Origin of the sequence: Actinoplanes sichuanensis (genome assembly GCF_033097365.1) — a bacterium.
Classification (GTDB): domain Bacteria; phylum Actinomycetota; class Actinomycetes; order Mycobacteriales; family Micromonosporaceae; genus Actinoplanes; species Actinoplanes sichuanensis.
This window is the reverse complement of record NZ_AP028461.1, coordinates 6,888,218-7,003,560: the sequence shown is the minus strand read 5'-3', so window position 1 is coordinate 7,003,560 and position 115,343 is coordinate 6,888,218. Positions and strand designations below refer to the sequence as shown.

Below are 115,343 nucleotides of genomic sequence, written 5' to 3'. Positions count from 1 at the left end.
GTTGGGTCAGCCGATAGCGGCCGTTGAGCACGTCTCCCGGTGATAGCACCGGATCATGCTAGTCGGGAGAGGACAGCAGTGTGGGGGTGAGCCGCGCGACATGGGACTCCGGCGAACCGTACATCTGTGCCGTCGCCCAGGCTCGCCGAAGGAATCGATGGGCGTCGTGTTCCCAGGTGATCGCGATCCCGCCGTGCATCTGCACCATCTCGGCGGCGACCGCCCGCAACGTCTCCGAGCAGGTGATCTTCGCGGCGGCGGCGAGCAGTGGGGCGTCCGCCGAACCGTCGGCGACGGCCTGCACGGCTGCTTCCGAGGCGGACCGGGCGGCCTGGACCCGGACGTACGCCTCGGCGAGCCGATGCTGCAGCACCTGGAACGACCCGATCGGCCGCCCGAACTGATGACGCTCCTGCACATAGGCGACGGTGAGTTCGAGAGCACGTTCGGCGGTTCCGAGTTGCTCGGCGGCGAGCGCGGCGCAGGCGACATCCCGCAGTCCCGGAGCCGAACCGTCCTCGGAACGCAATCTGCCCGTGGGCCGGGTCAGGTCCAGCGAGTCGGTGATCTCGATCCCGCCTTCGATCTCGGACAGGGTGCCGTCCCGGACGACCAGCACGGTGTCGGCCGGGAACACGCATCCGGCCCAGACGGCGGTCACGATGCGTTCACCCGAGCAGATCGCCGGCAGCAGCCGGGCCCGGGTCTCCTCGTCGCCCGATTCGAGAAGCACGTGCACGGCCAGCACGGTGCCCAGCATCGGCGCCGGGCTGAGCACCCGGCCGAGCTCCTCCAGCACGACGGCGGCCTCACCGAGCGTAGCGCCGGAACCGCCGTACTCCTCCGGCACCGTCAGCCCGGCGACACCGATCTCCTTGCACAGCCGCGCCCACATGCCGTCCGCCGCGATCTGCCCGCCGAGCAGCCCACGCACCGCCGCCCGCAACGCCGCACGCTCCTCGAACATCATTCGAAACCCTTCTCTTCGGTACGGCGTGGGCCCCACCCCGCCGAACTGTGCCCGTCCCGTGGCCACACCGCGACGCCGTCCCGGTGCCGGACCGCGAGGCGACTTTCGGGCTGAGGCCGTTGGTCACCGGCTGTCCCGCTCGGGATTCCGTCAACGCCCGCCGGATCTCGAACGGCGGACCCGGACTCGTCGAGTTCGGTGAGGATCCGGCGGCGGTGCCAGTCGGCGGTACCCCAGGACAGGTGCAGCGCCCGGATCCGGGTGAGGTAGCGCCCGAGTCCGTGCTCCCGCGTGTACCCGATCGCCCCGTGGACCTGCAGCGCCGTCCGTGCCGCGCGTAGCGCCGCCTCTCCGCAGGCCACCTTCGCCGCCGACACGTCCCGACCCGGATTGGTCAGTTCCGGGTGCGCGACCGGTTCGGTGAGGGCCACGGCGGCCGCGTAGAGGAGGGGGCGTGCGAACGTCAGCGCCACCGCGACGTCGGCCAGCTGGTGGCGGATCGCCTGGAAGGCGCCGATCGGGCGGCCGAACTGGGTTCGGGTCTTGGCGTATTCGACGGTCATCGTGAGCAGGGCATGACCGGCGCCGAGGAGTTGGGCGGCGCACGCGAGCGTCCCGAGGTCGAGAGCCCGCCGGATCGGGGCGGCGGTCTCGATCACCTCGCCCGGGAGGACTTCGGCCAGCCGCCGGGCCGGGTCCACGGATCGGTGGATCCTTCCGGGGCTGCCCACCCGTACCGCATGGTGGTCGAGGAGCAGGAGAAGATCGGCCACGTCGCCGTCGGCGGCAAAGGGCAGCAATGGTGGCGCAGCCACCGAGGCGAGGATCCGGCCGTCGGCGAGTTCCGGAAGGCGGCGGTCGGAGGCGAGCAGCGTGGGGGCGGCCGCGACGGATTCGGCGACCGGGCCGGGAACCGCGTGCCGGCCGAGCACCTCGCAGACGATCACCAGGTCGTCGACTCCGGCTCCGAGGCCGCCGAATCGTTCCGGCACGAGCAGGCCGGTCACCCCGGCATCGCTCAGCGACGACCACAGATCACGGGCCGGCCCGCCGTCACCGTCCACCCGGGCGGCCCACACCGCCGGAACGTCCGCCCTGGTCAGCATCGTGTCCAGGACGTCCGCGAAGCGGCGCTGCTCGTCGGTCGGGGCGAGCCTCATCGGGGCAGCCCGAGCTCGCGATGACCGAGGATGTCGCGCTGGATCTCGTTGGTTCCGGCATAGATCGGCCCGGCCAGCGAGAACAGGTATCCGTCGGTCCAGGCCGAGTCGATCTCCGCGAGCGGGCCGAGCACGTCGAGCGCGGTCTCGTGCAGGGCGACGTCCAGTTGGGACCAGAAGAGCTTGGTGGCGCTCGGGGCTACGGGTTCGTCGAGCGACGCATAGGCCGCCATCCGATAGGCCCGCGCCCCGATCCAGGCGTCGACGACCCGGCTGCCGAGATCTTCGTGAGCGTCGAGGGCGACCAGGCGGTCGGCGGCCGCGGTGAACCGGCCCGGCCCGCGCAGGGTCAGCCCCCGCTCGTGGCCGGCCGTGCTCATCGCGACCCGCCAGCCGTCACCGGGCGTCCCGATCACGTCGGCATCGGGCACGAACACGTCGTCGAGGAAGATCTCCGCGAACCCGGCCGTCCCGTCGAGCTGCCGGATCGGCCGGACCGTGACCCCCGGCGCCCGCAGGTCGAACATCAGATAGGTGAGCCCGCGATGCCGTTCCTCGGTCGAGCTGCGGAACAACCCGAACGCCCGATCCGCGACGACCGCCCGGGAACTCCAGGTCTTCTGCCCGGACAGCACCCACCCGCCGTCGACCGGCCGGGCCCGGGACCGGATGGCCGCGAGGTCGCTGCCCGCCCCCGGCTCCGACCAGGCCTGCGCCCACACCTGCGCACCACGCGCCATCGGCGGCAGAATCCGGGCGCACTGCTCCGGTGTCCCGTGTGCGAGCAGTGTCGGCGCCAGCAGGAACAGCCCGTTCTGCCCGATCCGCACCGGTGCCCGGGCCGCGTGGTACTCCTCGTCGAACAGCAGCGCGTGCAGCGGCGGAGCGGCCCGGCCACCGTATTCGACGGGCCACGACACGGCCGCCAGCCCGGCCTCGGCCAGCCGCGCCTCCCACTCCCGGTGCGCGACACTCCCGGCCGCGGTGTCCGGCGCGGGCAGCGCGGAACGAGGAACGTGGCCGGCCAGCCAGTCCCGCACCGAGTCCCGGAATCCGACCGCCTCCGGATCGAGATCGAGGTTCATCCGGCGGCCTTCTTCATCGCCTTCGCGTCGAGTCCGGCCAGCGGATCCGCGCTGACCTCGGCGTTGTGCGAGTGCGCCACGTGATGCAGCCCGAACACCGAGTCCATTCCGGCGCGCATGCCCATCTGGTCCTCACACAGGTTGACCGCCCGTTTCGCGAGCGCCAGCCCGAACGGCGGCATCTCGGCGATCCGCGCGGCCAGCGCGAGGGTCTCGGTCTCCAGCGCGGCGCGCGGCACGATCCGGTTCACCATGCCGATCTCGTACGCCCGGCGCGCCCCGAACCGGTCCCCGGTGAACAGCACCTCCCGCGCGAACCGCGGCCCGAGCACCCAGGGGTGGGCGAAATACTCCACCCCGGGGATCCCCATCCGCAGCACCGGGTCGGCGAAGAACGCGTCCTCGGCCGCCACGATCAGGTCGCACACCCAGGCGAGCATCAGCCCACCGGCCACGCAGGCGCCCTGCACCATGGCCACCGACGGTTTCGGGATCTCCCGCCAGCGTCGGCACATGCCCAGGTAGACCTCCATCTCCCGGGCGTACCGCCGATCGGCTCCGGCTTTGGAGGTGTGGTCCCACCAGGTGACCGCCCGGCGCGGGAACGACGTGTCGGCGTCGCGTTCCGGGGTGCCGATGTCGTGCCCGGCCGAGAAGTGGTCACCGGCACCGGCCAGCACGATCACGGCCACCTCGTCGTCGTCGACGGCACGGGTGAAGGCGTCGTCGAGCGCGTACGTCATCGCCGAGTTCTGCGCGTTGCGGTAGCGGGGCCGGTTCATCGTGACGATCGCGACCGGCCCACGCCGCTCGTAACGCACCTCGTCACTCATGATTCCTCCCGGAGCAAATACTTGAGGACCTTGCCGCTCGCGTTGTGCGGCAGTTCGGCCCGGATCTCCACCGAGCGCGGCGTCTTGTATCCGGCGAGCCGTTCGCGGCACCAGGCGATCACCGCGGCCGGGTCCGGGTCGTGGCCGGGACGGGCCACCACGTACGCCCGGCCGACCTCACCGAGCCGCTCGTCGGGCACCCCGATCACGGCCACCTCGGCGACCGCGGGCAGCCCGGCCAGCACCCGTTCCACCTCGGCCGGGTACACGTTGAAGCCACCGCAGATGTACATGTCCTTGATCCGGTCGGTGATCGTCAGGTTTCCGTTCTCGTCGAGTCGGCCCACGTCACCGGTGTGCAGCCAGCCGTCCGGGTCGATCGCCGCCGCGGTGGCCGCCGGGTCGTCGAGGTAGCCGAGCATCAGGTTCGGCCCGCGCAGCAGCACCTCGCCGTCCTTCTCGGCGATCCGCACCTCGAACCCGGCGGCGGCCCGTCCACTGGTGAACGCCACGGTCCGGGTGTCGTCACCGGGCCGGCACATGGTCGCGACCACGGCTTCGGTCAGCCCGTACGCGGTGAGCACGGTATCGATCCCCAGCTCGGTCCGGATCCGGTCGATCAGGACCGGCGGCACGGTCGCGGCCCCGGTGACGGCCAGCCGCAGCGAGCCCAGCGCGTGACCGATCCGGCCCGGGTGGTCGAGCAGCCCGATGTAGAGGGTCGGCGGCCCGGGCAGCACGGTGATGTGCTCGTGCTCGATCAGTTCGAGCGCGCGCGGCACGTCGAACACCGCCTGCGGCACGATCGTCGCCCCGCTGGTCAGGCACGCGAACAGCCCGGCCTTGAGCCCGAAACTGTGGAAGAACGGGTTGATCACCAGGTAGCGGTCGTGGACGCCGACCCCGCCGATCTCGGCCCACGCCCGGGCCACCCCGAGTGACCGCCGGTGCGCGCTCATCACGCCCTTGCTGATCCCGGTGGTCCCGGAGGTGAAGAGGATGTCACTGACGTCGTCCGGGCGTACCGCCGAAGCTCTTTCCGAAGCCGCCTCGGCGGCGACCTGACCGGCCCGGTCGAGGAAGGCGTCCCAGTGCGGCAGTGGCAGCACGAACGGCGGCAGAGCCGCCGCCGGAAGCGACGCCAGTCGGTCGGTGCCGAGGAACGGCCCGGTGACGATCAGCCCTTTCGCGTCGCTGCGGGTGATGATGTCGGCTGCCTCGGCACCGGTGAACCTGGTGTTGATCGGCACCAGCGTGGCGCCCGCGCCGAGGATGCCGAGCGCCGCGAGCACCCAGCGGGCGCTGTTGGGAGCCCAGAGCGCGACCCGGTCGCCGGGTTCGATGCCGGATGCGATGAGCGCGCGGGACACCGCCTGCGTCTCGTCGTGCAGCTCGGCGAAGTTCCACCTGCGCCGATGCGGGTCGACGAGAGCCGGCTCCCGGCCGAACTCGCGTGCGGCGTGCGCCACCACCGCCGGAACGGTCTCCATCGGACCTCCCCTTTACCAAGCAAGTGCTTGGTCGGTAGCGTGAGCCTACGCGTGATCGGGGAGGCGACGCCAGTGACCGACGACGATGCGTTCCGGCGGGAGATCCGGGAGTGGCTGGCCGCTGAGCTCACCGATGAGGTGCGCGGCACCGGCGGGGTCGGCCGGGAGAACGAGGCCTTCGCGCAGCGGCTCGCCTTCACCAGGCGGCTCGCCGCCGCCGGATGGGGCACGCTGGCCTGGCCGGTGGCGCACGGTGGGCGCGGCGCGTCCCTGTCCCAGCAGGTCATCTTCCATGAGGAGTACGCGAGAGCCGGCGCCCCGAGTCGGGTCGACCACATCGGCACCACCATGGTCGGACCGACGCTGATCGACCTGGGCACTCCTGAGCAGCAGCGCCGCTTCCTGCCGAAGCTCGCCGCGGTCGACGAGTTGTGGTGCCAGGGCTACTCCGAGCCCGGTGCGGGCTCCGACCTGGCCGGGGTCACCACCCGCGCGCGGCTCGACGGCGACCGCTGGGTGCTCAGTGGGCAGAAGGTGTGGACGTCCCTGGCCCACGTGGCCGACTGGTGTTTCGTGCTGGCCCGCACCGCGCCCGCCCCGGCCGGTGGGCCCCGCTCGGCGGGACTGTCCTACCTGCTCGTGCCGATGCGGCAGCCGGGGATCACGGTCCGCCCGATCCGGCAGCTCACCGGCGACAGCGAGTTCAACGAGGTGTTCTTCGACGACGCGGTCACCGAGGCGGGACTCGTCGTCGGCGAGCCGGGGCAGGGGTGGAAGGTCGCGATGGCCACCCTCGCCTACGAGCGGGGTGCGGCCACGGTCGGGCAGCAGATCGGGTTCCAGCGTGACCTGGACGACCTGGTCGCGGTCGCGCGCGGCACCGGGGCGGCCACTGACCCGGCTCTGCGGGAGCGGCTGACCAGGGCCTGGATCGACCTGTCGGTGCTGCGGACACACACCCTGCGGGTGCTGCGCGATCCGCAGCCGGCCGCGTCGTCGGTGATCAAACTGCTCTGGACCCGCTGGCGGCAGGGGCTCGGTGAGCTGGCCATGGACGTGCTCGCCCGCGGTGCCGCCGACCCGGAGGCGGTGGCCCGCTGGCAGACGTATTTCCTGTTCAGCCGGGCCGACACGATCTACGGGGGATCCAACGAGATCCAGCGGGGCATCGTCGCCGAGCGGGTGCTCGGACTGCCCCGCCAGGCCCGCGGATGACCGGCCCCACCGGGCGTGGCCTGCTGGCCGACAAGGTCGTCGTGGTCACCGCGGCGGCCGGGGCCGGGATCGGGTCGGCGGTGGCCCGGCGCTGTCTCGACGAGGGTGCCCGGGTGGTGCTCGGTGACAGCCACGAGCGGCGGCTCGGCGAAACCCGTGACCTGCTCTCGTCGGCCTATCCGGGCCGGGTGTGGGCGGTCCCGTGCGACGTCACCGACGAGGCCGCGGTGCAGCGGCTGATCGGCGGGGCGGTCAGCCGGTTCGGCCGGCTCGACGTCCTGGTCAACAACGCCGGCCTGGGCGGGAACCGGCCGGTCACCGAGCTCGACGACGAGGAGTGGCACCTGGTCCTCGACGTCACGCTGACCGGCACGTTCCGCTGCACCCGGGCCGCCCTGCGCCAGATGATCGCGCAGGGCGGGGGCGGGGCGATCGTCAACAACGCGTCGGTGCTGGGCTGGCGCGCGCAGGCCGGGCAGGCGCACTACGCGGCGGCGAAGGCCGGGGTGATGGCGTTCACCAGGTGTACCGCCCTGGACGTGGCGGCGCACCGGATCCGGGTCAACGCGGTCGCCCCGAGTCTGGCGGCACACCCGTTCCTGGCCAAGGTGATGAGCCGGGCCGAGCTCGACGAGCTGGCCGGGCGGGAGGCGTTCGGCCGGGCCGCCGAACCGTGGGAGGTGGCGACCGTGGTGGCCTTCCTGGCCAGTGACTACGCGTCCTATCTGACCGGTGAGGTCATCTCGGTCAGCAGTCAGCACCCGTAACTCTTTCCATCGATGTTACGGGGCAGTAGATTGTAACGCGTTCTAGTTTTTGGGAGGGGTTTCACCAGGAGGACGCGATGCGGCGGATCACCGGCACGGCACTGTTCGGCCTCGGCATACTCTGCCTGCTCTTCGCGATGGCCCTGGCCTGGGTCATCGTGCCGTCCCAGCGGAAGGTCCCGCTCGATCTGGTGCCCCCCGACGTCGTGGTGGAGACCGCCAACGCGTCGTTCGTGCAGGCCAAGACGCTGCCGAACGGTACGCCTCAGGTGGTCGTGGAAAACGCCGGTCTGCGCTCGACAACCGGCATCAAACCCGACTTCGCGGCGGCCGCCGGACTCGACGGCGAGACTCTGGTCTGGAACGTGTATCACTCGACCCGGCGGATCGACACCGACGAAATGATCAACAGCGCCGAGAGCCGGGTCGCGCTCGACCGCACCACCGGCGAGGCGGTCCCGTGGGAGGGGCAGTGCCACGTCGAGGAGCCGGTGCCGTGCACCCCGGGCAACGTGTCCTTCTCCGGGCACCTCTACCTGTTCCCGTTCGGCACCGAGAAGACCACCTATCAGTACTGGGACTCGACTCTGGGTAAGGCGCTGCCGCTCGAATACCAGGCCGAGGAGGACTACAACGACCTGCCCACGTACCGCTTCCAGCAGGTCGTGCCGGAACAGCCGGCCCCGATGAACCCGGACAGCCTCGGCGCGCTGCTCGCCTTCCTGGCACCCGGTGCCAGCGACGGGACCATCTCCTACCGGGCCACCCGCACGCTCTGGATCGAGCCGCAGACCGGCGCCATCGTCGGATACCGCGAGCAGCAGCACCGCGAACTGGTGCCCAACCTCGGCGAGCGGGTCGTCATCTTCGACGCCGACCTCCAGTACGACCAGGCCACCCTGGACGCGGTCGGCAAGCAGGCGTCAGACGGGCGCAGCCAGCTGCTGCTGCTCGGTGTGTACGTGCCGATCGGGCTGGCGTTCCTCGGCCTCGTCCTGATCGCCGTCGGTTTGCTGCTGGCCCGCGGCGGCTCGAGCCCGCGCGGCGGACACCGGGCGGCCGACGTGACGAAGCCGTTGCCCACGCCCGTCTCCTAGCACCGGGGACGGCCTGCCGTTGCCGGCTTCGACTGTTGGGGCGTGGCCGTACCACATGATCGATCGTCTCTCCCGCCGAAGCGGGAGAGACGATCGATGGTGACTATCGCGTGCCGTAGAACTCGGGCGGGGTCAGCGGGTCGTTGTTGCTGACGTTGCTGGCGACCTCGCTGGCGCTGGGGTTGAGCGCGGCCATCACGGCGGTGACGCCGATGGCCGCCAGGATGGCCGCGAGGGCCGCGCTGAGCAGGAGGAATTTGAACGGGACCACGGTCGGCTCCTCTACAGGCGTTCGATGATCGTCGCGGTCGACATCGCCCCGCCGGCGCACATGGTGACCAGTGCCGTGGTGCCGTCGGACCGCTCCAGTTCGTGCAGTGCGGTGGTCAGCAGGCGCGCGCCGGTGCTGCCGACCGGATGGCCCAGGGCGATCGCCCCGCCGTTGACGTTGACCCGGTCCGGATCGGCGCGGTGCACGGCGAGCCAGGACAGGACCACGCTGGCGAACGCCTCGTTCACCTCGCAGCGGTCCAGGTCGTCGATCTTCATGCCGGCCCGGGTCAGGACCCGGTCGGTGGCCGCGATCGGCCCGTCCAGGTGGTAGTAGGGCTCGGCCCCGACCAGGCACTGCGCCACGATCCGGGCCCGCGGCCGCAATCCCAGCGCCCGCGCGTGGTCGGCGTCCATCAGCAGCACCGCGGCCGCCCCGTCGGAGATCTGCGACGAGGTGCCGGCCGTGTGCCGCCCGTCCGGCAGCACCGTCTTCAAACCGGACAGCCCTTCGAGGGTGGTCTCCCGCAGCCCCTGGTCGCGGGTGACCTCGCCGACCGGCACGATCTCCCGGAGATAGCGGTCCTCAGCCCACGCCCGGGCCGCGTTCACCTGCGAGCGCACCCCGAACCGGTCCAGGTCGGCGCGGGTCAGGCCGCGTCGGTCGGCGATCCGCTCGGCCGCCACGTACTGGTTGGGCAGGTCGATGCTCCACGACTCGGGGCGGGGCAGACCGGCGTCGCCGAGGTTGGCCCGCAGCGGCACCCGGCTCATCGCCTCGACCCCGCAGGCCACGCCCGCACTGATCGCGTCGGTGGCGATCAGTCCGGCGATCAGGTGCGCGGCCTGCTGTGCCGAGCCGCACTGGGCGTCGACGGTGGTGCAGCCGGTGGCGTGTGGCAGCCCGGCGTGCAACCACGCGGTACGGGTGATGTTGTTGGACTGCTCGCCACCCTGGGTGACACAGCCGCCGATGACCTGCTCGACCTCGCCGTGCGCGGCCATCCGGGTCAGCACCGTGCCCAGCAGTTCGGCCGGATGCAGGCCGGACAACCAGCCGCCGCGCTTGCCGATCGGGGTACGCGCCGCATCGACGATCACCGGTGTGCCCACCGCGACCTCCTGCCGGGCCGAATCTGCTGCAACCGAGCTAGAACGTGTTCTCGAATGAACCTACCAAATGTTCTAGGTCACGTGTTTGAATCGGTAGAACTTGTTGCTGTAGGAGGAGCTGTGGCCGAGCCGCGCACCCGCATCGACCCCACCGATCCGGACATCTACCTGCACGGCATCCCGCACGCCGAGTTCGCCGAGATGCGCCGCGACGACCCGGTCTGCTGGATCCCGCAGGTGCGCGGCAGCGCCGGGTTCGACGACGAGGGCTACTGGGCGGTCACCCGGCACGCCGACGTGATGGCGGTGTCCCGTAACAGCGAGACGTTCTCCAGCCGGGAGAACACCGCGATCGCCCGGTTCCAGCCCGACATGACCCGCGAGGGCATCGAGATGCAGCAGGCCATCCTGCTCAACATGGACCCGCCGCAGCACACCGCGCAGCGCGCCATCGTGTCCCGGGGCTTCACCCCGCGCGCGATCAACAGTCTGCGGTCGGCGTTGCAGGCGCGCGCCGAACGGATCGTGGCGGAGGCGTCGATCGATCCGGACGGCGATTTCGTCACCGACGTCGCCTGCGAACTGCCCCTGCAAGCCATCGCCGAGCTGCTCGGCGTGCCGCAGGAGGACCGCGGCAACGTCTTCGAATGGTCGAATTCGATGATCGGGTACGACGATCCCGAGTTCAGTGGCGCCGACCCGATGGAATCCGCGATGGGCCTGCTCGGGTACGCCATGCAGATGGCCGACGAACGGCAGACCTGCCCGCGCGACGACATCGTCACCACCCTGGTCAAGGCCGAGATCGCCGGGGAGCACCTGTCGGTCGACGAGTTCGGGTTCTTCGTGCTGATGCTCGCCGTCGCCGGCAACGAGACCACCCGCAACGCCATCTCGCACGGCATGCACGCGCTGCTGTCGAACCCCGAGCAGTGGGAGCTGTTCAAACAGACCCGGCCGCGGACCGCCGTCGACGAGTTCGTGCGGTGGGGCAGCCCGATCAACGTCTTCCAGCGGACCACCACCCACGACACGTCGCTGGCCGGGGTGCCGATTCCGCGGGGGCAGCGGGTCGCCATGTTCTACGGGTCGGCCAACTACGACGAGGCGGTGTTCATCGACCCGCACACGTTCGACATCACCCGCAGTCCCAACCCGCACCTCGGCTTCGGTGGCAGCGGCGCGCACTTCTGCCTCGGCGCCAACCTGGCCCGGCTGGAGATCGATCTGATCTTCAACGCCATCGCCGACCAGATGCCGGGGATCACGCTCGCCGGGCCGGCGCAACGGCTACGCTCCGGATGGATCAACGGGATCAAGCACCTGCCGGTTCGGTATCGCTGACCCTCCGGCTGCGCTGGTCTCCCGCGGGGAGCAGATACCACCGAAGGCCGTCACATTTGCCCTGTATATGGGGTCGCCGTGGATCGACGCCGCCCTTATGATCTCTGCCTGTCGAAAGATCAAGGGGTAGGTGCATGCGTGAGTTCTCCGTCCCCGAGCGGGTGGGCGGCTTCGGCGCCCTCGCCGCCGCAGGGGCGGTGATCTGGCCGACGGTCACCGCCGGCACAGGCCTGGGAATCCCCTGTCTGCTGCGGACGGTGACCGGGATCCCGTGCCCGGCCTGTGGCCTGACCACCGCTGCGGTGGCTCTGGTCCGTGGCCGGTGGGATCTGGCTCTCCAAGCGAATCCTCTGATCTTCGGTCTGGCGGCGGTCACTGTCGCATCCGGCGTCCTCGTGGCGCTGCGTGCGGCGGGTGTGCTGGCGCCGCCTCGCCCGTGGTCGTCTGCGCAACGTCGCCAGACGGGCTGGGCGGCCGGTCTGCTCGCCATCGTGAGCTGGCTTTTTCAAATGCACCGGCTCCAGCCGGACATCTTTTAAGGAACAAGTGAGATGACCTACCCGCCCCCTGGTGACCCCTACTCGGGCCAGGTTCCCCCGCAGCCGTACGGCCAGTCGCCCTACGGCCAGCCGGCTCCCGCCTTCGCCGGCTGGGGCTCCCGTGTCGGCGCTTACCTGATCGACGGCCTCATCGTGGCGCCGTTCAGCCTTCTCGCGACGCTGCTCGGCATGAGCACCGACGACGTGACCGGGCTGCAGACGCCCAACGCGCTCTACTACGTGTTCCTGCTCGCCGGGTTCGTCGTGAGCGGGTACAACCGGTGGTTCCAGGCCGGCAAGACCGGGCAGAGCTGGGGCAAGAAGGCGCTGAACATCCGTCTCCTCAACGAGGCGACCGGCCACCCGATCGGTGCCGGTAAGGCCTTCCTGCGCGACCTGGCCCACATCCTCGACGGCCTGGCCTGCTGCATCGGCTACCTGTGGCCGCTGTGGGACGCCAAGAAGCAGACCTTCTCCGACAAGGTCTGCAGCACGCTCGTCGTCCGCAGCTGATCGCGACCGGGCCGCTCTGCCGTTTCCTCGCCGAGGAGCGGCCGGGCGGCCCGGTGCCGGTCGATCAGGTGATCGGGTGGCCGTACTCCAGGGAGAGATCGGTCAGATCGGGATCGCCGAACCGGTCCAGCAACGTCTGGAACCGCTTCACCTTCTCCGCGCCGAACCGGCCGACCCGCTCCGCGAACGTGGCCGCCGTCAGGAACCGCGGCGGGGTGCTCTTGCTGTGGAACTTGTCGGCGAACATGACCAGCTCCTCCTCGACCGTCTCGGCGAGGAAGTCGCAGTCCGGCAGCGGAAGTTGCTGGGTGAGCACGTCGTCGCGGGTGATGCCGACCCCGGTGTGGTGCGAGCAGAACCGGCGCAGCGTCTCCGGTAGCCCGGCCTCGCCGAGCAGCTGGTAGCCGAGCAGCCCGTGCCGCACGTAGTGGTCACCCGGCCGGAGCCGGTGCACGCCGATGTCGTGCAGCAGGCATCCGGCCCGCACCAGGTCCATGTCGAGGCCGTCGGTGCCGACGGCCCGCTCGGCGATCCGGCAGACGATCTGACAGTGCGTCCACACCAGCTCGAAAGCCTCCGGCGTGGGGGCGAACCGCTCGTGCAGCGCCCGGATCTCGAGGTCGGTCGGAATACGCATCAGCCCTACCGTATATCGACTTTTCGTAGGTCCGGGGTGCGGGCCGCGATCGCGGCCACCGCCGCGACACACAGCAGGCCGCCGCTGACCAGCGCCGCCGTGGCCGAGCTGCCGGCCGCGACCAGGCCGGCGCGCATGTTGCCGACGTCCGGGCCGGCCTGCCCGACGATCTGCTCGGCGGCCGCCGCCCGGCCCAGGAACTCGTCGGGCGTGTGCCGCTGCACCACGGTGCTGCGCGACACCACGGCGACCGTGTCGGCCGCCCCGGCCACCGCGAGCAGCGCCAGCCCGACCCACGCGTTCGACGCGAGCCCGAACAGGGCGAGCGCCACACCCCAGGTCAGCGCACCGGCCAGCATGACCGCGCCGGGCCGCCGGGACCGGGTGAACGTGCCGGACAACGCCGACGCCACCACCCCGCCCACCGCGATCGCGGTCAGGAACAGGCCCAGCGTGCGCGGGTCGTCGCCGAACCGTTCCGCGTTCACCACCGGGAACAGACTGATCGGCATGGCCAGCACGGTGGCCGCCAGGTCGGTGAGCAGCGCGCCCCGCACCGGTCGGCTGGCACCCAGGAACCGCAGCCCGGCCAGCACCCCGGTGAGCCCGGGCGAGGCGGCGGCGGGCATCGGCGGGAGGCGGATCGCCGTCCACAGCGCCACCGCGAACGTGGCCGTATGGACCAGGAAACAGCCGCCGACCCCGACCTCACTGATCACCAGACCGCCGAGCGCCGGGCCGATCAGCATCGAGCCCTGAAACGAGATCCGGTTCAGCGCCAGCCCGGCGCCGAGCTGCTCGGCCGGGAGGAGCCGGGACAGGAACGTCCGCGAGGCCGGCGCGCCACCGGCCACGAACAGCGACTGCACCGCCACCAGGACCAGCACCGACGTCGCGGACCCGCCGGCGAACGCCTGCACGGTCAGCAGCACCGCGCAGACCGCCTGCCCGATCTTGGTGACCAGGTAGAACCGTCGCCGATCGACCCGGTCCACGAGCGCCCCGGCGAACAGCCCGAACACGATGATCGGCAGCGCCTGGGCCAGGCCCGCCGCACCGGTCCAGATCGTGCTCCGGGTCGACTCCCACACCTGGTAGAGCACCGCCACCAGGGCCATCTGCCCACCCAGGCCGGAGAGCAGCCCGCCGAGCCACAGCCGGCGGAAATCCGGCGAGGTCCGCAGCGGAGCGACGTCGAGCAGCGCCCGGCTCACTGCCATGCCGGGTCTCCGGCCAGCCGCTCACTGATCCGCGTGTGCAGGCTCCGCCGCGCCAGCGCCGCCTCGATGTCGCGGACCACCCGGCTCAGCGGGTAGGGGATCTCCGATTCGATCTCGGCGATCGCCGCCTCGGTGGCCCGCCATTCGGCGGCCAGCCTGCGCACCACGGCCTCGGCCTTCGCGGTCAGCTCGACCTTTCTGGTGCGGGCGTCGACCCCGGCCACGGTACGGACCCAGCCGCCCGCCCGCATCGCGGACACCTTCTGACTCATCCCGGAGTGGGTGATCTGCACCGACTCGGCCAGCTCGGTGATCGTCATCGGCCCGCGGTGGTGCAGTCGGAGCAGCTCCATCACCCAGGTCGGTTTCAGCCCGTCGATCCGCGCGTCGGCGTAGACCCGGGCGATCTCGGCATCCATCGCCGCCTGCAACAGCCGCCAGGGCCGCCACACGCTCTCCTCGGTCGGGTCGGCCAGCCAGTCATCGGTCATCCGAAGAATGTAACAGCACTTATATAAGCACTGTCACGATTTTTTCCATGATGAGGTAAGTGAATGGCGGGACTCCGGCGTAGTACCAGCGTGGGACAACAACGGGCGGAGTTCGCCGCCTTCTACGAGAGCGCCCGGGACGACTGCCTGCGCGCGGCGGTGGCCGCCATCGGCAACCGCCAGGTCGCCGAGGACGCGGTCGCGGAGGCGTTCGCCCGGGCCTGGGCCTCCTGGTCCACCGTCGCCCGGCACCCGTCACCGCGGGCGTGGGTGGTCCGCACCGCCCTGAACACGCACATCTCCTGGTGGCGCCGCCGACGCCGGGAGGTGCCCGAACCGGCCACGCCGGATTCCGGCCGCGACGACACCGGCGACCACCTGCCCGACCCACGGGTGATGGCGGCACTGCGGTCGCTGCCCACCCGCCAGCGCGAAGTGTTCGTGCTGCGCGTCTTCCTCGACCTGGACAGCGACACCACCGCACGGACCCTGGGCATCGCCGCCGGAACCGTGACCGCCCACCTGGCCCGCGCCACCCGAGCCCTCCGGGCGCACCTGACACCAGTCCTCGAACAGGAGCAGAAGCTGTGATCGACCACGACGACGATCTGTACGCCCGCGTCCGCACCGAGTTCGACCAGGTGCACATGGGCGAGAGCCTGGACGCCATCACCAGCCGTGGCCGAGGCGTGCGCCGCCGTCGCCGGACAGTCGCCGCCCTCGGTGTGGCGGTACTGGCCGCCGGGGTGACCGCCGGCCTGACCCTGAGCCGCCCGGCCGAACCGGAACACGGCCTGATCCAGGTCGCCGCCTGGACTGTCGACTCCCGCCAGGAGGACACGGTCGTCTTCTCGATCCGGCAGCTGGTCGACGCCGACGAGCTGAACGCCGCCCTGAAGAAGGCGGGGGTCCCGGCCCTGGTCGAGTTCGTCAAGGTCCCCGAGGAGCAGAAGGTCGTCGGCTGCCAGAACGAGAAGGAGGGCCTGCCGAACATGTACGACGTCATGCCGCACAGCAATGTCCCCGCGAAGCCCGGTGAGATCACCTGGGCCGTTCGCCGGGATCTGATGCCGGCCGGCTCCGCCCTGCATTTCGTCATCTTCGAGGAGATCAACCAGGAAACCGGCGAGCCCGGCCGGATGGTGAGGATGGGCCTGTTCGACGGCTACCCGGAGCCGTGCAAGCTCTTCCCGCCGGACTACACGATTCCGAAGTGAACGGCAGTGGGGCGCCCACCGAGGTGAGCGCCCCACTGCGAGACCGGGGGTCAGAGCGAGACGGCGACCCCGCCGATGGTCACGGCCAGCCTGCCGTCCGAGGCGAACGACCAGGCCAGAGCGCCGCTGTACGAGGAGCAGCGCGACCCGTTCGTACCCGACCAGAACTGGTTGGTGGAGTCCGCGTTGCCGATGATCCGGTCGTTCGTGCCACTGGAGTAGCGGCACGACGTGTTGTTGCGGAAGACCGACGTACCGGCGTCGAAGTTGAAGTTGCGCTCGGTGTTGTCGATGCTCAGGTTGTTCGAGATGGCCAGCGAGCCCGGGTTGCTGTTGTAGGTGAACCCGTGCTTGCCGTTCTTGTAGGCGATGGTCCGCCGCACGATGTGGTTGACCGCGATGTCCTCGCCGCCGAGCTTGAACCCGTTGCGGTCGCCGTTGCCGGCCGTCGAGCCGTCGCTGAGCGTGCCGTTGTTGTAGGCGAGCGAGTCCTCGATCGTCACCACGCCGATCGCGCCGGTGTCGGTCTTGGTGTACAGGTCCCAGCCGTCGTCGATGTTGTTGTGCGACACCGCGTACCGGAACACGTTGCCCGAACCGACCGTCAGCTTGGCGGCGAAACCGTCCGCGTCCTCACCGTCGGAGTCGGCGTTGTCGTGTGACTCGGCGCTGAGGATCAGGTTGTTGGCCGGCCACTGCGAGTTCGGGGTGTCCGACGCGATCCGGGACAGCTGCAGACCGGTGTCCCGGTTGTAGCGAGTGATCGTCCGCTCCAGGACGTTGTTGCTGCCACCGACGAAGATGCCGTTGTCCCCGGCCCGCTCGACGGTCAGCCCGTACACCTTCCAGTAGTTGCCGTTGACGGCCAGGCCGCGGGCGGCCGGGTCCTCGGCCTGCGCCGAGAAGTTCAACACCGGCTTCTCGCCGTTGTAGGCGGCGATCGTCTTCAGGGCGCCGGACGACCCGTTGTTGCCGGCCGGGATGTTGATCGTCGCCGAGTGGTTGTAAGTGCCACCGCGCAGGTAGATCGTGCCGCCCGCGGCGATCCGGGTGATCGCGGAGGTCAGCGTGGTCGGTGCGGAGATCGTGCCGGCCGCGCCGTCCGTGCCGCCGGGCGCCACATAGAGGGCGCTGGAGGACGGCGGCGGGCTGGAGGAGGCCGAGGGCGAGGTGGAGGTGGAGGGGGAGGACGACGGTGAGGTCGTGGGGGAGGACGGGGTGCTCACTCCGTCGTCGACCACGATGTCGTCGAAACGGCCGGCCGCGTACTCGGTGAGCAGCCCGATCCGCCCGGCCGTGATGGTGCTGTCGGTGGCCGATCCGACGCTCGTCCCGTTCACCGAGCCACTGATCGTGGTCCCGCTGAACGACAGCTTCAGCGTGTAGTACGTGCTGGTCGAGATGGTCTGGCTGAGGCTGCCCAGAACCGTCACGGCGCTGCCGTTCATGGTCTCCAACTGCACCCGGTTGGCGCCGGTCAGCGACAGCCGGTACATCTTCGTGGAACCGGCGGCCCGGCCGGTCAGCGCGACCACACCGGCGCTGGATCCGAAGGCGGTCGCCTTGACCCGGGCCTGCACCGAGTAGTTCGTCCAGGAGGTGGTTCCGGCGAACTGGCGGGCCCGTTCACTGGACGTGTCGGACTGCTGTATGGCCTGCGTTCCGTCGCTCACCACCGACCATGTGCCGCCCGATTTCGACCATCCGCTGGTGCTGCCGGATTCGAAGTCGGCACTGAACAGCGTGGCGGCCTCGGCCGTACCGATGGAGAGGAACAGACCGGCCGCCACCAGGCCGGAGAGACCGGCGGCGCCGAGGGATCGGCGCAGCGTGCGGCCCCGGAGTGTTGCTGACATGGGGGATGGACTCCTTGTCGCAAATGGATCCGCCGGACACGCCGCACCGACCGCGGAACGCATTTACGAACCGCGGCACAATGCAGCGTTGGGGATGGTCCGGCGGACTGCCAAAGGAAATGTTCCGAGATGGAATCTGCCACCGGCCATATCTGCGAGTCAACGGAATCCATTTGCAGGTTTGTTGCAGGAATGGGTCAGCCCAGTGACGCGAGGAACAGATCCAGGCATCGTTCGGCGTTCGCGGTGATGGTGATCGCCGGGTTGGCCAGGCACGCCGTGCCGGGCAGCAACGCACCGTCCACACAGAACAGATTCTGATATCCCGCGACTTTTCCGCTGAAGTCGGTGGCTTTGCCCATCACCAGGCCACCGAGCGGGTGGTAGGTGTTCCGCGACCCCAGCCCCATCCCGGTGCCCCGGTCGTACGACGGCAACCCGGTCAGCAGTGACCCCTTCGAACCCTCGGTGGCCCACCACAGCCGGGTCGCCAGGTCCCGCCCGGCCTTGTCCGACGACGTCTCCATCTCCGCGTACGGCCAGTAGACCTTCCCGGTCCCGGTGGCCGCGTCGTACCTGATCTCGCCACGCTCGGACGCCAGGCTGGTGATCAGGTGCGCCGAGGTGCCGGGCAGCCACGACGGGACGGGCGCCGCCTCCCAGGCCATCGCGGCTTTGGCGTACGGGTTCGAGTCGTCGTAGAACCGCACGTTCCCCGGCCCGCCCTGGGCGGTGCCGACGGTCCTGCGCAGGTTGAGCCGGGCTACCAGGAAGTCCCCGTTGTTGCCCCAGCCCTTGCCCACCTCGGTGCTGGTCAGCCGCGGGAGTCTGCCCTGTGCCCGTGACTTGAGCAGCAGTGACGTGCTCCCCAGCGACCCGGCGGCCAGGAACACGTAGTCGGCCGCGAACACCGGATTGGACAGCACGCTCCCGGTGTCGTCGATCTGCTTGCAGGCCACCTCGAAGGTCGACGTCCCGGACACCTCACGGATCTCGGTGACCTCGTGCAACGGCAGGATGCGGGCGTTACCGGTGGCCACCGCCCACTTCAGGTAGGTCTTGTCGACGCTGTTCTTGGCACCCGAGTTGCTGCCGAACGGTCCCTCGCCGATGGTGTGGCAGGCCGGCACCCGCCCGGCCAGCTCGTCCCGGATGACGTCCCAGTTCACCCCGAACGGCACCGGCACCGGCGTCTTACCGAACTCGCTGATGTACTGCAACCAGGTGCGCGCGCCCACGTACGCCGCATGGTTCTGAATGTCGGCCGGGATGGTCGCGGTGCCGATGTTCTGCCGGGCGCGTGGCCAGTAGGTGTTCTCGAACTCGGTGTACGACAGTTGCGCCGGGTAGGCCGACTCCCAGTCGGCGCGTCGCGGCTGGGGCATGAACATGCCGATGACCAGCGAACCGCCGCCCACCCCGGACCCGCACATCACCTGGATGCCGTCGCCGACGTGCTTCTGGATGAGCCCGGCCCCGCGGGTGATGGTCTTGCTGACGTCCAGCCCGAGCGGCGGGTTGTCGGCGAACCAGGCGCACCGCCAGTCCGGGTTGCTGATCGTGCAGAACGTGGTGCCGGTGCTGTTGAGATCCCAGCGGCGGCCGCGCTCGATGACGGTCACGGTCATCCCGGCCTGGGCGAGGCGCCAGGCGGCGACCGCGCCCCCGAACCCGCTGCCGATGACGATCGCGGTCCGGCCCTGAGCGGCCGGAAGGCTCAGCGCGGGTGCGACGGCGACAGCCGCCCCGGCCTGTAGAAGGGTTCGACGTTTCATTGAGGATTCCTCCCGACCACCCACATGGAGAAGAACTGAGATCCGCCCCCGTAGGCGTGGCCGAGCGCCGTCGACGCCCCCGCCACCTGGTGTTCGCCGGCCCGGCCCATCACCTGCATGGCGGCCTCGGCGAACCTCAGGAGCCCGGAGGCGCCGATCGGGTTCGAACAGAGGACACCACCGCTGGGGTTGATCGGCAGAGCACCGCCGAGCGCGGTTTCACCTGATTCAACAAGCTTCCAACCTTGCCCTTGTCCAACAAATCCGACATTCTCGAGCCACATCGGCTCGAACCATGAAAAAGGCACATAAAGCTCGGCGACGTCCACCTCGTCGAGCGGATCCTTGATGCCCGCCGCGGCCCAGAGCGCGGCCGCCGCCGTCGCGCCCGCTCGCGGGTTGACATGATCCTTACCGGAGTAGAACGTCGGCTCGGTCCGCATCGCGGTCGCCCGGATCCACGCGACCTGACGCTCCGAGGCCTCGGCCGCCTCCTGATCCCCGATCACCACCGCGCAGGCCCCGTCCGACGAGGGGCACGTCTCGTCGTACCGGATCGGGTCCCACAGCATCGTCGACGCCTGCACCGACTCCACGGTGATCTCCGGTTGCCGCAGGTGGGCGTAGGGATTGAGCGCGCCGTTGCGCCGATCCTTGACGGCCACCAACGCCCCGACGTGCCCGGGGGCGCCGGCTCGGCGGATGTATGAACGGATGTGCGGGGCGAAGTAGCCACCCGCCCCGGCCGTGATCGGTGCCGAGAACGGCGGCTGGATCGACAGGGCCCACATCGCGTTCGACTCCGACTGCTTCTCGAACGCCACCGCCAGCACCCGCCGATGCGCCCCCGCCCGGACCAGGCTCGTCGCCACGATCGCCGTGGCCCCGCCGACCGAACCGGCGGTGTGCACCCGGAGCAGCGGTTTCCCGGCCGCACCGAGTGCCGACGCCAGGAACAGTTCAGGCATCATCACGCCCTCGAACAGATCCGGCGCCTTCCCCAGCACCACCGCGTCGACCTGCTCCCAGCCGACCCCCGCGTCGGCCAGCGCCCGGTCGATCGCCTCCCGGCACAGCCCGGCCATCGACACATCGGTGCGCCGGGTCCGGTGATGCGTCTGCCCGGTCCCCAGGACCGCCGCTCGCCTCATGATCCACTCCTCAGCACGCAGACCAGGTTCTGTTGCAGCAGCGGCCCGGCCGTCGCGTGCGCGGCCGCGACGGCTGCCCGCCCGGACATGACCTCCTCGGCCGCCGCGCCGATCCGCGACAGCCCGGCCGAGAACATCGGATTGCTCCCGAACGCCACGCTGCGCACCTCGTCCGGCAACCCGAGCGCCCGGCGCAGCAGCAACTCCTGATGCGTGAACGGGGCATGCAACGCCGCCACCTCGACACCGTCCAGCCCGCCGGCATCCGCGGCGGCGGCCGACGCGGACGGCACGGCGGTCAGGTCCCGCTCCCCGAACCCCTGCGGATCGACGCGATGCCCGATACCCGAGATCCAGGCGGCGCGCCGCCCGCCGACCCGGTCGGCCGCGGCGAGGACGACCGCCGACGCCCCATCCGCGACTCGCGCGACGTCGTGCTCCCGCAAGGGCATGGCGAGGTACGGTCGATCGAGCAGCGTTTCCACGGAAGAGGTTTCGTCGCGCGCCGCCGCTACCGCGGCCAGGTCCCGCTCACTGAACAATCCGGTGTCGATCCCGAGCCGTGCCTGCAACGCGCCGACACTGATCGCATCCGGCCACAGCGGCGCCACCGTGTACGGGTCGAGTTGCAACGCCAGCACCCGGGCCAGTTCACCGGCGGTGCCCTTGCCGAACCCGTAGACCAGCGCCGTCGACGCCTCCCCGGCCAGGATCTTGATGTACGCCTCGTAGAGTGCCCACGCCGCGTCCATCTCCACGTGCGACTCGGCGATCGGCGGCACCGCCCCGATCGCGTCGACCGCGTTGACGAACGAGAACGCCCGTCCGGCCAGATAATCCGACGACCCCGAGCACCAGAAGTCGACGTCCCGCCGATCGAGCGCGGCCCGCGCCAGCGCCGCCTCGAAGACCGGCACGAGCGTCTCCACCCCGCTCGTCGTGACGCTGACGTCCGAGGCGGCGAAACCGATGACCGCGACCCGGCCGGCGGATGTCCCGTTCACAGATGCTCCGCAAAGGTCTCGTAGGGTGCGTCGGCTTCCCCGGACGGCTCGAAGTGGTCGATGTTCTCCGGTGTCGTCGTCCAGTCGGCCCGGTCCCGCCACACCGCCGCCACCCGCAGTCCCATCCGCACCTCGGCGGCCGGAACCCCGAGGATGAGATGCGGGATCGGGATGTCCGCCCCGTCCAGCAGCACCTGCGCCACCACGTAGGGCGGGGTCAGCCGCTGCCCCGCGAACGGCACGTTGACCACGCAGAACGTCGTGACCGTCCCCCGATCGGCCACCTCGACCTCGTCGACCGTGGCCACCCCGCACGCCGGGCACACCCGAGGCGGCACGTACACCTTCCGGCAGGCCGGACACCGCCGCCCGACGATCCGCCCCTCGGCGAGCCCACGCAGATATCCGCTCTCCTCGACGGAGGTGCTGTGCCGGTAGTGCAGCCGGATGGGCGTGGTGACGATCTCGACGACCGCTCCGTCCGCGCCGTCACCACCGGAATCGGGGCCGGCTTCCCCGGGTTCGAAGCACTCGATGTCCCGGATGTGGCCGATCCGCTCGGCGGCCCAGCGGATCCGCACCCGCATCCCCGTGCTCATCGCGTCGGAGCCGCCCGCGTCGACGGCGTGCAACAGGGCGGTGTCGGCCCCGTCGAGCCGGATCAACGCCCACCCGAACGGCCGGTCCAGCGGTTGCCCCTCCAGCGGCCGGTCGGTCCACGTCCAGCTGAGCACGGTCCCGGCGGGGGAGACCTCGACGAGCTCGGTGACCGGCGCGTGGGTGCCCGGGTCGTATTCGAGCGGCGGTACGTGCACCCGCCCGTCCGAGGTGCGCCCACCGAGCACCCGCCCGCCGCGCAGCCCCGCCATGAACCGGCCCAGCACCGGCCCGAGCGAGCGGGTGTAGTCGAAGGCGATGGTCAGCGGCGCCGACAGTGTATCCACGTCAGTGAGTGAAACACGTTACAACTTTGCGCGGCAAGAACGCCGTGGCGACGGCTTTTACATTGATGGAACGAGTTATAGAGTCTCGGGCATGACCGGCATCGGGACGTGGACCATCGCGGCGGAGCGCCCGCAGCACACGGCCATCGTGGAGCCCGGCGGCCGCATCCTCACCTACGGCGAGCTGGCCGCCGAGGCCGACCGGATCGCCCGCGGCCTGCGCGCGGCGGGTCTGGGCGCCGGCGACACCATCGCCCTGCTGCTGCCGAACGGCGCCGACATCCTCACCACCTACTTCGCGGCGGTCCAGATCGGCCTGCACGTGGTGCCGATGAACTGGCATCTCACCGCGGCCGAGCTCGGTTACATCCTGCGCGACAGCGGCGCCAAGGCGTTCATCACGCACCCCCGGTTCGCCGACACGGCCCGCGGTGCCGCCGACGAGGCCGGCCTTCCGGCCAGGAGCCGCTACGCGGCCGGGAAGCTGCCCGGTTTCGCTCCGCTCGACACTCTCGGCGCCGGCGGTTCCGGGCGACCCGACGGCCGTACGACGGGCGCGCTCATGGTCTACACATCGGGCACGTCGGGTCGCCCCAAGGGGGTCCGCCGCCCGCTGCTCGGCCTCGATCCGGACCAGGTGCCGCCGGTCTCGCTGTGGTTCTTCGGGCTGTTCGGCCTGCGTCCGTTCGACGACCACGTGCATCTGTGCTGCTCACCGCTCTACCACACGGCGGTGATGAACTTCGCGGTGATCTCGCTCCAGTTCGGGCACACGGTCGTCGTGATGGACCACTGGGACGCCGGATCGTTCCTGCGCCTGGTCCAGCAGCACCGGATCACCCACAGCCACATGGTCCCGACCCAGTTCCGTCGTCTGCTCGCCCTGCCCGTCTCGGTGCGCACCAGCTTCGACGTCTCCTCGATGCGCGCGATGATCCACGGCGCCGCACCCTGTCCACAACCGGTCAAGCGGGAGATGCTCGACTGGTTCGGCCCGGTCGTCATCGAGTACTACGCGGCCTCCGAGGGCGGCGGCGCCCTGATCACCGCGGCCGAGTGGCTGGAGCGGCCGGGTTCGGTCGGCCGCCCCTGGCCCGGCTCCCGGATCCGGGTGCTCGACGACGACGGCAAGGACTGTGCTCCGGGCCGGCCCGGAACGGTGTTCCTGCAGATGGGGGAGGCCACGTTCGAGTACCACGGCGACGCCGAGAAGACCCGCGGCGCCTGGCGGGACCGGATGTTCACCGTCGGCGACATCGGCTACCTCGACGACGACGGCTACCTCTACCTGTGCGACCGGGCCGGCGATGTGATCATCACCGGTGGGGTGAACGTCTACCCGGCCGAGATCGAGAGCGAACTGAGCACCCATCCCGCGGTCGCCGACGTGGCGGTCTTCGGCATCCCGCACGAGGAGTGGGGCGAGGAGATCAAGGCGGTCGTCCAGCCCGCGCCCGGGGTGACCCCGGGTGACGCCCTCACCACCGAACTGCAGGCGTTCCTCGCCGGCCGGCTGGCCCGCTTCAAGCTGCCGCGCACCATCGACTATGTGGACGCGCTACCCCGCGACCCCAACGGCAAGCTCTACAAACGGCATCTGCGCGACCCGTACTGGTCCGGCCGCGACCGTGCCATCTGACCCGGTGTGGCTACCCCGCTGGAGAGGGGGTCGCGACGGCCGGGTTCCGGGAACGGGCGCCGCCGGCTCGACGAGGAGTCACCGACCCGCGACGATCGGCCGATCATGCGAACCGCCGGGCGAGAGATAGCTGACAGCGGCCGGTTTCGGGACAGCGCGGCGGGTGTCTCGACGCCTATGGTGGCGCGATGAAAATCCATCCCTACCTGGCCGGGCTCGCCGCCCTCGCCTGCTTGGCCGGTTGTTCCGGCGAGCCGGTGGCGGCGCCCGCGGACCGGCAGCCGGCTCCGGCCGCCGCCGTGGCCGCGCCGGCCGAGCAAGCGGTGACGACCGATCTGGAACTGGTCGCGGCCGCAGCCAAGACCAAGTACGTCTTCCCGGTCAAGGCGTCGAACGTCTCGTACCACAAGACCCATTCCGGCTACCCGGCGACGGACATCTTCGCCGCCTGCGGCAAGCCGTTCCTGGCCACCACCAACGGTGTGGTGCTCGAGGTCAGCCGGGTCGACAAGTACAAGAAGGGCAAGCCGGACGGGCCGTACAACGGTGGCAAGTTCGTCTCCATCCTCGGTGACGACGGCGTCCGCTACTACGGCTCGCACCTGAGCGTGGTCGGCACGGGCATCAAGAAGGGCGTCCGGGTCAAGGCCGGTCAGCAGGTCGGCAAGGTCGGCAAGACCGGCAACTCGAGCGGCGTCTGCCACGTGCACTACGGCATCTCCCCGGCCTGCAAGAAGACCGGCGACTGGAAGGTCCGCCGCGGTGTCGTGTGGCCCGCGTCCTACCTCACCTCGTGGCGCAAGGGCGGGGCCAAGAGCCCGGCCGCCGCGGTGAAGGCGTGGAACACCAAGCACAAGTGCAAGGCCTGATCTGACCGGTGGCCCGTGCGCCGGAGCCGATCCGGCGCATGGGTGGCCGTACCGTCAAAGGCCCTTGAACTGGGGTTTTCTCTTCTCGATGAAGGCTTGCGGGCCCTCTTTCGCGTCGTCCGAGGTGAAGACCCGCATGCCGATGCGGGATTCGACGGCGAACGCGTCGTTCTCGGCCAGGCCCTCGGTCTCGCGGATGGTGCGCAGGATCGCCTGGACGGCGAGCGGGCCGTTCGCGGCGATCGTCCCGGCTATCTCCAGCGCCTTGGTGAGCGCCTGGCCGTCGGGGACGACGTGGCCGATCAACCCCATGTCGAGAGCCTCGGCGGCGGTGATGTGGCGGCCGGTGAGCAGGAGTTCCGCGGCGACCGTGTAGGGGAGCTGGCGCGGCAGGCGGACCGCTGAACCGCCCAGCGGGAACAGGCCCCAGCGCGCCTCGGAGACACCGAACCGCGCGCTCTCACCGGCGACGCGCACGTCGGTGGCCTGCAGGATCTCGGTGCCACCGGCGACAGCCGGGCCCTCGACCGCGGCGATCAGCGGTTTCGTCAGGCGGCGGCCCTTGAGCAGGGCGTCGATGCGGGACAGGTCGACGCCGCCGTTGCGGAAGCCGTCGCCCGGATGGTCGCCGGTCATCGCACGCAGGTCGGCGCCGGCGCAGAACGCGCCGCCCGCTCCGGTGAGGATCGCGACCCGGATGTCCGGGTCGGCGTCGACGCGGTCCCAGGCGTCGCGCATCACGGCCATCATCTCGGCGGAGAGGGCGTTGCGGACCCGGGGTCGGTTCATCGTGACGATCAGGATCGGTCCGCGCTGTTCGACGAGAGCGTCCACCCGGTTCTCCTCCTTCTGTACAACCCTTGCCTCGGAACGATAACAGGTTCTACTTTGCGTTGATGGCGGCCAATATTGCGGACCTTTTCGAGCACGCGGTCGACGCCTTCGGAGATCGCGTCGCGGTGGCCTGCGGCGAGCGTGAGATCACCTACGCGGAGCTGGAGGAGACCTCCAACCGATTGGCCCATTTCCTGCAAAGTCGAGGAGTGGGCAAGGGCGCCCACGTCGGGCTGTACGCGGGCAACTCGATCGAGGCCGTAGTGGCCATGATCGCCGTGTACAAGCTCCGTGCCGTGGTCGTCAACGTCAACTATCGTTACGTCGAGAACGAGTTACAGTATCTCTTTTCGGACGCTTCCCTGGTCGCGCTGATCCACGACCGTCGGTTCTCGCCGCGGGTGAAAGCGGTGGCGACCGATATGCGGGCGATCGTGGCGCTCCCCGACGGTGACCTGTCCGATTTCTCGGATATCTCGTATGGGGATGCGCTCGCCGCCGGATCGGCCGAGCGCGACTTCGAGGAGCGGTCCGGCGACGACATCTACCTGCTCTACACCGGTGGCACCACCGGCTACCCCAAGGGCGTGATCTGGCGACACGAGGACGTCTGGCGGGTCCTCGGCGGCGGCATCGACTTCATGACCGGTGTCCCCCTCGACGACGAGTGGGCGCAGAGCACCCGCACGGGTATGCCGCCGATGACCAGGTTCTGCCTGGCCCCGCTCATCCACGGCAACGCGCAGTGGGCCGCCCTGGCCGCCCTCTTCGCCGGTGACACCGTCGTGTTCCTGCCGCACTTCGACGCCGACGAGGTGTGGCGCACCATCGAACGTCGCAAGGTCAACGTGGTGGTCCTGATCGGCGACGCGATGGCCCGGCCGATCATCGAGGCCTACCTGGCCGGCGACTACGACGGATCGTCGCTGGTGGCGGTCTCGTCCAGCGCGGCGCTGTTCTCCCCGTCGGTGAAACGGCAGTACCTGCAGGCGCTGCCGGACGTCATGGTCACCGACGCGGTCGGCTCCTCGGAGACCGGGTTCGCCGGAATCGGGATCGTCGCCGACGTCGACGGCGGCGCGGTCGACGGCCCCCGCGTCATGCCCGGCCCGGACACCATCGTCATCGACGAGTACGGCCGTCGCGCCGAACCCGGAGTGATCGGCCGACTGGCCCGCGGCGGGCACGTGCCACTCGGCTACTACAAGGACCCGGACAAGACCGCCGCCCTGCTCACCGAAGTCGACGGCGTCCGGTACGCGATCCCCGGCGACCTGGCCCGGCTCGAGGACGACGGCACGATCACCCTGCTCGGACGCGGAAACACGTGCATCAACACGGGTGGTGAGAAGGTGTTCCCGGAAGAGGTCGAAGGCGCCCTCAAAGCACACCCCGACGTGTTCGACGCGCTCGTCATCGGGGCCGCCGACGACCGGCTCGGCCAGCGGGTCGTCGCCCTCGTCCAGCCGCGCCCCTCCGCCGCCCTGGACCTCGGCGAGCTCGACACCCACGTACGCCGGCGGATCGCCGGCTACAAGGCGCCCCGCGGCGTCTGGCTGGTCGACCGGATCAACCGGACCATCAGCGGCAAGGCCGACTACCGCTGGGCCCACTCCTACGTGAAGGAACACGATGCGGACTGATCTCTGCGAAGTCCTCGGAGTCGAACACCCGATCGTCGGCTTCAGCCCGTCCGAACACGTCGTCGCGGCGATCAGCCGGGCCGGTGGGCTCGGTGTGCTCGGCTGCGTGCGGTTCAACGACGCCGACGAACTCGACGCCGTCCTCACCTGGCTCGACCAGAACACCGGCGGGCGGCCGTACGGCGTCGACGTGGTGATGCCCGGTCACGAACCCACCGAAGGCGCAGTCACCGACCTCACCCGACTGATCCCCTCCGGACATCGTGACTTCGTCGAACAGACCCTGCTCCGGCTCGGCGTGCCGCCACTGGAGGCCGCGTCGAGCCGGCCCGGCGTCCTCGGCTGGCTGCACTCGGTAGCCCGAAGCCATGTCGAGGTCGCCCTCCGGCACCCGGTCCGGCTGATCGCCAACGCGCTCGGCCCGCCACCGGCCGACGTCATCGCCCAGGCCCACTCGCGCGGCCTGCTGGTCGCCGCGCTCGCCGGCCGGGCCGATCACGCCCGCAGTCACGTCGCCGGTGGGGTCGACATCGTGGTCGCCCAAGGTTACGAGGCCGGCGGGCACACCGGGGAGATCGGCGGCATGGTCCTCATCCCGGAGATCGTCGACGCCGTCGACGTCCCCGTCCTGGCCGCCGGCGGGATCGGCAGCGGACGGCAGATCGCCGCCGCCCTCGCCCTCGGCGCGCGCGGCGTGTGGATGGGCTCGGTGTGGCTCGGCACCAGCGAATACCGCAGCAGCCCCGGCCTGCGGGAAGCACTCCTGCGGGCCACGTCCAGCGACACCGTCCGCAGCCGCATCTACTCGGGCAAGCCCGCCCGCCTGCTGCGCAACCGCTGGACCGAGGCGTGGGCGGCCGAGGACGCACCGGCAGCGCTGCCGATGCCACTGCAGAACCTGCTGGTCTCCGAAGCCCACGACCGCCTGATGGCCTCCGACGACCCGACGGTGGTCCCCATGCCGGTCGGCCAGATCGTCGGCCGGATGAACGAGGTCCGCCCGGTAGCCGAAGTCCTCACCGACCTGGTGACCGAAGCCGACGAGACCCTTTCCAAGATCCAAAAACTTCTCTAGGGGTACGGCCGGGGGCGCGTGTGGTCCGGCCACGCTCTGTCGTCGATGGCCAGCCATGGTGTGGTGGCCAGGGCGGTCGGGGTCAAACCGGTGAACTCCCTCGCCTCACGATGCAGGTGTGACTGGTCCGCGTAACCGCTGTCGGCCGCCGCCGAGGCCGCCGGTCGGCCCGCCGCGAGCAGGTGCGCCGCGTGATCGAAGCGGGCCAGGCGGGCGGCGACCTTGGGGGTGACACCGACCTGGGCCCGGAACCGGGACCACAACCGCTGGCGGCTCCACCCCACCTCGTCGGCCAGCTCGGCGACCCGGAGGCCGCCCCGGCCGGTGACCGTTCGTGCCCAGGCGTGTGCGACCTCCGGATCGGCGGACCGGCGGGGCGCCAGGAGCGCGGCCGCCATCGCGAACCGTTCGTCCCAGGAGCGGGCGGCGCGCAATCCGGCCTCGATGCGCTCGGTTTGCCGACCCCAGATCTCGTCGAGCGGCACCACAGAGTTGCTGAGCTCGGCGAACCCGCCGAACAGGCCGGTGCCGACGGCCGGGTCGAGGCGGATCTGCAGGCACTCGACGCGGGCCCAGCCGGAGGCGTGGATCCGTCCGGGGAGGAGCCCCGCCGCGACGCTGCCGTGTCGCCGGCCGTCGGGAGTGTCGTAGCCGGCGCCGTCGCCGCCGCTCAGATCGATCAGCAGGGTGACCGACGGGTGCGCGACCATCGTGACATCCCAGAGGGCGGGGGATCGCTGCCGGAACCCGGCCATGCTGACGCCCGGCAGCCGGAAGCGTGGCACCGCTATGTCCACCTCGGACCACCGCACGACGACGATTCTAATCCGCGCTGAGCAGCAGTTCGGCTGTCGAGGCCGGGTCTTCGAGCATCGGCAGGTGGCCGACACCCGGCAGCAGTTCCACCCGGGATGTCGGGTAGCGGTGCGCGGACGACGGCGCCCAGCGCGGATCCGCCGCCCCGAAGATCACCAGCGCCGTTCGGCCGAGCGCGGCCAAGCGGTCTGGGATCCCGCGTTCGGCCAGGTAGTCGGTGTTGGCCCGGAGCACCGCCGACATGCTGCGGTAGGTGATCCCCCGCAATTCGGCGACCATCGCGTCCGGAATCGACACCGGTCGGAGGGCGACCGCGGAGGCGGGCGCGGAGGAGGTGGCCGCGGCCGGACGGGAGGTGCGGGAGGACGGGTGGGCGCAGGTGGCGAGGATCGCCCTGCGGATCAGGCTGTCGGTGCGGGCCCGCCACAGCAGCGGGCCGAACACCGGGCCCAGCAGGAGGCGCAGGATCAAAGGCTGGGGGCGGAACGCGGCGAGGTCCGGCCCGGTGCTGATCAGCGCGAGCGAACCGACCAGTTCCGGCCGTGACTCGGCGAGGGCCGTGGCCACGTACCCGCCGCTGGAGTGTCCGGCCACGGTGACCGAACGCAGCCCGAGCCCGTCGAGCACCCCGGCCACTCGGGCGGCCTGGCCGGGCACGTCGTAGGACGACACGGGCGGCGACTGCCCGCAACCGGGCAGGTCGACCCGGATGACGTGCCGGTGGGCGGCGAGCGCCGGGACCACCGGTTCCCACGTGGCGCTCCCCGCACCCGAGCCGTGCACGAGCAGCAGGGGCGGCGCCGCCGACGGCCCGTCCCGGATCACATGAATGCCATGTCTCATACCGGTACGGTGCTCTGGCCGTACCCCCGAGGTCTTGAAGGAATGTCAGTCCGAAGCGGACCAGGACGGATCGCGTCCGATGAAGCCGATCAGGCGGGTCTGCGGGTCGGCTCCGGCGGGAACCGGGACGGCCGGACCGTACTGCCCGGAGGCCCGCAGCATCTCGTCCATCGGTTCCATACCGGCGACCAGCGTCGCGCACATCTCGGTCTCCAGGGTCTCGTCCTGGCCGGTGGCGCGGGCCAGGTCCCAGGTGTGCATGAACACGTCGGTGGTGTAGAAGCGGTCGATCGCCTGGTCGAGCGGCATCGTCCCGAGATGCGGGTTGGTGAGCTCGCGGTCGCCGGGTTCGTCGAGGAGGGCCTGGACCGCGGTGGCGTGCACCTGCCAGGCCTGGACCGGGTCGGCGTCGACGCCGGGTCCGGCGGGCAGGGTCACGGCGGCACCCGAGGAGAGGAAGCCCGGGAGCCATTCGACGAGGTGGCGGACCACATCCCGGGCGGTCCAGCCGGCGACCGGCGCGGGTGCGTCCCAGTCTTCGGTGCCCTCGACGCGGGCGGTGAATCCGGCGGCGATCCGGCGGTGGCGTTCGGCGGCGGTCAGGTCGGCCAGCGACATCGGCGGCATCCTTTCATGGCTGTTTAAACTCCTGAGTTTAAAGCATGAACCTCTTCCGTGTCGTGCTGAGGCGACATAAGCGGTAAAATGCGGACATGTTGAGGCGCTTGCTGGTCGTGGTTGCCGCACTGCTGCTGATCGGAGCGGGAGCCGGGCCCGCGGCCGCGGCCGGAGCCGGCATTCCGGACGAGGCCCCGCTCCGACACGCCGCGGCCGGTGCCGGGGTTTCGGATGAGGCTCTGTTCCGACGCGCCGCGGCCGGTGCCGGTGTCTGGGATGAGGCCCGGCTTCAGCTCGCCGCGGCCGGTGCCGGCATTCCGGATGAGGCTCGGCTTCGAGCCGGCATTCCGGATGAGGCTCTGCTCCAGGCCGCGGACCTCGGCGGGGTCACGCCGCGCGCGGCCGACGCCGACGACTGGCCGCAGCTGCGCCCGCCCCGGCCGTGCGACGCGACCGTGCCCGAACCGACCGCCGACCGGGCCGTCGGCGCCGTCATCGACGTCGACCAGGCGCCAGAGTCGATCATGGAGTATCTGGCGCTTCACCAGAACCCCGACCGTTACCTGCGCAAACTTCGCAAGGCGGCGCGGAACTGCCCGGACTGGCGGATCGAGCGGGACCGCGCGGACGGGCTGACCCTGCGCTGGACCCGGAGATGGGACCACGTCGGCGAGGCGATCACCCACCACACGTACGTGGCGGTGGCCCGCACCGGCCGGGCCGTCGTCGTGGTCGCCGACACCGGTTGGGAGACCTCCGACGGCGACCCGGCCGTCGCCGAGCGCCTGCTGGTCAGTGCGGTGCGGCGGGCGTCGACGATTCGCTGAACTGGGTGCGGTACAGCTCCTCGTAACGGCCGCCGACAGCGAGCAACTCGGGATGGGTGCCGCGCTCGACGACCCGCCCGTCCTCGACCACGAGGATCTGGTCGGCCGCCCGGACCGTCGACAGCCGGTGTGCGATCACCACCGCGGTACGCCCGTTCAACGCCTCACCCAACGCGGCCTGCACCGCCTGTTCCGACGTCGAGTCGAGATGGGCGGTCGCCTCGTCGAGCACCACCACCCGTGGCCGGGCGAGCAGCAGGCGAGCGATGGTGAGCCGCTGCCGTTCCCCACCGGACAGCCGGTAGCCACGTTCGCCGATGACCGTGTCCAGCCCGTCCGGCAGTGACTCGATCAGGTCGGCGACGTGGGCGCGGCGCAGCACGTCCCACAAGTCGTCCTCGGTGGCGTCCGGCCGGGCCAGGAGCAGGTTGGCGCGGACCGACTCGTGGAACAGGTGCCCGTCCTGGGTGACCATGCCGAGGGTCTGCCGCAGCGAGGCCGCACTCAGGTCGCGCACGTCGACCCCGCCCAGCCGGACCGCGCCCTCGCCCGCGTCGTACAGCCGGGGCAGCAGGCTCGCCATCGTCGACTTGCCCGCGCCGGACGACCCGACCAGAGCCACCATCTGCCCCGGAGCCGCGGTGAACGACACGCCGTGCAGCACCTCCTCACCACCCCTGGTGTCGAGCGTCGCCACCTCCTCCAGCGAGGCGAGGGACACCTTGTCGGCGGCCGGATAGGCGAACCGCACGTCGTCGAACTCCACCGACACCGGCCCCTCCGGCACCTGCTGAGCGTCCGCCTTCTCCTCGATCAGCGGCTTCAGGTCGAGCACCTCGAACACCCGCTCGAAGCTGACCAGCGCGCTCATCACCTCGACCCGGGCGCTCGCCAGGCTGGTCAACGGCGCATACAGCCTGGTCAGCAGGATCGCCAGGGACACCACCGCGCCCGGATCCATCCGGCCCTGCAACGCGTAGAACCCGCCCAGCCCGTAGACCAGCGCGATCGCGACCGCCGACACGCTGGTCAGCGCGGTCAGGAACGTCCACTGGGCCATCGCGGTGCGGACCCCGATGTCGCGCACCCGACGGGCCCGCGCGGCGAACTCGGCCGACTCGGCGGCCGGATTCCCGTACAGCTTGACGAGTGTCGCGCCGGGCGCCGAGAAACGCTCGGTCATCTGCGTGTTCATCGCCGCGTCGTGCTCGGCCGCCTCTCGCTGCAGCCCGGCCAGCCGCCCGCCCATCCGCCGCGCCGGCAGCACGAACACCGGCAGCAGCAACAGCGCCAGCACGGTGATCTGCCAGGAGATCCCGATCATCACGATCAGCGTCAGGATCAGCGCCACCAGGTTGCCGACCACCCCGGACAGCGTGTCACTGAACGCCCGCTGCGCCCCGATCACATCGTTGTTGAGGCGGCTGACCAGCGCACCTGTCCGGGTGCGGGTGAAGAACGCGACGGGCATCCGCTGCACGTGATCGAACACCCGGGTGCGCAACTCCAGGATCAGCCCCTCACCGATCCGCGCCGACAGCCATCGCTGCACCAGCCCCAGCCCGGCCTCGGACAGTGCGATCACCGCGATCGCCACCGCGAGGGTGATCACCAGCCGCACCTCCCGAGCCTCGACGATCGCGTCGACCACCTGCCCGGCCAGCACCGGCGTCGCCACCGCAAGCACCGCGGTGACGACACTGAGCAGCAGGAACGCCGCCAGTATCCGGCGTTGTGGCCGGGCCAGCGCCAGAATGCGCTTGAGCGTCGCCCGCGAGAACGGCCGCTTGTCATCCTGCTGATTCATGGCGTGCCACATCGAATTCCAGGCCGCGACTTCCATACTCATAGCCCCGAAGGTGCCACCTGACCCGAGGTTCAGGTCAAGCCCTTTCCGGCGGTACGGCCACCCTGACCCCGACCGCGGCCACCCGGCTCGCCCGGTGAAGATCAGCGGTGCTGCGGGATCCGGGGCAGCAGGGTCGGAACGGCGAAGTGCGGCGCGTCCTCGGGTTGCCACCACGTTCGTCGGGCGGTCGTCGTCTGTTCCGTGTCGGTTCGGCGGTCGGTGTAGGTGAACTCCTTCTCCCCGGTCGCCTTCACGATCTGGCGGCCCCGTTTGATGCCGGCCGGGTAGTCGTTCCAGTTGATGCCGGCCTCGGACCAGAGGAGTTCCTGCAGTCCGCCGGAGTGGACGCCCTGGAGTCGGCGGTGTGGGAAGTTGGCCTGGGCGGCCATCGCGATCGAGTTGCGGACGGCGTCTCGCTGGCGCCAGATGAAGTAGTTCGCCACGTCGACCGGGTCGGCGATGGTGAAGACCCGGGCGTCGAAGGTGGCCGGGCGGCCGGGGCGGCGGGTGCACAGGGTCGCGGTGGCCAGTGCGGCCACTGTGGACACGATCTTCTGGACCTCGCCGCCGAACCACGGTTGGGTGTTGCGGCCGCCGAAGTCGCAGAGCAGCAGGCTGATCTCGTCGGACTGGGTGTAGGCGAAGACCGTCCCGGCGACCTGTTCGCAGAGTTGCCGGGCGATGTGGTCCATGTCGGCGATGAAGTCCAGGTCGAACGGTTTGACCGAGTCGCGCAGATAGGTGTGGAAGGCCCGACCGTCGACGCGGATCAGCGTGTAGGTGCGCGGCGGCAGAACGGTCCGGGTGACCCGTTCATAGGTCTTCATCCGGTTGCCGAGGGAGTCGTCGACGGGCATCCGGCGAGCCTGGCATGCCCGCCGCGAGGCCGAAAGCGGATAACGAGGACACCGGCGAGGCGGCGGAAGGCGGGGCGCGGGGAGGCGGGTGACGAACGGCGGGCAGCGGGGAGCGGGTGAGGAACGGCGGGGTGGGGTGGCGAAAGGGCGCGGCGGGAGAAAGGCGCGGCGCGGCGGCCGGGGATGGGCCGCCGCGCCGCTATTCGGGGAACGGGGATCGTGGTGGGGTGGGTCAGGTGGCCGTGCAGGAGACGCTCGGCCAGTTCCAGTTGCCGTTGGGCTGCACGGTCAGGCCGAAGTTGTTGCCGCTGCCGTTCGGTTTGGCGACCATCTGCTGGGCCGAGGGCCAGGTGGCCGTGGTGTTCCAGGTGTTGATGACCTTGGCGGGAGACGGCAGGTTGAGGGTCACGGTCCAGTTGGCGGAGCCGGTGACGGCGACGTTCAGGTTGTAACGGTCGCCCCACGACTGCCCGGCGGAGAGCGTTGCGGTGCAGGTAGCGCTCCCGCCGCCACCGCCACCTCCACCGGAACCGTCGGGGGCGACCGCCCGTCCCGTGGCCGGCGAGATCATGCCGGCGCACAGGCCGCGTGAGGCCAGGCCCTGGGCGATGCGCGGGATGGCGGCGACCGTGTTGGCCGGCCAGTCGTGCATCAGGATGACCTGGCCGTTGGTGAGCCGGGCCGCGGCGGCGACGATCGCGTCGGTACTGGCGTTGTTCCAGTCGGCCGAGTCGACGTCCCAGATGATCTCGGTGAGCCCGTATCGCTGCTCGACCGACCGCAGCGTGGAGTTGGTCTCGCCGTAGGGCGGGCGGAACAGTTTCGGCGTGCCGCCGCCGGCCGCCGAGATCGCGGACTGGGTACGGGAGATCTCCGAGTCCATGTTGGCCTGGCTGAGCTGGGTCATGTGCGGGTGGGTGTAGCTGTGGTTGGCGACCCACATGCCGGCGTCGACCTGGGCCCGGACGAGCGACGGGTTGGCCGCGGCGTACTGCCCCTGGTTGAACATGGTGGCCCGCAGCCCGTTGTTGCGCAGTGCCGCCAGCAGGTTGGAGGTGTTGCCGGCGGTCGGCCCGTCGTCGAAGGTCAGGCCGACGTAGCCGTTGCAGGCGGCGGCCCGGGACGGTGTGGCGGCCGGGTCGGCGAGCACGAGTCCGACGGCGGCGAGCCCGGCGGTCACTGCGACGGCCATGAACCGCCGCCACGTGGTGGGACCGGCGATGGGAATTCTCGACATGGCATTTCGTCCTTCGGGGGAGACGAGCGGAGCGGGAGAGACGAACGGAGTGGGAGAGACGAACGGAGTGGGGGAGACGAACGGAGTGGGGAAGACGAGCGGAGCGGGGAGACGAGCGGAGTGGGGGAGGCGAGCGGGGGGCGACCGAGGAAAGCGAATCGACGGACAGCGATTCCTCTCGCCAGCGAGTATTAGGTCGCCCGCGCCACAGTGTCAACAACTTCCGGAAACATACCGGAAGCAATATCGGGGACGGATCATGCGAAAGACGTGCTAGATAACGTTTCAATGGCACAACGAAGAAGGTTGTCCGAAAATGTTACGGACCACAATCTCGAAACTTACGAAAGCCCGTCGAACGCCTGATCCACGTCCGCCGGGGTGAGCCCGAAGGCGGCCAGATCGTAGGTGTGCGCGGGTTTGGGCGTACCCCGGAGAATCGCCTCGCGCACCGCGATCCGGGCCGGACCGCTCAACCGCGACCCCAGCCTCTCGTAGATCATCTCGATGGTGCCCATCGGATCGCCGGCCAGATCGGCGTGGCGCACGTCGATGAACCGCGACGGATCGTGCCGGGCGCGGTCGGCGCGGAAGCGCCGCAGCCCGCGCGACCAGAGCGAGAGTTGCGCCTGCCCGACGACGGGCCCGGCGAAGACCGTCGACCAGCCGGCCGACGCGCGTTCGTTGAGGCTGCACACCGACGCGATCACGGTGCCGGGTTCGCGGTGTGTCTGGATCACGACGGCGTCCGGGTAGGCCGCGAACAGGGCGTCCAGCGCGAACAGGTGGCTCGGGTTCTTCAGCACCCACCGCCGGTCCTGGTCGTGCAGGCCGATGAGCTGCAGGTTGCGGCGGTGCCGGGCGTAGGCGGCGGTCCAGTCGTGGGCATCGAGCCAGGCCGAATAGCCCGGAATGTGCGCGGTGCATTCGAACGACACCGACGTCATCGACTGGCAGAGCAGCCGCCAACACTCCTCGACCTGTTCCGGTCCCATGTGGTGCACCCCGGCGAAGTCGACGCTCCGATACGCGTCGCGCAGCGCGAGGAAGACCGGGTGCGACTCCCACTCGGCGCGCGGTGGGCGCGGCTGCGGGATCTCGGTCAGCCACAGTTCCGGGCCCTGATGCGCGGGGTCGGCGGTGAGCAGCCGGTGCAGTGCGGTGGTGCCGGTGCGCGGCAGGCCGGTGACGAACACCGGCCGCTCGATCCGCACCGCCGTGTGCCGCGGAAACTCCCGCCAGGCGGCTTCGGCGAGCAGGCGCGAGACCAGAGCGCCGCGCAACAGGCCGCGGGTCCGCTTACTGCCCGCGGGGGTCAGACCCGCTTCCTGGGCGTACGACCGGAGTAGCACCCGCAGCCCGTCGGCGTAGTCGTCACCGCCCCCGAAGTCGTCCAGCCCGGTGAGCCGGCTCGCCGACGCGTGCAGGTCGTCGAAGCCACCGACATCGGTCCGCGCGGAGGTCGTCAATGGTGGAACTCCCCGCAGTTCACGTCGAGGCAGGCGCCGGTGATGCCGCGTGCCATGTCCGAGGCGAGGAACAGGATGGCGTCGGCGATCTCGTCGGGTTCGGGCAGCCGCCGCAGGTCGGTGGTCGCGGCGACCTCGTCGTAGATCTGCCGCGCCGGCACCCCGCGCTGCACCCCCTGGAACTCGAACCACCCACGCAACTGGTCGGCCCAGATCCAGCCCGGGGCGACCGAGTTCACCCGTACCCCCTTGGGTCCGAGCTCGCTCGCGAGATTCTGCGTCGCCGCGAGAAGCGCGGCCTTGGTCAGCCTGTAGGGCCCGAAGGGCCGTCGGGAGTGCCGCAGCACCGCCGAGTTGACCACCACGATCGCGCCCCGCGACTCGATCAGGGCCGGCGTGACATGTCTGATCGTGCGCAGCGCGGCGAGCACGTTGACCTCGAACGACGTCCCCACGTCGGCCAGATCCACTTTGCCGAGACTCTGCATCGGCGGCATTGCGAACGCGTTGTGCACGAGCGCGTCGATCCGCCCGAACCGTTGCACGGCGGCGTCGACCAGCCGTTGCACGGCGGCGTCGTCGGTCAGATCGGTGGGCACCGCGAGCCCGCCGGTCTTCCCGGCGAGATCATTCAAGATCTCCGGGGTACGGGCGGCGAGCACCACCGAGGCGCCCTGCCCGGCGGCCCGCGCCGCGACCGATGCGCCCAGCCCCGGCCCCACTCCGGCGACGATCACCACCTTGCCGTCGAGCAGCATCGGCTCAGCCCAGCATCCGGGCCGCGACCGCGGCCTGTCGGGCGGCGATCCGTTCCCGCCACGCCTCCGGCCCGACCCGCTTGTAGTGCGGCAGCAGTTTCGGCAGGTCGTCGACGGCCACGAGATCGACTTTCGGCCCGTCGTCGGCGGTGAGTTCCCGGGACAGCCGCTGCCAGCGCAACTGCACGTAGCCGCGGCGGTGCCCGGTGCGTTCCAGCCAGTTCGCGACGCCCGGGTTCCGCTCGCTGATCACGTAGCGGATCATGCCGTCCGGGTCGATCTGCGCCTGGTCGCGCGTGAGGCTGGTCTGGTGGTTGATGTAGTCCAGCGACACGTACCACATGCTCCCGAGCTGAATGCCCTGGTAGGGGGCGTCGCTGACCGGGACGGTGACGACCATCGCCTGGTCGTCGTCGAGGTCGTAGTGCCCGACCGAGGAGAACTGCGTGGTCAGACCGCCCGGAGTGGACCGTGGTGCGGTGAGCGTGTTGACCGGCAGCCCGAGGTAGAAACGCTCGGCGAAGGCGAGGAACGTGCGCAGCCGGCTGATCAGGATCTTTCCGGCCACGCCGTACCGCTTGGTCAGCGCATCCAGCGTGGGGGGAGGTGGGGCCGCACCGGTCCGGTCCGCACGCTGGATGCGCAGCATCCCGGGCCGCTCGGCGGCCCAGTCGCTGAAGACCTCCCGGACCACGAGCATCCCGGCGCCCTTCAGGCCCGGCCCGAGGAACATCCGGAACGAACCGTCCGGCCCGATCTCGATCTCCCGGTCGTCGAAGGCGGCCAGACTGCCCGGCACCTGGATCGGCGAGTAGTCGCCGTCGAGGATCTGGAAACTCAGGTCCACCGTGCTGCCGCGCTCGCCGGTGATCACATATTCGGCGTCGTCGCGCAGCCACGCGTGGAAGTACAGGGTGTCCGGGTTGTCCAGGCCCATCTTCGTGTACGGGCCGGTGGAACGGACGAAATAGGGGAAGTCCCGCTGGTACGCCCACGCCATCTGCACCGACGCACGGATGCTGCCGGCCAGATAGTCGTAGCCCTCGACGAGGTCGAGTTCGTCGCGCACGTGCGGGGCACCGGTGATGACCCGCTCGGCCTCCTGGATCGCTTCCGCGAACGGTGTGGTGAGCACGCCCTCGACAATAGAACTCGTTCTAGTTTCCGGTCAATCTCTCCTTGACCGAGTGCGATAACAGGTTCCACTCTGTAAGGCGTGCTGGCCTATCGGATGACTGACTGGGGCGCGCCACCGAAACTCGTCGAGGTGCCGGATCCGGTGCCGGGGCCGGGGGAGACGCTGGTGCGGGTGGCCGGTTGCGGGCTGTGCCGCTCCGACCTGACCATGCGGCACCTCCCGGCCGCCGTCGGCGAACAGCTCGGCTGGTCGATGCCGTTCACGCTGGGCCACGAGGTCGCCGGCTGGATCGACGGCACCGGCGAACCGGTCGCGCTGGTCTCACCGACGTCGTGCGGCGTCTGCCGATACTGCGTGCGCGGCCAGGACAGCGGCTGCCCCCACGGGAGGGCCGGGCGGGGTTACGGGCGCGACGGCGGCCTGGCGCAGTTCGTGCTGGTCGCCGACCGGCGGGCGCTGCTCCCGCTCGGTGCCCTGGACCCGCGGCACGCCGGTCCGCTGACCGACGCCGGCGCGACCGCCTATCACGCGGTGCGGCGGGCCCTGCCCCGGATCCCGGCCGGCGGCACCGTCGTCGTGATCGGCGCCGGTGGGCTGGGCGCGTTCGCCATCCAGTTCGTGCGGGTACTGACCGCGGCCCGGGTCGTCGCCGTGGACCCGCTGCCGGCCCGGCTGTCCTACGCGGCCGAGATCGGGGCGCACTCCGGTGTGCCGGAGGTGTCCGGAAAGGCCGACGTGGTCCTCGACTTCGTCGGCACCGACGAGACGATCGCGGCAGGCATCGCGGCGGTCCGCACCGGCGGCGCGTACGGCCTGATCGGCTCGGCCGACGGCCGGTTGCGCGGACCGTGGTTCTCCACCCTGCCCCGCGACGGTGAGGTGTTCACCTTCCAGGGGTCGTCGATCGCCGACGCGCAGGAGGTGATCGCCCTGGCCGGGGCCGGGTTGATCCGCAACCAGGTGGTGGAGTTCGGGTTGGGCGAGATCGACCGGGCCTACGCCGAGCTCGCCTCCGGCGGGCTCACCGGCCGGGCCGTCATCGTCCCCTAGCTCAGACGCCACCGACGCCGTTCGCCCACCACCAGCTCTTCAGGTAGCCGTACTCCATGTCGCCCCAGAACCAGCCCCACTCGTTGAAGCGGCTCACGTACGGACCCAGCTCGTCGAAGACGACCTTCGCGTCCTTCCGGCGGCCGATCAGGCTGTAGTAGACCGCCATCCACTGCCGGACCTGCGACAGCTGCTCGGACGTGGGCGGCGCGGACCGGAACTTGGTGATCCACCCGTCGATGTCCCGCTGCACCTCGGGCCGGCGGAAATATCTCCGGACCGCCTTCTGCGACTCGTCGCTGCGGTCCTCCCAGGCGAACTCGCGCATCGCGTACTCGAAATGAGCCTTCAACGGCAGCAGTACGGTCTTGTGCCCGGCCGGCGCACCCTCGGCCGCGGCCCGTGCGATCTCGAACATCTGCTCGTGCGAGCCGTACCACTTCTGGCACCGCAGGATGACCGCCAGCTCGTGCATGTCGAAGTTGTGCGGGTCGCGTCGCTGCGCCTCGAAGTAGAGCTCGTTCAACGGGTCCGCCCCGGCCGCGAAACACGCCGACATCAGCCGGATCAGCGGGCCCGGATCGCGCGGGTCGGCCAGCTCCAGCGCACGCAGACCGGCCTCGGCCGCCTTCTCCGACAGCGTGTGGAAGCTGTGGATCTGCTCGGCCGACAGTTTCGCCGCGACCGCGCCGCCCCGGGCCCGACCGGCCCGGCCGGCGAGCACCTTCGCCCAGATCATCGCCACCGACGGATCCGACGGCTCGGCCCGCGCCCACGCGTCGAACCACGTGTCGTCGTCGTCGGCCAGACCGGCGAAGACACCGAGCCGGTAGCCGCGCAGCGCCCAGTCCGTACCGGCCGCCTCGATCGCCTGTTTCGCGACCCGCCAGTCGCCGTCGCGCAGCAACCAGGCCCGCGCGTCCCGCAACACCGAGTCCTTGATCATCAGGTCCACGTCGGCGTCGAATTCGGGCGTCGGCGGCAACGGGCCGCCGATGACGCGACGGATCACGTAACGGGCGAGGAAGAACATCGCAAGATCGTACGGTCGGCTGCACCCGTACTGATACCCCGTCCGCAACCCGGCCCCGGCACCCTGGGGCCGGTAACCGGTCACGACGGAGGCGGACATGCCGATGCTTCTCGTGCTGCTCGGCGCCGCCCTGGTCGTCGGGCATTTCGCCGTGCTTCGCGCACTGCCGTCCGGGTCACAGGCGGCCACCGACTTCAGCGTCACCGTGCTCATCCTGTCCGCGCTGTTCGCCGCGGTCGCCTCGGTGCTCACCGCCCGCCGCGGCGCCGGCCGCTCCCGCCTGGCCTGGGCGGTCCTGGCCGTCGGTATGACCGGCTGGGCGTTCGGCGAGTCGACGTGGGCCTACTACGTGTCGATCCGGCAGGTCACCGCCCCGTTCCCGAACATCGGCGACTTCGGGTTCCTGTTCATCGTCCCGTGCACGGTCACCGCCCTGATCGCCTTCCTCGGGGTCCGCCGCGGCCTGCTCCGGGTCGTCCTCGACGGGCTCGTCATCGCCGGTTCCCTGCTCTTCCTCAGCTGGGTGTTCGTCCTGGAGTCGGTCTACCGGGCGGGCAACCTCACCCCGCTGGCCAAGGCGGTGTCGGCCGCGTACCCGCTCGGCGACGTGCTGATCGGCGCGGTCGCCCTGATCCTGCTCCCGCACGCCGAACCGGGCCGCCGCCGCAGCGCCGCCCTGATCGTCGCCGGCGCGATCTCGTTCAGCACCGCCGACCTCGGGTTCGCCTACCTCAACCAGCACAGCTCGTACACCTGCGGCAGCGTCATCGACACCGGCTGGGTCGCCGGGTTCGTGCTGTTCGGCCTGGCCGCCGTGATGGCACCGGCCCAGCGGCCCGGCACGGCCGCCCCCACCCTGCCGGTGCTGCTCTACCTGCCGTACTTTCCGCTCGCCCTGGCCATCCTCGCCGCCATCGACCGGGTCGGCTCCGGTGCCCACCTCGACCTGTTCTCGGCGGCCGTCCTCGGTGCCGTCGTCCTGCTCGTCCTGGCCCGCCAGCTGGTCGCGCTGCGCGACAACTCGGCGCTCAGCCGCGACCTGCACCGGGTCGTCTCCGAACTGCGCGAACGCGAGGAACAACTGCGGCACCTGGCCTACCACGACCCGTTGACCGGTGCCGCCAACCGCGCCCTGTTCCACCAGCGCGCCGCGGACCGGCCGACCGGCCCGCTCACCGTGCTCTACCTGGACCTGGACGGCTTCAAACCGGTAAACGACCGGCTCGGCCACGCCGCCGGCGACCTCCTGCTGACCGAGGTGGCGGCCCGGCTGCGCGCCGAGACCCGCACCATCGACCTGGTGGCCCGCCTCGGCGGCGACGAATTCGCGATCCTGCTCGCCCCGGACACCGACACGGTCGACGTTCTCGTGGACCGGCTCCGGGACCGGTTGACCCAACCGTTCCGCATCGGTGCCGAGACCGTCACCATCGGGGTCAGCATCGGCGTGGCGGCCCGCGAGAACGACGACGACACCGACACCATCCTGCACCGTGCCGACGCCGCGATGTACGTGGCGAAGGCCCGCGGACGAGCCGAGCGGCAGATTCCCGAGATCGTCAGCTGATCACGCGGTCCCGGCCCTCGCGCTTGGCCGTGTAGAGGCGACGGTCGGCCTCGGCAAGCAGCTGGGCCTGGTCGCGGGTGGCCTGACCGGTGACGACGGCGCCCACACTGATCCGCACCGGCAGGTCCCCGGTGACCGGCTGCCAGCGGTGCCCGGCGATCCGGCGGCGGACGCCGTCGAGCCGCTCGAACACCTCGGCGGCGGTCACCCCGGGCAGCACCATCAGGAACTCCTCGCCACCCATCCGGGCCACGAAACCGTCGGCGGCGAGGCGGTCCTGTTCGTCGGCCAGCAGTTCGGCGACCGCGATCAGCACCCGGTCACCGGTGTCGTGCGACAGCGTGTCGTTGATCCGTTTGAAGTGGTCGATGTCGATCACCGACAGGACCACCGGGCGCCTCGCCGAGGCGGCCCCGGCGAGCACCTGTGGCAGAGTCTCGTCGACGAACCGGCGGTTCCACAGGCCGGTCAGCGGGTCGCGGCGGGCCTGCTCCCGGTAGCGTTCGGCGTCCCGGCGGGCCTCCGCGGTCTCCAGCATCGCCTGCCGGGCCCGCGCCTTCGCCTCCTGCTGGGCCGAGCGCAACTGCTCACTGGCGGTGTGGAAGCGCTTGTACTCGTCGAACGCGGCCCGGTGGTCACCGGCGGCCGCATACAGCTCCGCCTGCTCGGCCATCGCCCGTACGCCCACCGAGTTGAGCTGGTGCTCGGCACACAGATCCCGGCAGTGGTCCAGGCTCGCCTGAGCCCGGTCCAGGGCGTCCCGGTGCCGCTGGGCGAGCGCCAGGGTCAGCGCGGCCTCGGCGGCGTCGTGTGCCTCGAACCAGGGCGGCGCCTCCCAGACGTTCTGCAGGATCCGTTCCGCCTCTTCGTACCGGCCCTCGCTGATGTGGATGTTCGCGACCGTGTCCCGCTCGATGATCAGCAGGTCCCGGCCGATCGCCCGGGCCGCGTGGTACATCCGCTCGACCGCGGCCAGCGCGGTGCCCGCGTTGCCGGCTTCCAGTTCGGTGTACGCCAGATTGTTCAGCACCAGCAGTTGCCGGGTCCGGTCGCCGATCTCGGTGGCGATCCGTTCCGCCTGCTGGTAGCGGGCCCGGGCGGCATCGGTGGAGCCGTTCTCGGCCAGCGAGTTGGCCAGCCGGACCAGATGGATCACCCGCAGCCCGCCCGGTGCGTCGTCGTCGAGCAGGTCCACCGCGTTCAGCGCGTGCTCCAGACTGGCCGCGTGATCACCCAGGTAGTGGAAGGTCAGCGCCAGATGGAAGTGGCTGCGGGCCAGCAGCGGTCGGCAGTCGTGACGTTCCGCCCAGCGGTGGGTGGCCAGGAAGACCCGGGCCGCGTGATCGACGTCGCCCTGCCGGCGGCGCATGTCGGCCTGCACCAGCCGGGCCCGGTGCCCCAGCACCACGTCCTCCAGCCGCTGCGCCTCGTCCACGGCGGCGGACGCCCGGGCCAGCAGGGCCGAGACGTCGTGTCCCTCGTGGTTCTCGAGGTCGTCGACTTCGGCGGCGAGGTCCAGGATCACTGCCGCCACATCGGCGCGATCGGCCGGAACTGAAGAAAACGGATTCGGAAGGAAACCTCAGGGTCCGCGGGCCCGCGCCGATGACTCGCCACCGTACGGCAACCGGAACGCTACGGAGGACGCGCGATGAAGCGTACGAGGAGAGCCCTGCGCACGGCGGTGGCGGTGGCTCTGCCGCTCGCCCTGGTCGGGGGCAGTGCGCTGACCGTGCCCGGGGCGAAGCCGGAGCCGATGGGCCGGGCCTGGAGCGGCCGTTGGCTCACCACCACCGGATCCACGACCGGCACCACCATCAGGGACGTCCGGTCGATCATCGGGGCGGACACCGGGGCCGCGGCCGGGCTGACCGGCGCCGGCGTGGGTGTGGCGCTGCTCGACACCGGGATCGCGCCGGTCGCCGGACTGCCGGCCGGCAAGGTCGTCAACGGTCCCGACCTGTCCTTCGAGTCGCAGGCCGACAACCTGCGATACCTCGACTCGTACGGCCACGGCACCCACATGGCGGGCATCATCGTCGGCAACGACACCGCCTCCGGAACCAGGGGCGTCGCCCCCGGCGCGCAGCTCACGTCCCTCAAACTGGGCACCGCGAACGGCGCCGTGGACGTCTCGCAGGTGATCGCCGCCGTCGACTGGGTGGTCGAGCACCGTAACGACGACCCGGCCAACCCGATCCGGGTGCTCAACCTCTCCTACGGCAGCGGCGGCAACCCGTCGGCGGCCAGCGACCCCCTGCAGTACGCTGTCGAACGCGCCTGGAAAGCCGGCATCGTCGTGGTCGTGGCGGCCGGGAACGACGGCAACGCGGAGACCCGGCTGACCAACCCGGCCACCGATCCGTTCGTGATCGCGGTCGGCGCCGCCGCCACCAAGGGCACCGTCTCCACCGTCGACGACGACCTGGCCACGTTCACCAACAGCGGCACCAACGGCAAGGCGATCGACGTGCTGGCGCCGGGCGAGTCGATCCTGTCGTTGCGGGACCCGGGGTCGGCCATCGACACGGCGTACCCGGCGGCACGCAGCGGCAGCACGCTGTTCCGGGGGAGCGGCACCTCGCAGGCCACCGCGGTGACGTCCGCGGCCGTCGCGCTGCTGCTGCAGGCCCGGCCGTCGCTCACCCCCGACCAGGTCAAGGACCTTCTCAAACGGGGTACGGCGTTGACCGCCGGCAAAGCGGGTTCGCTGCGGCTGAAGCAGGTCAACGTGAACACCGCGCTGGGCCTGACCCCGGCCGCCGCCGGACAGCCGTTCCCGCTGTCCGCCGGTGACGGCCGGCTCGACGAAGCCCGCGGCGACAGCCGGGTGGTCAGCAACAACGTGCCGCTGACCGGTGAGTTCACCGTCTTCGGACCGTTCCACAGCGCCAACTGGGCGGCCATGTCGGCGGCCGAGCGGTCCTGGATCGGCGGCACCTGGATGGGCACGCCGATCGCGGGCGACGGGTGGAACGGCACGTCGTTCGCGTCCCGCACCTGGGGTTCGGCGGTGTGGCAGGCGATCCCGTGGAGCGGCAGCCGGACCTGGACCGACCCGAGCTGGAGCGGACGGGCGTGGAGCGGACGGGCCTGGTCGACGGACGACTGGAGCGGGGCCCGCTATGCCTCCACCGAGGACTGGAGCACCGCCCTCTGGGGCTGAGACCGGTCAGATGCGGTCGTCCGGCCACGGAGCGCGTACCAGATCAAGGGTTATGAAGGTGTCCGGTGGACGCGTCTCCGGCGTCGGGCCGTCGTGGATCCGCCATTTGTCACCGGTCAATTCGGTGGCGATGGCGGACCAGAAATCCTCGACGCCCGGGTTGTATCGCTGGAAACCGATCACCCAGCGGCCCGGAACCATGCGGATGACCTCCAGGGCGGCGATCCGGCCGACGCCGGTCCGGCGCAGACCGCGAACCACGAAGAACGCCGAAATGGTACGGCCGCCGTCCGGATGCGCGGCGGTCAGCACGAATCCTCCGGTACGGCCCGCGGCGGTGATCAGCCAGCCGCGGGCCTCCGGGTCGGCGCCGGCCAGGAAGAGATCGACGGAACGGTCGTTGAAGGACCCGTCGTCGTTCGGCACGTGCCCGTAGGACTCGGACAGGTCGTGCCTGAACAGTTGTCCGAGATTGGTCAGCACGGCACGATCGGCCCGGCCGACCGGGCGCAGTTCGACCGGCCGGGACGCCGGGCGGGGCGGGGCAGCGGGAGAGGTCACCCGGCCGAGGCTAGCGGCCCCACGAATCGGTCCGCGAAGCGGCGCAGAGCGTCACGTTTCTCCTGGAGGGAGGCGTCGAGGCGGCGCCACGGGATGACGATGGCATCGGTGACGCCGATCTCGGCCTGCTGCCGGAACCCGTCGAGGCCGGGCCGGTCGATGCAGACCGCCTGGATCTCGAACGGCAGGTGGGCGCGGCCGTACTCGGCGCGGAGCTCGGCCAGCCTGGTGATCGTGGTCCGCAGATCGTCGAAACCGATCATCGCCGAGGACCAGCCGTCGCCGATCCGCGCGGCCCGGCGCAGCGCCGGTTCGGAATGCCCGCCGACGTAGAACGGGACCGGTTCGGTCGGCGCCGGGCTCATCTGCAGTTTCTCGAACGAGAAATGCTTACCGTGAAACGACACCATGCCACCGCCGAGAATCCGTTTGAGAATCTCGATCGACTCGTCGGCGCGGGCCCCGCGATCGGAGAACGGCTGACCGCACCAGTGCGATTCCTCGGGCGACCAGCCGAGCCCGACACCGAGCCCGAACCGGTTTCCGGTGAGCGCCGCGACCGTGCCGATCTGCCGCGCGAGCAGCACCGGATTCCGCGGATCGAGTTTGAGGACCTGGGTGTAGAAACGGATCGTCGAGGTGACCGCGCCCATCGCCCCGGCCGCCACCATCGGGTCCGGCCACGGGGTGTCGGCATTCCAGAAACGGCTGCCGTCCGGCGTGTAGGGATATGCGGCGGAGACGTGCTCGGAATAGAACAGCGAATCCGGCAACGCGATCGAGGCGAAACCACATTCCTCAGCGGTACGGGCGAGCTCGGTCAACTGGTCGAGCGGACTCAGCGCGATCCCCAGCGTGAATTTCATGACAGCACCTCGGCCAGGTCGAGAAGGTGGGCGGTGGCGCCACCGAGCCGGAACTCGTGGTCCTCGGCGGCCAGGAAGTACCTGTGCAGCGGATAGTCCATGTCGATGCCGACGCCGCCGTGCACGTGAACGGCGGTGTGCAGCACCCGGTGCCCGGCCTCGGCGGCCCAGAACCCGGCGGTCGCGACCTCGGCCGGCTCCGGCCGGGACGCCGCCTGCCAGACGGCCAACCGCAGCGCCTCCACGTCGATCCACGCGTCGGCCAGCCGCTGAGTGACGGCCTGGAACGAGCCGATCGGCCGTTCGAACTGGACCCGGGTGCGGGCGTATTCGGCGGTCATCTCCAGAGCGCGTTCGACGACGCCGAGCTGTTGGGCCGCGGTGCCCAGGATCAGTCTTCGTCTCGCGGTCGCCGGCTCGATCCCGGCGTCGGCGAGGATCAGCTCGCCCCGTCCGGCCGGGACGGCCAGGCTCTCCACCTGCTCGTCGGTGCCGAACTCGGCGATCGTCGAGGCGGCCACCACGATCGACGTCAGGTACGGGACGTCGGCCGCGTGCCGGCCCAGCTCGATCAGGATCGCGCACTGCTCGATCAGCCCGTAACCCTCGCCGCCGGCCCGTTTCGGTAGGGCCGCCGCGAGGATCCCGGCCTCGGCCAGCGCCGGCCACAGCGGCCGGCCGGACGATGCCAGATCACGGGTCAGCCCGGCCAGTTCGACGGCCTCGGTGCTGAGTTCGAAGTCCATGAGCGGCTCCTCAACGCCTGATCGGGAGGCCGAGCGCACCGGCCGCGATGATGTCGCGCTGCACCTCGTTGGTACCGCCGCCGAAGGTCAGGATCAGCGACGATCGGTACATCCGCTCGATCCGCCCGGACAGCACCGCGCCCGGCTCGCCGTCCCGGATCGTCGCGGCCGGGCCGATGATCTCCATGAGTAGCCGGTACGCCTCGATCGCCAGTTCGGTGCCGTAGACCTTGCCGGCCGAGGCCCGGGGCGCCGCCGGGGTACCGTCGGTGACACAGGCCCGCCAGTTGAACAGCTTCAGCGCCTCGGTCTTCGCGTACACCCGGGCCAGGTGCAGACGCACCCACTCGTGCTCGATCCGGCCGGTGGTGACCGCCCAGTCACGGACCTCCCGTAGCGCCCGCTGCAGCGGAGCGGCAGAGGTGAGGGCCACCCGCTCGTGGTTGAGCTGGTCGGTGATCAGACGCCAGCCCTGGTTCTCCTCGCCGACCAGCGCGGACACCGGGACGCGTACGTCGTCGTAGTAGGTGGCGCTGGTCGACGGGCCGGCCACGGTCCGCACCGGGGTCCAGGAGAAGCCCGGCGCGTCGGTCGGGACCATGATGATCGACAGGCCCTGGTGCCGCTTTTCGACATCCGAGGTGCGGCAGGCCAGCCAGACGTAGTCGGCGTACTGGATGAGGCTCGTCCACATCTTCTGACCGTTGATCACGTAGTGGTCGCCGTCGCGGACCGCCCGGGTCTTCAAGGCGGCCAGGTCGGTGCCGGCACCCGGCTCCGAATAGCCGATCGAGAAGTGCACCTCGCCCGCTTCGATCCGGGGAACGAGCCGTTCCCTCTGCTCGGCCGTGCCGTGTCGGGCGATGGTCGGGCCGACCGTGTAGAGGGTCAGGAACGGCACCGGCACACCGGCCAGGGCCGCCTCGTCGGCGAAGATCAGTTGCTCCAGGCGGGAGCGGCCGCCGATCGTCAGCCAGCCGTCGCGGCCCAGCCTCCGGACCACCTCCCGGTACGCGGCGCCGTCCCCGTATTCGCCGTCGCCGCTGGTCAGGCCGTCGCGGAGGGACGGGGTCAGCAGGGCGGCGAAGTAGTCCCGCAGGGAGGCTCGCAGCTTCTCCTGCTCGGGCGTGTATCCGACGTGCATGGGCCACCCCGATCCCGGTAAGTTAGAACACGTTCTACTCGCTGCGACGGGAGGGCGTCAACAATGGAGGCATATCTGGTCGGTGCGGTGCGCACGCCGGTGGGTCGTCGCGGGGGCCGTTTCGCCGAGGTTCATCCAGCGGACATGGGGGCCGCGGTGATCAGGGCGGTCCTGGGGAGCGTCGATCCGGGTGCGGTCGACGACGTGATCCTGGGGTGTGTCGACACCTTGGGGCCGCAGTCCGGGGACATCGCCCGGACGGCGTGGCTCGCGGCCGGACTTCCAGAACATGTTCCCGGCGTCACGGTGGATCGGCAGTGCGGGTCGTCGCAGCAGGCGGTGCACTTCGCGGCGCAGGCGGTGATGAGCGGGACCGCTGATCTGATCGTGGCCGGGGGAGTGCAGAACATGAGCCGGGTCCCGATCGGCAGCGCGATGGCCCCGTCCGGGCCGTATGTGGGCACCGAGGGCTGGGCGGCGCGGTATGGCTCGCAGGAAGTCTCCCAGTTTCGCAGCGCGGACGAGATCGCGGCACGATGGTCGCTCGATCGTGAGGAGCTGGAACGTTTCGCGCTATCAAGTCACGAAAAATCGGTCAAAGCAATCGATGGTGGGCGATTCTTGCGGGAGATCATCGGCGGAGACATGGCGGGCGGCGCCCGCGATTCCGGCGACGCGGCCGGCTGGGGCGGTGCGAATGGTGTTGATGAGTGTCCGCGCCGGGACACCAGCGCCGAGCGGATCGCCGCGCTGAAGCCGCTTCGGGAGGGTGGGGTCACCACGGCCGCGATGGCGAGTCAGATCGCGGACGGGGCCGCCGCGCTACTGGTCGCGAGTGAACGGGCCGTCCGGGACCACGGTCTGCGTCCGCGAGCGCGCATCCACCACCTCTCCGCCCGAGGTGACGACCCGGTGCTGATGCTCTCCGCGCCGATCCCGGCGACCGCCCACGCTCTCCGGAATACCGGGCTGAGCATCGACGACATCGACCGTTTCGAGGTGAACGAGGCGTTCGCCAGTGTCGTCCTGGCCTGGCTGAAGGAGACCGGCGCCGACCCCGGCCGGGTCAACGTGAACGGCGGCGCGATCGCCCTCGGGCACCCGCTCGGCGCGACCGGCGCCCGGCTCATGGTCGGCATGCTGCACGAACTCGAACGGTGCGGCGGACGCTACGGCCTGCAGACCATGTGCGAGGGCGGCGGCCAGGCCAACGTGACGATCATCGAACGGCTGTGAGCCGCCCCAATCCGTCGTCCGCCTCCCGCATGATCCGGGTGATCAGTTCGGCGCACGACGGCAGGTCGTCGATCACTCCGGCGACCTGCCCGGCCGACATCACCCCGTACTCCGGGCGCCCCTCCACCATCGCCGTCCGCAGCAGCACCGGCGTGCCCGCCGCCATCAGCGTCTGCGCCCAGCTCAGATCGCGCCCGTGCCGCGCCGCCCGCCCGGCGCGCACCAGTTGCGGCCACGACATGCCGGCGAGACGCCGGAACGCGACAGCGTGCCGGGCCGACCTCAGCAGCGCGGTCACCCTCCCCGATCTCTCCAACCCGCGGATGTACGGGGTACGCAGCACCCGATGCGGCACACCGTCCACTCGGGTGGTGACGACGGTGCCGGTCACGTCCGCATCGAGGTAGAGCTGCTTCACCCGCGCCCCGACCGGACTGTCCGAGGTGAGCAGGAACCGGGTGCCCATCGCCACCCCGGCCGCCCCGTAGGCCAGCGCGGCGAGCAGCCCCCGCCCGTCGAAGAACCCACCGGCCGCCACCACCGGGATGTCCACCGCGTCCACCACCTGTGGCAGCAGCAGCGTCGTCGGCACCGGTCCGGTGTGCCCGCCGCCCTCACCGCCCTGGACGAGGACGGCGTCCACACCCCAGGCCGCGACCTTCTCGGCGTGCCGGCGCGCACCCACCGACGGCATGGTCAGCACCCCGCCGTCGGCGCACCGGCGGATCAGGTCACGGTCCGGTGCGAGGGCGAACGAGGCGAGCTTCACCCGTTCCCGGATCAGCAGGTCGATGCGTTGCGTGGCATCGGGGGCGTCCGCCCGTACATTGACGCCGAAGGGATTGTCGGTCTTGCTCTTGATCTCTGTGATCGTGGCTTCGAGCTGGTCGAGGGGCATCGTCGCGGAGGCCACGATGCCGAAACCGCCGGCTTCGGCCACCGCCGACACCAGACCGGCCCCGGCGACGTAGCCCATCCCGGTCTGCACGATCGGATGCCGGCAGCCGAGCAGGTCGGTGAGCGCCGTCCTCATCCGACCTCCCGATCCCGGCGGCCGTCCGGATCGAGGTGCTCCCGGATCAGCCGCTGCTCATCCGGGGTGGGCCCACGGGTCTCCGGAACCTGATCAGGAACGGTCAACGTGAAGCCGGTCGCCGCGACCACCTCGTCCACCGTGACCCCCGGATGCACCGACCGCAGCCGCATCGACCGGTCCGGGGTGGCGAAGTCGAGGACCGCCAGATTCGTGACGACCAGGCGGATCTCGTGCGCGCCGCGATCGTGGCCGACCCCGGAGACCATGTCGACGTGCTCGACGAACACCCGCGGCGAATGCCGGGGCACCCAGTAGCTGACCGGGTGGTTCACCGTGTTCCCGGGTGCGCCGCGCACGCACAGCAGCTGCGAGACCGGCCGCTCCCACGGGCCGACGCAGGAGATGTTCTGATTGCCGAACCGGTCCAGCTGGCTCGCACCCATCATCACGTGCCGGGTGCCGGCCGCGACGATCGCGAAGACCTGGCGGTACGGCAGCCAGCCCTCCACCCGCCCGTCCCGCAGCAGGGTCGCCTCACCGTCGGTGACCAGCAGATCCGGGGCGAACGTGAGCTGCGCCAGCCGGGCACCCAGCCCCGGAACGACCCCGGCCGAGCCGGCCAGCACCGCACCGTCGCCGCGCCACGCCTCGGCACACGCCACCACGCACGTCTCGGCGCGGGTCATCGCCGTACCGCCCGCTGGTAGTCGTCCTCGTCGCCGTCCAGATAGCGGGCCCGGAACGTGTCCCAGTCGGTCGTGGCGTACTCCTTCTGAAACGTCTCGTCCCGTCCGTAGTCGGGGACGCAGCTGGTGAAGTGCGCACCGTGCGGGGTCTCCACCACGCCGTCCACCATCGACCGGTTGACCAGCAGCGTCTGCGGCGGACCGCCGTTGATCAGGTCGTCGGTCTCCTGCAGACGTTCACACGACAGGAACCGTCGTTTCGCGGCCAGGCAGAACAGGTCGTCGAAGTACGGGTCGGGGCCCAGGTAGCGGCCGTTGCCGGAGGCGTCGGCCCGGTTCAGGTGGATGAACGCCACGTCCATGGTGATCGCCGGCATCGCCACCAGCTCGGTGCCGTCGGAGTAGGGCGAGCGGACAGTTTTCAGACCCGGGTTCACCCGCATCACGTCCGAACCCAGACCGGCGCGGATCGGCAGGAACGGCAGCCGGTTCGCGCCGGCCAGCAGACCCCAATACAGCATGCCCTCGTCATATTCGGTCAGCTCGACCGTGCCCGCGCTGCGGGCGGCCCGGAAGTGCGGCTCCAGCGGGATGCTGTCCAGCGAGACGAAACCGGTGACTATCCGGCGTACGAGCCCCGCGGCGACCAGCAGTCCGACGTCCGGTCCGCCGTAACTGACCAGGGTCAGGTCCTTGCGGCCGGCCCTCAGCAGCGCCCGGACCAGAGCCATCGGTTTCCGTCGGGAGCCCCAGCCGCCGATCCCGACGGTCATCCCGTCCCGGACCTCGGCGACCGCGTCCTCGATGCTGACTTCCATCTTCACCGGCCCTCCACGAACCTCTGCCGGGCCCGGTCGCCGGCGCCGTTCAGGTTCAGCTCGAACGTGAAGCCCTGCTCGAACCGGTAGGAGCGCTTGACGTCGATCGGGTCGATCCCGTTCAGCGACTCCTTGGCCCGCCTGATCACCAGCGGGTCCTTCGCCGCGATCTCCTCGGCCACCCGGTGCGCGGCCCGGCGCAGCCCGGCCGCCGGAACCACCTCCAGCACCGTCCCGAACCGGTGCAACTCCCGCGCGGTCACCGGCCGGCAGGTGTAGACCATGGTCCGCATCAGCTGGTGCGGAACCAGCCGGGCCAGATGGGTGGCCGCACCCAGCGCGCCCCGGTCCACCTCGGGCAGCCCGAACGTGGCGTCGTCGGCCGCGATCACCAGATCGGCGTTGCCGACCAGGCCGACCCCGCCGCCCAGACAGAACCCCTGAACCGCGGCGATCACCGGGACCGGGCAGTCGTAGACCGCGCCGAACGCCGCCGCACACCCCCGGTTCGCGGCCAGCAGCGCCTCGTGCCCGGGTGTCCGCTGCATCTCCTTGATGTCGACACCGGCGCAGAACCCCCGGCCCTCGGCCGCCAGCACCACCACCCGGGTCTGCTCGTCGGCCCCGGCGGCGCCGATCGCGTCGGCGAGGGCGTGCCAACCGGCCGCCGGAAGCGCGTTGACCGGCGGAAAATCCACGATCACCTCGGCGACCGCGCCACGCTGCAGATCGATCCCCACGGCGGTCAGGCTAACCTAGCGCTTGCTTGGGTGGCTAGCATCGACATTCATGGACCCCCTCGACTTCACCGGCCGCGCCGTGGTGGTCACCGGCGGCACCCGGGGCATCGGAGCCGCCATCGCGGCCGCGTTCCGCGCCGCCGGCGCCGACGTCCTGATCTGCGGCCGCACCCCACCGACCTCGTCCCCGGTCGCTCTGCCCGGCCACCGTTCCGCCCCCTCGGTCTCGTCGTCCTCCGCGGCGGCTTCCTCGGGGGTGGAGTTCTTCCAGGCGGACGTGCGTGATCCGGCCCAGGCCGCGGCCCTGATCGAGGCGGCGATCGATCGTTTCGGGCGGGTGGATGTCGTGATCAACAACGCGGGTGGCAGCCCGGAGGTGCCCGCTGGAGAAGCGTCCCCGCGCCTGCACGCGAAGATCATCGAACTCAATCTCCTCGCACCTCTACACGTGGCGCAGGCGGCCAACGCGGTCATGCGGGATCAGGACACCGGCGGCGTCATCCTCATGATCGGCAGCGTCAGCGGGACTCGGCCGTCGCCCGGGACCGCCGCCTACGGTGCGGCCAAGGCCGGCCTTCACCACCTCGCCACCAGCCTGGCCGCGGAGTGGGCTCCGAGGGTGCGGGTGAACACCCTGGTGGTCGGCCCGGTCGAGGCGTCCGGGTCGGCGGGGGCCGGGTCGGCGGGGGCCGGGTCGGCGGGGGCCGGGTCGGCGGGGGCCGGGTCGGCGGGGGCCGGGTCGGCGGGGGCCGGGTCGGCCGTCGCTCCGGCCCGGGGTGGCGTCCATGACGATCTCGGCCGGCGCGACGGTCGGGCGGCGTCGACGGTGGCGCGGACCGTTCCGATGGGGCGGGCGGCGACCGCGGGGGAGGTGGCCGGCGCCTGTCTTCTGCTCGCCTCTCCGCTGGCCGGGTACATCAGTGGGGCCTCGCTGGCGGTGCACGGCGGCGGTGAATGGCCGGCGTATCTGGCGGACCTCCGGGACACGGCGTACCGTGCCGAGAAGTAGAACCTGTTTCAATTCGCGCGCCCGGAGGTCGGCATGGTGCTCTCGATCAAGGCCAAACGCGACGAGGTCGGCCTGGCCGGCGGAGAACTGCTGATCGCCGGCGACTGGCGCCCGTCCGCCGACGGCGCCACCTGGAACCATCTGCACCCGGCGACCGCCGAGGAGGTCGGCACGTTCGCCATCGCCTCGGCATCCGACGTGGACGCGGCGGTACGCGCTGCTCGCACCGCGTTCGACGAGGGCACGTGGCCGCGTACCAGGGCGAAGGAGAGAATCAAGGTCTTGCGTCGCATCGCCGACGCCATCCGGGAGAACGCCGCGGAACTGCAGACGCTGGTCGCCCTCGACAACGGTGTGCCGGTCAGTTTCGGCGAGACGTATGCGATGTCCGTCGAATGTGTCGCGGACATCTTCGACCACCACGCCGGATGGGTCGACAAGCTCGCCGGTGAGACGCTGCCCGGCTATCAGGGTGGCGACCACATGGTGCTCACGCTGCGCGAACCGGTCGGTGTGGTCGCCGCGATCGTCGCCTGGAACGGCCCGCTGCTGCTGACCGCCCAGAAGGTCGCCCCGGCCCTGGCCGCCGGCTGCACGGTGGTGCTGAAGCCGTCCGAGTATGCGACGTTCTCCGCGCTGCGCCTGGCCCGGATCATGGAGGAGGCCGGTCTACCGCCGGGCGTCCTCAACGTGGTCACCGGCCCCGGCGACATCACCGGCGACGCCCTGATCAACCACCCGCAGGTCGACAAGATCAGCTTCACCGGCAGCCGCGGCGTCGGCCGCAAGGTCCTGGCCGCCGCCGCCGACGGCGTCAAACGGACCAGCCTCGAACTGGGCGGCAAGAGCCCGTCACTGGTCTTCCCGGACGCCGATGTGTACGCGGCGGCCGCCACCACGATGGGCACGGTGACGATGGGCCTCTCCGGCCAGGCCTGTGTCGCGCACACCCGGGCGCTGGTGCACCGGGACGTCTACGAGGAGTTCCTGGCGATCGCCGAGGCGATGGCCGCGCTGGTCACCTACGGCGACCCGTTCCACCCGGAGACCACCGCGTCCCCGCTGATCAACGAACGTCAGCTGAACCGGGTTCTCGGCTACATCGAATCCGGCCGCAGCGAGGGTGCCCGCCTGGTGACCGGCGGCGGACGCCCGGACGGCGAGTTGGCGGCCGGCAACTTCGTCGAACCGACCCTGTTCGCCGACGTCGCCAACGACGCGACGATCGCCCGCGAGGAGATCTTCGGCCCGGTGCTGGCGGTGGTCCCGTTCACCGAGGAGGACGAGGCGCTGCGGCTGGCCAACGACACCACGTACGGCCTGGCCGCGACGGTCTGGACGTCGGACGTGAAGCGAGCGTTCCGCCTGACGAAGTCCCTGCGGGCCGGAACCGTCGGCGTCAACGGCTACCAGCTGGAGCCGCACGTGGCCTTCGGTGGTTACGGCCAGTCCGGCCTGAACCGGGAGGGCGGCCGCACGTCGATCGAGGCCTACACCGAGCTGAAGACCGTCCTGATCCCCACCACCGAGGAGATGATGTAGCTCCCACCGCCGCCGGTGATTGCTGAACGACCGGCGATCAGGATATGGTCCATTTCCTAGACGTAAGTCGTCTAGGAAAGGGGTCCGGGATGAACCTGCAGCAGGCCGCCTGGCGGGCCAAGGTCCTGCCGCCGGTGGAGAAGCTGGCCGGTGGGCTGGTGTCGGTTCCGGTGCCGATCCCGAACAATCCGCTGCGCTACACGTTGAGCTACCTGATCCCGGGGGATGACGGGCTCGTCGTCGTCGACCCCGGATGGGAGAGCGACTCCGGCTGGCAGGCGCTCACCGCCGGGCTCGCCGAGGCCGGGGCGACCGCCGCCGACGTCACCGGAGTCGTGCTCACCCACGTGCACCCGGACCATCACGGGCTGACCGCCCGGCTCCGCGACGCCTCCGGGGCGTGGGTGGCGATGCACCCGGCCGAACACGCGACGATGCTGCGTGACCGGGAGACCGCGCCCAGTGTGGCGCTGTCGGCCTGGATGCGTGACCTGTACGTTCCGGCCGAGGAGATCGACGGCCTGATCGGGAGGTTCGGGGCGGCGGTCGACCTGCACTTCGCGCCGCTCGCCGACGCCGACGTGATGCTCGACGACGGCGATCTGGTCCCGTTGGCCGGCCGCCGGCTGCGGGCGGTCTGGACACCCGGCCACACACCGGGCCACCTGTGCCTGCTCGAACCGGACGCCCAGGTGCTGCTCACCGGCGACCACGTGCTGCCCCGGATCAGCCCCAACATCGGCCTGCAGTTGACCGGCGAGGACCCGCTCGGCCGCTACCTGGAGTCACTGGCGAAGGTGTCCGCGTACGACGAGTGCGAGGCGCTGCCCGGCCACGAGTACCGCTTCCGGGGCATCGCCGCCCGAGCCGCCGAACTGGACTCGCACCACCGTGAGCGCTGCCGGGAGATCCGGACGACGGTCGAGCGCCTGGGCGCGGCCACCATCTGGCAGGTGGCGTCCCAGCTGACCTGGTCGCGCCCGTGGGAGGAGATCGGCCCGATGCTGGTCGGCGCGGTCGCCGAGACCGCCGCCCACGTGGAACTGCTGATCCGCTCCGGTGACCTGGTCCGCGAGGGCGAGCGCCTGCGGGCGGTCGCGCTAGCCGGTCGGGGTCACTGAGGCCAGGACGAAGTCGACCAGTTCCTCGGCGTAGCGGTCGGCGGTCGCGGCGACCTTCGCCCGGGAGCGGGACGGTGTGGTCAACGCGTGGTTCAGCGCGCCGCCGCTGATCGTGTTGAGCAGCAGGGTGACGCTGATGTCCCGACGTAGCTGGCCCCGGTCGATGCCGCGATGGACGATGGCCCGGGCCGCCGTGGCCTGGGACTGCAGGAAACGGTCCAGGTGTTCCTGGCCGGCCGGGATGCTCTCCACCTCCAGCATCAGGCGCAGGACCGCGCCGCCCGACTCGTCCAGGAAGGCGTGCAGCACCTGGCGGGCCAGCGCCACCAGATCGTCGCGGAGACTGCCGGTGTCGATGTCGCGGACACCGGACAGGCGGGAGGCGAAGACCGCTACCAGCAGCGCCTCCTTGTTGGGCCAGCGCAGGTAGATGGAGGCCTTGCCGACACCGGCCCGGCGGGCCACCGCGTCGACGGAGAAACGGGCCCAGCCCTCGGTGCCGAAGACCTCGGCCGCGGCCCTGGTGATCCGTTCGTCGACCTCGGGATCGCGGGGACGGCCCACCGTCGCACCGACTGACATGCGCCCTCCCACCCCGCTCCGGCCGGCGGTCAGTCTATGCGTCCGCGGGGCCGGATGGTCACGTCAGCAGCTTGCGATGGTCCCAGCTGGTCACCCGGACCGGCTCGACCAGGTAGGCGGTGCGTTTGCGGGCGGCGTGATCGACGTACGCGTCGAGGGCGTCGGCCGGGATGTCCGGCATCCGGGCCGCGATCAGGCGGCCCACCCCTGTCACCCCGGGCCGGTCGGTGATCGCCGTGACCGTGCCGTTGACCTGCACGCCGCGCAGCTCGAAGTAGTCCTCGCCGTCCTCGACCAGGCAGGTCAGGCGCGGGTCGCGGGCCAGGTTGCGGGCCTTCTGCGAGGCCCGGTAGGTCCAGAACGCGATCCGGCCTTCGGCCGTCGCGAAGAACATGGTCACCAGATGCGGCGTGCCGTCCGGGTTGATCGTCGCGATCTGCACCTTCCGTCGGTACGCCAGAAGCGCCGCCACCTCGTCGTCGGTCATGGTGACCGCGTCCCGCTGTTTCACGAGCCCTCCCCGAACGTCGACTCGGCCAGGGGCAGCGTCTCCTCGCAGACGAACCCGGGATGGGGCGGGTCGGCGTCGAACTCGGTACTCAGGGCGGCGTCGAGTTCGGCCGCCGTCCACTCCCCGGTGGTCGCGTGGAAGACCGCCCGCACCGTGGGTGGCCCGAGTACCGCCACCACGTCGCCGTGTACCACGAACACCTCGCCGTTGATGCGTTCGCCGGAGGGGCCGGCCAGGTGCACGACCAGTGGTGCGACCCGTTCCGGCGCCATCGGGTCGGGGCCGGTCGGGGCGGGGCCCATCAGCTCGCCGGTCATCGACGTCCGCGCGCGTGGGCAGATGGCGTTCGCCCGTACCCCGTGCTTGAGACAACCGCGCGCGGTCGCCAGGGTGAGGGCGACGATCCCGCCCTTGGCCGCCGCGTAGTTGGGCTGGCCGGCCGAGCCGAGCAGAAACGCCTCGGACGCGGTGTTGACGATCCGGGCGTAGCCCGGCCGTCCGGTGGTCTTGGCCCGCGCCCGCCAGTACGCGGTGGCGAACCGGGTGGTGACGAAGTGCCCGCGCAGGTGGACCCGTATGACGGTGTCCCATTCCGTCTCGGACATCGAGAAGATCATCCGATCGCGCAGCACCCCCGCGTTGTTGACCAGTACGTCGAGCCCGCCGAACGTGTCGACGGCGGTCTTGACCAGCGCCTCCCCGGTCGCCCAGTCGGCCACGTCGCCGGGGCGGGTGACCGCCTCGCCGCCGTCCGCCCGGATCCGCTCGGCCACCTCGTCGAGCGGATCGCCGGGCAGGTCGTTGAGGACCACCCGGGCGCCGGCCGCGGCGAGCGCGCGGGCTTCGGCGGCCCCCAGCCCGGCCCCGGCCCCGGTGATGATCGCGACGCGGCCGTCCAGCGCCGCCATCTCAGTACCCCGGCCCGCTGAGCAGGCCGCCGTCGGCGAGGAATTCGGCGCCGGTGGTGTAGGAGGCCTCGTCGGAGGCGAGGAACGCGACCAGCCGGGAGATCTCCACGGGCTCGGCGAAGCGGGCGATCGGCAGGCCCTTGAGGAATCCGCTCCCGTCCACGCCGGTCATCGTCTGCGCGGCGGCCAGCGCCATCGACGTCATCACGCCACCGGGGTGCACCGAGTTGACCCGGATGCCGAGCCCGCCCAGCTCCTGGGCGGCCGACCGGGTCAGGCCGCGGACCCCGAACTTGCTGGCGCTGTACGCGGACAGCCCGGCCGCACCGGCGAACCCCTCGATCGACGAGATGTTCACGATCGAGCCGCCGCCGGCCTCGATCATCGCCGGGACGACCTGCCGGATGCCGAGCCACGTGCCGATCAGGTTGACCTCGATGACCTGCCGGAACTCGGCCGGATCCATCTCGGCGACCGGGGCGTGCCGCAGGATGCCCGCGTTGTTGACGAGCACGTCCAGTCCCCCGAACGCGGCGAGGGTCGCGTCGACGGCTGCCGCCCACTGATCAGAACTGGTCACGTCGTGGTGGACATATCGGCAACGGTCGGCGCCGAGGCCGTCGGCGACCCGCTGCCCCTTCTCGTCGAGCACGTCGCCGATGACGACCCGTGCCCCCTCGGCGACGAAGTGTCGGGCGTGGGCCTTGCCCATGCCGCGCGCCCCGCCGGTGATCAGTGCAACCTTGCCGTCCAGCCGCCCCATCGAAACCTCCCAAGCGCTTGCTTGGGAGGCTACGCCCGGATGCCGTCGAACAGAAGGCGGAGAAGTCCGTCGATGATCTGGTCGGTGCTCCAGGTCGCCGACGAACGCCACGACGTCGGCAGCCAGAGGATGTCGCGGAGCAGCCGGTACGTCAGGCGGGTGTCCAGGTCGGCCCGGAACTGCCCGGTCTGCTTCCCGCGTTCGAGCTGCTCGATCCAGGTCTGCTCGATCTCCTTCATGGCGGTGCGCAGGTAGGCGAAGCGCGGCTGCCCGCTGAAGTAGTTCCAGTCGTTCTGCAACATCGTGAGCGCCGCCCGGTGCCGGCTCAGATTGGCCGTACTGGACCGTACGATCTGCTCGATCGCCGTCCGCGGGTCGGGCGTGTCCCGGACCGCCTCGCGGTAACCGGCGAGAACGTCTTCCAGGAAGGCGCTGAGGATCTCGTCGCCGATCGACTCCTTGGAGTCGAAGTGGTGGTAGAGGCTGCCGGACAGGATCCCGGCGGCGTCGGCGATCTCCCGCACCGTGGTCGCCCGGAACCCCTTCTCGGCGAAGAGGTCGCCGGCCAGCCGGACCAGGTGGGCGCGCCGCTCGGACGGGCTCTTGGATTGCGTCACCAGCCGATTATCGCCCTTGACCGAACGCTTGCTTGGTACCAGGCTCGTCGATAGCGTAGAACGCGTTCTAATTTCGAGGGGGTGCCGGGATGCGCGCGGCCGTGCTGCACACGATCGGGGACGAGAAACTCGACTACCGCGACGACGTGACGGTCCTCGGCCCCGGGCCGGGGGAGGTGCGCCTGCGGGTGCGGGCGGCCGGTGTCTGCCACTCCGACCTGTCCGCGCTCCGTGGCGGCCTGCCCCAACCGGTGCCCGCGGTCCTCGGCCACGAGGCCGCCGGTGACGTGCTCGAAGTCGGTGACGGCGTCGACGACCTGGCCCCCGGCGACCGGGTCGCGGTCAACTGGCTGCCCGCCTGCGGGGTCTGCACACACTGCCGCCGCGGCGAGGCCTACCTGTGCATGACCCATGTGATGGGCGGCTACGTCATCCCCCGGTTCGCCGCCGGTGACCTGGAGATCTTCGGGATGGCCGGGTGCGGCTCGTTCGCCGAGGAGATGGTGGTGCCCCGGGCCGGCGCCGTGAAGATCGACGACGACGTGCCGTACGAGGTGGCCGCCCTGGTCGGCTGCGGCGTCACCACCGGCGTCGGCGCGGTGATCAACACGGCGAGGGTGCGGCCCGGCGACAGCGTCGTGGTGATCGGCTGCGGCGGGGTCGGCATCGCCGCCATCCAGGGCGCCCGCCTCGCCGGGGCGGCGCAGATCATGGCGGTCGACACGGTCCCGGCCCGGCACGAGGCGGCCCGCCGGTTCGGCGCCACCCACACCGCCACCCCCGACGAGCTGAGCGACCTGCAGGCCGAGGTGGCGCCGGAGGGGTTCGACCACTCGTTCGACGTGGTCGCCGTGCCGCAGACGCTGCGTACCGCGTGGACCGCCACCCGGCGCGGCGGCCAGGTCGTCGTGGTGGGCGCCGGCCGGGCCGAGGACCAGGTCGAGTTCAGCCCGTTCGAGCTGCTCTTCGAGGGCAAGACGATCGTCCCGTCGCTGTACGGCTCGGCCGACCCGCACCGCGACTTCCCCCGCCTGCTCGCCCTGTGGCGGGCCGGCCGGCTCGACATCGAGGGCATGATCAGCCGCCGCCTGCGCCTCGACCAGGCCGGGGAGGCGCTCGCCGCCCTGGGCAGCGGTGACGTGATCCGCCAAGTGATCGTCAACGACTGATGCGGCTCGGGATCCAGCTCGGCTACAGCGGCGAGGGTTTCGCCGAGGCGGTCGACGAGGTGGTCGAGTTCGAGGAGGCCGGCGCCGACCTGGTGGTGGTCCCGGAGGCGTACAGCTTCGACGCCGTCAGCCAACTGGGTTACCTCGCCGCCCGTACGCGTGCGATGGATCTGGCGTCCGGTGTGATGCAGCTCTACACTCGCACTCCTACGCTGACCGCGATGACCGCCGCCGGGCTCGACTACGTGTCCGGCGGCCGGTTCAACCTCGGGCTGGGCGCCTCGGGTCCGCAGGTCATCGAGGGTTTCCACGGGGTGCGTTACGACGCGCCGGTCGCCCGGACCCGCGAGATCGTCGAGATCTGCCGCCGCGTCTGGCGACGCGAGACCCTGACCTTCGACGGCGCCCACTATCGGATCCCGCTCCCCGGCGACTACGCCAAACCTCTCAAGATCATCAATCATCCGGTACGGCCACGCGTGCCGATCCTGCTGGCCGCCATGGGGCCCCGGAACGTGGCGCTGGCCGCCGAGATCGCGGAGGGGTGGCAGGCGCTCTGGCTCGACCCGCGATCCGCCGAGCGGGTCTTCGGCGAGTCACTGGCCGACGGACGGTCCCGGCGCGAACCGTCGCTCGGGCCGCTGGAGGTCAGCGTGCCCGTACCGTTCGCGGTGGGTGAACCCGATCCCGCCCTGCTCGGCCGGCACCGGGCGCAGCTCGCGCTCTATCTGGGCGGCATGGGGGCCCGCGGCCGAAACTTCTCCAACGATCTGGTGCGTCGGTACGGGTACGCCGAGGAAGCCACCCGAATCCAGGACCTGTACCTGTCCGGCCGCCGAGCCGAGGCGATCGCCGCCGTCCCGGACGACCTGGTCGCCGCGACGTCCCTGGTCGGACGGCCGGACGACCTCCGGCGCGGGCTCGACGCGCTGGCCGCCGCCGGGGTGACCACACTGCTGGCGTCGCCGCTCGCCACCACCCGGGCCGACCGGGTGAAACAGATCGCCGAACTGCGTACCCTGCTGCCCTCGGGATAGCGGCCACCGTCCATATAGTGGGGACCGTGTCCCAGGGTCTGACCTATCTTGATGCCGTCAAGCTTCTCGGGGGCTCCGGCCCGCTGATGAAGGCCGCCGACAACGTCCTCGGCGGCGTGCTCGCGGTGGCCACGGCGGGCGGCAGCGAGGCCGCCCTCAGCCTGTTCGACGCCAAGACGGAGGCGGTCCGGCTCGGGCATCTGGTGGCCGACAAGATCACCGAGGTGGTACGGGGACAGGCCCGCTACACCCGCAACCAGCGCCTGCACGCCGCGCATGGTGTCCTGGCCGTCTCGTCATTCTTCTCCTCGCTGGACGACTGTCTGGACACCGCCGGACTCGCCGACCCGGATTTCACGCGCGAAGACCAGTTGCTGTTCCTCGCCGCCGCCCGCTCCGGCGGATCGTGGCCGGACCGCCTGCTCGACGCCGACATCCCGGCCCCGGGGCCGAATTCCACCGGCGACCGCCTCCTGGCCGGCCTCGCCGGCTGGTTCGAGGAATGCGGTAGGCGGATGGCGACCCACCTGGCGCACCTCGCGGTATGGGAGACCGCTGACGAGCGCACCCGCCGGGCCGTCGATACCCTGTTGACCGAGCGACTGCCGGAACTCGCCGTCGAACGTTACGAGGAGACGGTTCGCCGCCTGGTCCAGGACGTGCCCGAGTTCGGCATCTGGCTGGACCGCTGGGAGGCCCGCGCGGTGTCGCGCGGCCTCGAGGGCCTGGAAGCGGCCCTGCTGCGGACGACCTCGCACCGTGACCCGGCCCGGCACCGAGCGGCGCTGGCCCGCATCCATCGTGCCGATCTCGACGAGCCGATCCTCGGCGGCGACACCGGCGACCTCGTCATGCCGAGCCTGGCCACCGCGTATCTGGATCCGCGGTTCCGGGTGAAGTCGAGCGGGCTCGGTCTGCGGCCCGCCGATGAGGACTGGTGGAGCGAGGCTGAGGCCCGCACCGACTTCGACACCCTTCTGGCCACCTACCTGACCACACCTCAGGCGGCCGCCGTACCGCTGATCCTGCTCGGCCAGCCCGGTGGCGGTAAGTCGTCGCTGACCAGGATCCTCGCCGCTCGGCTGCCCGCCGCCGACTACCTGGTGGTTCGGGTGGCCCTGCGGGAGGTCCGGGCCGAGGCGTCCATCCAGGACCAGATCGAGCAGGCGCTGCGCGCGGCCATCGGGGAGACCGTCGCCTGGGCCGAACTGGCCGAATCGGCGGACGCCGCGATGCCGGTGATCCTGCTCGACGGGCTGGACGAGCTGCTGCAGGCGACCGGAGTGCACCAGTCCGACTATCTGGAGAAGGTGGCCGCCTTCCAACAGCGGGAAGCACGTCTGGGCCGGCCGGCGGCGGTCATCGTGACGAGCCGTGTGGCCGTCGCGGACCGGGCACGCATCCCGGCCGGTGGGCTGGTCGTGCGACTGGAGGCGTTCGACGAGCCGCAGGTCGATCGCTGGCTGGAGTCCTGGAACGCCGCCAACTCGCGGTACTGGGCCGAGACCGGACGCCGACCGCTCACTCGTGAGGTCGTGCTGCGTTTTCCCGACCTGGCCACCCAGCCGCTACTGCTGCTGATGCTGGCCCTCTACGACGCCCGGACGAATGCCCTGCAGGCCTCCGAGGACTTCGGCACCGGCGAACTCTACGAGCGTCTGCTGCACGACTTCGCCGAACGGGAGGTTCGTCGCGTCCACGGCGCTCACCTGTCCGAGAAGGAGCGGCTGACCCATGTCGCCGACGAGCTGTTGCGCCTGTCGGTGGTGGCGTTCTCGATGTTCCACCGGCTGCGCCTGTGGGCGACCACCGCAGAACTCGACGCGGATCTGACCGGCCTGGGCCTCCGCCCGTCCAGCGCCGGGAAGACCGAGGGATTCCACCGCCCCTTCAGTGCGGGTGAGGAGATGGTGGGCCGGTTCTTCTTCATTCAGCGCGTTCAAGCGGTCCAGGACGATCAGGCTCGTCAGACATACGAGTTTCTGCACGCCACCTTCGGCGAATACCTGGTGGCCCGTCTGGTGGCTCAAGCCGTCCGGGAAGGCGTGGCCCTCTCCCGAGCCAGTTTTCTTCCGATCGGCCAGGTCGAAGACGACGTCCGCCTGCGATCGCTGCTCGGGTTCACGCCATTGTGTGCCCGCAGCACGGTCGTTCCGTTTCTCCGCAAGATGCTGTCCGCAGACGCCGCGGACTGGCTTCTGGAGAAATTACGCGTCGCCGTCACCAGGCCGACCCATACGCCGAGCGGCTATCGGCCCATCGACAAGCGCATCGACCACTGGATGGCCACCTACTCCTTCAACCTGATGCTGCTCGTCCTGTCCTGTGGCGGACGAGTCCGTGCTTCAGACCTCTACCTGCATGCTCGCGATCCGGCGAGTTGGCTGCGCGACACGGTTTCCCAGTGGCGGGCGGCGGTCCCCGGCGGAATGCTGCTCGACGGTCTCGAGGGGGTGCAGGTCACCCGATCCTGGGCCGAGGACGAGCGTCGTGACCTGGTCCTGGAATTCGCCGACCAGCCCACCACCGGGCCGGTCGATCCGCGCTGGTCGAACAACTTCGGCCCGAGCTGGAGGTTCGGCCGGTCGGAGGTGAGCGACGGGTTCAGCGAGAACTTCCCGTTGATCCCCGCCATGGCGATGATGAATCTTTCCGGTGCTTTGAGTGACGACGTCATCCGGCACTCCGCCGATCCGATCATCAGCGAACTGCACTGGCCGGCGTTGGCCACCTTCGTTCAGCACGATGAAGGCAAGGCCGAGTCGGTCGCCAACAGTATCGTTCGCCTGCTTCTGATGGAGCGGGCGGACGGCGCGCATCCGGTCGCTCTGACAGCCGCCTATCGGCGCGCCAAGAAGGCCATCGAGCGCTGGCAGGATAACTTCGGGCCGATTTCCTCCGTGGAGCCCTGCTTGACCCTCTACCTCCGGTCGCTCACCACTGACGCGCGCCGACTGCCCTCCGAGGAGATGGTGCAACTCATTTCAGGTCTGGCTTACACGCCGGAGCAGATTCCGATGGTGTTGGAATGTCTCGCTCTTGGTCGGGGGAAGCCGGATCCTCGGTTCGACGCCATGGCCGCTGTCATCGTGAACTCGCTATCAGAAAGTAATGTGGAGTTCTCGGAAGATGTCTATCTGCGGCTGTTGGCGGTCCTGCCGGTAGCGAATTCGTGGCGGCCGGCCGAACTGCTGGCCGTTATCGACAGACGGCTACGCAGCCCCGGCGCCATGGCTCGGATCGAATCGGATCCCGACTTCGCGGCACGCCTGTCGGCCGCACGAGCCCGTTTCGATGGTTACCACGCCGACGAATGAGGTGGCGCCTTCCCCGGCGTGCGGGAGCCCGGGGAAAGCGCCGACGTCGCCGGTCAGCGCGGCGTCAGGGTGATGGTGACCTGGCCGGTTCCGCGTTTGCGGTCGTTCTTCGGCACGGCGTTGCGGATCGCCCCGGTGGCGCCCTTCAACGTGTCCAGGATCGCCTTGGCCGACCGGCTGCCCTCCGGCAGGTACTTCTCGTAGATCGTGTTCAGACACTCGCTGGTGAACACGATGACGGTCGGCCCGGCGGTGCGCAGCGCGGCCAGCACGTCCTGGCTGGCACCGGCCGCGGTGTCGGTGCGCTCCAGAACGCACGAGGCGAACTGGAACACGTCGGCGATGCCGCGGCCGGAGCCGGTGACCCCGGCCGCACGCAGCAGGGCCTGCACGGCCGGGTCGTCCAGCCGGCCGGCGGCGAGGGCCTCCCGGGCCGCGGGCCCGTGCTCGGCGTGGGCCAGCAGCAGTGCCTCGGCGGTCCGCGGGCGCAGCGCCTGGTTGTTCGGCAGCAGCAGGTCGAACTGGCGCAGACCGGCGTCGAGGGCGACCACCGACCAGTCGAGCCGGCCGGTCAGCCGGACCGGGCCGCGGGCGCCGGGCTGCATCTCCAGGGTGACGGTCTGGCCGCCGCCGACCGCGACCGCGCCGGTCAGGTAGGTGAGCAGGGTGTCCCGGACACCGTCGAGCGCGTCCGGGGAGTCGGCGGTGACCTCCGCGTCGACGACCGGACGGACCCGACCGTCCGCGGGCAGGTCGAGCAGCAGCGGGAACGGCAGCCGGTTACGGACCCGGACCTGCTGGGAGCCGGTGCCGGCGAGCACACACGCGTCGACCCGGCCGGCCGGCGTGGAGACCGCCTGGACCGTCGTGTTCGTCGCCTTCGGCTCGCAGACCAGATCCTCCGGCGGCCCGCTGAGGTGCTCGACGGAGTCGGTCAGGGAGGCGGCGGCCGCGGCCCGCGCGTACGCCCAGAAGGTCCGGTCGGTGCCCTCCTTGATCGGCAGCACCACCCCGTTGTGGGTGGTGATCGAGTCGCCGACCGCGTCGGTGGCGACCCGCCAGGTACCGAGCACGAAACTGTCGAACAGGATGGTGTCACCGGCGACGGTCCGGTCGACCGCGTCGGTCACCGAGGCGGTCAGCGGCACCCAGCCACCGAGGTCGGACGACCAGCCGAAGACGTTGAGCATCTCCGGGCGGACACCGGTGGGCAGCTCGGCGTAGTCGATGGCGATCCGGCCCTTGGTGATGTCACCCTGCACGTCGAGGGTCACCATGTCGCCGACGGTGATGATGCCGGGTGGTGCCGGCCGGTCGTCGGGCAGCGGCTCGACACCGAAGCGGACGCGGATGTCGCCCCGGCCGCCGCCGTCCGGCACGCTGAACCGGACCAGCCCGTTCAGGCCGAACTCGAAGGCGCCGCCCGGCTCGACGAGCCGTGAATCGGGCACTCCGATCGGCCCGCAGCCCGCGAGCCCGGCACCGAGAGTGATGCCCAGAATGCCCGCAAGCATCCCCCGTACGAGTTTCATGTTGTCCTCCCCGGCGGAGGAGAATAACCGGCCAATGTGAAATCCGGTCACCGACCGCAAGGTGTCAACCGTCGCACTCCCGGGACTGGCAGCGCCGGTTCGTGACCGTAGCGTACCGGCGCAACCACTACCAGACCGTCCGTCCCGGCAGCGACCAGCCGATCGGGGCGGCACGGGCGCTCGATGAGCACGATGGGCACAACGGGTGATATGACTCATCGGTGCGATCACCCTGGCAGCACCCGGCCCGGATCGTGCCGTTCGCGTTCCTCGCCCTGATCGCGATCGGCACGGCCCTGATGATGCTGCCGGCCGCGCGGGCCGAGCCGGGCCACGCGCCGTTCGTCACCGCGCTGTTCACCGCCGCGTCGGCGGTCTGCGTCGCCGGCATGGCGGTGGTCGACACGCCCGGCTACTGGTCGACGTTCGGGCATGTGCTGCTGACCGTGCTGACCCAGATCGGCGGGTTCGGCATCGTGGCCCTGGCCACGCTGCTCAGCCTGATCGTCTCGCGCCGGCTGGGCCTGCGCGGTCGGATGCTGGCCCAGGCCGAGAGCGCCGGGCTGACCGGCGGCAACACCGCCCGGGTGCTGATCCGGGTGGCTCTGGTCATGCTGGTGGCGGAGAGCATCCTCACCGTGGTGCTCACGCTGCGGTTCTGGCTGACCTACGACTACTCGTTCGGCCGGGCGCTGTGGGAGGCGTTCTTCCACGCGGTGCAGGCGTTCAACAACGCCGGATTCGCGCTCTACTCGGACAGTCTCGTGCGGTTCGTGACCGACCCGTGGATCTGCGTGACCCTGGCTCTCGGCGTGATGGCCGGGTCGATCGGTTTCCCGGTCCTGTTCGAGTTGGCGCGCGAGTGGCGTACCACCAGGTCCTGGTCCACCCACACCTTCCTGACCGTGACCGGAAGCCTGTTGCTGACGGCCGTCGGTTTCGTGGTCTTCCTGGTCTTCGAGTGGCGTAATCCGGGCACGCTCGGCCCGCTGAACACGGCCGGGAAGGTCCTGGCCGCGTTCACCCAGGACGTGATGACCCGGTCCGGTGGCTTCAACAGTGTCGACCTGGGCCGGCTGAACAGTGAGACGATCGCCGTCACCAACGGGCTGATGTTCATCGGCGGCGGCAGCGCCAGCACCGCCGGCGGCATCAAACTGACCACGTTCATGCTGCTCGGCTACGTGATCTGGGCGGAGATCCGCGGCGAACCGGACGTGGTGATCCGGAAACGGCGGATCGCCGAGGAGACCCAACGGCAGGCCGTCACGGTGGCCCTGATGGGGGTCGCGCTGGTCGCCACCGGTACCGTGGCGCTCGACGCGCTGACCGAGGACGTGCCGTTCGACCGGGCCCTGTTCGAGGTCACCTCGGCGTTCGCGACGGTCGGCCTGAGCACCGGCATCACTTCCAGCCTGCCGCCGTCCGCGCAGGTGGTCCTGGTCGTTCTGATGTATGTCGGCCGGGTCGGCACCATCGCGGTCGGCACGGCGATCGCCCTGAACACGCGCCGCCGCCACTACCGCTACCCGGAGGAGAGACCCCTCGTTGGCTGATCAGAAACTGCCCGAAGGCTCCCACGTCGCGGTGATCGGTCTCGGCCGGTTCGGCGGGGCGGTCGCCGAGACGCTGCTCGAACTCGGCTACGAGGTGCTCGGCATCGACTCCGACGCGCGGATCGTCCAGGACTGGTCGGACCGTCTCACCCAGGTCGCCGAGGCCGACGCCACCGACGAGGAGGCGCTGCGCCAGCTCGGGGTGCACGAGTTCGACCGGGCCGTCGTCGGCATCGGCACCAACCTGGAGACCAGCGTCCTGACCGTGCTCACCCTGACCGAGATCGGCGTCAAGGAGATCTGGGCCAAGGCCACCAGCGTCAAACACGGCAAGATCCTGGCGTCGGTCGGCGCCGACCATGTCGTCTTCCCCGAGTCGGAGATGGGTGAGCGGGTCGGCCACCTGATCTCCGGCCGGATGCTCGACTACATCGAGTTCGACGACGGCTTCGCCATCGCCAAGGTCCGGGCGCCGCTCGGCGCCGCCGGGCGCACCCTCGCCGACCTCGGGTTGCGCACCAGGTGGGGCGTCACGGTGGTCGGCACCAAACGGCCCGGCGAGGATTTCGTGTACGCCCGACCGGAGACCGTGGTCCCCGAGGGCGCGGTGCTGATCGTCGCCGGGGACACCGCCAAGGTCGAGGCCTACGCCGCCGAGAACTGACCCGGGAGCCGGCCGGCCTTGCCCACCGCCGCCGCCACCAGGGTCAGGAACTCGGCCCGGTCGGACTCGTCGCCCCCGCTCATCTCGAACAACAGCACCAGTTCACCGTCGGCCACCGCCACCACGGTCGACTCGGACGAGGTGCCGTCGACCGAGGGCTTGACGTCCCGGAAACCGGCGGCGGCGTCACCGAGCGCGGGCAGGGTCAGCGGGGTGAGGGTCGAGCCGTTCTCCTTCGGGCAGCGGACCGGGGTCTTCTCCACCGCCGTGACGAACGCGCGGGCGTTGAAGGCGCCGGGCGCGGCGATCCCGGTGAAGACCGAGGTGCCGCCGTCCTCCTCGAGACTCTCCACGACCAGGGTGGTCTCCGGCTCGCCGTCGCGTGACGTGTCGTCGTCGCACAGCGTCCGGTCCAGGGGGATGGGCAGCTGCATGTTCTGCGGCGCCTCCGCCACCCGGTAGCCGGTCGGCGCCTCGGCCGCGGTCAGCAGCGCCGCCCGCAGTTCGGTGAGGGTCGGTGGCCCGGCGGCCGCGGGACTGCCCGACACCACGACGGCGGCGGTCGCGGCGGCGGCCAGAGTGATCTTTCGCATGCCGTCGAGGCTAAGCAGGCGGAACGCCCGCGCGAGGGCTGATGGCCGGAGACCCGCCGATCCGGTCGAGCATCTCGAACCGCCGGTCACGAACCGGCGAATCGGCTCCGGACCCGCCCGATTTGGGGTGGGTGGACCGGACGCGGCAGGATCGGTGTCGTGAGTGGGGACGGGGACCGGCTGCGGGTCGGGCTGCTCGGTGCGCTGCGGGTCACCCGTGGCGGTGCCGAGCTGCCGATCACCGGTGCCCGGCTGCGCGGCCTGATCGTCCGGCTCGCGGTCGCCGCCGGCCGGCCGGTCGCGCCGGGGCTGCTCGTCGAGGCGCTCTGGCCGCAGGAGCAGCCGGCCGATCCGGCGAATGCACTCCAGTCGCTGATCTCCCGGCTGCGGCGACAACTCGGCGGCGGTGACACGGTCGCCCAGGCCGAAGGCGGCTATCGGCTGGCCGTCGAGCCGGACGACGTGGACGTGCACCGGTTCGCGCGGCTGGCCGCGGCCGGGCGGGAGTGCCTGCGAGCCGGTGATCCGGCCGGCGCCGCCGGACCGCTCGGTGCGGCGGCGGCCCTCGCGGTGGCCGGGACCGTCGCGCCCGAGTTGACCGAGGTCGCGCCCGCCCAGGCGGTCCGGGTCGTGCAGGACGTCATCGAGACGGTCGCCGACCTGGGCGAGGCGGAGATCGCGCTCGGGCTCGCCGAACGGGCGGCCGGGCGGCTGACCGGGCTGCTGGCCGAGCATCCACTGAACGAACGGCTCGCGGCGCTGCTCATCGACGCGCTGACCGTGCAGGGGCGGCAGGCCGACGCCCTCGCCGTCTACGAGCGGGTGCGGGCGGCGCTCGGTGATCAACTCGGCGCCGACCCGGGGGCGGCCCTGCGGGAGCGTCACCTACACCTGTTGCGCGGGACGACGCCTTCTACTCCGCATCGGGACGTGTCGACCGTACCGCCGCGGGTCGAGAATGCGGCGGACCCGCCGCCGACCAACCTGCCGGAACCACTGACCAGCTTCGTCGGCCGGGCCGACGACCTCGCGCGGATCGACGCGCTGCTCGACGCCGGGCGCCTGGTGACCGTGCTCGGGCCCGGCGGCGCCGGTAAGACACGGCTCGCGGTGGAGGCCGCGCGGCGGCGGGCCGGAGCCTTCCGGGACGGTGTGTGGCTCGTCGATCTGGCGTCGGTGACCGAGGCGGCGAAGGTCGGCGCGGCGGTCGTCGCGTCGGCCGGGCTGCGCGGTTCGGCGCTGTTCGAGACGGTCAACCGGGTGCGGACCGACGGGCGCGGCGACGTCGACGTGCTGGCCGAGCGGCTGTACGGGCGGCAGATCCTGCTTCTCATCGACAACTGTGAGCACGTGATCGACGCGGTCGCGCACCTGATCAGCGCGCTGCTCGTGCGCTGTCCGCGGCTGCGGGTGCTGGCCACCAGCCGGGAACCGCTGGCCGTCGACGGCGAGTCGCTGGTGCCGCTGGGCCCGCTCGGCCTGCCCGCCGCGACCGCCGGCGCCACCGAGGCCGCCGGCAGCCCGGCGGTGCGGCTGTTCGTCGAGCGGGCCGCCGCGGTCCGGCCGGACTTCACGATCGACGACGAGACCGCCGGTGACGTGGTGCGGATCGTCCGCGGCCTGGACGGTCTGCCGCTGGCTCTGGAACTCGCCGCGGCCCGGCTGCGCACCCTCGGCCTGACCGAGCTGGCCGTCGGCCTGTCCGATCGGTTCCGGCTGCTGACCAGCGGAAACCGCACCGCCCAGCCCCGACACCGGACACTGCGCGCGGTGATCACCTGGAGCTGGAACCTGCTCGCCGACGACGAACGCGACCTCGCCGAGCGGATCGCCGTGCTGCCCGGCGGTGTCACCGTCTCGTCGGCCACCGCGATCAGCGGCTCCGGCGTCTCGGCCGCCGACCTGCTGGCCGCCCTGGTCGACAGGTCGCTGCTGCAACTCGCGCCGGGTGGCCGCTACCGGATGCTGGAGACCATCCGGGAGTACGGCATCGAGCGCCTCGCCGAACAGGGCACTCTCGGCGCGGTCCGCGATCTGGCCGCCCGGCATCTGGCCGCGCTGGTCAGCGAGTACGACGCCCGACTGCGTACCGTCGCCCAGGTGGAGGCGTTGCGGACGATGCGCGCCGAGTACGACAACACGCTCGCCGCCCTGCGGCACTTCTGTGATGTCGGGGACGCCCGGGCCGCGCTGTCGCTCGCGCTCGACCTGGGCTGGTATTGGCAGATGTTCGGCCGGCACGCGGACGCCGCCTACTGGCTGGCCGAGGCCTTGGCCGTGCCGGGCGACGCCGACCCGGTGGCGATCGACAGCGCCGAGGCGATCCTCGTCCTCAACCGCACCGGCCACGAGCCGGGGCTGCTGACCGAGACCGCCGCCCAGCGCCGCGATCGGGTCCGGGCCCTCGCCGACCGGCTCGCCGCCCACCCGGAGTTGCCCGGCCCGGCCGGGGCGATCGCCGCGTTCATCCTCTACTTCGCCGGTGACAACGAGCTCGCCGAGCAGCGGGTCAACCGGCTGATCGACGGGCCGGACCGCTGGCTGTCCGCGATGGCGCACATGATGCGCGCGCAGATCGCCGAGAACAACGGCGACGTCGAGCAGATGGGCCGGGACGCGGCGCTGGCCCTCGACGGGTTCCGGGCCCTCGGCGACCGCTGGGGGCAGGCCACCGTGCTGCCGCTGCGTGCCCTGGTCCGGCAGTACGACGGCGACCTGGACGGGGCCCTCGGCGACCTGCGGGCGGCCCGGGCCCTCGCCTTCGAGTTCGGCTCCCTCGACATCGCCGACGAGATCTTCATCGACCTGCGCTGGGCCGACCTGCACATGCGGCGCGGCGAGCCGAACGAGGCCCGGGCCGCCCTCGCGCAGGCCCGGGGCCGGGCCGAGCGCTCCGACTCCGGCGAGATGCGGCTGCTCGTCGACGCCCTCGAAGCCGGGATGATGATCTGGCTCGGCGACCTCGACCGGGCCACCGAGCTGATCGACCGGGCCGCCGCCGGGATGGGCATCGGCGGTGCCGAGGAGGCCGACATGCGGCTGCTGCTCGGCGGCGACCACGGTTGCGCCATCGTCGGCGCGGTCCGGGCCTCGCTCGCGGTCCGCCAGGGCGACCCGGACACCGCCGAGAAAGCCCTGGCCGTGGCCTATCCGGCGGCCGTGCAGACCCAGGACATGCCGATCCTCGCGCTGGTCGCCGTCGCCGCCGGTGGCCTGGCCGTGCAGCGTGGGCGGTCCCGGGAGGCGGCCGCGCTGCTCGGGGCGGCGGCCCGGTTGCGCGGCGCCCACGACCACACCGCGCTCGACGTGATCACGGTGGCCACCCGGGCCCGGGCCGTGCTCGGCGAGGAGGGTTTCGGAGAGGCGTACGCCGTCGGCTGGAACCTGGAGACGGCGGCCGCGCAGAGCCTGATCGACCCCGCGCGGCTCGCCCTCGAATCAGGCCCTTCGTGAATAGGCGCGCAGTGCCAGTGGCACGAAGATGACCAGCAGCCCGGCCATGTAGAGCAGCGTCGTCGACAGTGGACCGGCCACCGGCCCCTCGACCAGCAGCCCCCGGATCGTCTTGACCAGCGGCGTGATCGGGTTGACCGACACGAACGCCTGCAGCCAGCCCGGCAGCGTCTCGGTCGCCACGAACACCGGCGACCCGAACGTCAGCGGCAGCACCAGCAGGAACATCACGCCCTGCACCGCCCCCGAGGTGCGGACCATCATGCCCACCCACACCGAGATCCAGCAGAAGCACAGGCCGAACCCGATCGACAGGGCCACCGCGGCCACCGCCGGCCAGAACCCGGTCTCCACCCGGAAGCCCATGATCGTGCCGAACAGCAGCATCACCACGCAGACGCTGAGGTAGCGCACCACATCCGCCAGCACCGCGCCGACCAGTGGCGCGGCCCGGGAGATCGGCAGCGACCGGAATCTGTCGAAGACACCCTTCTCGATGTCGGCGTTCAGGTTCTGGCCGAGCGCCACCCCGCCCATCGCCAGCGACTGCGCCAGCATGCCCGGCAGCAGGAACTGGAGGTAGGCGTGCCGGTCTCCGGCGATCGCGCCACCGAACAGATAGGTGAACAGCAGCAGGAAGATCACCGGCTGGATGGTGACGTCGATCAGCGCCTCAGGGGTGCGCATCGTCTTGATCAGACTTCGTTTCGCCAGGGCCGCGCTGTGCCTGATGGTCCGGGACAGCGGCTGCGTCATCGTGGTCATACCAGTTCCTCCGCCTTGGTGCGTCCGGTCAGTGCGTGGAAGACCTCGTCCAGGCTGGGCAGGTGCAGCGCCAACTCGGTCACCTCGACCCGGTCACCGCGCAGCGCCGGAATCAGCTTGTCCAGCGCCTCGTCCCCGGCCACCGGCACCGACGCGGCACCCGGCCGCGAACCGGCGGCCTCGTCCAGGCTCGCCGACGTGCCCGGTGCCGCGACCAGGTCCAGCAGCCGCACCACATCCGGCAGCCGACCCGGGTCGGCCGGACGCACCCGCAGTGTCTGGCCGCCGACCTTGCGCTTCAGCCCGTCCGGGGTGTCGTGCGCGATCACCTTGCCGTGATCGACCACCACGATCTCGTCGGCGAGCGCGTCCGCCTCCTCCAGGTACTGCGTGGTCAGCAGGACACTCGCACCGCTCGCCACCTGGGTGCGGACCACACCCCACATGTCCTCGCGCTTCGCCGGGTCCAGCCCGGTCGTCGGCTCGTCCAGGAAGATCACCTCGGGTCGGCCGACCAGGCTCGCCGCCAGGTCCAGCCGGCGGCGCATACCGCCCGAATACGTCTTCGCCGGCCGCTGCGCGGCCTCCGTCAGATCGAACCAGGTCAGCAGTTCGTCGGCCCGGCGCCGCGCGTCCCGCCCGCTCAGATCCAGGAGACGACCGATCAACACCAGATTCTGTACGCCCGTGAGGTCCTCGTCCACGGAGGCGTACTGACCGGTCAGCCCCACCTTGCGGCGAACCTCCTGCGGGTTCTTCAGTACGTCCACCCCGGCCACGAACGCGGTGCCCTCGTCCGGGCGAAGCAGGGTCGCCAGTACCCGTACCGCGGTCGTCTTCCCGGCCCCGTTCGGCCCCAGCACCCCCAGCACGGTGCCGCGCCGCATGCGCAGGTCCACCCCGTCGAGAGCCTGCGTGCTCCCGAACCGTTTGCGCAGCCCTTCGGCGCGCACCACCAGATCTTCCGTTCCCATGCCGACGAGCCTGACGGCCGTGCCTGGCACGGCGCGCACACCGGCCTGGCACGGCCCGCACAGGCCGCTGTCTCAGCGGGTACAGGTCGGCCGGTACGCCGTCTCCGGGACGTAGGCCGCCCACTCGTCCGGTGTGAAGCCGCCACCGGCGACGGCGCAGGCGGTCTGGGACGGCGCCGCCCGCAGCGCGTTCAGGGCCGAGTAGTCCCAGACCGCGGCCCGATTGCCGCTCTGCTCCCGGCCGCTGGTGACCAGCGTGTGCCCGTCCGGGTGGAAGAGCAGGGCCCTCGTCTTGAGCTCGGCGCCCTTGAGGCCGCTGACCCGCTGGGGGGTGGACGGTTCGGCCACGTCCCAGATCGTCAGCACGGAGTCCCGGGTGCCGGTCGCGAGCGTGCGGCCGTCCGGCGAGAAGGCCACCGCGTCGATGATCGTGGTGTTGCCGGTCAGGATGGCCTGCCGGCGGCGGTTCGAGCCGGCGACGTCCCACAGCGCCGCCGTCTTGTCCGAGCTGCCGGTCGCCAGGGTGCGCCCGTCCGGGCTGAACGCCATGGAGCTCACGAACGCGGAGTGCCCCTTGAGGCGCCCGGCCCGAACCGGCTTCGACCGGTCGGCCAGGCTCCACAGACTGACCGTCTCGCTCTCGGCGACGGCGACGGTGCGACCGTCGGGACTGAAGGCGATGGGCCCGGCCGCCTCGTCGCCCGGCAGTTCGGGAAGCCGGACCGGGTTCCGCGGGTCGGTGAGGTCCCACAACATCACGTCGGCTCCCTCGGCGATGGCCAGCGTCCGGCTGTCGGGACCGAACTCCAGCGTGTAGCTGATCGGCCCGATGGGCAGCTTGCCGAGGGGCGCCGGCGCGCTCGGATCACTGAGATCGGTCAGCGTCACGAAGTTGTCCGACCCCCAGGTGACGGCGGCGAGCAGCTCACCGTCGGGGCTGACCGCCGCCGCATCGAGGAACCCGGGGAGGACACGTACGGTGGCCCGTTCGACCGGGTGGGTGGGGTCCGACAGATCCCAGGTGCTCGCCGTCCCGTCGACGTGTGCCGTGGTCAGGCGCCGGCCGTCCGAGCTGAGAGCGGCCGTCACCCCGATGCGGGTCTCGCCGGTGGCCCGGCCGATGATCTTCGGGGCGCCGTGCGCCTTGACGGTCCACAGGCTCAGCGTGCCGTCGACCGCCAGAGTGGACAGAAGCCGGCCGTCCGGGCTGAACGCCATCGTCAGCGCGGCGCCGTCGTTGCTCTCCACATCGGCGAGGTGGACCGGCGTGTTACCGGTCAGGTCCCACAGGCGCGCCGTCCCCTCCCGGTCGCTGGTGGCCAGGGTCAGGCCGTCGCTGCTGAACGTCACGTCGGCGGCCCGGACCGCCTCCGTGTACAGCTTCTTCGGCTTGGCCGGGTCGCCCATGTCCCAGATCGCAAGGTTTCCGGCCTGGTCATGGGTGGCCAGGAGCGGCCGCACCGGGTTGAAGACGGCCCTCCGGACCTTGCCCTCCAGCGTGGCCAGCTCGGTCGGGTTCGTGCGATCAGTGATGTCCCAGACCGTCCCGGTGGTGCGGGAGAAGCCGGCGGCCACGACGGTACGGCTGTCGGGGCTGAACGTGATCGGCGTCAGGCTGTCGCCCATGATCTGGCCGAGCCGGGCGGGGCTCTCCCTGTCGGCCAGGTCCCAGAGGGTCCACAACCCGTCGAAGTCGCCGGCGGCGAGCGTCCGCCCGTCCGGGCTGAGGACGGCCTGGACGGCGTCCGTCGTGGGGACCGTGCTGATCGTGACCGGCTCAGCCGGGTCGGAGATGTCGAGCAGGGTCGGCTGGAGGTCCCAGCCGCCGACGACGGTGAGGGTCTTGCCGTCGCGGCCGAAGGACAGGAAGGAGAAGACCGGGAAGTCGTCGAACGTGACGAGGCGGACCGGCACGGCCGGGTCGGCCATGCTCCACAGTGACAGGGTGTAGTCCGAGCCGATGACGGCGATGATGTCGTTCGCCCCGTAGGCCATGGCCAGCACCTCGTCGGTCGCGCCGACCTTGCGGGTGGAGGTGACGAGGCCGGCGAGCTCGGCCCGGGTCTCGGCGCCGGGCTGGATCTTCTCCGCGGCGATCCCGAGCCGGAGAGCCATCGACGGGTCGTTGCCGATGGTGGCCGTGGCCCGGTTGATCAGCCGCCGGACGAGCGTGATCCGCTTCTGCTCCGCAGCGTTCTCCTCCTGGCGGCGGGCCTCCTCGGCGGCCGCCTTCGCCTTTCGTTCGTTCTCCTGGGCGATGGCCTGCTGGCGGCGGGCCTCCGCCGCGGACTCCTCGGCGAGCCACTGCTGGCGCCGGGCGATGGCCCGCTGCTTCTCGGCCTCGGCGGTGGCCTGCGCGGCGAGGAGTTGCTGCTGCTCCGCGATCATCCGCTGGCGGTCCGTCTCCCGAGCGGCCTGCGCGGCCAGTTCACGCTGCTCCCGGGCCACCTTCTGCTGCTCTTCGGCCAGAGTCCGCGACCGGTTCGCCAGCTCCCGCTGCTTACGCGCGTTCTCCTGCTGCCGTCTCGCCTCGGCCGCCGCCCGTTCGGCCGCCTCCCGCTGCTCCCGCGCCAGTTGCTCCTGCGTCTTCGTCTCCACGGCGGCGGCGTGTGCCCGGGCCTCCTGCGCGCGGGCGTTCTCCTGCTGGCGCCGGGCCTCCTCGGCGAAGCGCCCGGCATTGCCACGTTCCTGCGCGGCGAGCTCCTGCTGCCGCTGGGCCTCGGCGCTGAAGGAGGTGGCCCGGTCGGCGTTACGTCCCGCGATCACGCCGGTCAGCGACGCCACCGCGGTCAGCAACGCCAGCGCCGCCACGGCCCCCCGACGTAGCCGCCGGGACTGGCGGTGCTGCCGGACGTCCTCGCCCTCCAACTCGTCCTTGCTGAGGCCGTGCATCGGGGCGGCCAACTGCGCGATCGCGTCGCGGAACCGGGCGTCCTTCAGGCTGAGACTCGGGTCGTTCCGGGTCCAGCGCAGGTCGAGGAAGAGTGGCTCCTCAGCGAACACCCCGCGCAACGCGTCCGGCACGGCCGTCGAGTCCGCGGACAGGTCGCCGCGGTACGGGTCCCACCGCCACTCGCCGTCGGTCACCACGGGCAGGATCCGATTCGCCGGTTTCGTCGCGATCCAATGCTCGATCTCGCGGTTCACCCACGGCGACTGGGCCGCCTCCGGTGACGCGAGCAGCACGAACCAGTCCGAGCCGTCCAGCGCCTCCTGGATCGACGACCACAGTGCCGGGGTCACCGACAGACCGGTCTGGTCCCGGAAGATCCACAACGCGCGGCGGCGGTGCCACGGCTTCGCCAGCCGATGCAGACCATGCTGTACGGCCGGCGCCAACCGCCCGTCAGCGGCGTGGCTGTACGAGATGAAGCCATTGAAAGTCATGCCGGACCCCCGCATTCGATCGTCGGCGCCGACAGATTCTCCACGCGGGAGCCCGCAGGTGGAAATCGGCACCCGGAAACGAGCGCCACCAGCACCTGAACAGCCCGCCTCCCCGGCTGGACCGCCCCCAGTGTATCGATCGTCTCGCATGGAACGGGCCACCCCGTCGCGTCTGGGGAAGCGACGGGGTGGCGGCTCGGATGTTCCGGCAGGTGATGATCACCCAGGGTGCCCGGCCGGGCGACGGAAGGTCAGACGGCGGCCGGGGTCCCGGCCGGAGCGGTCGGCGCGGCCGGTGCGCCGTGGTCGTCGTCGAGCATGGTCTGCTCGTCGAACGGGTCGTTGCCGGCCAGCACCTGCTGGGCCCGGTCGCGGTCGAACTCCCGGGTCCAGACACCGATCAGGACGGTGGCCACCGCGTTTCCGGCGAAGTTGGTCAGGGCCCGCGCCTCCGACATGAAACGGTCGATGCCGACGATCAGGCCCACACCGTCGACCAGGTCGGGGCGGTGGCTCTGCAGGCCGCCGGCCAGGGTGGCCAGGCCGGCGCCGGTGACGCCGGCGGCCCCCTTCGAAGCGATGATCATGAACAGGAGCAGGGAGATCTGCTCACTCACCGACAGCGGGTCGCCCATCGCCTGGGCCACGAACAGCGACGCCATGGTCAGGTAGATGGCGGTGCCGTCGAGGTTGAAGGAGTACCCGGTCGGGACGGTGATGCCGACGACCGGGCGGCTCACGCCCACGTGCTCCATCTTGGCGATCAGGCGGGGCAGCGCCGACTCCGACGACGACGTGGACAGGATCAGCAGGAACTCCCGGCCCAGGTACTTCAGCAGGCTGAAGATGTTGATCCGGGCGACCAGCCAGATCAGGGTGCCGAGCACCACGAACACGAACAGCGCGCAGGTGACGTAGAAGCCGAGCATGATCTGGGCCAGGCTGATCAGCGCGTCCACGCCGGTCGCGCCGACGACCGCGGCGATCGCGCCGAACGCGCCGATCGGGGCCAGCCACATCAGCATCGCCAGGATCCGGAAGACGAGCCGCTGGAACAGGCCGATGGCACGCAGCACCGGCTCGGACCGCTCACCGAGGCTCTGCAGGGCGAACCCGGCGAGCAGCGCGACCAGCAGCGTCTGCAGCACGTTGCCGGAGGCGAACGGGGAGAGCAGACTGTCCGGGATGATGCCGAGCAGGAAGTCGGCGGTGCTCTTGGCCGGTTCGGTGCCGACCGCCTTCTGGCCGGCTGCGGCCGTCGAGGCGTCCAGGTGCATGCTCGAACCGGGGTGGATGATGTTGCCGACGACCAGGCCGATGGCGAGCGCGACGGTCGACATGGTCAGGAAGTAGCCGAGCGCCAGGCCGCCGACCTTGCCGACCTTGGCGGCCTGCCGGATCGAGCCGACGCCGAGGACGATGGTGCAGAAGATGACCGGGGCGATCATCATCTTGATCAGGTCGACGAAACCGGTGCCTATCGGCTTCAGCTCGACCGCCGTGTCCGGCCAGAGCAGGCCGACGCCGATGCCGAGCAGGACGGCCGCGATGACCGCCAGGTACAGGTAATGTGTGCGGTCGCGTTTGACCGGCGGGGTAGCGGTAGTCATGACAGGAATGTGGCCTGGGTCTCAGACGCTTTCACCGTTACGTTCATTCTGTTCATCCGAACGAAACGAATCGAGGCCCGGTTTGGCACGACGGTGGAGCATCGCCAGGCAGCTTTTCGCCCTCCAGGTGCTGGTGGTGACGCTGCTGGTGGCGATCGGGACGACCGGCGCGGTGCTTCTCGCCAGCCGGGACGCGCAGGCGACCGCGGAGGCCGAGGTGATCGCGGTGGCCGAGACCATGGCGAACTCACCGGCCGTGATCAGCGCGTTGGGAGCCGCCGACCCGGCCGCGGCGTTGCGGCCGTTCACCGAGGCCACCCGCAACGCCACCGACACCGACTTCATCGTGGTGATGGCCCCGGACCGGACCCGTTACAGCCATCCCACGGAGAGCCTGATCGGTCAGCCGTTCGCCGGTTCGGTCGACGAGGCGCTGCGTGGCGGCCGGGTGGTCGAGGAGTACCGGGGCAGCCTCGGTGACTCGGTGCGGACCGTCGTGCCGATCCGTGATCCGGGTAGCGGCACGATCATCGGGCTGGTCTCGGTCGGCATCAAGACCGACGAGATCAACCGGGAACTGGTCGCCCAGCTGCCCGTCGTCGGCGCCGCCACCGGTATCGCCCTGCTCCTGGCCGCTTTCGGGTCGTGGCTGCTCAGCCGCCGCCTGCGCCGGCAGACGCACGGGCTCGGACCAGCCGAGATGACCCGGATGTACGAGTATTACGATGCCGTCCTGCACGCCGTCCGCGAAGGTCTCGTGGTCGTTGACCGGGACGGCCGGGTGACGTTGATAAACGACGAGGGCCGCCGCCTGCTCGGCATGCAGGCCGACGGTCCGGCCGACGTCCCGGCCGAGGTGGCCGGTCTGATCGCCGAGCGTCGTCCCACAGTCGACGAGCCGGTGCTGGTCGGTGACCGGGTGTTGGTGGCGAGCCGCCGGGAGACCAGGTTCGACGGGCGGGTCCTCGGTACCGTGCTGACGCTGCGCGACCACACCGAGTTGCGCGCGCTGACCGGCGAGCTGGATTCGGTGCGTGGCCTGACCGAGGCGCTGCGGGCACAGGCGCACGAGGCCGCGAACCGTCTGCACACCGTGCTCACCATGGTCGAACTCGGTCGTACCGATGAGGCGATCCAGTTGGCGACGGCCGAGTTGGCGGTCGCCCAGCAGCTCACCGACCAGGTGGTCGGCGCGGTCGAGGAACCGGCCCTGGCGGCACTGCTGCTCGGCAAGTCGGCCCAGGCCGGTGAACGCGGTGTGGAGCTGACCATCGACGGCGAGTCCCGGCTCACCGGGTCACTGCTGCGCGGCCGCGATCTGATCACCGTGGTCGGCAACCTGATCGACAACGCTCTGGAGGCGGTCGCCGACACGCCGCTGCCACGCCGGGTCGGTGTGCTGGTCCGGGAGGAGGACGGCGAGGTGCTGGTCCAGGTCCGCGACAACGGCCCGGGGCTGACCCCGGACCAGGCGGCCAGCGCCTTCCGGCGCGGCTGGTCCACCAAGGGCGACGGGCACGGCATCGGCCTGTCGCTGGTCCGGCAGGTCGCGCAGAGGTACGGCGGAAGTTACGACATCCACACCGCCCCCGAGGGTGGAGCGGTGATCAGCGTCCGGTTGCCGGTGTCGCCGTGACCACCCGTCCACCGATCCAGGTGCTGGTGGTCGACGACGAGCCGCTGATCGCCGAGGCGCATCGTGCGTACACCGAGAAGGTCGAGGGTTTTGTGGTCGTCGGCGTGGCGCACACCGCGCGCGAGGCGATGACCAGGCTCCGCGCTCACCCGGTCGACCTCGTGCTGCTCGACCTGAATCTGCCGGACAAGCACGGTCTGGAGATCGCGCGGGCGTTGCGCGCGGCGGGCAGCGGCACCGACGTGCTGGCGGTGACCTCGAACCGGGACATCGCCATGATCCGTTCGGCGGTCGCGCTCGGGGTGACCCACTACCTGCTGAAACCGTTCACGTTCGCGGCGTTCCGCGACAAGCTCGACCGGTACGCCCAGTACCGCCGCCAGCTCGCCGAGTCGGCTGAGGTGGCCGCCCAGCACGAGGTGGACCGGGTGTTCGCGACGCTGCGTGGCGCCCCGCCGGACACCCTCCCCAAGGGACTGGACCCGAAGACGTTCGACCTGATCCTGTCGGCGCTGCGCGCGGCCGCCCCGGCCGGTCTGTCGGCGGCCGAGGTGGGCACGCGCACCGGCACGTCCCGGGTGACCGCCCGCCGCTACCTGGAACATCTCGCCGACTCGGGCCGGGTGGTGCGCAGTCCCCGCTACGGCGGGCCGGGCCGTCCCGAGGTCGAGTATCGACCGGCTTCCGGGGGTACCCACGGTCCATGACGGACCAGACCCTGATCATTCTCGGCGCGAGCGGCGACCTGACCGCCCGGCTGCTGCTGCCGGGCCTCGGCGCACTGCTCACCGCCGGGCACGCGCCCGGCCTGACCCTGATCGGCGCGGCGATCGACGACTGGGACGACACCCGCTGGCGGCAGCGCGTCCGCGACTCGTTCGGCATCGAGAACCCGGTCGCCGACTCGGCCCGCTGGGTCCGCACCGACGTCACACACACCGACGACCTGCGCCGCCTACTCGACGAGGCGGAGAGGCACGGCCCGGTGGTGATCTTCTTCGCGCTGCCGCCGGCGGTCACCGCGAAGGCCTGCGAGGCACTGCTCGACGTGGAGCTGCCGCCCGGCACCCGGCTGGTGCTGGAGAAGCCGTTCGGTACCGGCAGCGCGTCCGCCGCCGAGGTGAATGCGCTGCTCAGCCGCCTGGTCCCGGAGGAGCGGGTGCACCGGGTGGACCACTTCCTCGGCAAGTCGACCGTGCTCAACATCCTCGGCCTGCGGTTCGCCAACCGGATCTTCGAGCCGGTCCTGGACGCCACCCACGTCGAGTCGGTGGAGATCGTCTTCGACGAGAACCTCGCGCTCGAAGGACGGGCCGGCTACTACGACCGGGCTGGCGCGCTGGCCGACATGATCCAGAGTCACCTGTTGCAGATCCTCGCGCTGCTCACCATGGAGGCGCCGTTCACGCTGGCCGCCGCCGAGTTCCGGGACCGCAAGGCCGACGTGCTGCGCGCCACCCGGCTGTGGGGCGACCCGGCCACCAGCACCCTGCGCGCCCGCTACACCGCCGGTGACCTGGACGGCCGCAAGCTGCCCGACTACACCGACGAGCCCGGCGTCGACCCGGCCCGCGAGACCGAGACGCTGGCCGAGATCGTCCTGGCCGTCGACACGTGGCGCTGGGCGGGTGTGCCGTTCCGGCTGCGCTCGGGCAAGGCGATCGGCGCGAGCCGCAAGGAGGCGGTGATCACCTTCAAGCGACCGCCCCGCGTCCCGGACGGCCTGCGCGGCTGCGACCAGCCCGATCGGCTGCGGATCGGGTTCGGCCCGGACCACCTGGCCATCGACTTCAACATCAACGGCCCGGGTGATCCGTTCGAGCTCGATGCGGTCACGCTGGAGGCCGATTTCGGTCAGGGCGATCTCCCACCGTACGGGGAGGTGCTGCGCGGGGTCTTCCAGGACGACCCGACCCTGTCGGTACGGGCGGACACCGCCGAACAGTGCTGGCGCATCATCGAGCCGGTCCAGCAGGCGTGGCGCTCGGGCCGGGTGCCGCTGCTGGAGTACCCGGCGGGAACCACCGGCCCCGGTCTCACCCTGTCCTAGCGCCGGGCCCGGCGTGCAGCAGCTGGGTGGCGGCCAGGTCGGCGTAGAGCGCGTCCTCCCGGAGCAGGTCGGCGTGGGTGCCCACGGCGCGGACCCGGCCGCCGTCGAGCACCACGATCCGGTCGGCGGCGGTGACCGTGGACAGCCGGTGCGCGACCACCAGCACGGTGCTGTGCTCGGCGATCTCGGCGACGGTGTCGCGCAGCGCGGCCTCGTTCACCGCGTCGAGTTGGGACGTCGCCTCGTCGAGCAGCAGCAGGCCGGGGCGGCGCAGCAGCGCCCGGGCGATGGCGAGGCGCTGCCGTTCGCCGCCGGAGAACCGGGCGCCGCGGTGTCCGACCGGGCTGTCCAGGCCGAGCGGGAGCCGGTCGACGGTGGCGTCCAGGCGGACCAGGCGCAGCACCGAGCGGAGTTCGGCCTCACCGGCGTGCGGTGCGCCGTACAGCAGGTTGGACCGCAGGGTGCCGGACAGCCCGGGGGCGTCCTGTTCGACGTACCCGATGATCGCCCGCAGTCGATCGAGAGGCCAGTCCCGGACGTCGCGACCGGCCACGGTGACCCGGCCCGACTCGACGTCATGGAACCGTTCGAGGAGCGAGAAGACCGTGGTCTTGCCCTCGCCGGAGGCGCCGACGAAGGCGGTGACCCCGAGCGGCGGGATGTCGAAGCTCAGTCCACGGTGGACCACGCGCGCCTGTGGCCCGTACCGGAAATGGACGTCGTCGAAGCCGACCGCCGCCGCCGGCACGCGGCCGGTGGCGGCCGGGCCCGCGGTCCTCGGGAGCGGCTCGGCCGGCAGGGCCAGCAGCCGGGTGATGCGGGCCGCGCCGGCCGCCGCGGTCTGGTAGCCGACCAGCGCCTGCACCACCTGGCTGACCGGTGGGACCAGCATGAACACGTACAGCAGGAACGCGACGAGGGTGCCGATGCCGACGTCGCCGGACGCCACCCGGGCCCCGCCGACCGCCAGGACCACCAGGAACGCGGTCTGCGCGCCGATCTCCACGGTGCTGGTGGCGCCGGCCGACCAGGCGCCGGCCCGCACACCGGCGTCCCGGAGCCGGGTGACCGCGCGGAGCAGGTCGGCCTCCTCACGCTGCTCGGCGCCGCACGCCTTGACCGTCCGGAAGCCGCCGAACATCCGCTCCAGCCGCGCGCCGACCGCGCCGATCGCCTCCTGCGCCTGCGCCGACGACCGGTTGACCTGCCGGGTCATGGCGCCGATGAACAGGCCGGCGACCCCCATCGTCGCCGCGCAGACAGCGAGCAGCACCGGGTCCACGGCGCCCATCAGCACCAGCACCCCGGCCAGCATGAACGTGCCGGTGATCCCGCCGACCAGGGTTTCGGTGACGACGCTGCGCAGCAGGGTGCTGTCCGAGGTGACGCGGGCGGTCAGGTCGCCCGGCTCGTCGTGGTCGAGAACCGTGACCCGAAGCCGGGTCAGGTGTGCGACGAGGGCCTGCCGGACCCGGAGGACGACACCTTCGGCGGCCCGGGTCTGCAGGTAGGCGCCGACGCCGTTGAGGACCGCGGTGGTCAGGGTCAGCGCCACCAGCAGGACCACCGCGGTGAGCACCGGGCGCCGCTCGGACAGGCCGTCGACGAGCTGTCGGGCGACGAGCGGCAGGGCGAGGCCCGCGGCTGCGGCGCACAGTCCGATCACGATCACACCGGCGATCGCGGCTCGGTGCGGGCGCAGGTACGGCAGCAGGCTCCGCAACGGCGTCATCGCGACGCCTCCACCGGCTCCGGCACCGCCTCCACGTGCACCCCGGTCCAGGTCAGCTCCCCGTCCGGGGCGACCACGAAGAGCGCCGGCAGGCCCCTGACCCCGAAGGCCGTCCGTACCGTCTCGTCGGTGTCGACGACCACCCGCGCGACGCCGGCCAGCGACGCCGCGTAGCTCTTCGTCGCGTTGCGCCCGGTGACCACGACCAGCACCCGGTCGCGGCCGCCGGGCCAGCGGGCGGCCCGCGGCCGCAGCTGCCGGCGCACCTCGCGGCACGATCCACAACCGGGCACCAGGAACGCGACGAGGGTGTCACCGGCCCACGCGCCGTCCACCGGGCCGACCGTCGCACCGACCGGCAGCGCCTTGGCCGGCACGCCCCGTTCGGCGACCGGCCACAGCAGCTCGGAGTTGCGCTGCGTCTGCCGGGCGACCGACAGGATCAGCAGCATGTTGAGGGCACTGACCAGCGCCAGGATGACGACGGCGGTGACGAGCACGGTCATGACGGTCTCCCTAGATTCGTGCGGTGAGGCGGCCGACCACGTGCTCCAGCCGGACCAGCCCGGTCGCCACCACGACCGCGCCGGCGGCCAGGACCAGCGCGTCGGCGACCGGTGGCCGGCTCGGGGCGGCGAGCGAGCACCCCAGCCCGGCGGCCGCGGCCGACAGGAGCACGGCGTTGCGCAGCAGTGGCAGGTTCCCGGTGGCGGCCTCGGCCGACCCGAAACACCGGCAGGCCACCGGCGCCGCGGACCGGCCGTTGCGGTGCAGCGCGACGGTGAAGGCGACGAGCAGCACGAGGGCGACGGCGAAGACCCACGGCGCCGGGCCGACGACGACGGCGATCTCGGCGCCGACGACCGCGATCGCCGCGGCCGCCGCCCGGCGTCCGGTCGACCCCGACAGGACCGAGGCGGCGGTACGGAACTCGGCGAACGCGGTGGCGCTGCGCACCTTGCTCAGTACCGAGACGGCGAACACCACGGCGAGCAGGCAGCGGCAGGCCCAGGCGGTGTACAGCGCGATCACGATCGGGGCGGTCACGATCAGGCGCGCGGCGCGGCGACGGTCAGCATCGGGATGTGGAAGCCGTCGGGGAACGGCTCGTCCACCGCGACCCCGTCGACCTCGACCCAGGCGTGCGCGCTGAACGGTGGATGGGCTCGCGGACCGGTGTGCCAGGTCGGCCAGCCACCGCGCAGCCGGCACAGCATCGCCGTGGCGATCGACCGGGGCAGGCAGCCGAACGGGCCGCCGCAGTACGCGTCGACGAGCGACACCTCGCTGCGGGCGAGGGCCGCCTCCCGGTAGGTGGCCGGCCGGGCGCCACGGCTCAGGCGGGTCAGCACCCGGTGGATGCGCTGCGGGGATCGGCCGGACAGCACACGGGCCGCCACGATCACCGTGCGGACCACGATCCGGCGGCCCGGGCCCGGCTCCGGCGCGGTCATCGCCGGACCACCAGACGGGCCGCCTCCAGTTCGCCGACGAGCGACGACACGTCACCGGCGATGTCGTCGTGGTCGGCGTCGAAGTCCGCGGCCAGCCGCGCGGCCACCCCGTCGGTCCCGCCGTCGGTGACTATCGACGCGATCACCGCGGCGCCGGTGTGGTTGAGGGTCCAGTAGTCGCCGCTCGTCGCGTCGAGGAGCACCCCGCCGTACTCGGTGGCCGTCCACGAGACTCCGGGCCGGAGCTGCCACATCATCGAACTCCCCTCATGGGTGCGGTGGTCTCGACGCCCCGTAACCACGTCTCGCAGGCGATCGTCTGGTCGAAGTCGAACCAGGTCCGCTCGGTGGGGGAGCGCAGGATGGTGCGTACCGTCGCCGGGTCGATCAGGCCCCGCTGGGCCAGCCGTGAGTCGTCGGCCAGCGTCAGCAGCTGCTCGCGGTGGTCGACGGCGCTCCGGTTGGCCACGATCGTGGTCTCGGCCTTGTCCCGCCGGGCCAGCGACGCAGCCGGGACGATGCCGCGCATCGCCTCGCCGAGCAGAGGCTTGTAGTGCCGGGGCCCGGTGACGTCGGGCAGCCGCGCGGCCAGGCACGCCTCGACGACGTGGTCGTCGAAGAACGGCACGGCCAGCGGCAGTCCGGCGCCGCGGGTCATCTGGGCCAGGTGCCGGTTCATCGCCGCACCGAGGTACAGCGCCGCCAACCGGCCGTGCTCGCCGCCGTCGCCGGCCAGCCCGCTGACGTGTTCGCCCTGTTCCCGCAGGATGCGGCGGAGCACGGCCACGGCGTCGCCGGACACCCACGGCGCGACGTGCGCGGGCGGGCCCCAGCCGAGGACCGGCCGGTGGACCGTCGGCGCCGACGTGCCGAGCCCGGCGGCGAGCGACGACATCCACGCCCGGTAAGCGCGCCGGTCGGTGGCGGCGGCCAGCACCTCACGCCGGGTCCAGCGCAGGGCCCGGCGCAGGTGCCGCAGGTGCCGGATCGCGGTCCGCGGATGGGTGCGGAGCATCGTCAGTTGCAGGGCGGGGTCGGCGATCAGCAGCTCGTCGCCGCCGAAACCGCTGAACCGCAGCCGGGCGCCGTGCCCGAGGGCGCGCCGGGACAGGGCCAGGAAGGTGCCCCGGTAGATCACCGCGGTGGTCGGTTCGTCGAACCGGTCGGCGGCCGCGTCGAGTCCGCCGTACGGCGACGGGAACTCCTCGGGCGGGATCACGTCGTGGACGACGGTGCCGAGCGCCTCCGCCGTGCGAACCGCCCAGGGCAGGTCGTTGTCGAGCGGGTCGTCGGTCACGCAGGTCAGGGCGACGACCGCGGCCTCGGAGCGGGCGGCCAGGCAGCAGAGCGCCGTCGAGTCGAGTCCGCTGAGGTCGCTGGCGACCACCCCGCCGGCGGCGGTCCGGGTGTGGACCGCGGCGGTCAGGGCGTCGCGCAGGAGGGCGCCGGCTCCGGCCAGGCTGCGGTCCATCGGCGGCGGCTGCCAGCGGCGGGCCGTGCGTGGTGCGCCGCCGACGGTCAGCAGCAGGCGCTCGTCCGGCCGGACCGCTTCGACGCCCCGCCACACCGGCTGCCAGAACAGCGGCCACGGTGCGACCGGGAGCAGCATCCGTACGGCGAGGCGTTCCTCGTCGACGTCGGCGCCGGTCAGCTCGGCCACCACGTCGGCCCGGTCGCCGGCGACCGGCACCGACCCGGCCTGGCCGAAGAAGAGCCGCCGGTATCCGGACAGGGTGCCGTGCGCGGCGATCCCGTCCGCAGTGGCGGCGAGCACGTGGAAACTGCCGGGTTCGCCGCGCACCGAGTCGCACAGCGCGGCGGCGTCCCGGGCGGTGCTGCCGAGACCGGACAGGTCGCGGGTGGTCAGCCGGTGTTCGCCGAGCACGGCGAGACTCCGGTCGCCGAACCGGGCGACCACCGTCTCGGCCGGTGCCCAGCGTCCGAGCAGCCATGTCCGCCCGGACGCGTGGGTGACCCGGTCGAGTCCGGGAACACGCTGCCGGACGGCCTCCGCGCGGGCGTCGGCCGGATCGCTGTCGGGCAGGACGACGAACCAGGACAGCCCCGCGTCGAACATGACGTCAACCATCGAAGTGGCACCCTCTCGTCGCGGTGGGGCGGTGACCGCCGGCGACCGGCGATCACCACCCCGCATCCGCGGGTTACTGACGGATTCAGCTGCAGAGGTACGGCGGACGGGCGAAGATGAGCTCCTTCGCGCAGCCGCGGATGGTGCCGGCGGTCATCGTGCCGAACCGGCCCGCCCGAACCAGGGCCGGACGCTCGTACCGGGACTTCTTGTTCATGCCTGTTCCTTTCGAAGGTGGATGAGCCGTGGGTGCGGTCGGGCCGCGAGCCCGGCGCCCGGCCTGCGGTGCCCGGCGCCGATGTGGAGCCCGCGACCCGGCCGCGGTGCTACGTCGTCAGCCGACGCAGCCTCCGGCGTACGGCTTGACCGACCACCAGTTCTCCCTGCTGCAGAACGGGTTGATCGATCCGGCGGTGTGCTTCCGGAACGTCCCGGCCTTCGCCAGGGCCGGACGTTCGTAGGCGTCCTTGCGCTTCACGTTCAGTCATCTCCTCACGTGGATGATTCGCAGTTCCGTACAGCGGTGCGATGTCGGCTGGACAGTGCTGGTGACTGACAATCCACGCCGCGGCGCGTGGTGTGCCTCCGCGCCGGGCGTCGGAGAAGCTCGAGATCGTTCGGCTGGGTGCCGGCGTCCCCCTCTCTGGGGAGCGCGAAGTGACGGCCGCCCGCACCGCGGCACGGATCGCTCACGCCGCTCGGGCGCAGCAATGGCCGGGCGCGGACGGTCACGTCCGTTCGATTCGCGTTGTCCCCGTGTAGAACATCCCGTTGACCCACCGTGGGGAGCCGCGGGCACGCAAAGGTGCAGTCCGCGCTCCAGAGTGGACTGCGGGTCACCGTACCCTGCGGCTGATTGGCTTCGCAACGACCATCGGGCCGGGCTTACGGAATCCTTCGCGAGTGGCCCTGGGAAAGCGTCGAACAATTCATGATCATGCTTTGCGATGCTGATTCGCAGGTTCCGGAACAGCCGCCTGGCGAGTTGTCGCCGCCTACTCGCGGGTAGCCCCACAGGTCGTCGGGCCTGTGGTAATGCCTGGTCAAGGCCCTGCTCCAGGATAACCGGAAGGTCCGATTCCACATTGTTCGCGCCCTGGTCGAGCGAACCGGGGTCGACGGCGCCGACGGCTCATGTTAGCTTCCGTTGCAGTTGCCGCTGACATTCGCGGACGACTATTTCTGAGGGCTCGTAATCGAGTCATGGCGAATTCGACATAACCGTTTCGCCTCTAATTTCTCACTACCTCGAGAAGCGGGGAATGCTGCATGAAAACGAAATTCAGGCTGCTCCTGGCCGGCGCGGCGGCCGCGGTGCTGGTGATGAGCCCGCTCGGGACGTCGGCCCAGGCCGCGCCGGGCGACGGCAGGGTCGTGGTGGTCAGTGAGGTCCCGGCCGACGGGCTGCCCCCGGTCGTGGTCAAGGGACCGGACGCACCGGACTCGTACCGGATCGCGGCCGCCGTCCCGCCCGGCGGAAGCCTCAGCCCGGCCCGTTCGTCGGACCCGGTCGCGTCGTTCTCCGGTGAGGTGGTCGTCCGGAACGCGGCCGGGAAGGTGGTCGGCGGATACGACGCGCCCTACGCCGTCGACGCCGAAGGCCGGGTGGTGACCGGCTCGTACCGGATCGACGGCACCGATCTGGTCCAGTCCGTCCCGGCCGACGACACGATCGCCTACCCGCTGACGGTGCTGCTGCCCAGCTTCAACCCGGTCTCGGCCCCGCGCGCCGGGGTGGCCGCCGCCGCGGTCACCAAGATCACCGTGCCGGCCGGTTATGTCTACAATCCGTCGCTCGGCAGCCTGCACGACTACTGCACCAGCTCGCCCGACTCCTACCTCTCGGCCGACTTCCGCGGCCCCTGCGCCCGGCACGACATGTGCTACGAGGCGCCCGGCGACAACAAGCTGAACTGTGACAACACGCTCTACCAGCACCTCGGCAACAACTGCAATTTCGCTTACCCGACCTCCGGCCCGGGCCGCTCCAGCTGCCTCAGCGTGGCCGCCGTGTACTGGGCGGCGGTGACCGCGTTCGGCGACGACAACTAGCCGGGGTTGCGCGTCACACGGCGGGTGCCTAGGGTCACCGTGTCGTGGCGACTTCGGGAAACGACGAGATCGAAACCCTCCTCCAGCTGTACTGCGCGGAGGTCCTCGACGAACCCGACCCGGCTCTGCGGTACATGTTGCTCACCAGGGAACAGGCCACTTTCGACGCGCTCGCCGATCTGATCCGGCGCAGGCGTGGCCGGGCCCTCGCCGAGATGGCCCGTTCGACCACCAAGGACCAGATCGCCGACGAGACCGGGCTCGGTACCCGCCAGCGGGTGCAGGAGCTGATCGAGGCCAGCTTCCCGTCCGGCGAGATCACCGTACGCCGCGGCGAATGGCACCCGATCGCGCCGGACGTCCCGTACGAGGTCCAGGTACTACCGCCCGGCGTGCACCGGGTGGAGTACCGGTACAACTGGCGCACCTGCGCGATCACCGTCGACGGTGACATCCACGCCGTCGGCCCGGAGCAACCCGGATCGTCGATCGAGGCGCGCACCACGGACGGCCCGGAGGAGCTCCGGGTCCGGATCAGACGGACCGGATAGCGGTCGTCCACACACGGCTCCGAGCGGACCCATCCGCTCGGAGCCGTGTCCGTTCTCCCCGCTCAGAGCCGGTTCGTGAACGACACCGTACACAGTCACGCATTGATGATGGCGTCTACTCGCCATACCGGTTTGCCAGGGCTGTGCACCGTCTCGGCGGCTGTTACGGTTCCGGACGACTACGGTTCTCGGGGGGAACTCGTCATGAGCTTGCAGATCGAGACGGCGCCACTCACGTGGGCGCAGAAAATGCATTGGCATCTCTACCGTTCGACGCCGGCCGGTCGGCGCTGGCGCAACAATGTCCTCACCTATTGGCCGATTCCGGAGAATGCCGGGATCGACGATTCCGTGAAGGCGTTGTACCGGTTGGCCGACGAGTACAAGGGCCTGCGGACCTACTACCCGGTGGCTGCCGGGCGAGTGCCGGTCCAGGTCGTCGTGCCGGAGTTCGCGGTGCCCGTGGTGCGCTGCGACGTGGCCGGCGCACCGGACGAGCAGGCGGCCGCCGAGGCGTTCGTCGGGCGGGTCCTGCAGCGGGACCTCGACCTCGACGTCACGCCGCCGATCCGCGCCGTGCTCGTCGTGAGCGGCGTGCGGCCCCGCTGGCTGGCGCTGATCATCCACCACATCAGCATCGACGGAACCGCACGTCAGGTACTGGAACGGTCATACGGCAGGCACCTGGCCGCCGTGCTCCGGGGTGCGCCGGCACCGATGCCGCGGCTGACCGGGCCGCTGGCCGACGCGGCCCTGCAGGCGGCTCCGTCCGGCCGCCGGCAGAGCGGCGCGTCACTGCGCCGCTGGGCCGCCGTCGCCGCGTCGATGCCGACCACCACCCTGCCCGTCGCGGCCGGTCCGGTGCCCGGCCCGCTACCGACCGAGGGCCTGCTCAGCAGCCCCGGCGCGGCCGCCTGCGAGCGGCTGGCCCGGCAGTGGGAAGTGCCGGTCTCGGCGGTGTTCCTGGGTGCGTACGCGGCAGTTCTCGGACGATTCCTGGACAACACCCGGACGGCCGTGAACGTGTATTCCTCGAACCGTTTCAGCCCAGATCAGGCGGACAGTGTCGGATGTCTGTACCAGACCATTCCGGTGGTGATCGAAAATGGTCTCGACGAGCCCGTCCGCACGTTCATGCAGCGCGCTCAGAAAGCACTTCTCGATACCTACCGCTTCGGCCGCTACGATTTCGACGACTTCACCGACGGTCGGGTGCGTGAACAATTCCGGTCAGGGCGCAACGTCTCGGTGATGCCGTCCTTCAACTTCACCTCCGGCGGCGCGCCGGCCGGTGACGGCTCCGTGTCGTCGGCCGGCTGGTCGGTGACCGCCATCGAGCACGACCTCGGCGACCCGTTCGAGTTCGTGGTCTCGGTCGCCGGACCCGAGGTCCGGTCGGCCGTGCGGTTCGACGCCGCCCTGGTCGAGCCGGAGACGGCGACCGGCCTGATCTCGGCCGTGCACAGGTTCCTCGAGGTCGCCGCCGCACACCCGGGCCACACGGTCGGCGAACTGCTCGACGCGGCGGACACGCCGATCCTCAAACGGGGCACCGACTGGGTGCGCCGGGACGGCTCCTGGATCCACCTCGACGCCCTCGTCGACGCGGCGACCCGCCACCCGGCGGTCACCGCGGCCGAGGTCGAGGTGGAGCGGGACGGCTCGCTCACCCTGCATGTGGCGGCCCGACCCGGACTGACCGCCTTCGGGCTCCGCTGCCACCTCGCCGGCGCTCTCACCGCGCTGCCCGGCGGTGTCGTGCCGGACATGTTCGTAGTGACCCGGGCGGGCGACCCGGCCGCGCCGGCCACCCGCTCCGACGGCCGCGAACCCGACCGCCGGCCCTTCGACACCGTGCGGGAGCTGGCGGTCGAGGCGGCGCTGGGCCGCATCCGGCCGGACATCACCTGGACCGCGTCCGAGCCCTACCTGCTCCAGGGCGGCCGGACCGCCGACGTGACCCGGGTCCTGGCCGAGCTGGCCGACGCCGGGCTGGGCGGACTGACCTGCACCGACCTCATGGGATTCCGCCCCCTGGCGGATCTCGCCGAGGCCGCCGTCGTGCTGCGCCCCGAGGAGGCCGTGCGGCCCCTCGACCACCGGCGGGTACGCGACGCCGGGCACCGCAGCGCGCCCGCCGACGTGATCTGACCCGCGCAAGCCCTCCACCCGACCGGCGCCATCACCGGCCGGCGCACCCCACCATGCCCGCGTGCCCGCGAAAGGTGACCCCATGGTTCTGCCCGCGCATCTGCGCTATCCCCTGATCCAGCGACCCGAGCAGCTGTCGGCCCGCCCGTCGGCCGACCTCGCCGAGGTCATCGCGGCCAACCGCGACGACCTCACGGCCCGGCTGCGTGACGTGGGCGCGGTGCTCTTCCGCGGGTTCGCGCCGGGCAGCGCGGAACGGCTCGACGCGATGGTCCGGGCGATGGGCGGCGAGCCCCTCCAATACCACGACGCCGCGACCCCGCGGACCGAGGTCGGCGGCCGGGTCTACACCTCCACCGACTACCCGCCGGCCGAGGTCATCGAGCAGCACAACGAAGCCTGCTACGGGGCGGACTGGCCGCGCTACCTCTACTTCGGCTGCGCCGTCGCCGCCGCGACCGGGGGCGCCACCCCGCTCGTCGACACCCGGGCGCTGGTCGCCGTGCTGCCCGAGGACCTGGTCGACCGGCTGCGTAAGTCGGGCGTCCGGTACGTGCGGACCTACCACCCACGGATCGGCCTCAAGTGGCAGCAGGCGTTCGGCACCGAGGACCGGGCCGAGGCCGAGGCGTGGTGCGCGAGCCGGGACACCACGATCGACTGGCTGCCCGGCGGGGTGGTGCAGACCAGCACCGTGCGGCCCGCGCTGGTCCGCCACCCGGACACCGGCGAGGAGTGCTGGTTCAACCAGGTCGTCGCGTTCCACCCGGCCTCCCTGCCGCGGGACCTGCGCGAGGGTCTCGGCCGGGTGCTCGCCCCGGAGATGTTCCCGAAGCAGGTCCAGTTCGGTGACGGCACACCGATCCCGGCCGAGACCGTCGACCTGATCCGCGAGGCCGAACAGCCGATCCGGGCCGCCGAGCGGTGGCAGGCCCACGACGTGCTGATCGTCGACAACCTGCTGATGTCGCACGGCCGGGAGTCCTTCACCGGCAGCCGGCGGGTGCTCGTCGCGATGTCGCACGCGATGACCTGGAACGAGATCGACGTCGAGGTGGCGGCGTGAACGACACCACCTACCTGGACCGGATCGCCGGGCACGCCCGCCGGCATCCGGACGCCGTCGCCGCCCGGTCCGGCGACGAGCGGATCGGTTACCGGGAGCTGCTGGACCGGGCCCAAGCCGTCGCGGTACGGCTTCGCGCCGCCGGGGTCCGCCGGGGCGACCGGGTCGGCCTGCGACTGCCGCGCGGCGCCGACCTGCTCGCCGGGATGATCGGGATCGGACAGGCCGGTGCCGTCGTCGTGCCGGTGTCCACCGAGGAGCCGCCGGCCCGGCTCGCCATGATCACCGCCGACGCGGGCATCGGCGTCATCGTCGGGCGTGACTCGCACGGCGTACCGGACGAGGTCGAGATCGTCGCCGCCCACGGCCCGGACCCGGACGCCGACGGTGACCGGCCGCCCGCCGTCGGCGCCGCCGACATCGCCTACCTGATCTACACCTCCGGTTCCACCGGACGGCCGAAGGGCGTCCCGGTCGCGCACGGCAACCTGCTGCGCTACCTCGACTGGTGCGCCACCACCCTCCTCGAACCGGACGTGGCGCTGCCGGCGATCACGTCGCCCGCCTTCGACGCCTCCCTCAAACAGCTGCTCGGACCGCTGATCACCGGCGCCACGGTGTGGCTGGTCGACGACACGACGGCGGGCGACCCGCGGCGCGTCGGCGAGCTGCTCGACAGCGCCGGGCCGAGCGCGCTGAACTGCGTGCCGACCTTCTGGAGCGCGGTGCTCGACGAGCTCACCGCGACCGGCCGTCGTCCGGCCGAGCTGCGCCGCCTGCTGCTCGGCGGCGAGCCGATCAGCGCCGAACTGCTCAACCGGACCCGCGCCGCGTTCCCCGGCCTGGAGATCTGGAACCTGTACGGTCCGACCGAGGCGACCGCGAACGCGACGGCCGCCCGGATCGGCGACGACGACGAGATCCACCTCGGATCGCCGATCGCCGGCGCCCTGGCCCACGTGCTCCGGCCGGACGGCGCCCCGGCCGGTGACGGCGAGACCGGCGAACTCCACCTGGGCGGCCCACAGCTCGCCCTCGGTTACCACGGCGACGGCGCCCGCACCGCCGCCCGGTTCGTCCCCGACCCGTTCACCCCGGTTCCCGGCGGCCGGATGTTCCGGACCGGTGACCTGGTCCGCCGCCACGGCGACCGGCTGCTCTTCGAGGGACGCGCCGACCGGCAGATCAAACGCTCCGGGGTACGGCTGGAACTCGGCGAGATCGAGGAGGCGCTACGCCGTCTCGACGACGTCGCCACCACCGCGGTCGTCGCCGTCCAGGACGGTGCGGCCGACATGCGCCTGCTCGCCGCCGTGGTGCCCGCCGACGGCCGGGAGCCGGTTCCCGGCGCGATCCGCTCCGCGCTCGCCGGCCACCTGCCCCGCGCCGCGCTGCCGGACCAGATCGTGGTCGTGCCGGCGCTGCCGCTGACCGCCGGCGGCAAGGTCGACGCGGCCGCCCTGCGGGACCTCGCCGCACCGGCCGGACCGGAGGGGACCGGCGACGCCACCGACCCGGTCGAGGCCGTGCTGATCGGGGTGTGGCAGCAGGTCATCGCCGGCAAACCGGTCGGCGTGCACACCGACTTCTTCGACGCCGGTGGCCACTCGCTCGCCATGCTCCGGATCGTCGGGCGGGTCGCCGAACTGCTCGACGTGGAACTCGCCGTCGACGTCTTCTACGACGCCCCGACGGTCGCCGCCCACGCCGACCTGATCCGCGAACAGCGCGGCGCCGCCGCCACCGAACGTGCCCGCCGCGTCCTCGGCCAGGGCGCCGAGGCCGCCGCCTGGCGGGCCGAGTGATGACGTCGCGACCGGTCACCTACGCCGAACGTGGGGTGTGGTTCCTCCAGCAGGCCGCCGGCGCGCAGGCGTGCAACCTCGGCTCCGCGGTGCGCATCCCGGCCGGGCTCGACCCGGAACGCCTCTTCGCCGCCCTGAATCTGCTGGCCGCCCGGCACGAGGCGATGCGGACCACCTACCGGATCGAGGGCGCCGGGCTGGTCGCCACGGTACGCCCGGAGAGCACCCCGGAGACCCGGCTCGTCGACGCCGCCGGATGGTCCGCCGACGCCGTGCTGGACGACGTCCGGGCCGCCCACGAGACGCCGTTCGACCTGGCCGCCGGCTCACCCTGCCGGATGGTCGTCTGGGATCGGGGCGCCGAGGGCCACGTGGTGCTGTTCGCCATGCACCACGCCGTCACCGACTGGAACTCGATGGTCCAGTGCGCCTCCGAACTTTTCGAGCTCTACAGCAACGGCCTCGACCCGGCCGTGCTGGCCCCGGTCACCGCCGGGTACGGCGAATTCGCCGAGGCACAGCACACCATGCTGGCCGGGCCGGGCGCCGAGGCCGCGCTCGCGTACTGGAACGCGCTGCTCCCGACGGCCCGGCCCAGCCGCCCGGTGACCCCGGACCGGGACCGCAACGGGCGCGCCACCGCACAGCGGACCCTGCCGTTCGACTTCGACGCCGGTACCAAACAGGCACTCAACGCCGTCGCGTGGCGGCTGCGGGTGCCGGCGTACCTGGTCCTGCTCGGCATGTGGGCCTCGGTGCTGCGTCCCGGCGACGACGAACCGCTGGTCCTGGGCCTGTCCCGGACCCTGCGGCGGCCGGCGTTCGCGTCCACCGTCGGCTGCTTCACCAACACCATCCCGGTCGTCGTCGGCGGCACCGCCGGCAAGAGCCTGCCGGACGTGGTGGACGGCCTGCGCCGCCAGCTCCAGGAGTCGTTCCGGCACCAGAGCTACCCGAACGAGCTGCTCGCCGGCAGCCGGCCCGACCTCGGCGCGATCGACGGCCGGCCGGCGATGTTCGACGCCACCTTCAACTACGTGCCGAGCGACGCCGAGAACCTCGGCCCGCTGTTCACCGGCGTCGCGGAGGTCCGCGCCCAGGTCGGCGGCCTGCTGCTGGAGTCGGTGCCGGCGCTGCCCACGGTCGGCATGTGGAGCGACTTCAGCCTGCACCTGACCGAGGCGCCCCAGCGGCTCGTCGGCATGGTCGGTTACGACTCCGCGATCTATTCCGAAGCGTCCGCCGGCTCCGTGAGCCGCCGTTTCACCCGGATCGCCGGCCGTCTGTCGGCTGTCGAAGCCTAATCAACCATCAGGAGAAGAGATGTTCGACGACCCCACCGCGACGTTCACCGTAGTCATCAACGAGGAGGAGCAGTACTCGATCTGGCCGACCGCGATCACCGTGCCCGGCGGCTGGCGGGAGATCGGCGTGACCGGCGCCAAGGACGACTGCCTGACCCGCATCGAGGAACTGTGGACGGATCTGCGCCCGCGCAGCCTCCGCGACCAGTTGGCGGCGGACGGCCACTGATGTTCCAGCCCCTACGCCTGCCGGCGTTTCGCCGGCTGTACACCGCCCAGGTGGTGGCCAACTTCGGTGACGGCCTCGACTACCTCGCGATCATCACGATCGTCGTGTTCCAGTGGCACCGCGGCCCGGCCGACGTCGGCCTGCTCGCCCTGGCCGGCGCGGCGCCCATGGTCCTCGGCGCACCGGCGATCGGCCTGGTCGCCGACCGCTTCCAGCCGCGCACCGTGATGTTCGGCGCCAATGTGGTGCGGGCGCTGGCCATCGCCGGGATCACCCTCACCACGAACTTCCCGCTGCTCTGCGTGCTCAGCGCCCTCGCCACCTTCTGCGGCGGAGTGTTCAACGCGGCCGAACAGCGGTTCATCCGCTACCGGGTCAGCGACGACATGCTGCTGCGCACCAACTCGCTGCGCAGCATCACCGAGCGGATGCTCACCGGACTGGCCGGCCCCGGCATCGCCGCCGTCATGATCGGGCTCTGGAACGCCCGGGTCACGCTGCTCATCTGCTCGGCGCTGTTCCTCGTGGCCGGCCTGCTGGTCTGGGTGATCGGCACGATCGAGCCGGACGACACCGGCGACGACCGGCCCGAGCCGTGGCGTAAGCGGATCAGCGCCGCCTGGTCGGTGGTGCGCGGCAACCCGCCGCTGCGCCTGACCGTGGCCGCGGTCGCGCTCGCCTACCTGTTCTCCACGATGTTCGAGATCATGGTCCCGGTCTGGTACCGGGAGATGGGCGCGGGTCCCGGCTTCACCGGCTCGGCGATGGTCTGCATGGGCGTCGGCGGCGGCCTCGGCGCGCTGCTGCTGTCCCGGATCGGCGACCGTTTCAACCTGCTGCTGGTGATGGCCGCCTCCGCCCTCACCATCGGCACTCTGGTCGGGGCCATGGGCTTCGCCGGCTACGCCGATCTCGGCTCGATCGTCGGCATCTGGCTCGTGGTCGCCGCCCTCATCGGCGTCGGCTCGGCCGCCGCGACGATCGCGTACGGAACACTGGTCCAGCGCCTCACCCCGGCCCACCTGATGGGCCGGGTCGGCGCGATGACCGGCGCGGCGATCACCGTGCCGGTCGTGATCGGGCCGGCCATCGCACCGATCCTGGCGCCGTCCCTCGGCATCAACGGGATCTTCCTGCTCTCCGGCAGCGGGATCCTCGTGGTCGGGCTGGTGCTTCTGGTACGCGGTCCGGCGTACCGGGACGCGGTCCTGCCGAAGAAGCAGCCCGGCCCGCCCGCCGAACCGGCAGCCGAGGCGGACGCCGCGTCGGCTCCGGCGGCCGGGCCCGTGCCGGCTTCCGGAACGCCGGCCGCGTCACTGGCCGAGCCGGTCGAGGCCCGGACGGTGGACAGGTGACCGCGCTCGTCTGGGACCTGCTGTCCGCCCAGGCCGCGGCCCGGCCGGACGCGGTGGCCGTCCGATCCGCCGGTCGCGACCTCAGCTACGCCGAGCTGGTGACCGGCGCCGAGCGCCTGGCCCGGACGCTCGGCGGCGTGACCGGGGTGCACATCGAACGGTCGACCGGATTCGTCGTGGCGCTGGTCGCCGCGATGCGGGCCGGCACCTATCTGCCGCTGGACCCGGCGCTGCCCGTGGCCCGCCGGGAGGAGCTGATCCGGCACGCCGGTGTGACCCGGGTCGTGACCGAAAGCGACGTCGACGCTGCGGGCGACCTCCCGGAGCCGCGGACGTCGCCGGTCCGGCCCGGCGCGGTGGCGTACGTGCTGCACACCTCGGGTTCGACGGGCGCACCGAAGGGCGTCACCGTGACCCACGAGGCGCTCGCGGCACACCTGCTGTCGTTCGGTGCCCGGATCGGGATCACCACCGCGGACCGGACCCTGCTGTTCGCCCAGCCGACCGCGGACGTGCACGTCGAGCAGGTGCTCGCGCCACTCGTGCACGGCGCGACGCTGGTCCTGCATCCGCCGGGCGTGCCGGACGTGCCCGCCGAGTTCCTGCGCTTCCTCGACGAGGAGCGGGTCACCGTGGCCAACGTGCCGGCCGGCTACTGGCGCCTCCTCGCCGGTGCCACCGACCCGGCGCCACCGCGTGACCTGCACACCCTCATCGTCGGCAGCGACGTGATGCCGGCCGACGCGGCCCGCCGCTGGCTGGACGGTCCACTCCGGAACGTCCGGCTGGTCAACGCCTACGGCCCGACCGAGACGGTGATCACCGCCAGCCTGTGCGAGGTCGGGGCCGCGGTGCTCGCCGGCGGACCGGCCTCGGTGCCGCTCGGCACGCCGCCCGCCGGCCGGTCACTGCACGTGCTCGGGCCCGACCTGCGGCCCGCCGAGTCCGGGGAGATCTACCTCGGCGGCATCCTGGCCCAGGGCTACCTGGACGACCCGCGGCGTACCGCGGCCGCGTTCGTGCCGAGCCCGTTCGAACCCGGCGCGCGCCTCTACCGAACCGGTGACCAGGCGCGACGGCTCGCCGACGGTTCGGTGGAGTTCCTCGGGCGGGTCGACCGGCAGGTGAAGATCCGCGGTTTCCGGGTCGAGCTCGGCGCGATCGAGGCCGCGGCGGTCCAGCACCCGGCCGTCACCGACTGTGTGGCGGTCACCGTCCGCGACACCACCGGCGAGCGCCGGATCACCCTGCTCACCGTTCCCACGGCCGCGGCTCCCGCCGCCGGGAACGGGGAGCCGCGCGGAGTAGACGGCTCCGGTGACCTGCTCGCCGCGCTGCGGGCGGTCCTGCCGCCGGCCGCTGTCCCGCACCGGGTTCTGCACGTCGAGGCGCTGCCGCTCACCCCGGCCGGCAAGATCGACCACGCCGCCTGTCAGGCCCTCGCGGCGGCCACCCCGGTCGTCGCTTCCGGCTCCGGCATCGCTGAGCCCTTCAGCACCACGGAGGTCTCCGGCGAAGCGGGTGTCTCGGAAGCCGACGGTGTCCCGGGCGGTGCGGGTGCCTCCGACGCGGCGGACGAACTCGAGGTGGCGCTCCTCGCCCAGTGGCGGGCCGCGCTGAACGTGCCGGTCGGCCCGGACGACGACTTCATCACCGCCGGTGGTGACTCGATGACCAGCCTCGCCCTGGCCTGCCAGGCGCCGCAGCTCGGTGTCACCATCCGGCCCCGGGACATCTTCGAGGCCGGTACGGTGCGCGCCCTGGCCCGGCGGATCCGCGCCGACCGGTCCGCTCCGGCGGGCGCCGCGGCGGACCCGGCCCCGACCCGGGCCGTCGTCTCGAACGGGCTGACCCCGGCTCTGCACTGGCTGATCGACCGGCTCGGCGAGGTGCCCGGACCCTGGGCCCAGTACGTGCTGATCGAACTGGCCGCCGACGTCGACGTGGACGCGCTGCGCAAGACGGTCGAGGCGCTGCCGCACCGGTACCCCGCGCTGCGCACCCCGATCCGCCGGGTCGCCGGGCAATGGCAGACCCTGCCCACGGCGGCCGCCCACGACTGCTGGGCGGTCGAGACGGTGCCCGTCCTGGACGAGCCGGCGGTGGCCCGGATCCGCGACGAGGTGACCGCCTGGCTCGACCCCGCCGCCGGTCGCCACCTGCGCGCCACCCTGCTGCTCGGCCCGGACGGTGACCGGCGGCTGCTGATCGTCGCCCACCACGCGGTCGTCGACGTGGTCAGCTGGCGGCTGCTGACCGGCGAACTGGACGCCTCCTACCACCTGGTCCGCAGCGGCTGGGGCGCCCCGGCCGTCGCACCCGCCCCGGCGGTCGCCGACTGGGTCCGCGACCTGCACACCGCCGTCGCGTCCGGCGCCTTCGACGCCGAACGCGACCACTGGGAGCGGATCGTCGCGGCCCTGCCCGGCGGCGAGCCGGATGAGGAGGCGCCCGAGGGTGGGCTGGAGGGCGATGCCCGTACCAGCACGGTGCAGGTGCGGCTGGACGGACCGGAACCGCCGGACGGGCGTCTCGCCGATGTCGTGCTGGCGGCCGCCTTGACCGCCTGGCAGCGCTGGACCGGCCGGAGCCGCTGCGTCGTCGAGATGGAGAGCCCCGGCCGCGATGCCGCCGCGGGTCCGGCCGGATACGACGTGGTCGGCTGGCTGACCGCGCTGTACCCGGTGCCGGTCGAGCTGGCCGGCGAACCGGAGAAGAACCTGGCCGCGGTCCGCGCGGCGGTGGACGCGGTGCCGGGTGACGGCAGCGGTTACGGAATCCTCCGCTACCTGCATCCGGACCGGACGGTACGGGACGCGCTGCGGCTGCCGTCGGCGCCGGACGTGTCGGCGAACTTCCGTGGCCGCACCACCGCCGAGCAGACCACCCTGATCGCCCCCGGTTCGGTCGTGCGGGCCGGCCCGGCCCGTGGCGCCGACCTGCGCCGGCCCTGCCCGGTGGTGATCGACGGCTGGGTCGACGGCGACACGCTCGTGGTGACCGTGGAACTCGACGGCTCCGCGGACGTGGCGGCGGTCGGGCACGAGCTGGAGACCGCCCTGCGTGCCCTGCTCACCCCGCACCCCCGGGAGCTGCCGCTCACGCCGGCGCAGGAGGGCATCCTGTTCCACGCCGTGCAGTCCTCGGTGGCCGACGCCTACGTGGGCCAGTTGGTCGTCGAACTGACCGGGCCGCTCGACCGGGACGCGTTCGCGGCCGCGTGGCGGGCCGCCGCACAGGCCACCCCACCGGCGCGTACGTCGTTCGCGTGGCGGCGCCAGCTGGTGCCGGCTCAGCGGATCGCCCCGAACGTGGACCTGCCGGTGCGGTACGCCGACTGGACCACCCGTACCGGCACGAGCGAGGGCCTGGCCGAGGAACTGGCGGCCGAGGAGCGGGCCACCCGGTTCGACCTGGAGACCGGCCCGCTGCTGCGGGTCGCCCTGGCCCGGATCGCCGACGGCCGGCACCTCACCGTGGTCACACACCACCACCTGGTCTTCGACGGCTGGTCGATGAACCTGCTGGTGGGAGACGTGCTCACGGCGTACGCCCAGGCCCGGGCCGGAAAGCCGCCGCGTCTGGCGCCCCGCCCGGCCGCCGCCGAACTGGTGGCCCGGGAACCGGGCCGTGAACCGGACGAGTTCTGGGCGCGTCATCTGGCCGGCGCCCGGCCGACCCGTCTGATCGACGGCCGGCGGCAACGCTCCGGCACACACCGGGAGACCACGGTCCGGCTGGCCGCCGCCGACTGGGCCGGGATCCGGCGGCACGCCCGGGACCGCCGTCTGGTGCCGGCCGCCCTGCTGCACCTCGCCTGGGCGACCACCCTGCGGGAGCGGCTGGGCCAGGACGACGTCACGTTCGGGACGGTGATGTCCGGCCGGGACGCCCGGATCCCCGGCATCGAGTCGGCCAGCGGGATGCTGATCAACACGCTGCCGTTGCGGGTCCGTTCGGAGTCGGCCGGCGACGTGGCGGCCGACCTGCTCGCGCTCCAGGAACGGCAGGGCGCGTCGCTCGTCGAGGTCCGCCGGTGGGCCGGCCTGGGACCGCGCGACGTGCTCTTCGACCACCTGCTCGACTTCGGGACCAGCCGGACCATGGTGTCCGCTCCCGAGGGTGGTGTGGCCGGGCTGGAACTGCGGCCGCTGCACGGATTCGAGCGCACCAACTACGGGATCACGATCACCGCCGTGGCCGACGCCGACCTGGAGCTGAGCGTCAACCACGACGACGGCCTGCTGACCGCGGCCGAGGCGGAAGACCTGCTCGCGCACCTCAGCCGGGTGATCCGCACGGTCGCCGGCGCGCCGCACGAAGGGGATGGGCTATGAAGCTGACCGATCTGATCGCCGGGCCCTCGGACGCGACGGCGGTCAGTCACGCCGGGCGGCGCCTGACCTACCGGGAGCTGCACGACGCGGCGGCCCGGGTCGCCACCGGGCTGGACCGCCTGTCGCTCGGGCCGGACACCCCGGTCGGGGTCTGCCTGGACGATCCGCTGACACTCGTCCCGGCGATCGTCGGGGTGCTGCGGGCCGGGCACCCGTACCTGCCGTTCGGCGCGGACTGGCCGGTGCAGCGGATCTCCGGCGCGGCCGAGCGGATCGGCGTGTCGGTGGTGCTGTCGGCCGGGTCGGCCGCGACGCGTCTGCGGGAGCACGGCGTCCCGGTCGTCGACGTGGACCGGCTCGGCCCGGCGGCGGACGTCGTACCCCGGGAGTCGGCGCTCGCCTACCTGATCCTCACCTCCGGGTCGACCGGCACCCCGAAGGCGGTCGCGGTCGAGCACACCGCCGCGGTGGCGTCCACGCTGGCCCGGCGTGACGTCTACCCGGGCCGGGTCGGTGGTTTCCTCTGGCACTCGCCGGCGGCGTTCGACAGTTCGGTGGCGGGCCTGTTCTGGACACTCGCCGACGGCGGCGCCCTGGTGGTGCCGGATGACGACGCCCGTACCGATCCGCGCCGGCTTCTCGAACTGATCCGCGCCGAGCGGGTCAGCCACATCCTGGCGCTGCCCCGGGTGTGGCGGAGTGTGCTCAGCCTCGCCGGTCCGGGCGACCTCGACCACCTGCGGGTCGTCACGGTCGCCGGGGAGGCGGTGCCGGCCGGTCTGGCCGCCGAACACGCCGCGCTGTGCGACGCTCCGATGTGGAACGAGTACGGTCCGGCCGAGGGTTCGGTGTGGGCCACGGTCCGCCGGATCGACCCGGCCGAGGACGGCGCCGACATCCCGATCGGTGTGGGCCGGCCCGGCCTGACGGTCACCGTCCGCCACGACGACCTGCGCCCGTGCGGGCCCGGGGAGACCGGCGAGATCTGGCTGTCCGGGCCCGGCCTGGCCCGCGGGTACGCCGCCGCGCCGCGCCTGACCGCCGAACGTTTCCTGCCCGACCCGTCCGGGACCGGGCGCGCCTACCGGACCGGTGACCTGGCCGAACTCCGGCCCGATGGGGAGCTGCTGTTCCGTGGCCGCCGTGACGACCAGGTGAAGGTCTCCGGGATCCGGGTGGAACCGGCCGAGGTCGAACGCGCCCTGCTGGACGTACCGGGCGTGCTCGAGGCCGCGGTCGTCGGCCAGAGCGCCGCCGGGAGCCGGACCGTTCTGGCCGCGTTCCTGGTGCTCAGCCCGGAGCAGACCGTCGCCGACGTGCGCGCGGCGGTCTCCGGTGTGCTTCCGGCGGCTCTCGTGCCGGCCCGGATCAGCGCCGTCGACGGCCTGCCCCGCAACACCAACGGCAAGGTCGACCGGCGGGCGCTGGCCGAGACGGAGACCCGGGAACCGGCCGCGCCGACCGCGGCCGAGACCCCCGATCCGGTACGCGACCGCATCCTGCTGACCTGGCGTGAGGTGCTGCGTGATCCGGCCGTGGACGCGGGCACCGACCTGTTCGCGGCCGGTGGCGACTCGATCACCGCGGTGATGATCTGCGGCCGGCTCGGCGAGGTGGGCCTGACCGTGACACCGCTGGACGTCTACGAGGCCCGTACCCCGGCCGCTCTGGCCACCCTGCTGGCCGGCCGCGCCCCCGCGGCCCCGGCCGTCGCCGCCGCGGCGGGCGCCCCCGCCCCCGAGGATGCCCGCCGCGGCGGCGACCCCCTGCCACTCACCCCGATCCAGCGCTGGTTCGCCGACACCCAGCCGGTCGCCCGCGACCACTGGAACCTGTCGGTCGGTGCGACGGTGACCGCCGCCGACCCGTCCGCGGTCCGCCGCGCCCTGATCGAGGTCCTGGAACGCCACCCGATCCTGACCGCCCGGTTCGCCGACGGCCCGGAACCGGCCGGCGCCGGCTGGACGATGACCCCGGGCGCCGGCGGCGTGCCGGTGGCCATGGAGTTCGTCGCCGACCTGGACGACGGGGAGACCGGCGAGCTGATCGCCGAATGGCAGCGCAGCCTGTCGCTGACCGACGGGCCGCCGGTCCGACTGGTCTGGTTCGAGGCCGACGACCCGACCCGGGCCCGGTTCGTGCTGATCTGCCACCACACGGTCTTCGACGCGGTGTCGTTGCGGGTGGTGCTCGACGAGCTGGCCGCCGTGCTCGGCGGGCACCGGCTGGGCGCCCCGGCGTCGTGGCGGGACTGGGCGGCGCACCACACCGCGGAGATCGCCGGTGGGGCGTACGACGGTGAACTGCCGTTCTGGATCGCCACCGCCCGGGTCGCCGGGGGTTCGCTGGACGGCCTGCAACCGGGTTGTGAGGGCGACGCCCAGCGGATCGACCGTCGGGTCACCGGGCCCGGTGTGGCGGCGTTCGCCCGGGCCATCGCCCGCAGCCCCGAGCTCGCCGACCGGCTGCTGCTGTCGGCGGTGTCGCGGGCCTTCCGGGACGTCTTCCCGAGGCTGGCGGCGCTCGGTGTCGACGTCGAACGGCACGGCCGTCCGGCCGGTGCTCCCGGTGCGGGCGCGCTGGGCTGGTTCACCAGCTTCCACCCGATCGCGGTGGGCCTTCCGGAGGCGGCCGATGCGGCCGGCGCGGCCGGTGCGGTGCGCGAGGCCCTCGACAGCGTTCCGGGTACGGGACTCGGCTACCTGGCCCTGGCCTACGGACGCCCCGACCTCCCCGGCTGTGCGGAGCTGCGCAAACTGCCGGCCCCACTGCTGCGCTTCAACTACCTCGGACGGCTCGACCGTGGGCTGTCCGCCGGCGGCGCGGTCCTCGACGTGGACCTCGACCTGCCCGAGCAGCGCGACCCGACGGCCGTGCGGCGCAACGTGTTCGAGCTCGACTGCGTGCTGATCGACGACGAGTTGATCTTCCGGTGGGCGGCGTCGGACGAGGTACCCACAGCCACCCTGCGGCGCCTGATCGATGCGGCCGCCGACCATCTGACCTGACCGGTCCAGCGAGGAAGCACACATGTCTGACGAATCGCACGGCACGATGCCGTTGACGCCGGAGCAGCGGGCCATCCTGTTCGAGTCACTGAACGACGGGATGTCGATCTACGCCCTCCAGGTCCGCTGCCTGGTGCAGCCGTTCCAGCCGGGCGCCTTCCAGGAGGCGTGGGCCCGCACGGTGGCCCGCCACGAGATGCTCCGCGCCCGCTTCCGGTGGACCGGGCAGCCGGCGCCCACACAGGAGTTCCCGGCCGGGGCGCCGGCGCCGGTGCCGATGGTGTCGGTGCGCGGCGGTGCCCCGGACCGGCTGCGCACCGTCGCGACCCGTCTGTTCGACGAGCAGTTCGAACGGGAGATCGACCTGGAACGGGACCGGGCCGTGACGCCGTACGCGGTGCACGACGGCGAGTCCGCGTACGTCTGCTGGACCTCGCACCACATCGTGATGGACGGCGTCTCCAGCCGGATCATGCTGCGCGATCTGACCGAGGAGTACGACCGTCTGCTGGCCGGTGAACCGGACGTGGTCAGCGCCCCGGCCGGATCGTTCTTGGCCTACGTGCGCTGGCGGCAGGCGAACCCGCCCGCCGCGGCGCCCGCCGAGACGATGCCCGACCGGACCGGTCGTCTGGTCGGCGCGCTCGGCGGCACCCGGGCGCCGGGCCAGCAGCGCCGCATCATCCGGCCGTTCGCCGCCGACCTGATGGACCGGGTCCGGGCCGCCGCGCGCCGGTCCGGGGTCACGGTCGCCACCCTGGTGCATGGCGCGTGGGCGCTGACCGTCGCCGGCCGTACCGGTGAGGACCCGGTCCGGTTCGGGGTGGTCGGCTACGGCCGCCCGCACCAGGTGGCCGGCTCGGCCGACACCATCGGCAACTTCGTCGCCACCACCCCGCTGCTGCTGCCGGTGACACCGGAGGCGCCGCTGGACCGCTGGCTCGGCGACGTGCAGGCCGGGCTGGCCCGCGCCTGGACCGCCGAACAGCGCCGCGCCCTGGACGCCGACTCGATCCTGGTCGTCTCGCACTTCCCGCCGATCGAACAGTTCACCGGCTCCCGTACCGGCTGCCGGATCGAATTCCTCGACGTCGTCGACCACGCGCCGCACCCGATCGTGGCCGCCGCCATGATCGGCGACCCGGCGCTGCTGCTGCTCCACGTCAACGGTGTCCGCCTGCCCGCGGGACGGGCCGAGAGCCTCGCCGACGACTTCCTGCGCTGCCTCGGCGCGCTGGCCGAGGTGGATCCGGCGGATGCCGACGTCGCCACCGTGTGCCGCGCCGCCGGCTCGCACCCCGCCCCGACCCTGGAAGGACTGGCAACGAATGCGACAGCGTGAACTCTCCCCGGTCGAGGCGGCGCTCTGGACCGAGTGCCAGTCGGCCGCCGGTGCCGAGGCGTACACCATCCCCTATGTGCTGCGGCTGCGCGGCGCCGTCGACGTGCAGGCACTGCGCGCGGCCCTGCGCCTGGTGGTGGCCCGGCATGAGACCCTGCGCACCGGGTACGGCTGGCACGACGGCCGCCCGGTCGCGACCGTCCACGACGACGTGGACGTGCCGTTCACCGTGGTCGACCTGACCGGCGCCGACCACCCGGACGGCGAACTGGACGAGCGGATCCGGGCGGCGAGTTCCGGCGGCTTCGACTTCGCCCACCCGCCACTGCTGCGGGCCACCCTGCTGCTCGTCGACGACGGTGCGGTGTTCTGCCTGTACGTGCACCACCTGATCACCGACGGCCGGTCCCGTGAGGTGCTCTTCGCCGACCTGCTGACCGCCTACGGCACCGGCGCCGCCCCGGCCGGCGAACCCGGCACCGGATACACCGAATGGAGTGCCGGACAACTGCGGGCGCTGGCCGACGGCGACCTCGACGAGCACCGCGACGTGTGGCGCCGCCGGCTGGCCGTCGCCCAGACCGCCCCCGACCGCCTCGTCACCGGTGCCGGCTCGCGCACCTACCAGGGCTCCCGGGTGACCCGGGAGCTGACCGGCGACGATCTCGCCAAGGTCCGCCGCCTCGCCGCCACCCGGCGGACCACGGTCGGCGCGGTGCTCGCGGCCGCCTGGTCGGTCGCGCTCGCCGGTTTCGGCGACGGCCGTAACGCCGGTTTCGCGATGGCGTCGGCGAACCGCCCGGTCCGCCACATCGACGTGGTCGGCTCGTTCGCGGCCGTGGTGCCGGTGGCCGTCGAGATCGACCCGGAGGCCGAGTTCGGTGCCGTGCTCGCCGAGGTGACCGGCACGCTGCGCGACGCGATGAGCCGTCCCGCGCTGCCCGTGCACCTGCTCGCCGACGCCGGCCGGCCGCGCCGCGGCTTCGACACCATGTTCGTGCACACCGTCGTCCCCGACGAGATCCGCCTGCCCGGTCTCACCATCACACCGATGGCCGGTGGCGGCCAGACCGCGAAGTGTGCCCTGCTGCTCAGCGTCACCGAGGCGCCGGAGCGGATCGAGCTGCTCGTCGAGTACGCCACCGACCGGGTCACCGGGCAGACCGCGGAGAGCCTGATCGGGACCGTCCACGCGGTGCTCACCGGAGCGACCGCACAGACCCGGGTGGTCGACCTGGCGCCCCGGCCCGCCGAGTCCTGGTCGCGGGGTGCGGCGGTCGGCGTCGTCGGTGTGCTGCCGGCCATCCGCGACCGCGTCGGGCACACACCGGACGAGACGGCCGTCGTGGCCGGGGACGTCCGCCTGTCGTACGCCGAACTGTGGCGCCGCTCCGGTGTGGTGGCCGCCCGGCTGGCCGCCGAGGGGGTGCGGCGTGGCTCGTTCGTCGGTGTCTCGTTGGACCGGTCCGCGGATCTGGTGCCGGTGTTGTTGGGGATCATGCGGGCCGGTGCGGCTTATGTGCCGCTGCCGCCCTGGTATCCGGCCGACCGGTTGGCGTTCATGGTCGCCGACGCCGGTGTCGAGGTGGTGGTCGGTTCGTTCGACGGTGACGTCACCGTGCTGCCCGCCGACACCCCGCGGGAATCCGGCGCCGGAACGTTCGACGACGTCCCGCTGTCACTCGGCGACCCGGCGTACGTGATCTACACGTCCGGTTCGACGGGCCGACCCAAGGGCGTCGTCGTCACCCACGCCAACCTGGGCTGGCTGCTGGAGTCCACCCGGCCCGCGGTCGGCACCCGCCCCGGCGACGTCTGGTCGGTGTTCCACTCGTACGCCTTCGACTTCTCCGTCTTCGAGATCTGGTGCGCGCTCGCGTCGGGTGGCACGGCGGTCGTGGTCGACGGCGACACGGTCCGTTCGCCGCGGGCGTTCGGGCGGCTGCTCGCCGACGAGGGCGTCACCGTGCTGTCCCAGACCCCGTCGGCGTTCAAACAGCTCGTCGGCGAGCTGCCGGCGGACTCCCGGGTCCGGGTGGTGGTGTTCGGCGGCGAACGCCTGGACCTCGCCGCGGTCCGCGGATGGCGCGAGGACCCGGTCGTGGCCGGTCTGTCGCTCGTCAACATGTACGGCATCACCGAGACGACGGTGCACGTCACGGAACACGAGGTGGGCGCGGGCGAGCCGACCGGATCGCCGGTGGGCTTCGGGCTGCCCGGTACGGACGTCCGGGTGCTCGACGCGTACCTGCGGCCGGTGCCGGCCGGGGTGGTCGGCGAGATCTACGTCGGCGGCCAGGGGGTGGCGCTCGGCTACTGGGGACGCCCCGACCTGACCGCCCAGCGGTTCGTCCCCGACCCGTTCGCATCGGTTCCGGGCGCCCGCATGTACCGCAGCGGCGACCTGGCCCGGGTGCACGCCGACGGCGGTCTGGAGTACGTGGGCCGGGCCGACTTCCAGGTCAAGGTCCGTGGCCACCGGATCGAGCTCGGCGAGATCGAGCACGCCATCGCCGCGTACCCGGGGGTCCGCTCCGGTGTGGTGTCGGCGTTGCGCCAGTCGGACGACTCGGTGCGCCTGGTCGCCCACGTGGTCCCGGCCGACGGCGTGGAACTGTCGGTGGGGCCGCTGCGCGAGTTCCTGGCCGCCGGGCTGGCCGACTACATGATCCCGGCCGTGTTCGTGTTCCTCCCGGAGCTGCCGCTCACCGTCAACGGCAAGGTCGACCGGACCGCGCTGCCCGCGCCGGACGACGAACGGCCCGAGCTGTCCACCGCGTACACCGCCCCGTCGAACGATCTGGAACGGTCCCTGGCCGAGGTGTGGGCGCAGGTGCTGCGGGTGCAGCGGGTCGGTGTCCACGACAACTTCTTCGAACTCGGCGGCGACAGCATCCTCGCCGTCCAGATCATCGGCGAACTGTCCCGGTTCGGGCTGACCGTCACCCTCGACGCGCTGTTCCGTACACCGACGATCGCCGCCCTCGCCGAGACGCTCACCGCAGCGGTCCCGCCGGGCGCCCTGCCCGCGCCGTTCGAGCTGCTCACCGACCAGGAACGGGCCATGGTCCCGCCGGACGTCGAGGACGCCTACCCGATGACGGCCACCCAGCTCGGCATGTACCTCCAGAACCGGCTGCACGCCAACAGCCGGATCTACCACAACCTGAACAGCCTGGACGTCACCGGCCGGGTCGACCCGGACGCCTTCACCGCGGCGGTCGAGGCGGCCGTCCAGCGGATCCCCGCGCTGCGGACCGGATTCGCCGTCGACGGGCTGTTGCGGCCGCTGCAGCTCGTCTACCGGACCGCGCCGGCCGACGTGACCTGCGTCGACCTGCTCGGGCTGACCGAGGCCGAGCAGGAGACCGCGATCGAGAAGGTGATCGCCGCCGAACTCGACGACGCGTTCGAACCCGGCCGGCCGCCGCAGATCCGGTTCCGGCTGCTGCGCCGCGCCGCCGACCGGTTCCAGTTGCTCGTCGTGGAGAGCCACCTGATCGTCGACGGCTGGAGCTTCACGTCGCTGCTGGCCGAGATCTTCGAGGACCACTGGTCGGTGGTGGACACCGGTGCACCGCTCGACCGGCCGCCGCTGCGCAGCTCGTTCGCCGAGTTCGTCAAGCTGGAACAGGCCGCCATCACGTCGGCCGAGTCGCGGGCCTTCTGGGCCCGGCAGGTCGCCGACGCGCCGCCGACCCGGATCGCCGACCTGGCCGAGCGCGACGGGGAACTCACCATCGCCCGCCGGTCGGTGGACATTCCGGCCGAGGTCGAACAGGGCCTGCGTGACCTGGCCGGGCGGCTGGGCGTACCGCTGAAATCGGTTCTGATGGCCGCGCATCTGCGCGTCCTGGCCGGGCTGCTCGGCTCCCGCGAGGTGGTCAGCGGCATGGTGACGCACGGCCGGCCGGAAGGACCGGACGGTGACCGGATCAAGGGCCTGTTCCTCAACACCGTGCCGTTCCGTCTGGCGCTGGGCGACGGCTCGTGGAGCGACATCGTGCGCCACGCCCACCGGGCCGAGGTGGACCTGCTCCCACACCGCCGCTACCCGCTCGGCCGGATCCTGCGTGACCTGCACCGGTCCGAGCTGTTCGACGCGTCCTTCCACTTCGTCACGTTCCACGAGCTGAAGCGGGTCTTCCACGACGGCTCCCCGTGGGACATCCGCCCGGACACCCGGTCCTCGGAGAACACCCACTTCCGGCTGATGGCGGCGTTCTCCGTGCACCCGCCGGCCGATCGCCTGGCCCTCGTCCTGGTGCACGACCAGGTCACCCTCGGCCGGCACATCGACATGCTGGCCGACGCGTACGCCCGGGCGCTGGCCACCCTGGCCACCGACGCGGACCGCCCGCACGCGTCGTTCTCGCTGCTCGACCGGGCCGAGTCGTGGTCGGCCGGCGACCGGGTGGAGGTCACCGACGTGGTGTCGGCGGTCCGCGACTCGGTCCACCGGGCGCCGGACGGCATCGCGGTCGTCGCCGGTGCGGACCGGATCTCGTACGCCGAACTGTGGCGCCGCTCCGGCGTGGTGGCCGCCCGGCTGGCCGCCGAGGGGGTGCGGCGTGGCTCGTTCGTCGGTGTCTCGTTGGACCGGTCCGCGGATCTGGTGCCGGTGTTGCTGGGGATCATGCGGGCCGGTGCGGCGTACGTGCCGCTGCCGCCCTGGTATCCGGCCGACCGGTTGGCGTTCATGGTCGCCGACGCCGGTGTCGAGGTGGTGGTCGGCTCGTTCGACGGCGACGCCACCGTGCTGCCCGCCGACACGCTCCGGGACGCCGAGGCGCCGCCGTTCACCGAACTCACGGTCACTCCCGACGACGCCGCCTACATGATCTACACGTCCGGCTCGACCGGCCGCCCGAAGGGTGTGCTCGTCACCCACGGCAACGTCGGCTGGTTGCTCTCGGCGACCCGGCCGGTGGTCCGCCCGACTCCCGACGACGTGTTCTCGGTCTTCCACTCGTACGCCTTCGACGTCTCGGTCTACGAGATCTGGGCCGCTCTCGGAGCCGGCGCCACCGCGGTCGTCGTCGACAACGACACCGCCCGCTCGCCGCGGGCGTTCGGCCGGCTGCTCGCCGACGAGGGCGTCACCGTGCTGTCCCAGACCCCGTCGGCGTTCAAACAGCTGGTCGGCGAGATTCCGGGCGATGCGAAGGTACGGGTGGTGGTCTTCGGCGGCGAGCGCCTCGACTTCGCGGCGGTACGGTCGTGGCGCGCCGATCCGGTCGTGGCCGGTCTGTCGCTGATCAACCTGTACGGCATCACCGAGACGACGGTGCACGTCACCGCGCACGAGGTCGGCGCCGACGAGCCGGTGGAGTCGCCGGTCGGCTACGGCATGGCCGGCACCGACGTGTGGGTGCTCGACGCGTTCCTGCGGCCCACCCCGGTCGGTGTCGTCGGCGAGATCTACGTCGGCGGTCAGGGCGTGACCCTCGGCTACTGGGGGCGCCCCGACCTGACCGCCCAGCGGTTCGTCCCCGACCCGTTCGCGCCGGAGCCGGGCGCCCGCATGTACCGCAGCGGCGACCTGGCCCGGGTCCGTCCGGACGGCGGCCTGGAGTACGTGGGCCGGGCCGACTTCCAGGTCAAGGTCCGCGGCCACCGGATCGAGCTCGGCGAGATCGAGCACGCCATCGCCGCGTACCCCGGCGTCCGGTCCTGTGTGGTCGTCGCCCAGCGCCAGGCCGACAACTCGGTGCGCCTGATCGCCTACGTGGTGCCCGCCGACGGTGCCGAGCCGGCCGTCGGCCCGCTGCGCGACTTCCTGGCGGTCGGGCTGGCCGACTACATGATCCCGGCCGCGTTCGTGTTCCTCCCGGAGCTGCCGCTCACCGTCAACGGCAAGGTCGACCGGGCCGCGCTGCCCGCGCCGGACGACGAACGGCCCGAGCTGTCGACCCTGTTCGAGGCGCCTTCGAACGATCTGGAACGGTCCCTGGCCGAGGTGTGGGCGGACGTGCTGCGGGTGCAGCGGGTCGGTGTCCACGACAACTTCTTCGAACTCGGCGGCGACAGCATCCTCGCCGTCCAGATCGCGGCCGAGATCCAGATGCGGACCGGCCGGCCCGTCGAACTCGTCGACATCTACCAGGCCCCGTCCGTCCGTGAACTGGCCGAGCACCTGGCCGCCGTCGACGAGTACGCCGCCGCCGAAGTCCAAGCCTGACCCGACCCCAATCCTGGGAGTGACCGACCGTGTCCCCTTACGTCTTCCTCTTTCCCGGCCAGGGCGCGTACCTCGACGG

At 71.6% G+C, this 115,343-nt stretch carries 95 protein-coding genes and 2 pseudogenes (2 of these 97 running past the window's edge); 42 read left to right on the top strand and 55 right to left on the bottom strand.

Features of this window, described 5'->3' with window-relative positions:
- The 6 genes and pseudogenes from Q0Z83_RS55955 to Q0Z83_RS32335 form a co-directional block, all read right to left on the bottom strand.
- Positions 1–49, bottom strand: partial view of a serine/threonine-protein kinase gene (locus Q0Z83_RS55955; RefSeq protein WP_378079137.1) — the beginning only. 1,856 nt of this gene lie to the left of the window's left edge; 49 of the gene's 1,905 nt are visible here — the first part of the coding sequence; it begins with the start codon at positions 47–49; its stop codon lies beyond the left edge, outside the window.
- 9 nt (positions 50–58) lie between these two features.
- Positions 59–967, bottom strand: a complete 909-nt coding sequence (locus tag Q0Z83_RS32355) for an acyl-CoA dehydrogenase family protein (RefSeq protein ID WP_317787026.1) — start codon at positions 965–967, stop codon at positions 59–61.
- Positions 968–1,161: 194 nt separating this feature from the next.
- A pseudogene (locus Q0Z83_RS32350) lies at positions 1,162–2,130 on the bottom strand (acyl-CoA dehydrogenase family protein); the annotation flags it as partial.
- Positions 2,127–3,215 carry an acyl-CoA dehydrogenase family protein gene (locus Q0Z83_RS32345; RefSeq protein ID WP_317787025.1) on the bottom strand — a complete coding sequence of 363 codons (1,089 nt, stop codon included), beginning with the start codon at positions 3,213–3,215 and terminating at the stop codon, positions 2,127–2,129. The pseudogene Q0Z83_RS32350 and the gene Q0Z83_RS32345, both read right to left, overlap by 4 nt.
- Entirely contained in the window at positions 3,212–4,051 is an 840-nt protein-coding gene (locus Q0Z83_RS32340) for an enoyl-CoA hydratase (protein ID WP_317797171.1), read from the bottom strand. Before Q0Z83_RS32340 ends, Q0Z83_RS32345 begins: the two co-directional genes overlap by 4 nt.
- Entirely contained in the window at positions 4,045–5,538 is a 1,494-nt protein-coding gene (locus Q0Z83_RS32335) for a FadD3 family acyl-CoA ligase (protein WP_317787024.1), read from the bottom strand. The genes Q0Z83_RS32340 and Q0Z83_RS32335 overlap by 7 nt, the downstream gene beginning before the upstream one ends.
- Before the next feature lie 39 nt (positions 5,539–5,577).
- On the opposite strand from Q0Z83_RS32335, the gene Q0Z83_RS32330 reads away from it, so the two are divergent.
- The 3 genes from Q0Z83_RS32330 to Q0Z83_RS32320 all read left to right on the top strand — a co-directional run bounded on the left by Q0Z83_RS32330 (position 5,578) and on the right by Q0Z83_RS32320 (position 8,617).
- Positions 5,578–6,753 carry an acyl-CoA dehydrogenase family protein gene (locus tag Q0Z83_RS32330; RefSeq protein ID WP_317787023.1) on the top strand — a complete coding sequence of 392 codons (1,176 nt, stop codon included), beginning with the start codon at positions 5,578–5,580 and terminating at the stop codon, positions 6,751–6,753.
- Positions 6,750–7,520 (top strand): SDR family oxidoreductase, encoded by a 771-nt coding sequence (locus Q0Z83_RS32325; protein WP_317787022.1) that lies wholly within the window; start codon positions 6,750–6,752, stop codon positions 7,518–7,520. Before Q0Z83_RS32330 ends, Q0Z83_RS32325 begins: the two co-directional genes overlap by 4 nt.
- Positions 7,521–7,597: 77 nt before the next feature.
- Positions 7,598–8,617 (top strand): DUF3068 domain-containing protein, encoded by a 1,020-nt coding sequence (locus tag Q0Z83_RS32320; RefSeq protein ID WP_317787021.1) that lies wholly within the window; start codon positions 7,598–7,600, stop codon positions 8,615–8,617.
- 103 nt (positions 8,618–8,720) lie between these two features.
- Here the strand turns inward: Q0Z83_RS32320 and Q0Z83_RS32315 are convergent, their stop codons facing one another.
- The gene (locus Q0Z83_RS32315) at positions 8,721–8,888 is read right to left on the bottom strand and encodes a hypothetical protein (RefSeq protein WP_317787020.1); all 168 of its coding nucleotides are present in this window, start codon (positions 8,886–8,888) and stop codon (positions 8,721–8,723) included.
- A gap of 11 nt (positions 8,889–8,899) precedes the next feature.
- Complete coding sequence (locus Q0Z83_RS32310; RefSeq protein ID WP_317787019.1) at positions 8,900–10,000, bottom strand: steroid 3-ketoacyl-CoA thiolase; 1,101 nt, start codon at positions 9,998–10,000, stop codon at positions 8,900–8,902.
- Between the two features lie 120 nt (positions 10,001–10,120).
- On the opposite strand from Q0Z83_RS32310, the gene Q0Z83_RS32305 reads away from it, so the two are divergent.
- From Q0Z83_RS32305 to Q0Z83_RS32295, 3 genes are all read left to right on the top strand, one after another.
- On the top strand, positions 10,121–11,344 hold the full coding sequence (locus Q0Z83_RS32305) for a cytochrome P450 (protein WP_317787018.1): 1,224 nt from the start codon (positions 10,121–10,123) through the stop codon (positions 11,342–11,344).
- 134 nt (positions 11,345–11,478) lie between these two features.
- Positions 11,479–11,883 carry a DUF2752 domain-containing protein gene (locus Q0Z83_RS32300; protein ID WP_317787017.1) on the top strand — a complete coding sequence of 135 codons (405 nt, stop codon included), beginning with the start codon at positions 11,479–11,481 and terminating at the stop codon, positions 11,881–11,883.
- Between the two features lie 12 nt (positions 11,884–11,895).
- Positions 11,896–12,396 carry an RDD family protein gene (locus Q0Z83_RS32295; RefSeq protein ID WP_317787016.1) on the top strand — a complete coding sequence of 167 codons (501 nt, stop codon included), beginning with the start codon at positions 11,896–11,898 and terminating at the stop codon, positions 12,394–12,396.
- A 64-nt stretch (positions 12,397–12,460) separates the two neighbouring features.
- Here the strand turns inward: Q0Z83_RS32295 and Q0Z83_RS32290 are convergent, their stop codons facing one another.
- From Q0Z83_RS32290 to Q0Z83_RS32280, 3 genes are read right to left on the bottom strand one after another with little or no spacing between them, the layout of a single operon-like run.
- Positions 12,461–13,033, bottom strand: a complete 573-nt coding sequence (locus Q0Z83_RS32290; protein WP_317787015.1) for an HDIG domain-containing metalloprotein — start codon at positions 13,031–13,033, stop codon at positions 12,461–12,463.
- A 5-nt stretch (positions 13,034–13,038) separates the two neighbouring features.
- Positions 13,039–14,253 carry an MFS transporter gene (locus tag Q0Z83_RS32285; RefSeq protein WP_317787014.1) on the bottom strand — a complete coding sequence of 405 codons (1,215 nt, stop codon included), beginning with the start codon at positions 14,251–14,253 and terminating at the stop codon, positions 13,039–13,041.
- Positions 14,244–14,744, bottom strand: coding sequence for a MarR family winged helix-turn-helix transcriptional regulator (locus tag Q0Z83_RS32280; RefSeq protein WP_317787013.1), 501 nt, complete (start codon positions 14,742–14,744; stop codon positions 14,244–14,246). Before Q0Z83_RS32280 ends, Q0Z83_RS32285 begins: the two co-directional genes overlap by 10 nt.
- Before the next feature lie 90 nt (positions 14,745–14,834).
- Between Q0Z83_RS32280 and Q0Z83_RS32275 the strand changes: the two genes are divergently transcribed.
- Together Q0Z83_RS32275 and Q0Z83_RS32270 are read left to right on the top strand one after the other, a co-directional pair.
- Positions 14,835–15,335: a sigma-70 family RNA polymerase sigma factor gene (locus Q0Z83_RS32275; RefSeq protein ID WP_317787012.1), complete on the top strand. Its 501-nt coding sequence runs from the start codon at positions 14,835–14,837 to the stop codon at positions 15,333–15,335.
- Positions 15,332–15,961, top strand: coding sequence for a hypothetical protein (locus tag Q0Z83_RS32270; RefSeq protein WP_317787011.1), 630 nt, complete (start codon positions 15,332–15,334; stop codon positions 15,959–15,961). The genes Q0Z83_RS32275 and Q0Z83_RS32270 overlap by 4 nt, the downstream gene beginning before the upstream one ends.
- A 50-nt stretch (positions 15,962–16,011) precedes the next feature.
- On the opposite strand, the gene Q0Z83_RS32265 is transcribed toward Q0Z83_RS32270, so the two are convergent.
- From Q0Z83_RS32265 to Q0Z83_RS32245, 5 genes are all read right to left on the bottom strand, one after another.
- Positions 16,012–17,817, bottom strand: a complete 1,806-nt coding sequence (locus Q0Z83_RS32265; RefSeq protein WP_317787010.1) for a cellulose-binding protein — start codon at positions 17,815–17,817, stop codon at positions 16,012–16,014.
- 197 nt (positions 17,818–18,014) lie between these two features.
- Positions 18,015–19,592 carry a GMC family oxidoreductase N-terminal domain-containing protein gene (locus Q0Z83_RS32260; RefSeq protein WP_317787009.1) on the bottom strand — a complete coding sequence of 526 codons (1,578 nt, stop codon included), beginning with the start codon at positions 19,590–19,592 and terminating at the stop codon, positions 18,015–18,017.
- Entirely contained in the window at positions 19,589–20,743 is a 1,155-nt protein-coding gene (locus tag Q0Z83_RS32255; RefSeq protein ID WP_317787008.1) for a thiolase domain-containing protein, read from the bottom strand. The genes Q0Z83_RS32260 and Q0Z83_RS32255 overlap by 4 nt, the downstream gene beginning before the upstream one ends.
- Positions 20,740–21,747 (bottom strand): lipid-transfer protein, encoded by a 1,008-nt coding sequence (locus Q0Z83_RS32250; protein WP_317787007.1) that lies wholly within the window; start codon positions 21,745–21,747, stop codon positions 20,740–20,742. Before Q0Z83_RS32250 ends, Q0Z83_RS32255 begins: the two co-directional genes overlap by 4 nt.
- Entirely contained in the window at positions 21,744–22,691 is a 948-nt protein-coding gene (locus tag Q0Z83_RS32245) for a Zn-ribbon domain-containing OB-fold protein (protein WP_317787006.1), read from the bottom strand. The genes Q0Z83_RS32250 and Q0Z83_RS32245 overlap by 4 nt, the downstream gene beginning before the upstream one ends.
- A 91-nt stretch (positions 22,692–22,782) precedes the next feature.
- On the opposite strand from Q0Z83_RS32245, the gene Q0Z83_RS32240 reads away from it, so the two are divergent.
- Together Q0Z83_RS32240 and Q0Z83_RS32235 are read left to right on the top strand one after the other, a co-directional pair.
- Positions 22,783–24,330, top strand: a complete 1,548-nt coding sequence (locus tag Q0Z83_RS32240; RefSeq protein ID WP_317787005.1) for an acyl-CoA synthetase — start codon at positions 22,783–22,785, stop codon at positions 24,328–24,330.
- 188 nt (positions 24,331–24,518) lie between these two features.
- Positions 24,519–25,199 carry a M23 family metallopeptidase gene (locus Q0Z83_RS32235; RefSeq protein WP_317787004.1) on the top strand — a complete coding sequence of 227 codons (681 nt, stop codon included), beginning with the start codon at positions 24,519–24,521 and terminating at the stop codon, positions 25,197–25,199.
- Between the two features lie 54 nt (positions 25,200–25,253).
- Here Q0Z83_RS32235 and Q0Z83_RS32230 read toward each other — a convergent pair.
- Positions 25,254–26,036, bottom strand: a pseudogene (locus tag Q0Z83_RS32230) (crotonase/enoyl-CoA hydratase family protein); the annotation flags it as partial.
- 59 nt (positions 26,037–26,095) lie between these two features.
- Here Q0Z83_RS32230 and Q0Z83_RS32225 point away from each other — a divergent pair.
- Both Q0Z83_RS32225 and Q0Z83_RS32220 read left to right on the top strand, forming a co-directional pair.
- Entirely contained in the window at positions 26,096–27,676 is a 1,581-nt protein-coding gene (locus Q0Z83_RS32225) for an acyl-CoA synthetase (RefSeq protein ID WP_317787003.1), read from the top strand.
- Entirely contained in the window at positions 27,666–28,751 is a 1,086-nt protein-coding gene (locus Q0Z83_RS32220) for an NAD(P)H-dependent flavin oxidoreductase (RefSeq protein WP_317787002.1), read from the top strand. The genes Q0Z83_RS32225 and Q0Z83_RS32220 overlap by 11 nt, the downstream gene beginning before the upstream one ends.
- Here the strand turns inward: Q0Z83_RS32220 and Q0Z83_RS32215 are convergent.
- The 3 genes from Q0Z83_RS32215 to Q0Z83_RS32205 are packed head-to-tail and all read right to left on the bottom strand — an operon-like array spanning position 28,748 to position 31,028.
- The gene (locus Q0Z83_RS32215) at positions 28,748–29,563 is read right to left on the bottom strand and encodes a helix-turn-helix domain-containing protein (protein WP_317787001.1); all 816 of its coding nucleotides are present in this window, start codon (positions 29,561–29,563) and stop codon (positions 28,748–28,750) included. The two genes, Q0Z83_RS32220 and Q0Z83_RS32215, sit on opposite strands and share 4 nt — an antisense overlap.
- 10 nt (positions 29,564–29,573) lie before the next feature.
- Positions 29,574–30,410 (bottom strand): alpha/beta fold hydrolase, encoded by an 837-nt coding sequence (locus Q0Z83_RS32210; RefSeq protein ID WP_317787000.1) that lies wholly within the window; start codon positions 30,408–30,410, stop codon positions 29,574–29,576.
- Between the two features lie 45 nt (positions 30,411–30,455).
- A complete protein-coding gene (locus Q0Z83_RS32205) occupies positions 30,456–31,028 on the bottom strand; it encodes a TIGR03086 family metal-binding protein (protein WP_317786999.1) in 573 nt (190 codons plus the stop codon).
- A gap of 95 nt (positions 31,029–31,123) precedes the next feature.
- Here Q0Z83_RS32205 and Q0Z83_RS32200 point away from each other — a divergent pair, with 95 nt between their 5' ends.
- On the top strand, positions 31,124–31,855 hold the full coding sequence (locus tag Q0Z83_RS32200; RefSeq protein ID WP_317786998.1) for a hypothetical protein: 732 nt from the start codon (positions 31,124–31,126) through the stop codon (positions 31,853–31,855).
- On the opposite strand, the gene Q0Z83_RS32195 is transcribed toward Q0Z83_RS32200, so the two are convergent.
- The 6 genes from Q0Z83_RS32195 to Q0Z83_RS32170 all read right to left on the bottom strand — a co-directional run bounded on the left by Q0Z83_RS32195 (position 31,821) and on the right by Q0Z83_RS32170 (position 39,160).
- Positions 31,821–33,704 (bottom strand): ABC transporter ATP-binding protein, encoded by a 1,884-nt coding sequence (locus Q0Z83_RS32195; RefSeq protein WP_378079136.1) that lies wholly within the window; start codon positions 33,702–33,704, stop codon positions 31,821–31,823. The genes Q0Z83_RS32200 and Q0Z83_RS32195 overlap by 35 nt on opposite strands.
- 101 nt (positions 33,705–33,805) lie before the next feature.
- Positions 33,806–34,561, bottom strand: coding sequence for a tRNA(His) guanylyltransferase Thg1 family protein (locus tag Q0Z83_RS32190; RefSeq protein WP_317786996.1), 756 nt, complete (start codon positions 34,559–34,561; stop codon positions 33,806–33,808).
- Between the two features lie 232 nt (positions 34,562–34,793).
- Complete coding sequence (locus Q0Z83_RS32185; RefSeq protein WP_317786995.1) at positions 34,794–35,798, bottom strand: polysaccharide deacetylase family protein; 1,005 nt, start codon at positions 35,796–35,798, stop codon at positions 34,794–34,796.
- 341 nt (positions 35,799–36,139) lie between these two features.
- Positions 36,140–37,267, bottom strand: a complete 1,128-nt coding sequence (locus Q0Z83_RS32180; RefSeq protein WP_317786994.1) for a sulfotransferase family protein — start codon at positions 37,265–37,267, stop codon at positions 36,140–36,142.
- On the bottom strand, positions 37,264–38,025 hold the full coding sequence (locus Q0Z83_RS32175; RefSeq protein ID WP_317786993.1) for an SDR family oxidoreductase: 762 nt from the start codon (positions 38,023–38,025) through the stop codon (positions 37,264–37,266). Before Q0Z83_RS32175 ends, Q0Z83_RS32180 begins: the two co-directional genes overlap by 4 nt.
- A gap of 4 nt (positions 38,026–38,029) precedes the next feature.
- Complete coding sequence (locus Q0Z83_RS32170; RefSeq protein ID WP_317786992.1) at positions 38,030–39,160, bottom strand: hypothetical protein; 1,131 nt, start codon at positions 39,158–39,160, stop codon at positions 38,030–38,032.
- 96 nt (positions 39,161–39,256) lie between these two features.
- On the opposite strand from Q0Z83_RS32170, the gene Q0Z83_RS32165 reads away from it, so the two are divergent.
- Positions 39,257–40,213: an alcohol dehydrogenase catalytic domain-containing protein gene (locus Q0Z83_RS32165; protein ID WP_317786991.1), complete on the top strand. Its 957-nt coding sequence runs from the start codon at positions 39,257–39,259 to the stop codon at positions 40,211–40,213.
- 1 nt (position 40,214) lies between these two features.
- Here the strand turns inward: Q0Z83_RS32165 and Q0Z83_RS32160 are convergent, their stop codons facing one another.
- Positions 40,215–41,246, bottom strand: coding sequence for a hypothetical protein (locus Q0Z83_RS32160; RefSeq protein ID WP_317786990.1), 1,032 nt, complete (start codon positions 41,244–41,246; stop codon positions 40,215–40,217).
- A 97-nt stretch (positions 41,247–41,343) separates the two neighbouring features.
- Between Q0Z83_RS32160 and Q0Z83_RS32155 the strand changes: the two genes are divergently transcribed.
- Positions 41,344–42,813, top strand: coding sequence for a GGDEF domain-containing protein (locus tag Q0Z83_RS32155; RefSeq protein ID WP_317786989.1), 1,470 nt, complete (start codon positions 41,344–41,346; stop codon positions 42,811–42,813).
- Here Q0Z83_RS32155 and Q0Z83_RS32150 read toward each other — a convergent pair.
- Complete coding sequence (locus tag Q0Z83_RS32150) at positions 42,806–44,338, bottom strand: GGDEF domain-containing protein (protein WP_317786988.1); 1,533 nt, start codon at positions 44,336–44,338, stop codon at positions 42,806–42,808. The genes Q0Z83_RS32155 and Q0Z83_RS32150 overlap by 8 nt on opposite strands.
- A 126-nt stretch (positions 44,339–44,464) precedes the next feature.
- Here Q0Z83_RS32150 and Q0Z83_RS32145 point away from each other — a divergent pair, with 126 nt between their 5' ends.
- Positions 44,465–45,979, top strand: coding sequence for a S8 family serine peptidase (locus Q0Z83_RS32145; RefSeq protein ID WP_317786987.1), 1,515 nt, complete (start codon positions 44,465–44,467; stop codon positions 45,977–45,979).
- A gap of 6 nt (positions 45,980–45,985) precedes the next feature.
- On the opposite strand, the gene Q0Z83_RS32140 is transcribed toward Q0Z83_RS32145, so the two are convergent.
- The 4 genes from Q0Z83_RS32140 to Q0Z83_RS32125 are packed head-to-tail and all read right to left on the bottom strand — an operon-like array spanning position 45,986 to position 49,296.
- Entirely contained in the window at positions 45,986–46,540 is a 555-nt protein-coding gene (locus tag Q0Z83_RS32140; RefSeq protein ID WP_317786986.1) for a hypothetical protein, read from the bottom strand.
- A complete protein-coding gene (locus Q0Z83_RS32135) occupies positions 46,537–47,406 on the bottom strand; it encodes a TIGR03619 family F420-dependent LLM class oxidoreductase (RefSeq protein WP_317786985.1) in 870 nt (289 codons plus the stop codon). Before Q0Z83_RS32135 ends, Q0Z83_RS32140 begins: the two co-directional genes overlap by 4 nt.
- Entirely contained in the window at positions 47,403–48,152 is a 750-nt protein-coding gene (locus Q0Z83_RS32130) for an acyl-CoA dehydrogenase family protein (RefSeq protein WP_317786984.1), read from the bottom strand. Before Q0Z83_RS32130 ends, Q0Z83_RS32135 begins: the two co-directional genes overlap by 4 nt.
- Before the next feature lie 10 nt (positions 48,153–48,162).
- Complete coding sequence (locus Q0Z83_RS32125) at positions 48,163–49,296, bottom strand: acyl-CoA dehydrogenase family protein (protein WP_317786983.1); 1,134 nt, start codon at positions 49,294–49,296, stop codon at positions 48,163–48,165.
- 63 nt (positions 49,297–49,359) lie between these two features.
- Between Q0Z83_RS32125 and Q0Z83_RS32120 the strand changes: the two genes are divergently transcribed.
- A complete protein-coding gene (locus tag Q0Z83_RS32120; RefSeq protein ID WP_317786982.1) occupies positions 49,360–50,532 on the top strand; it encodes an acetyl-CoA C-acetyltransferase in 1,173 nt (390 codons plus the stop codon).
- Here Q0Z83_RS32120 and Q0Z83_RS32115 read toward each other — a convergent pair.
- Genes Q0Z83_RS32115 through Q0Z83_RS32100 form a run of 4 tightly spaced genes read right to left on the bottom strand, consistent with a single transcriptional unit; the run spans position 50,516 to position 53,812 of the window.
- Positions 50,516–51,565, bottom strand: coding sequence for an NAD(P)H-dependent flavin oxidoreductase (locus Q0Z83_RS32115; protein ID WP_317786981.1), 1,050 nt, complete (start codon positions 51,563–51,565; stop codon positions 50,516–50,518). The two genes, Q0Z83_RS32120 and Q0Z83_RS32115, sit on opposite strands and share 17 nt — an antisense overlap.
- Entirely contained in the window at positions 51,562–52,254 is a 693-nt protein-coding gene (locus tag Q0Z83_RS32110) for a CoA-transferase subunit beta (RefSeq protein WP_317786980.1), read from the bottom strand. The genes Q0Z83_RS32115 and Q0Z83_RS32110 overlap by 4 nt, the downstream gene beginning before the upstream one ends.
- The gene (locus Q0Z83_RS32105; protein ID WP_317797170.1) at positions 52,251–53,072 is read right to left on the bottom strand and encodes a CoA transferase subunit A; all 822 of its coding nucleotides are present in this window, start codon (positions 53,070–53,072) and stop codon (positions 52,251–52,253) included. Before Q0Z83_RS32105 ends, Q0Z83_RS32110 begins: the two co-directional genes overlap by 4 nt.
- A gap of 2 nt (positions 53,073–53,074) precedes the next feature.
- Complete coding sequence (locus Q0Z83_RS32100; protein ID WP_317786979.1) at positions 53,075–53,812, bottom strand: enoyl-CoA hydratase family protein; 738 nt, start codon at positions 53,810–53,812, stop codon at positions 53,075–53,077.
- A 49-nt stretch (positions 53,813–53,861) separates the two neighbouring features.
- Between Q0Z83_RS32100 and Q0Z83_RS32095 the strand changes: the two genes are divergently transcribed.
- From Q0Z83_RS32095 to Q0Z83_RS32085, 3 genes are all read left to right on the top strand, one after another.
- Positions 53,862–54,821 (top strand): SDR family oxidoreductase, encoded by a 960-nt coding sequence (locus tag Q0Z83_RS32095; RefSeq protein WP_317786978.1) that lies wholly within the window; start codon positions 53,862–53,864, stop codon positions 54,819–54,821.
- A 33-nt stretch (positions 54,822–54,854) separates the two neighbouring features.
- Positions 54,855–56,363, top strand: a complete 1,509-nt coding sequence (locus Q0Z83_RS32090) for an aldehyde dehydrogenase family protein (protein ID WP_317786977.1) — start codon at positions 54,855–54,857, stop codon at positions 56,361–56,363.
- An 89-nt stretch (positions 56,364–56,452) separates the two neighbouring features.
- Positions 56,453–57,484 carry an MBL fold metallo-hydrolase gene (locus Q0Z83_RS32085; RefSeq protein ID WP_317786976.1) on the top strand — a complete coding sequence of 344 codons (1,032 nt, stop codon included), beginning with the start codon at positions 56,453–56,455 and terminating at the stop codon, positions 57,482–57,484.
- On the opposite strand, the gene Q0Z83_RS32080 is transcribed toward Q0Z83_RS32085, so the two are convergent.
- From Q0Z83_RS32080 to Q0Z83_RS32060, 5 genes are read right to left on the bottom strand one after another with little or no spacing between them, the layout of a single operon-like run.
- Positions 57,464–58,066 carry a TetR/AcrR family transcriptional regulator gene (locus Q0Z83_RS32080; protein ID WP_317786975.1) on the bottom strand — a complete coding sequence of 201 codons (603 nt, stop codon included), beginning with the start codon at positions 58,064–58,066 and terminating at the stop codon, positions 57,464–57,466. The genes Q0Z83_RS32085 and Q0Z83_RS32080 overlap by 21 nt on opposite strands.
- A gap of 58 nt (positions 58,067–58,124) precedes the next feature.
- Positions 58,125–58,577: a pyridoxamine 5'-phosphate oxidase family protein gene (locus tag Q0Z83_RS32075; protein WP_378079135.1), complete on the bottom strand. Its 453-nt coding sequence runs from the start codon at positions 58,575–58,577 to the stop codon at positions 58,125–58,127.
- A complete protein-coding gene (locus tag Q0Z83_RS32070; protein ID WP_317786974.1) occupies positions 58,574–59,485 on the bottom strand; it encodes an SDR family NAD(P)-dependent oxidoreductase in 912 nt (303 codons plus the stop codon). Before Q0Z83_RS32070 ends, Q0Z83_RS32075 begins: the two co-directional genes overlap by 4 nt.
- Position 59,486: 1 nt before the next feature.
- Positions 59,487–60,248 (bottom strand): glucose 1-dehydrogenase, encoded by a 762-nt coding sequence (locus Q0Z83_RS32065; protein ID WP_317786973.1) that lies wholly within the window; start codon positions 60,246–60,248, stop codon positions 59,487–59,489.
- Between the two features lie 29 nt (positions 60,249–60,277).
- On the bottom strand, positions 60,278–60,868 hold the full coding sequence (locus Q0Z83_RS32060; RefSeq protein ID WP_317797168.1) for a TetR/AcrR family transcriptional regulator: 591 nt from the start codon (positions 60,866–60,868) through the stop codon (positions 60,278–60,280).
- A gap of 86 nt (positions 60,869–60,954) precedes the next feature.
- On the opposite strand from Q0Z83_RS32060, the gene Q0Z83_RS32055 reads away from it, so the two are divergent.
- Genes Q0Z83_RS32055 through Q0Z83_RS32045 form a run of 3 tightly spaced genes read left to right on the top strand, consistent with a single transcriptional unit; the run spans position 60,955 to position 66,388 of the window.
- The gene (locus Q0Z83_RS32055; RefSeq protein WP_317786972.1) at positions 60,955–62,034 is read left to right on the top strand and encodes an alcohol dehydrogenase catalytic domain-containing protein; all 1,080 of its coding nucleotides are present in this window, start codon (positions 60,955–60,957) and stop codon (positions 62,032–62,034) included.
- Positions 62,034–63,071, top strand: a complete 1,038-nt coding sequence (locus tag Q0Z83_RS32050; RefSeq protein ID WP_317786971.1) for an LLM class F420-dependent oxidoreductase — start codon at positions 62,034–62,036, stop codon at positions 63,069–63,071. Before Q0Z83_RS32055 ends, Q0Z83_RS32050 begins: the two co-directional genes overlap by 1 nt.
- A gap of 26 nt (positions 63,072–63,097) precedes the next feature.
- A complete protein-coding gene (locus tag Q0Z83_RS32045; protein ID WP_317786970.1) occupies positions 63,098–66,388 on the top strand; it encodes an NACHT domain-containing protein in 3,291 nt (1,096 codons plus the stop codon).
- A 53-nt stretch (positions 66,389–66,441) separates the two neighbouring features.
- Here the strand turns inward: Q0Z83_RS32045 and Q0Z83_RS32040 are convergent, their stop codons facing one another.
- Positions 66,442–67,920: a hypothetical protein gene (locus tag Q0Z83_RS32040; protein ID WP_317786969.1), complete on the bottom strand. Its 1,479-nt coding sequence runs from the start codon at positions 67,918–67,920 to the stop codon at positions 66,442–66,444.
- A gap of 221 nt (positions 67,921–68,141) precedes the next feature.
- Here Q0Z83_RS32040 and Q0Z83_RS32035 point away from each other — a divergent pair, with 221 nt between their 5' ends.
- Positions 68,142–69,476: a TrkH family potassium uptake protein gene (locus tag Q0Z83_RS32035; protein ID WP_317786968.1), complete on the top strand. Its 1,335-nt coding sequence runs from the start codon at positions 68,142–68,144 to the stop codon at positions 69,474–69,476.
- Positions 69,469–70,140: a potassium channel family protein gene (locus Q0Z83_RS32030; protein WP_317786967.1), complete on the top strand. Its 672-nt coding sequence runs from the start codon at positions 69,469–69,471 to the stop codon at positions 70,138–70,140. The genes Q0Z83_RS32035 and Q0Z83_RS32030 overlap by 8 nt, the downstream gene beginning before the upstream one ends.
- Here Q0Z83_RS32030 and Q0Z83_RS32025 read toward each other — a convergent pair.
- On the bottom strand, positions 70,122–70,733 hold the full coding sequence (locus Q0Z83_RS32025; RefSeq protein WP_317786966.1) for a hypothetical protein: 612 nt from the start codon (positions 70,731–70,733) through the stop codon (positions 70,122–70,124). The two genes, Q0Z83_RS32030 and Q0Z83_RS32025, sit on opposite strands and share 19 nt — an antisense overlap.
- Before the next feature lie 159 nt (positions 70,734–70,892).
- Here Q0Z83_RS32025 and Q0Z83_RS32020 point away from each other — a divergent pair, with 159 nt between their 5' ends.
- The gene (locus tag Q0Z83_RS32020) at positions 70,893–74,186 is read left to right on the top strand and encodes an AfsR/SARP family transcriptional regulator (protein ID WP_317786965.1); all 3,294 of its coding nucleotides are present in this window, start codon (positions 70,893–70,895) and stop codon (positions 74,184–74,186) included.
- Here the strand turns inward: Q0Z83_RS32020 and Q0Z83_RS32015 are convergent.
- From Q0Z83_RS32015 to Q0Z83_RS32000, 4 genes are all read right to left on the bottom strand, one after another.
- Entirely contained in the window at positions 74,172–74,951 is a 780-nt protein-coding gene (locus Q0Z83_RS32015) for an ABC transporter permease (RefSeq protein ID WP_317786964.1), read from the bottom strand. The two genes, Q0Z83_RS32020 and Q0Z83_RS32015, sit on opposite strands and share 15 nt — an antisense overlap.
- Positions 74,948–75,925 carry an ATP-binding cassette domain-containing protein gene (locus Q0Z83_RS32010; protein ID WP_317786963.1) on the bottom strand — a complete coding sequence of 326 codons (978 nt, stop codon included), beginning with the start codon at positions 75,923–75,925 and terminating at the stop codon, positions 74,948–74,950. Before Q0Z83_RS32010 ends, Q0Z83_RS32015 begins: the two co-directional genes overlap by 4 nt.
- A gap of 72 nt (positions 75,926–75,997) precedes the next feature.
- Complete coding sequence (locus Q0Z83_RS32005; protein WP_317786962.1) at positions 75,998–79,312, bottom strand: TIR domain-containing protein; 3,315 nt, start codon at positions 79,310–79,312, stop codon at positions 75,998–76,000.
- 251 nt (positions 79,313–79,563) lie between these two features.
- Entirely contained in the window at positions 79,564–80,922 is a 1,359-nt protein-coding gene (locus Q0Z83_RS32000) for a cation:dicarboxylate symporter family transporter (protein ID WP_317786961.1), read from the bottom strand.
- A gap of 82 nt (positions 80,923–81,004) precedes the next feature.
- Between Q0Z83_RS32000 and Q0Z83_RS31995 the strand changes: the two genes are divergently transcribed.
- From Q0Z83_RS31995 to Q0Z83_RS31985, 3 genes are read left to right on the top strand one after another with little or no spacing between them, the layout of a single operon-like run.
- Positions 81,005–82,558 carry a sensor histidine kinase gene (locus Q0Z83_RS31995; RefSeq protein ID WP_317786960.1) on the top strand — a complete coding sequence of 518 codons (1,554 nt, stop codon included), beginning with the start codon at positions 81,005–81,007 and terminating at the stop codon, positions 82,556–82,558.
- On the top strand, positions 82,555–83,265 hold the full coding sequence (locus Q0Z83_RS31990; protein WP_317786959.1) for a response regulator: 711 nt from the start codon (positions 82,555–82,557) through the stop codon (positions 83,263–83,265). Before Q0Z83_RS31995 ends, Q0Z83_RS31990 begins: the two co-directional genes overlap by 4 nt.
- Entirely contained in the window at positions 83,262–84,608 is a 1,347-nt protein-coding gene (locus Q0Z83_RS31985; RefSeq protein ID WP_317786958.1) for a glucose-6-phosphate dehydrogenase, read from the top strand. Before Q0Z83_RS31990 ends, Q0Z83_RS31985 begins: the two co-directional genes overlap by 4 nt.
- On the opposite strand, the gene Q0Z83_RS31980 is transcribed toward Q0Z83_RS31985, so the two are convergent.
- The 8 genes from Q0Z83_RS31980 to Q0Z83_RS31945 all read right to left on the bottom strand — a co-directional run bounded on the left by Q0Z83_RS31980 (position 84,595) and on the right by Q0Z83_RS31945 (position 90,361).
- Complete coding sequence (locus Q0Z83_RS31980) at positions 84,595–86,340, bottom strand: ABC transporter ATP-binding protein (protein WP_317786957.1); 1,746 nt, start codon at positions 86,338–86,340, stop codon at positions 84,595–84,597. The two genes, Q0Z83_RS31985 and Q0Z83_RS31980, sit on opposite strands and share 14 nt — an antisense overlap.
- Positions 86,337–86,846: a TlpA family protein disulfide reductase gene (locus Q0Z83_RS31975; RefSeq protein ID WP_317786956.1), complete on the bottom strand. Its 510-nt coding sequence runs from the start codon at positions 86,844–86,846 to the stop codon at positions 86,337–86,339. The genes Q0Z83_RS31980 and Q0Z83_RS31975 overlap by 4 nt, the downstream gene beginning before the upstream one ends.
- A gap of 10 nt (positions 86,847–86,856) precedes the next feature.
- Positions 86,857–87,387, bottom strand: coding sequence for a MauE/DoxX family redox-associated membrane protein (locus Q0Z83_RS31970; protein ID WP_317786955.1), 531 nt, complete (start codon positions 87,385–87,387; stop codon positions 86,857–86,859).
- A 2-nt stretch (positions 87,388–87,389) separates the two neighbouring features.
- Complete coding sequence (locus Q0Z83_RS31965; protein WP_317786954.1) at positions 87,390–87,794, bottom strand: lasso peptide biosynthesis B2 protein; 405 nt, start codon at positions 87,792–87,794, stop codon at positions 87,390–87,392.
- Complete coding sequence (locus tag Q0Z83_RS31960) at positions 87,791–88,051, bottom strand: lasso peptide biosynthesis PqqD family chaperone (RefSeq protein ID WP_317786953.1); 261 nt, start codon at positions 88,049–88,051, stop codon at positions 87,791–87,793. The genes Q0Z83_RS31965 and Q0Z83_RS31960 overlap by 4 nt, the downstream gene beginning before the upstream one ends.
- Complete coding sequence (locus Q0Z83_RS31955) at positions 88,048–89,883, bottom strand: asparagine synthase-related protein (protein ID WP_317786952.1); 1,836 nt, start codon at positions 89,881–89,883, stop codon at positions 88,048–88,050. Before Q0Z83_RS31955 ends, Q0Z83_RS31960 begins: the two co-directional genes overlap by 4 nt.
- Positions 89,884–89,968: 85 nt before the next feature.
- Complete coding sequence (locus Q0Z83_RS31950; RefSeq protein WP_317786951.1) at positions 89,969–90,100, bottom strand: keywimysin-related RiPP; 132 nt, start codon at positions 90,098–90,100, stop codon at positions 89,969–89,971.
- A 117-nt stretch (positions 90,101–90,217) separates the two neighbouring features.
- The gene (locus Q0Z83_RS31945) at positions 90,218–90,361 is read right to left on the bottom strand and encodes a keywimysin-related RiPP (protein ID WP_317786950.1); all 144 of its coding nucleotides are present in this window, start codon (positions 90,359–90,361) and stop codon (positions 90,218–90,220) included.
- A 791-nt stretch (positions 90,362–91,152) separates the two neighbouring features.
- Here Q0Z83_RS31945 and Q0Z83_RS31940 point away from each other — a divergent pair.
- The 13 genes from Q0Z83_RS31940 to Q0Z83_RS31880 form a co-directional block, all read left to right on the top strand.
- Entirely contained in the window at positions 91,153–91,935 is a 783-nt protein-coding gene (locus Q0Z83_RS31940) for a phospholipase A2 (RefSeq protein WP_317786949.1), read from the top strand.
- A 44-nt stretch (positions 91,936–91,979) separates the two neighbouring features.
- A complete protein-coding gene (locus Q0Z83_RS31935; RefSeq protein ID WP_317786948.1) occupies positions 91,980–92,486 on the top strand; it encodes a hypothetical protein in 507 nt (168 codons plus the stop codon).
- Positions 92,487–92,690: 204 nt separating this feature from the next.
- Positions 92,691–94,637, top strand: a complete 1,947-nt coding sequence (locus Q0Z83_RS31930) for a condensation domain-containing protein (protein WP_317786947.1) — start codon at positions 92,691–92,693, stop codon at positions 94,635–94,637.
- A gap of 82 nt (positions 94,638–94,719) precedes the next feature.
- The gene (locus Q0Z83_RS31925) at positions 94,720–95,703 is read left to right on the top strand and encodes a TauD/TfdA family dioxygenase (RefSeq protein WP_317786946.1); all 984 of its coding nucleotides are present in this window, start codon (positions 94,720–94,722) and stop codon (positions 95,701–95,703) included.
- Positions 95,700–97,508, top strand: coding sequence for a non-ribosomal peptide synthetase (locus tag Q0Z83_RS31920; RefSeq protein ID WP_317786945.1), 1,809 nt, complete (start codon positions 95,700–95,702; stop codon positions 97,506–97,508). The genes Q0Z83_RS31925 and Q0Z83_RS31920 overlap by 4 nt, the downstream gene beginning before the upstream one ends.
- Entirely contained in the window at positions 97,508–98,812 is a 1,305-nt protein-coding gene (locus Q0Z83_RS31915; RefSeq protein ID WP_317786944.1) for a condensation domain-containing protein, read from the top strand. Before Q0Z83_RS31920 ends, Q0Z83_RS31915 begins: the two co-directional genes overlap by 1 nt.
- A 19-nt stretch (positions 98,813–98,831) precedes the next feature.
- Positions 98,832–99,041, top strand: a complete 210-nt coding sequence (locus Q0Z83_RS31910; protein WP_317786943.1) for an MbtH family protein — start codon at positions 98,832–98,834, stop codon at positions 99,039–99,041.
- Positions 99,041–100,396, top strand: coding sequence for an MFS transporter (locus tag Q0Z83_RS31905; RefSeq protein WP_317786942.1), 1,356 nt, complete (start codon positions 99,041–99,043; stop codon positions 100,394–100,396). Before Q0Z83_RS31910 ends, Q0Z83_RS31905 begins: the two co-directional genes overlap by 1 nt.
- Positions 100,393–104,733, top strand: a complete 4,341-nt coding sequence (locus Q0Z83_RS31900; RefSeq protein WP_317786941.1) for a condensation domain-containing protein — start codon at positions 100,393–100,395, stop codon at positions 104,731–104,733. The genes Q0Z83_RS31905 and Q0Z83_RS31900 overlap by 4 nt, the downstream gene beginning before the upstream one ends.
- Positions 104,730–107,741, top strand: a complete 3,012-nt coding sequence (locus tag Q0Z83_RS31895) for an amino acid adenylation domain-containing protein (protein ID WP_317786940.1) — start codon at positions 104,730–104,732, stop codon at positions 107,739–107,741. The genes Q0Z83_RS31900 and Q0Z83_RS31895 overlap by 4 nt, the downstream gene beginning before the upstream one ends.
- 22 nt (positions 107,742–107,763) lie before the next feature.
- Positions 107,764–109,083, top strand: a complete 1,320-nt coding sequence (locus Q0Z83_RS31890) for a condensation domain-containing protein (RefSeq protein ID WP_317786939.1) — start codon at positions 107,764–107,766, stop codon at positions 109,081–109,083.
- The gene (locus Q0Z83_RS31885) at positions 109,070–115,264 is read left to right on the top strand and encodes a non-ribosomal peptide synthetase (RefSeq protein ID WP_317786938.1); all 6,195 of its coding nucleotides are present in this window, start codon (positions 109,070–109,072) and stop codon (positions 115,262–115,264) included. Before Q0Z83_RS31890 ends, Q0Z83_RS31885 begins: the two co-directional genes overlap by 14 nt.
- 29 nt (positions 115,265–115,293) lie before the next feature.
- Positions 115,294–115,343, top strand: partial view of an acyltransferase domain-containing protein gene (locus tag Q0Z83_RS31880; protein ID WP_317786937.1) — the 5' portion only. It continues 1,759 nt past the right edge of the window; the window shows 50 of its 1,809 coding nt (coding positions 1–50); the start codon lies at positions 115,294–115,296; its stop codon lies beyond the right edge, outside the window.

Coding starts and splice junctions, on each gene's coding strand:
- Q0Z83_RS32125 (WP_317786983.1), bottom strand. CDS start 49,296: ATGCACGTCGGATACACGCCCGAGCAGGAGAAGCTGCGAGCCTCCCTG.
- Q0Z83_RS31910 (WP_317786943.1), top strand. CDS start 98,832: ATGTTCGACGACCCCACCGCGACGTTCACCGTAGTCATCAACGAGGAG.
- Q0Z83_RS32135 (WP_317786985.1), bottom strand. CDS start 47,406: ATGAAATTCACGCTGGGGATCGCGCTGAGTCCGCTCGACCAGTTGACC.
- Q0Z83_RS32070 (WP_317786974.1), bottom strand. CDS start 59,485: ATGGCGGCGCTGGACGGCCGCGTCGCGATCATCACCGGGGCCGGGGCC.
- Q0Z83_RS31930 (WP_317786947.1), top strand. CDS start 92,691: ATGAGCTTGCAGATCGAGACGGCGCCACTCACGTGGGCGCAGAAAATG.
- Q0Z83_RS31965 (WP_317786954.1), bottom strand. CDS start 87,794: ATGACCGCGCCGGAGCCGGGCCCGGGCCGCCGGATCGTGGTCCGCACG.
- Q0Z83_RS32345 (WP_317787025.1), bottom strand. CDS start 3,215: ATGAACCTCGATCTCGATCCGGAGGCGGTCGGATTCCGGGACTCGGTG.
- Q0Z83_RS32260 (WP_317787009.1), bottom strand. CDS start 19,592: ATGAAACGTCGAACCCTTCTACAGGCCGGGGCGGCTGTCGCCGTCGCA.
- Q0Z83_RS32110 (WP_317786980.1), bottom strand. CDS start 52,254: ATGACCCGCGCCGAGACGTGCGTGGTGGCGTGTGCCGAGGCGTGGCGC.
- Q0Z83_RS32285 (WP_317787014.1), bottom strand. CDS start 14,253: ATGGCAGTGAGCCGGGCGCTGCTCGACGTCGCTCCGCTGCGGACCTCG.
- Q0Z83_RS32095 (WP_317786978.1), top strand. CDS start 53,862: ATGGACCCCCTCGACTTCACCGGCCGCGCCGTGGTGGTCACCGGCGGC.
- Q0Z83_RS31950 (WP_317786951.1), bottom strand. CDS start 90,100: ATGAACAAGAAGTCCCGGTACGAGCGTCCGGCCCTGGTTCGGGCGGGC.
- Q0Z83_RS32015 (WP_317786964.1), bottom strand. CDS start 74,951: ATGACCACGATGACGCAGCCGCTGTCCCGGACCATCAGGCACAGCGCG.
- Q0Z83_RS32290 (WP_317787015.1), bottom strand. CDS start 13,033: ATGCGTATTCCGACCGACCTCGAGATCCGGGCGCTGCACGAGCGGTTC.
- Q0Z83_RS32115 (WP_317786981.1), bottom strand. CDS start 51,565: ATGAGGACGGCGCTCACCGACCTGCTCGGCTGCCGGCATCCGATCGTG.
- Q0Z83_RS32175 (WP_317786993.1), bottom strand. CDS start 38,025: ATGCTGCTCGACGGCAAGGTGGTGATCGTCGCCGGAGTGGGGCCGGGG.
- Q0Z83_RS32130 (WP_317786984.1), bottom strand. CDS start 48,152: ATGGACTTCGAACTCAGCACCGAGGCCGTCGAACTGGCCGGGCTGACC.
- Q0Z83_RS31915 (WP_317786944.1), top strand. CDS start 97,508: ATGACGTCGCGACCGGTCACCTACGCCGAACGTGGGGTGTGGTTCCTC.
- Q0Z83_RS32005 (WP_317786962.1), bottom strand. CDS start 79,312: ATGACTTTCAATGGCTTCATCTCGTACAGCCACGCCGCTGACGGGCGG.
- Q0Z83_RS32255 (WP_317787008.1), bottom strand. CDS start 20,743: ATGAGGCGAGCGGCGGTCCTGGGGACCGGGCAGACGCATCACCGGACC.
- Q0Z83_RS31955 (WP_317786952.1), bottom strand. CDS start 89,883: ATGGTTGACGTCATGTTCGACGCGGGGCTGTCCTGGTTCGTCGTCCTG.
- Q0Z83_RS32155 (WP_317786989.1), top strand. CDS start 41,344: ATGCCGATGCTTCTCGTGCTGCTCGGCGCCGCCCTGGTCGTCGGGCAT.
- Q0Z83_RS32190 (WP_317786996.1), bottom strand. CDS start 34,561: ATGCCCGTCGACGACTCCCTCGGCAACCGGATGAAGACCTATGAACGG.
- Q0Z83_RS31905 (WP_317786942.1), top strand. CDS start 99,041: ATGTTCCAGCCCCTACGCCTGCCGGCGTTTCGCCGGCTGTACACCGCC.
- Q0Z83_RS32185 (WP_317786995.1), bottom strand. CDS start 35,798: ATGTCGAGAATTCCCATCGCCGGTCCCACCACGTGGCGGCGGTTCATG.
- Q0Z83_RS32235 (WP_317787004.1), top strand. CDS start 24,519: ATGAAAATCCATCCCTACCTGGCCGGGCTCGCCGCCCTCGCCTGCTTG.
- Q0Z83_RS31985 (WP_317786958.1), top strand. CDS start 83,262: ATGACGGACCAGACCCTGATCATTCTCGGCGCGAGCGGCGACCTGACC.
- Q0Z83_RS32200 (WP_317786998.1), top strand. CDS start 31,124: ATGTTGAGGCGCTTGCTGGTCGTGGTTGCCGCACTGCTGCTGATCGGA.
- Q0Z83_RS32085 (WP_317786976.1), top strand. CDS start 56,453: ATGAACCTGCAGCAGGCCGCCTGGCGGGCCAAGGTCCTGCCGCCGGTG.
- Q0Z83_RS32295 (WP_317787016.1), top strand. CDS start 11,896: ATGACCTACCCGCCCCCTGGTGACCCCTACTCGGGCCAGGTTCCCCCG.
- Q0Z83_RS32325 (WP_317787022.1), top strand. CDS start 6,750: ATGACCGGCCCCACCGGGCGTGGCCTGCTGGCCGACAAGGTCGTCGTG.
- Q0Z83_RS32010 (WP_317786963.1), bottom strand. CDS start 75,925: ATGGGAACGGAAGATCTGGTGGTGCGCGCCGAAGGGCTGCGCAAACGG.
- Q0Z83_RS32335 (WP_317787024.1), bottom strand. CDS start 5,538: ATGGAGACCGTTCCGGCGGTGGTGGCGCACGCCGCACGCGAGTTCGGC.
- Q0Z83_RS32080 (WP_317786975.1), bottom strand. CDS start 58,066: ATGTCAGTCGGTGCGACGGTGGGCCGTCCCCGCGATCCCGAGGTCGAC.
- Q0Z83_RS32265 (WP_317787010.1), bottom strand. CDS start 17,817: ATGTCAGCAACACTCCGGGGCCGCACGCTGCGCCGATCCCTCGGCGCC.
- Q0Z83_RS32040 (WP_317786969.1), bottom strand. CDS start 67,920: ATGAAACTCGTACGGGGGATGCTTGCGGGCATTCTGGGCATCACTCTC.
- Q0Z83_RS32220 (WP_317787002.1), top strand. CDS start 27,666: ATGCGGACTGATCTCTGCGAAGTCCTCGGAGTCGAACACCCGATCGTC.
- Q0Z83_RS32280 (WP_317787013.1), bottom strand. CDS start 14,744: ATGACCGATGACTGGCTGGCCGACCCGACCGAGGAGAGCGTGTGGCGG.
- Q0Z83_RS32300 (WP_317787017.1), top strand. CDS start 11,479: ATGCGTGAGTTCTCCGTCCCCGAGCGGGTGGGCGGCTTCGGCGCCCTC.
- Q0Z83_RS31895 (WP_317786940.1), top strand. CDS start 104,730: ATGAAGCTGACCGATCTGATCGCCGGGCCCTCGGACGCGACGGCGGTC.
- Q0Z83_RS31885 (WP_317786938.1), top strand. CDS start 109,070: ATGCGACAGCGTGAACTCTCCCCGGTCGAGGCGGCGCTCTGGACCGAG.
- Q0Z83_RS32050 (WP_317786971.1), top strand. CDS start 62,034: ATGCGGCTCGGGATCCAGCTCGGCTACAGCGGCGAGGGTTTCGCCGAG.
- Q0Z83_RS31940 (WP_317786949.1), top strand. CDS start 91,153: ATGAAAACGAAATTCAGGCTGCTCCTGGCCGGCGCGGCGGCCGCGGTG.
- Q0Z83_RS31925 (WP_317786946.1), top strand. CDS start 94,720: ATGGTTCTGCCCGCGCATCTGCGCTATCCCCTGATCCAGCGACCCGAG.
- Q0Z83_RS31975 (WP_317786956.1), bottom strand. CDS start 86,846: ATGACCGTGCTCGTCACCGCCGTCGTCATCCTGGCGCTGGTCAGTGCC.
- Q0Z83_RS32320 (WP_317787021.1), top strand. CDS start 7,598: ATGCGGCGGATCACCGGCACGGCACTGTTCGGCCTCGGCATACTCTGC.
- Q0Z83_RS32065 (WP_317786973.1), bottom strand. CDS start 60,248: ATGGGGCGGCTGGACGGCAAGGTTGCACTGATCACCGGCGGGGCGCGC.
- Q0Z83_RS32145 (WP_317786987.1), top strand. CDS start 44,465: ATGAAGCGTACGAGGAGAGCCCTGCGCACGGCGGTGGCGGTGGCTCTG.
- Q0Z83_RS32090 (WP_317786977.1), top strand. CDS start 54,855: ATGGTGCTCTCGATCAAGGCCAAACGCGACGAGGTCGGCCTGGCCGGC.
- Q0Z83_RS32165 (WP_317786991.1), top strand. CDS start 39,257: ATGACTGACTGGGGCGCGCCACCGAAACTCGTCGAGGTGCCGGATCCG.
- Q0Z83_RS32225 (WP_317787003.1), top strand. CDS start 26,096: ATGGCGGCCAATATTGCGGACCTTTTCGAGCACGCGGTCGACGCCTTC.
- Q0Z83_RS31890 (WP_317786939.1), top strand. CDS start 107,764: ATGTCTGACGAATCGCACGGCACGATGCCGTTGACGCCGGAGCAGCGG.
- Q0Z83_RS32055 (WP_317786972.1), top strand. CDS start 60,955: ATGCGCGCGGCCGTGCTGCACACGATCGGGGACGAGAAACTCGACTAC.
- Q0Z83_RS32210 (WP_317787000.1), bottom strand. CDS start 30,410: ATGAGACATGGCATTCATGTGATCCGGGACGGGCCGTCGGCGGCGCCG.
- Q0Z83_RS31980 (WP_317786957.1), bottom strand. CDS start 86,340: ATGACGCCGTTGCGGAGCCTGCTGCCGTACCTGCGCCCGCACCGAGCC.
- Q0Z83_RS32195 (WP_378079136.1), bottom strand. CDS start 33,704: ATGAGTATGGAAGTCGCGGCCTGGAATTCGATGTGGCACGCCATGAAT.
- Q0Z83_RS31960 (WP_317786953.1), bottom strand. CDS start 88,051: ATGATGTGGCAGCTCCGGCCCGGAGTCTCGTGGACGGCCACCGAGTAC.
- Q0Z83_RS32160 (WP_317786990.1), bottom strand. CDS start 41,246: ATGTTCTTCCTCGCCCGTTACGTGATCCGTCGCGTCATCGGCGGCCCG.
- Q0Z83_RS32025 (WP_317786966.1), bottom strand. CDS start 70,733: ATGCGAAAGATCACTCTGGCCGCCGCCGCGACCGCCGCCGTCGTGGTG.
- Q0Z83_RS32355 (WP_317787026.1), bottom strand. CDS start 967: ATGTTCGAGGAGCGTGCGGCGTTGCGGGCGGCGGTGCGTGGGCTGCTC.
- Q0Z83_RS32000 (WP_317786961.1), bottom strand. CDS start 80,922: ATGACTACCGCTACCCCGCCGGTCAAACGCGACCGCACACATTACCTG.
- Q0Z83_RS32240 (WP_317787005.1), top strand. CDS start 22,783: ATGACCGGCATCGGGACGTGGACCATCGCGGCGGAGCGCCCGCAGCAC.
- Q0Z83_RS32205 (WP_317786999.1), bottom strand. CDS start 31,028: ATGTCGCTGGCCGACCTGACCGCCGCCGAACGCCACCGCCGGATCGCC.
- Q0Z83_RS32105 (WP_317797170.1), bottom strand. CDS start 53,072: ATGGAAGTCAGCATCGAGGACGCGGTCGCCGAGGTCCGGGACGGGATG.
- Q0Z83_RS32120 (WP_317786982.1), top strand. CDS start 49,360: ATGGAGGCATATCTGGTCGGTGCGGTGCGCACGCCGGTGGGTCGTCGC.